Genomic DNA, 115,343 nt, shown 5'->3' with positions numbered 1-115,343 from the left:
AAATCAAAACATACGCCGTTGATACTAGTGAACGGCAGGTTTTATAACGGCGATATAAGTAAGCTTAACCCGAACGATATCCAAAACATTAAGGTGTTGAAGTACGAAGCGGCAAAAGCGAACTATGGTAGTTTAGCTACCGATGGTGTTCTTTTGATAGAAACAAAGCAAAGGCTTAACGGCGATTCTGTCTACCGAATCGATTCGGTAATTGTAAATAAACATCCTTTATTTATTGTGGATGGCGTACCATTTAATGGCAGACCGGACGATGTTTTGGTTAAAGACGTTGGCGAGATCATTGCAATAAAGAATGTGGCAAATGAAGGCGCTTACATCAATAGGGCAGATGACGGTGCCATAATTATCATCACACGTAAAGAGGCGATTAAACAATATCAAAAGAAGTTGAGCGCGTTTTCAAAGGAATACAAGGATTACCTTGATACGCATAAAGGAGATGATACGGGGTTAACGTATCTGATGTGGAACGATGGCAGTGTACGACAGGGTAGCTCAGCAGCCTTAACCAAAGTTCTATACGACCTGAAAGACGGAGACATAAAATCGATCTCTTTTTCCAAACGTAAGCAAACCGCAACAGGCTGGAAACCTGCCATAGTAGGCGTTGAATTAAAAACCGAACAAAATTGAACCCAACCACCCTCCATACCGATGCACAAACCGTAACCCTGGCTATTATAGCCGTGGTGTTGCCTTTTGCTGCTTTTGTGGTAAATTTTTTGGTGCTGGGCAAAAGCAAGGCTTCGGGTTGGGTGTCTACGTTGGCTATTATGGGCAGTGCGGTGTTGTCGCTTAGTGTATTCTTTAGGGTGTGGGATAGCCATACCATCCACATGCAGCAGGTGTGGTTTACCATTGGTGTAACCAAGGTGCAGATTGGGGTATTGCTCAATAATCTATCGGTTTTGATGCTGGTGCTGGTATCGCTGATTGCCTTGCCGGTGCATATTTATTCTACGGCTTACATGAAGGATGATACCGGTTATAGCCGCTACTTCCGTTATTTAAGCTTCTTCTGTTTCAGCATGCTGGCTTTGGTGGTGGTAGACAGCCTGATTACTTTCTACGCTTTTTGGGAACTGGTAGGTTTCTCCAGCTACCTGCTTATCGGTTTCTGGTATGATAGGGACAGCGCGGTACAAGCCAACAAAAAAGCCTTTATCATGAACAGGATAGGCGATATCGGTTTGCTGACGGCAATCATGATATTCTTTGTTTTATATGGCACATTCGATATCGATAAAATATTTGGCGAGAAAGGACTAACGTCTTTCATCACCGTTAAAGATGGCGCATGGGCGTTAATGCATGAATTGCGTGTGCCGGCATCTAATGAGTCGGTCTGGGTAAACTTTTCGCCACTTTTTCCGCCCGTCGTTTTACACTATATCGCCTTCGGTGGCATCTTCTTAGCGGTCGCCGCAAAATCTGCCCAATTCCCATTACATACCTGGCTGCCCGATGCGATGGAAGGCCCAACTTCGGTTTCGGCATTGATACATGCGGCAACCATGGTGGCTGCCGGGGTATTCCTGTTGGGGCGGGTTTATCCATTCTTTAGTCCCGAGGAACTCACCATATTGGCCATCGTCGGCTGTTTCACAGCTTTCATGGCAGCTACCATCGCGCTCACACAAAATGATATCAAGCGAATACTGGCCTACTCCACTATTTCTCAATTAGGCTATATGGTAATGGCGATGGGCGTTGGGGCATATTCATCGTCGCTGTTCCATTTGGTAACGCATGCCTTTTTCAAATGCCTGCTGTTTTTGGTAGCGGGTATTGTCATCCACCAAATCAAACACATCAAGGAAGATAACAACCTCGATATTGACCCGCAAGATATCCGTCACATGGGTGGCCTGCGCAAAAAACTGCCGCTGACTTTTATCGCCGCACTACTAGCAGGTTTGGCTTTGGTAGGCTTCCCATTGACCTCGGGTTTCCTGTCGAAAGACGGTATCCTTATCCAGGCCTTCGAATGGGCAAATGGTAAGCCGAAAATTTTTAAGTTGATACCGATAGCCGCATTTTCAACAAGTTTGCTCACCGCCTATTATATCACCAGGCTTATTGTAAAAGTGTTTTTCGGCAAATTAAGGCCGGGAAAAGTTCAACCGGGCTTTCATATCCACGTTACTAAATTAGGTTGGCGGTATAACTTGCCTTTGATATTTCTTACACTTTGTTGTTTATTTCCGCTGTTTTCACTGAACCCATTATCTTACGAGCAGTCATGGCTATTTGAAGGTTTTGCGGGTTCCCGCTTGGGTGATGCGACAAGCGCAATTCATTGGGAAATTCCGCTATTTGTTACTCTTATGTCGATAGGGGTGATTTATGCCGCATATTGGATGAACACCGGTATAATAAGAAGTACAGAATTGCCGCAAGCTAATTTCTGGTATCGCATCTCCTACAACGAATGGTATATCGACCGTTTTTATAGGCGCGTAATCGTAAAGTTCGTAATTTGGCTGAGCGGCGCAGCCTATTGGATAGACCGCAACATTATCGACGGTTTTATACACTTGCTTGAGCGCATCGGCCAGTGCATAGCCAAAGCCGCCGCCTGGTGCGATAAATATATCGTGGATGGCGTACTGTGGCTGGTGGCTAAGTTGGTAGCCTCGATAGGTAACTTTGCGCGCCGTTTCCATGGGGGCAAAGTGCAATACTATTTGTACAGCATGCTGCTTGCCGTAATTGCTGTTTTCATTATTAAATTGATTTGGGCCTGATGAACATATTAACCCTGCTGATATTCACCCCTGTACTGTTCGGATTCATCATCCTGCTGCTGCCCTCATCCTTGCGGGCCAGCTTTAAATATATTACGCTTTTGGCCACGCTGGTACAGCTGGGGCTGAGTATTTGGATGTACATGAATTTTAAGACGGGGGCGCCATTTGCCGGCATCAGTCACGAAGAGCAGTTCCAATTCGTGCAGAAAGTCCCCTGGATACACCTCGACCTCGGTGCAGCAGGCAAAATGCAGATAGAATATTTCGTGGGGATTGACGGTATCTCCATCACCCTCATGGTGATGACCTGCCTGGTTATGGTGGTAGCTGCTGTGGCCTCCTGGGAGATAAAAAGCAACCTTAAAGGTTTCTTCGCGCTGTTTTTACTGTTGGATATGGCGGTAGTCGGCGTGTTCTGCGCGCTCGATTTCTTCCTGTTCTACACTTTTTACGAGCTGATGCTGCTGCCGCTATACTTCCTCATAGGCATGTGGGGCGGCGCCAGGCGCGAATACGCGGCTATCAAGTTTTTCCTGTACACACTCTTCGGTTCGGTATTTATGCTACTGGTGATGGTGGGACTGTATCTTTCGGTGAAGGACCCTGCAACAGGCAACCATACCTTCAACATCATCCAAATGATGAACCCGGCCAATTATATCAATGGCTCGGTGTTCTCCACCATAGCGCATAGCACCATTTTAGGTATGCCTGCTCGATCGGTGGGTTTTGTGGTACTGTTTATCACTTTTGCTATTAAAGTGCCCGTGGTACCCCTGCATACCTGGCTACCCGATGCACACGTGGAAGCACCAACGCCGGTATCCATCATACTGGCCGGTATCCTGCTAAAAATCGGCGGATATGGCATTATCCGCATCTGCCTGGGTATCTTCCCCGATGTAGCGCATAGCGGCGCATTCTGGATTGGCCTCTTAGGTGTTATCTCCATATTATACGGTGCATTCAACGCCCTTGCACAGCGCGATTTAAAGCGATTAATCGCCTATTCTTCCGTATCACACATGGGCTTTGTGCTGCTTGGCATAGCCTCCAATACCGCCGAAGGTATCAGTGGTGCCATGATGCAGATGGTGAGCCACGGTTTCCTCTCCACCATGCTGTTCTTTTTGGTGGGAGTTGTCTACAACCGCGTGCACGACCGCGACATCTACCATTTCCGCGGCCTCGGCTCATTGATGCCGCGTTACACAGTTTATGTAATGGTGGCTTTCTTTGCTTCTTTAGGTTTACCGGGCTTCTCTGCTTTCGTGGCCGAGGCGTTCTCCTTAGCAGGTGCATTCAAATCTCATTCGGTTAACGGCTTGTTGCCTTATTGGATGGCCATTTGCGGTTCGGTAGGTATTTTGCTGAGCGCGGCTTATTTCCTATGGACGCTGCAACGCATGTTCTTTGGCAAGTTGAGCCTTAAGGGCGGCGAGATATGGAAGATAGCCCTCACGGATATCAGCCTGCGCGAAACCCTTACGCTGTTGCCGCTGGCACTCATCGCTTTAGGTTTAGGTTTGATGCCGTCGCTGGTGTTCGATAAAATAAACGATTCAGTTTTGGCGCTGGTGCAATTCATCGGCATAAAATAATTGTTGCAGGCTTATGGAAACCAACAGGCAAACGCATCTTACAGGTAAATAAAATAAATCATGAAGAAGTTATTGCTTATTGCCTGCCTGTTAATATCATTCCAGTTTACCCGTGCCGAAGACGGCCAGAAGGTAGCCACCAAAGTAGAAAAAGTTACCGTGTTCCTCAGCGGGGCGCAGGTTACACGTACGGCTACGGCCAGCGTGGTGCCGGGCACCTCCACCCTGTCGTTCGAAAACCTATCGCCCGAGTTGGACCCGGCCAGCATACAGGTACGCGCCACCGGCGATTTCACCATCTTATCGGTAAAACACGAATTGAATTACCTGGGCGAGCAGCTGAAAACCAAAAAATTAGAAGAGCTGCAAGCCATGCAGCAAACCCTGCGTGATAAAATATCTCTGCAAACGGCCCTGCTGAACATTAACCAGGAGGAAGCCAATATGCTGACCAAAAACCAGGTAAGCAACGGCCAAACCGCAGGGCTGGATATTATCAAACTACGCGCCGCACTCGATTTCCAGACCGCCCGCCTCACCGAAATAAAAAAGAAAGAACTGGCCATCAACGCAGAAATTGCGCAACTGAACGTGCAATTAAGAAAATACGATAGCCAGGTAAACCAATTGATAAACACCCGAGGCATCGCCAGCAGCAATATATTGGTAAATGTGTCCTCGGGTGCAGCGCTGCAATCAACCTTTACCATTACGTATGTGGTGGGCCAGGCCAGTTGGCAGCCTACATATGATATCCGCGCCAAAAATGTAAGCAGTCCGGTAGTGATTGCCTACAAAGCCAATGTATCGCAACAATGTGGCGAGGATTGGAAAGACGTAAAACTCACCCTATCTACCGGCGACCCATCGGTTAGCGGACAGAAGCCGGACTTGAGGCCGTATTACCTTTATGCGTACAATCCACAGGTGATGATTAGGGGTTATGCCTCAAATAATTTAAACGAAGTAGTTGTTACTAATGCTTTAAAAAGCAAAGTACCGGGTTTAAAAGTCGATGATGCCGGTGCTATTGATGTCGTCACCACCGAGAACCAAACCAGTATGGAGTTCAATATCCAGAACCCTTTCTCGATACCTAACGACGGCAAGCAGTACTCGGTAGAGATAGACCAGGTGACCACCAACGCCACTTACCAATATTACGCCGCGCCGAAACTGAGCACCGATGTGTTCCTCACCGCCCGCATTACCGACTGGACCAAGTACAACTTCCTATCGGGCGAAGCTAATTTGTTCTTCGAGGGTACGTTTATCGGTAAATCGAGGCTGGATACCCGCGCGGCGAATGATACCTTAAGCTTATCTTTGGGCGTGGATAAAAACATCGTTGTGAAACGCCTGATGCAAACCCAACTGGCCGATAAACAAGGCATATTCGGCTCGAGCAAGAAAGAAACCCGCGACTGGAGCATCTCCATCAAAAACCGCAAAACGCAAGCCATCAACCTGTTGGTAGAAGACCAGGTACCGGTTTCGCAAAACAGTGCTATCGAAGTAGATACTCAGGACATCAGCGGGGCCGAAATGGACAAAGCCACCGGCAAGCTGTCGTGGACGTTTACTTTGGAGCCGCAGGCCGTAAAACAATTGCGGGTAAAATACACGGTTAAGTACCCCAAAAACCAAAGCGTACTAGTACAATAATAAAAAATGCAGCAGCTAACGCACGATATACCCAACCAGTTAAGTAATGTTTTAGGCAGTTTAACCTACTTTAAGCCCGAGATTTACTTAACTGCGTTGTTTGTTTTGGTGCTGCTTACCGATCTGTTCTTCGGCAAAACCTCTACCTGGCTGTGCCGTGCTATAGCCTGCATGGGTATGGTAATGGTGCTGGTGATGGATTACGACCAGAAGCTGATGATGCAGAATGGTATAGATACGCAATACCTGTTCGGCAGTATGCTGGCGCTGCATGGCCCGGCTGTTAGTTTCAAGATGGTTATCGATGTACTAACCTTCATCCTGTTGCTGTACTTTACCTGGGATAATAAACTGAAGGCGCATAAAAAGGGCCTGTCGGATATGTACACCATTGTGGTGGGCTCGGTATTGGGGCTGCATCTCATGATCATGGCGGTAAACCTGCTATCGGTTTACCTGGCTATAGAGATGGTATCCATCGCATCATACCTGCTGGTGGCCTATAAATCCGAACGGCTGACAACCACCGAAGCGGGGCTGAAGTACGTACTGTTCGGCGCGGCATCATCTGCTGTAATGCTGTACGGCATATCGCTTATTTATGCCTTTACGGGTTCGCTTAACCTAACGGTGGGTAGTCCCATGATAGCCAACCTGATGCAGGTTAACCCGCTCAGCGTATCTTTTGCGCTGGTATTGGTGCTGGTGGGCATTGGTTTTAAACTATCATTTGTACCGGTGCACTTTTGGGTGCCCGATGTTTATGAGGGAGCGGCAACTCCGGTTACGGCCTACTTGTCGTCGCTGCCCAAAATTGCTGCATTTGCCCTGCTGGTGAACTTTGTAACGCCGTTTGCTTTTTATAAAGGCTGGCAGGGTTTCGATTTCCGGCTGGTGCTGGCGGGCATCGGCATTGCCACCATGATAGCCGGCAACTTTGCCGCCGTGCTGCAAAACAATGTGAAACGCATGCTGGCTTATTCGGGCATTGGGCATACGGGCTTCGCGCTGATGGCATTGGTAACCTTTACGCCCGATGGTTTATCTGCCCTCATCTATTACCTGTTTGTTTATGGCCTGGGCATCATAGCCGCCCTGGCGCTGACCAACTACTTCGAAAACGCCGAAGGCATTACGGATGTGCGCGATTATAAGGGCCTCGGCTTTAAATATCCGCTGGCATCGGTTTGCTTTGTGGTGGTGCTGGTGTCCTTAACAGGTATCCCCATAAGCGCCGGTTTTACGGGCAAGCTGTTCGTATTTTCGGCCACCTACAGCGTTTACCAGCAAACTAAAGACCCCTGGCTGCTGGCCATGCTGGGCACCGGCGCGCTGACTACGGTGGTGGCCTTGTTCTACTATATCAAGATACCGCTAAACCTGTTCCTCAAGCGTACCGAGCTTTTGCTGAGCGAGAACAGATGGTCGATAAAGCTGGTGGTGTTATCGGTGGTTATTGCTATTGCGCTGATTGTGTTTGGGGTATTCCCCGATTTGCTGAAGGGGCACCTTTAATCATTCTTTTGATAAGGATGCCTTAGTTAGCAGAACCGTTAATCACCAGTTATCTGTACGGAAGGGTTCTGCCGGGAGACCCGCTGAATTTTGCAGGTTGGTTACGGGCGCATTTGTAAAAGCATACCTAATGGCTTGAACATTTGCACTGGTAGTTAACACAATAGTTTTTCCCTGAATTGCGGCAACCACCGGGCGGAAAACATGGTCGGCACCAGCCACATAAAAATGTTGGTTAAGCGGCTTATTATCGATGGTATTTAGCCCGTTTGCTGTTCCGTTGATATAGTTAAGCGTAACCTTATCACCCGTTTGCGACCATGATAAATATTGCGGGCCCGTACATTCCACCGGCAACCCATAGGTATTCTTTAAGGCTAACAAGGCTAAACGTTCGCCTACAGGTTTTTTATTTTGCGGATGATGGTTATCGGGTTCCCCAACGTCCATCGTAATAGCCATCCCGCTGTTTGGCATGTCCCGTACATTTGCCTGGGCTTCCCTAAACCGCGCATAATAATCGGATTTCAGATCGCCGCCCACGGGTGTGGTGTTATAATAATCTTCGGCAAATGGCGTCATCTGCACATAGTAAAAAGGTAATGTACCCTGCTTAAAACTAGTTCTCCACTGGCTGATGAGGGTTTTGTTAAGGCTGGTGTAGTCGCTTGCCGGCGTAACGTGCGAGTCGTTTTCTCCCTGGTACCAGATGAACCCTTTGACGGAAAGCCTGTTCAACGGACTGATCATCCCGTTAAACTCGTCTCCCCCCTCCGACCAATCCCTGCAGTACGACCCGTTTACGCCCGATATAATAATTCCTACCGGCACTTGTAGTGATTTGAACAGCTTTTGCGCAAAAAAATAGGCCACGCCACTCCATTTACCTACGGTTCCCGGCGAACAAGCATCCCAGCCTGCGGGCGATGCAAAAGCGCTTAAAGGCAGCGATGCCAGCTTTTGACGAACGGTGCTGGCGCGAATCAGCGGGTAATCAGCCGCCGCAATCTCGCTTTGGTAATTGGTAACGCCATTGAATGGAGAGATCTTATCAACCGGCATCACCATATTCGACTGACCGGCACACACCCACACATCGCCAATTAAAATGTTGGTTAATACTACAGCATCCTCCGAACCTGTTTTACAGGTGATGGTTTGCGGAGTGATATTTGCCAACGCGGCAGGGATGGCGATAGCCCAGTTGCCATATTTATCGGAGGTGGTTGCAAAATCATTAACATTCCAGCTCACCTTTACGGTTACTTTATATCCGGCGGTAGCCGTTCCCCATACGGTGAAAGGCTTGTCGCGCTGTATCACCATATTACTTTGTAAAACGTTGTTAACCGAAAACGGAACAATTACGGGTGGCGTCGTGACATCGGGCTTTGGGTCGGGCTTTGGATCCGGGATAATTACGGCATCCTTTTTACAGCCTTGCACAATCAGCAGCAGTACTAATGCCAAATAAAGCAGTGGTTTAAGGTTCATTCTATAGTCAAAATATCAAGCGCTCACCTGTTTTAGCTATTTCCCTCCTATCGGGTACAAACGCCCGGTTTAAAATACTTACAGGTTCTATGGTGCTGATAAGGCTATAACAATGGCTATATAAAAATGAACTTTTATATTTAAAATAGCAACAGGTTTTATATTCACTTTTGTTTTCTCTGACCTATGGCATTGCCCCGCTGGCTTTGAAATACTGATGTTGCATTTATGCGGTCAAGTAGGAGATGTAAATGCTATTCTTTGAAAGAATAGCATTTAAGAAAGCTGATTTTGAAGCCTAACCTTTTTTTGCTGAAGGCGCATATGTAAGTGGATTTAAACTTTAAATAGTTTATTTCGTATATTTGTATAACTAAAGCAAACATCATGGCAAATTCAAGTAAAAAAGAAATACCAGATGGTATTCCGGCTTTCATGAAAAAAATGATGGAAGATAAAAGGGATATCAAGGAAGCTATCCGCGATAAAAAATCATTGACAGAGTTGGCAAAAGAGAAAGATATCAAACTTGCAAAACTCATATGAAGTAAAGTCATCTCCCGATGGCTTCATTTACCATTTTACCACAAGATTTAACGTTACTTATACATTAGTGCTAAGCGTCTATTTGATTGAAGACGTAAGTACTTTTTCTTTGTCTTTATATCCTGATGAGGAAACAAACATGTTTGATTTCTGGGTAAAGAATACAGTCGTAAAAATTATCGGTGAATTTTTAAGGAAAGATTCTAACACGATTTTTTACGTATGCGATAGTACCGACGACAGGGAAGCCAAAAGGCATAATGTATTTGAATATTGGTATGACCGCTCGAAAGCAGAATACGACTTTGTCGGAAAACATGATTATGTTATTCGGTCTTCATATGGTTATGAAATATATTCATCACTTCTTTTTAATATAGACAACCCTTTGGCCGGCTACATCATAGAAAAATTTCAAAGATTGATGGATGAGAGTTGAGATTTGGTATCGCGATGTATTTACCATTCCATAACCAAAATATCATTTAAGAAAGCTAATTTTGAAGCCTAACCTGTCCCCGCCCTGGCGGTGTCCTCACCGGCAGGTAATTAAGGTAGATATTTAGATTATGTGGTACAATAACATCCTCGAAACCATTGGCAATACGCCGCTGGTGAAACTGAATAAGGTAGTAAAAGACATCCCTGCCACGGTTTTGGCTAAAATTGAAACCACCAACCCCGGCAACTCTATAAAAGACCGCATGGCCCTTAAAATGATTGAGGATGCCGAGAAAAGCGGCAAACTGAAACCCGGCGGCACCATCGTAGAAGGCACATCGGGCAACACCGGCATGGGCCTGGCTATTGCGGCGGTAATAAAGGGCTATAAATGTATCTTCACTAGTACGGATAAGCAATCGAAAGAGAAATTCGATGCCCTGCGCGCCTTTGGGGCCGAGGTTATCGTATGCCCCACCAATGTGGAGCCGGAAGACCCGCGTTCATACTACTCGGTGTCGTCGCGCCTGGAACGCGAGGTGCCCAACTCCTGGAAACCCAACCAATATGATAACCTGAGCAACTCGCAGGCGCATTACGAGCAAACCGGTCCGGAAATATGGGCACAAACAGACGGAAAAGTTACCCACGTGGTAGCAGGCGTTGGTACCGGCGGTACGCTATCAGGTATCGCACGCTACCTTAAAGAGCAGAATCCCGATATCAAAATTATCGGTATAGATACTTATGGCTCGGTATTCAAGAAATACAAGGAAACCGGCGAGTTTGATAAGAACGAGATATACCCTTACATTACCGAAGGCATAGGCGAAGACTTTTTACCTGCCAATGTTGATTTTAGCCTGATAGACCATTTTGAGAAGGTAACCGATATGGATGCCGCCCTCATGACGCGCGAGATCGCCCGCAAGGAAGGTATCTTCGCCGGTAATTCAACCGGTTCTGCTATTGCTGGCCTGCTGCAGATGAAGGATATGTTTAAGGAAGGCGATGTGGTGGTGGTGATTTTCCCCGACCATGGCACCCGCTACCTGGGCAAAATGTATAACGACGATTGGCTGCGCGACCGCGGTTTCATCAAAGAAGAAAAACTCACCGCCCGCCACATCCTCAGCAAAAAAGAAAGCACTGAAATTGTGACTATCGACTGCGAGAAGACCGTGCTGGAGGCCATCAACACCATCAAATCGCTCAATATATCGCAGATACCCGTTACCCAAAAAGGTATGGTTATCGGCAAGATTACCGAAAGCGATATCCTCACCTCGCTGATGGAAAACCCCGGCATCAAATCGCAGCCGGTAAAGAGCATTTCAACAGCACCCTTTCCTTTTATCGATCTGAATACTGCTATAGACAAGATATCTGCAATGATTAACAAGGATAACATCGCTGTGCTTGTAGAGGATGATAACGGGAAGATCGAGATTATTACGCAGTACGATATTATTAATGCGATATCGGCGTAGGCATAAAGGATTGAAAACAAATAATTCAAGCAGGGGCGCAATAATTTGCGCCTCTTTTTTTATATTTAGTTTGTGAAAAAAATCATCCTTATCGCATGTTTGTTTTTACTGGCCGGTTGTGATAACACCTGGGAGAATATGCAAATGCCTGCTGATGAAGTCAGGAAGGCAGTTAAGGCTTCCTTATTAGGTTTAAAGTTATATCCGAGAAAATACCCTGTTTCTCCAATAAAGATAACAGACGAGAAAAGTTTCGTTAAAGCCGCTGAGGCTATTCTATTCCCGATTTATGGTGAGAAAGAAATTAAAGATGAGCGGCCATATACAGTTGGGTATGCCGATGGTTATTGGATGATTTATGGTTATTTGCCTCCAGGTTATCATGGCGGAGTGTTTGAACTTATAATTAATGCAAAAACAGGAAAGGTTATTCATTTGATGCACGGAAAATAATACCGACGCCCACATGGCGTTTTTCAATAATTCAAGTTCCTTTACTATATTTAGTTTGTGAAAAAAATCCTCCTTATCGCATGTTTGTTTTTATTGGCCGGTTGCGACAATACCTGGCAGACGATGCACCTTTCTACCGAAAAATCGAGAAACGCTATAAGTTATTATGTAAAACGACATAAACTGCCTGAACGGATGTTTGCGAAAACAGTGATAACAGACGAGGCAAGCGCAGCAGTTGCGGCTGAGGAGGTATTATTCCCGATATATGGCAAAGAAACAATTAGGAACGAAAGACCTTACACGGTGGGCTCCGCAGATGGCTATTGGATAGTTTATGGTTACCTGCCACCTGATGTCGACGGGGGTGTCTTCATCATCATATTTTACGGAAAAACGAGTGAGGTAATGTATTGGGAGCATGGAAGGTAGGGCTATTTGCATAGTTCACTCACATACAAGTTTGTATATTCAATTTATGAAGAAACTCCTTATCATTTGCGCGTTTTTGTTGGCGGGGTGCGATAATACATGGGAGAATAGGACATTGCCCGTTAGCAAAGTCCGATTTTCTGTCCACGGCTATTTGGAGGGTTTAAAACTTCTCCCACATCGATTCCCTGTTTCACAGGTAACAATAACAAATGAAAAGAGCTTTGTGAAAGCAGCTGAACCCATCCTTTTTGCCGAATACGGAGAGGACTGGGTGAAAAGCCAAAGGCCATATGCCGTAGGATATGCAGACGGCTATTGGATGATGCAAGGTTATTTGTGGGCGGCGCATGGCGGCGAATTTGAAATAATTATATATGCGAAAACCGGACAGGTAATCTATATGACCCAAGGAGGGAAATAGCACTAAACAAAAATTATCTGTAAATCTCTAATCTGCACATCCGCAGCTTACCATTTCTTAAATATCACAAACACCGCCAATACAATCAGCGCGAAGCCTACCAGGTGGTTCCAGCCGAGCTTTTCGGTTTTGAAGAAAACGATAGTGAACACCATAAACATGGTAAGCGTGATGGCCTCCTGTATGGTTTTTAACTGAACCAGGGTAAATGGTCCGCCGTCTTCCTTAAAGCCAAGGCGGTTTGCCGGCACCTGGAACATGTATTCAAAAAATGCCAGTCCCCAGCTGATAAAGATGATGGAAATCAACCCCAGGTTTTTGCCCCATTCGTATTCTTTGAATTTGAGGTGCCCGTACCAGGCAAAGGTCATGAACATATTGGAGACTGTAAGGAGGAGGATGGTTTTTAGTCCGCGCATAATACACGAGTTAACAGGATTAAGGGATTTAAGGATTTAACAGGATAGCTTCACACAATCTATCGATTTACGGATTAAACAAAGACAAACTGATTTGCTTTCGTTGCACATGAAAACCATCTTTATGCTCAACTTGTTTCAGCACCTCATCATAAAAGTCGCCACGTTGCGCTGCCAATTGCATACCGGCTACCTGCCGTGTGGGTTCCCGAAACAAGTTCGGGATGACGTGAAGGTTGCTTACTGCAACCTTTTCTTCGCCAGCTCGGCGCTGTACACTTCGTTCAACTTTGGCGACGGATTTACCAAAAGGTATATCCGGGTGCCTTTTTCACGGGCCAGGGGTGCGGTAACTTCGCCCATTTGCTTGTAGCTTTCTAAAAGCGGGGCCAGGCGGGCGGTTACGTTATCGTCGTCGTCTACATAAATGATGTATTTTCCGTTCAGGCTATCTGGCGCCCACAGGGCAAAACTGCTGTTGAGGCTCACCACATCGGGCATGTTGTATTTTTTGTGGAAGTAGTGCAGTGCGCCGGCCTGTCCATAGTTATCGGCAAATATCTGGGTGTGCTTTTGCTGCTCGGGCGTAAGGCAGTGGTAGGCATCTGCGGCTTTTTTGGCCATTTCGTCCCAGCCCAACATGTCGGCATAGTCCTGCGTAAGTGGGTGCTGCTTTTGATCTTCCCAGGTTACGGCAAATTTTAAGAAAGGCATACGCGCTGTCGCAAACTTAAATGCGTCTACCGTTTTATCTAAAGACAATACAGGTAAAAACAAGGGCAGCAAGAGCAGGTTGGGTAAAATAAACAGCATTATGGCTGCAACCCGCAACACCACCCACGACCGCTGGATCATCTTCTCGACAGCGAAACCACCTGCTGCAAATAACATAGGGTACGCACCAAAAATGTAATAGCTTTTGCCATCCATATAAAGCAAGAACAGGAAGATAAGTACATAGGCGATGGCCAGGTACCTGAACCGCCTCAACTTGAATGCGAACAGCAAAAAGAAAAACCCGGTAAGCCAGATAAACAGCGAGGGGCCGTTTACCAGCAATTGCTGGATGATGAAATCAGAAGGTTTTACGTAATCGAGCTGCGTGGCGCGCAGTTCTTTCATGTGTGTTATAACCGGTAGATGATGCGCAAATTGCCAGATAACGTTTGGCAGGAATATGAGCACCGCTATAAGTGCCGAGATGATGACATGGCGGTTGAAAAGCAGCTTGCGCTCGTTACTGATGAGTATGCCAATGATGAGCGAACCGGTAAAGAACGCCATGGTGTATTTGGTGAGCATCCCCAGGCCAACGGCTGCGCCGAGCCAGTACAGGTAGCGTACATCGGCCGTATTGAGGTATTTACAGAACAGCCAAACGGTAAGCACCCACCAAAGCTGATCGAACACCACAGGCTGGAAGAGGTAATTGCTGGCTACGAATGCCGGTGCAAAAATGAGCGCCAGGCAGGCCGTGGTGATTGCAAAGCGCTTGCCGCCAAGCTCAACCACTATACGCCCCGTAAGCCATACAATCAATGCCCCGGCAATGGTTGGGAATACCCTCGCTGCAAACACCGAATCGCCAAAAACCGATAGGCTGATTTTGGCCAGCACCGCAATAAACGGGGGCACTTCTTTATAGCCCCAATCCAGGTGGTCGGCCAGTACCAGATGCAAAAATTCATCGCGGTGGAAACCAAACCGGCTGATGGCTACCGCATTGAGCACTACTTTAAGGGCAACAAATATCAATATAAACTTGGAGTACCCAGGCTTCCGGTTTTTATAGGACATTAAATGGCTTGGTTGGTTGCGTTAAAGATATTTTAAAAAGCTGAAAGTACAAAAGGACATCATTATATCGGAATCCAAATCACTCATTCAATAATTCACCCCTCCCCTACATTACCCAAAGCCGCCACACGCCCGATGTCAGCATGCAGGCAAAGGCCAGCGGGGTTAATATCTTCCAGCAGAGGTTCATCAGTTGGTCTACGCGTATGCGGGGCAGCGTCCAGCGTATCCACATTTGTATGCCTACCAGAGCTATGGTCTTTGCCAGTGTCCAAAAGATGCCCCAGGCAGCGCCCGTGGTCCAGTCGGCCAGCCTTACTACGCCCATATTAGGTAACGGGGTGTTCCAGGCACCCAGGAACAGGATTACCCCTACCATCGATACCAGGTACATCATGCTATATTCGGCCAAAAACACCAGCGCGAACTGCAAGCCGGTAAACTCCGTATGGAAGCCCGATATCAATTCCGAATCGGCCTCGGGGATATCGAAAGGTGCGCGGTTGCTCTCTGCCAGCGATGCAATGAAATAAATGACGAACGCTACCAGCAAATGCGGTGCGCGGAATACGTTCCATGATAGGACGCCGCCTACATGGCTTACATCCCAAATACCTAAAAACTTTATCTTCTCTGCTGCCAAAACGCCTTGCTGCATCGCAATCTCCTGCAGGCTGAGGGTTTGGGCTATCATCACCACGGCTATCAATGCGAAGCCGGCGGGTATCTCGTAAGAGATGATCTGCGCGGCAGAACGCATGGCGCCCAGTATGGAATATTTGTTGTTAGATCCCCAGCCGGCCATCAATATGCCAAGGGTTTCGATAGAAATAATGGCGAAAACGTAGTACAGCCCGATGTTGATATCTGCAGGGATGAGGCCCGCGCTCCAGGGCAGGGCCGCGAAGCCAAGGTAAACGCCTATGAAGATAATCACCGGAGCCATCACAAACAGCACCTTATCGGCCGCTGCGGGAATGATGAACTCCTTTTGTACCATCTTCAGCATATCTGCGGGTACCTGCAGCCAGCCGAATTTTCCGGTTTCTGTTGGGCCCAGGCGGTTTTGTATAAAGGCGCTCACCTTACGCTCGGCATATACGCCCAACATGGTAAACAGCCCTACAAAAGCAAACAGGCCAAAGGCAACGATGAAATATGTAAGGTAAAAATTCAACAGCGTGCTATGAGCTTGCAAACTTAATAAATGCGGGGGATAGTATATTAGTATTACACCGATTTCACGGATTTTTGTGATTACACCGATTGGTCCCCCCACCGTCATCGAGGCACGAAGACAACCGACCGTAGGGAGCTCATTGATTCCTTAAGAAAATTAAAACATCAATAATCTCTACGCAGGACAGGCAACTTTGCAGGTCGCCCTGCTAATCGGGAGATTGCTTCGTTCCTCAATGACGCGGGGGTTCAGACAATCTCCACATCCCCTATTCGCACCCTTCCCTTACATCCACAAACTCGCTTTTCACCTCGTCGTTGAAGAATTGAGAGGCGTGGTGGTCGAAATCGGCGGTATCGTCTATAGTGGTGTAGAATTTGCGGCTGCCCGTTTTGGTAATGCGCTGTTCAATTTCGGGGTGACGGCCAAGGTAATCTACCAAACTGGTAGCTACGATGTCGCCCTGGGCCACAACGTTTACACCGGCCGGCAAATGGGCCTTAATCTTATCGGCAAGCAGGGGGTAATGCGTGCAGGCCAGCAATATGGTATCGATATTTGGCGATTGCGCCATCAATTGGTCCAGGTATAGCTGTACGTAGTAATCGGCACCCGGCTTATCGTATTCGCCGTTTTCTATCAGCGGCACCCAAAGCGGGGCTGCTTGCTGGTGAACCTTCAACTGCGGCGCAAAGTGCTCAATCTCCAGCAGGTACGATCCGCTTTGCACCGTGCCTTTGGTGCCCAGCACCCCAATCTCATTGGTGTTGGTGTAATTGCCAATAACTTCTGCTGTTGGGCGTATAACGCCCAGCACGCGCTTGTCGGCATGGGTCTTTGGCAAATCCTGCTGCTGTATAGTACGCAGGGCTTTGGCCGATGCCGTATTGCAGGCCAAAATCACCAGCGGGCAGCCTTGTTTAAACATCCATTGCACGCATTCCCAAGTGTATTGGTGTATGGTTTTAAAAGAGCGGTTACCGTAGGGCGCGCGGCCGTTATCGCCCAGGTAAATATAATCGTAGCCGGGCAATTGCGCTACTATAGAGCGGAAAACAGTTAAGCCGCCTATGCCAGAATCAAATACGCCTATTGGTGTGCCGGTTGCCATATATCGTCAAAACTAAAAAAAGCGCCCCAATTATGGGGCGCTTTTTATGATTAATAATTTTGTTTACGCTTATTTCAAGCCCAATTTCAATTTCACAGGAGCCATCAAATCATCACCATCCGGCGATACGATCAGGTCGGTTTGTGATGAGTTAAGCACATAAGTGTAACCTTTTTCTTTTGCTACTGCTGCAATTGCGGCACGTGCCTTATCAACCAATGGTTTGGTTAGTTCATTGCCTTTTGCTTCTACCTGCTGCTGTGCAGTGTTTTGGTAGTCCTGGAAACGTTTCTGCAAATCCTGCAATTCACCTTCTTTTTGCACACGTACGGCATCAGTCATGGTTGCTTTAAGCTTCTGGTAATCGGCAAGCTTTGTTTGCAACTCGGTGTTCATGGCAGTAAGCTGATCAACAAATGTTTTTTTGTATAGATCGATTTGGGTAGAAAGCGTCTTAGTTTCTGGCATTAAACCTACCAATTGCTCAAAATTAATGTGGGCTATCTTGGTTTGGGCCTGGGCAAAGTTGCCTGCAAATAACATTCCTGCTGCAACTAAAGCAACTTTAAATAATTTTTTCATTGTTTTTTTGTTCTGTTCTGGTGTTTAATAAATAGTTCGCGAATTTATATAAAATTTTTATTTCGCAAGCACTCCGGGTTTAAGCCCAAGCTTGGTAATCACGTCGTTGCTTTTATCGTAGCGCGGGCTGGCATAAAGCATAATCACCTCGCTGTTTTTATCGAATATCATATCCAGGTTATCAGCCTCGGCAACTGCTTGCACTGCTTTTGACACTTTATCCTGAATAGGTTTAATCAGTGCGGTGCTTTTTTGAGCAAGGTCGCCATCGGGGCCGAATTTCTGGCGTTGGAAATCTTTAGCCAATTTTTCTTTATCCACAATTTCCGCTTCGCGACGTTTGCGCATATCCGGGGTCATCAGTACCTGGTCGGCCTGATAGGCTTTGTACAGGCGGTCTATCTCCTGGAAACGGCCATCCACCTCGCGTTGCCATTGGTCAGACAAAGCGGCCAGTTGCTTTTGGGCAGATGCATACTCGGGTATGTGTTTCAGGATGTAATCCGAATCTACATACGCGAACCGCTGCGCCATTGCAGCCGTGCAGGCCGTTACCGTAAAAAAGAGTACTAAAATTATCTTCTTCATAAACTATGCTACAAGTTTAGTTAAATCCACCGCTTAAGCTTTGCGATATGGTAAAGTGTATATGCCCTTTGTTTGCAGTAGGCTGGCCCGGCAACGCATCGAAACCGTAACCATAATCAAGCCCAAGCAAGCCAAATATAGGTAAAAATATCCTTGCACCCACGCCTACCGACCTACGAACGTTAAACGGATTTACCTGGTTTATATTATCCCACACGTTACCGCCCTCTGCAAAGGCAAGCATATATATGGTTGCCGACTGGCTGGCGATTACCGGGTGCCTTAACTCAAACGTGTACTTGTTGTAGATAGCATTACCCTGGTTGGTGTTAGCATCGAAACTGGAACCCACCGGCACTACCGAGAAGTTTTCGTAACCACGCATCCCTATGATATCCGTACCCTGTAAAAACTGGTAGGTTTGCATACCGTCGCCGCCTAATTTAAAGCGTTCGAATGGCGATGGGCCTACCTTGCTGTTATACTGCCCAAGGTACCCAAACCTTACCTGGCTCATCAATACCAGCTTGCCGGTTATTTTGGTGAACCACTGCGCATCGAATTTTATTTTGAAGTACTCCACAAAGTGGTAACGCTCTTCGGGTGTAGCAACGTTGTAGTTAGTATGGTTAAACAACGAGTATGGCGGCGTACCCTGCAAGGTTAACTTGATGTTTGAGCCACTGGTTGGGTAAAGCGGCACGTCTACCGAGTTACGGCTAAGCTCCTGCGTTAACTTGATGTTGTACGAAGTACCATTGTTGAACAGGTAGCCCGGGTAGTTATCCAGGTTATAGTGGTCGAAGTTTAACGAGTAGTTCAACTGGAAGTAGTTATCAGGCCAGTTTAAACGTTTACCCAGGGTAATACCCACACCATTTATACGCAGGTTGTTGTAATTAGGACTTGTTTTTGGGTAGTACTGCCCTGTAGAGCTTCCCTGTGTATAAGCCGATACAGCAAAGTAGATTGGTTTTTTACCACCCAACCATGGCTCGCTAAAGGTAAAGGAGAAGTTTTGGTAAGTACGGCCGCTGCTTTGGCCCCTTAAGCTCAGTTTCTGCCCGTCGCCTTTTGGCAATGGGCGGTATGCTTTGCCATTGAATAAGTTGCGCAGCGAGAAGTTGTTGAACGTTAAACCCAATGTACCCACCAACTGGCCACCACCAAAACCGCCCGAAAGCTCTATTTGATCTGATGGCTTTTCTACCACGTTATAAACCAAATCTACAGTACCCTCTGCCGGGTTGATGTTAGTTGGCCTTGGTTCGGTCTTTTGCTCGTCGAAGTTGCCCAACTGGCCAATTTCGCGTGCACTGCGTATCAAGAGTTCTTTGTTGAATTTCTGTCCCGGTTTGGTACGTATCTCGCGCATTACCACTTTATCGTTGGTAACATCGTTGCCTTTTAGTATCACACGGTTGATGGTGTACTGCGGGCCCTCGTAAATACGGATGTCCAGATCTACAGTATCGTTATGGATACGGGTTTGAACCGGATCGGCATTGAAAGTAAGGTAACCATCGTTAAGGTATAACGATGATACGTCGTCGTTGTTAGGCGTTGGGCCGCTCAGGCGCTTGTTCAGCTCTTCTTCGCTAAAAACGGCGCCCTTCTCTATCGACATTACGCGGGTAAGTATCTCGGCAGGGTAACGTGCGTTGCCGCTGAATTTAATATCGCCGAAGTAATACTTATGGCCTTCGTAAACCTTTATTTTTACGTCGACGGTTTTATCGTCGTGGTGTAAAACGCTATCGGTCAGTATCTCGGCATCGCGGTAGCCGGCACCCTGCATTTTATCTATCAGGTTCTGCTTGTCTTCTTCGTATTTATCCTGCTTGAACTTTTTCGATCCGAACAGGTTGTACCAGCGGCGTTTGCGGGTTTTGCTCAGGTATCCACGCAACTTTTTCTGCGAGAAATCCTTATTCCCCTCAAAGACTACGTCGTTGATCATCACCTTGGTCTTTTTATCAACGGCCACGTTCAGTATTACGCTGTTGGGGTCGCCGGGGTCTTTTGTTTGGGTGATGTTAACCGTTACATTTAAGTAACCTTTTTCCTGGAAGTGCCTTTTGATGATAGCCGTAGTGGTGCTCAACAGGTTCTCGTTTACAATCTTGCCTGTTTTGTCGCTCAGCTTTTTGGTAACGTCTTCAATTTCGCCTTTGCGGATGCCTGTGATGTGCAGCCTTGATAAACGCGGACGCTCTACCACGGCAATTTCCAGGTAAATGGTATCCATGTTGATGCCTGTAACATTCAGGTGGATATCATCAAACAGCCCTTGCTTGTAAAGATCTTTGATCACGTTGGCGTTGGCCTCGCCGGGCAGGTTTATCTTATCGCCCTTGTTGAGCTTTGATATCTGCAGCAATACATCCTTATCAAGGTATTTAGCGCCACTAATGGTGATGCCGCCAATGATATAATCTTTTGGATTAAGGTAGCTCAAGCTGTCGGCAGGGATAGTTTTGGTAAGCGTTGACCGCCTTTGGCCGGGTATCTGGGCGATAACGGCGGTGCTTAGCAAAGAGAAAAGTATAGCGAAAAAGACTTTATTCATCCGAATATTTTAGTGGGCTAAAAATAATTTATACAGTTGTTAAAAAGTGTTAAAAGGAAAAATTTAGTTTACCTGCTCGCTTGTCATCCCAAAACGGCGCTCGCGTTTCTGGTAATCAAGTATAGCTTCATACAAGTCTTCGCGCCTGAAATCGGGCCATAATTTTGTGGTGAAGTATAGTTCTGCGTAGGCAATTTGCCACAGCAGGTAGTTGCTAATACGGTACTCGCCGCTCGTGCGTATCAATAGCTCGGGGTTTGGCATACCGCCTGTATATAAATTATCCTCAAACGTGTTCTCAGTAATATCCTCGGGTTTCAACTCGCCGCTTTGCACCTTTAAAGCAAGGGCTTTGGCTGCGTGTACAATCTCGCGGCGGCTGCTGTAGCTCAATGCAAGCGTAAGCACCAGGCCGGTGTTTGCCGATGTTTTTGCTATGGCATTCTTAAGTTCGCGTAAGCATTTCGCGGGCAGCTGGTCAAGGTCGCCTATGGCGTTAAGCCTAACGTTGTTTTCCATCAGCTTGTTTATCTCTTTGTTGATGGTGCTGATGAGCAATTCCATGATAGCATTTACCTCGAAGGTGGGTCGACTCCAGTTTTCGGCACTGAAGGTATAAAGGGTAAGGTATTCTATACCGATAATGCCTGCGCCTTCTACCACATCGCGTACAGATAGTACGCCATTATGGTGTCCAAACACCCGCAACTTGCCTTTGCCTTTGGCCCAGCGGCCGTTACCATCCATAATAACTGCTACGTGGCGGGGCAATCTCTGCAAATCTATCTGATCCTTATAACTCATTTTTCGGGAGGTTTTAACAGCCAAATTAAGGCCGTTAAATACATGGCTATACTCAAAAACAACCTGTTTTAAGCAAAGCCAACTATAAATACGCTTCTTTTTTAAGGTGACAAAGGTAAAACTTACTTTGTATTATTTTAGTATGGTATGAAAAAGAAATATGCAGCTAATGTTGGGGAGATGTTGGAGATGAGGGGGTTTGATTTTTTGAGAAGCAAAGGAAGGCCCGCTCCTCTTTTCGAGGGTAAGGTTTACCCTCGTTTATATGCTCGAAGGTAAAAAATGGTGAAATTTACCTTCGAAAAGACATGCTGGGAAATAGCAAGGGTACCGATTTTGACAAATTTTAATACCGATGGCAAAACTAATAGCCGCCCCCTGGCTCACAGCGTTGTAGTTTTAGAATGTAAACGTTACCCTCGTTTTTACCTTCGAAGGTAAGCGTTACCTTCGTTTTTATATTCGAAGGTAAAAAATTCAATAATTTACCCTCGTTGTGTTTCGAACGTAATATTTACCTTCATGGTTTGCAGCGTATTGCCGTGTTCGGTAAGTTGATATAGAAGATACGATTAATATTTTCTGTTTACCGTCCATTGTCGAGTTTCGATTTTACACGGGATAATTTATCCTGCTTTTTTTATCAGTATCTGTGAGTATCGGAGCTACTTCATATTTTAAGTTCCACTCTTTAATGTGTTCTAAAATCGGCAAAAATGCCAGGCCTTTTTCAGACAACTTATATTCTACCCTTGGCGGTAATTCCTTATAGGCCAATCTCTCTAACAATCCATCCTCTTCCAGTTCCTTTAACTGTTCGGTGAGTACCTTCCTCGAAATGTGGGGTATTATGGCATCGAGCTGACCAAAACGAATGGTACGGTTCGCTATTACATTGATAATTATCGGTTTCCATTTATTACCAATAGTGCCAATAGCTCTCGTAAAGGGGCAATTCGAATTGCAAAATCTTTCGTCTTTCATGTTTTTAAATTTGTGGTTACCTGTCAGTAACCATAATAAACTATCAATAGTTACAAATATAAACCATTGATGGTATCTTTGTGAAACAAATTTAAATATAAATTAAAAATGAGCAGATTAAAAAATAAAGTGGCCGTAATAACAGGCGGTAATAGCGGCATTGGGTTTGGCATTGCCCTCGAATTTAAAAAAGAAGGCGCCAAAGGAGTTATTGTTGGCAGGAACCAGGAAACGTTAGATAGTGCTGTGGCCCAGCTTGGAGATGATTTCATAGCAATCAACGCCGATGTAACCAATCTTGCCGACCTGGAAAGAGTGTTTGCAGCAACATCTGAAAAATTTGGCAAAATAGACGTGCTTGTTGCCAATGCGGGCGGTGGAACTGTAGGAACTGTTGCAACTATTGGCGAAGCCGACTACGACAAAACAATGGATCTGAACCTGAAAAGTGTTTACTTCACTGTAAACAAAGCGCTGCCATATCTGAATGATGGCGCTTCTATTATCCTTATCGGGTCGAATGCAGCGCATCGGGCATATGCCAATTTTACGCTGTATGGTGCTGCAAAAGCGGCTGTGATCTATTTTGCAAAAGCATTTTCAAGCGATCTGTTAGATAGAAAGATCAGGGTAAACGTAATAACACCGGGAACAACAGATACACCGGCATTTGACAAGTTTGTCCCTGCTGAACAAATAGAAGCTGTAAAAACACACTATGCGGGTGTAATGCCTACAGGCCGGATTGGGCAACCATCTGACGTTGGTAAAACCGCGGTTTTCCTGGCTTCTGATGATTCTTCGTTTATGCTTGGCGCCGAACTCCTGGTTGATGGTGGCATGACCTATTTGTCTAAATAATTGACCCACACTGGCGCGGGCTTGTAAACGTGAGCGTTCGAAACCTTGAAGTTCGTTTCTTATCGCTCGCATATTTGACTCACCCGGACTACGCTATCGCTGGTCCACCCTCTCTCCGCAAAGCGGAAAGAGGGTTAGGAAAAAACAGCCCCAATGTCTCCCCTTCTTTTGCGTAGCAGAGGAGGGGGCGGGGGGTGAGTCGAATAGCGATGCGGACACGGCCGCCATGTTTCGAGCACTCGATGTTTGTAACTCGTGCCATTAAATAAATTTAAAAAATCTTCAAAATGAGCAATTCAGAAAATAAAGCTATAAGCTACGCAATTGTCGGCTTCGGCAAAATTGGTAAGGCCCTGGCCAGGGCGTTTGCCCGCAACGGTATTAAAGTTTCTGTTGCAACCACGCGCGACCCGGAAAGCTTTGCATCCGACGCAGCCGCGATAGGCTCTGAAATCTTTCCTGTAACACTTGCGGAAGCTGTTAAGGCAGACGTCATCTTTTTAGCGGTGCGTTTTGAATCGCACCCGGATGTTGCAAGGGCCCTACCCTCCTGGCAGGGAAAAATAATCGTCGATGTCACTAATGCCTACGGCGTGCCCCCTGAGCAATTGGGCGGACTGCCTTCTGCAAAGTTTGTTGCACGGGCTTTCACCGATGGAAAACTGGTTAAAGGCTTCAACCATTTGGGAGCTGCTATTCTTGAACAAGATCCGGCCGTACACGGTGGCAGGAGAGTTGTGTTCCTGGCAAGCGACGATGACGGTGCCGCAGCGGAGATTGCTGCACTTGCACAAGATCTCGGTTTTTCAGCCATCCAATTGGGCAAGCTTTCGGAAGGCGGGTTGCTGGTACAGGCACACGGAAAGAGCTGGGGCCACCTGATCTTTAAGGACCTGGTGAAGTTTAATTAATATTAAATAATAGAAATAATGAGCAAATTAAAAAACAAAGTAGCGGTAGTTACCGGTGCTTCAAAAGGAATAGGTGCAGCTATCGCCAAACATTTTGCAGCAGAAGGCGCAAAGGTTGTTGTGAATTATGCCTCGAGCAAAGAAGGCGCAGATAAAGTGGTGAAAGAAATAACCGATAATGGCGGCATAGCCATTGCGGTACAGGCCGACGTATCGAACGAAGCCGAAGTAAGCAGGCTGTTTGAAGAAACAAACCGTGCTTTCGGCACCCTGGATATTTTGGTGAACAACGCGGTGTTTCAGCAATTTTTACCTATCGAACAGGCCACGGCAGAAGCTTTTCATCAGCATTTCAACGTGAATGTTTTGGGCCCTGTACTTACCATCCAGGCGGCATTGAAACTGTTTGGTGATAAGGGCGGCAATATCATCAATATCAGTTCGGGTGCAAGCAAATCGCCAATGGCGGGAGTTTCGTTATATTCTGCAACTAAAGCGGCATTAGACGCCATAACCATCTCTTTGTCGAAAGAACTGGGTGCGAAAAACGTCCGTATCAATTCTATCTTGCCGGGTGCTACCGAAACAGAAGGTGCAACCAGTGCAGGCGTTACCGCAGGCAGTGAGTATGAAAAAATGTTTGTCGAAAAAACACCGCTTGGACGCAGAGGCCAGCCCGCGGATATTGCGAAAGCGGCAGTATTCCTCGCTTCCGATGATGCAGCCTGGATCACGGGAGAGCAAATTTCCGTTTCGGGCGGGATGTATGGGTTTTAAATGGATTTCACCAAAACGCAAAAAATAGCTTAGGTTTCTCCCCTAAGCAAACAAACCTTTCTTGCTGTGGCAAGGAAGGTTTGTTTGCTTATATATCATAAGGTTTACCGTAAATAAACTACTGTACTTTAAAATGCACCGTATAGCGTTGCAGCGGATAACCTGCCTTAGATTGGAACGACCTGTCGGTTATTACAAAATCATACGTTTGCCCGGGCTTTAAACTTAATTTTAACTTGAACGATTTGCGGTCTTCCGTGAATCCGGCAACACCTGAAAGAGGAAAGTGCTCTTTACCGCCTTCGCCATAATTGAAAGAATAGCCTTCGTCCATGGGTTCAGAGAAATTGATGCTGAGTTCTGTCAGCGCAGGAGAAACGTCTTCTTTTCCGTTAAGATCGGGAGTAAGGCTCACCACCTGCGGTTGCAATTTTTCAAACTTCTTTAACAGCGCCTCCTTGTCAATCGGCTCCGTATAATATCCAGATTCCCTCAGAAAGTCGGTTACCTGCTGTTCGTTGGTATAATCTAATTCGATGATTTTTTTTATCGCCTCTTTTTTATCTGGATGACGCCTGTAATACGCTTCGCAAATAACATACCCCATAAAATAACCCAGATCTGCATGTGCACTTGTGGAGCCATTATACAACCAGTTACCCGTTGCCTTGCTAAACATCTCAACCAGAAATTTTCCTTTGAGTTCCTGCTCATGCGCACGGCCGTAAATCATATAGGCGTTATTGTTTTTTTGGTGCGTAACCAGTTCTGCAATAAAGTCAGCTGCGCCTTCCGTTATTGTTTGCCCAAGCAATAACTGCTCGTCACCGGCTTTTTGCTGTGTATGCACATATTCATGAATATTAAGGGCAACAAGATTTGAAGTCTGTTGATTTTTGAATACGTCCTTTAACCAATCGTTCAGTTCCGAAGCATCAGTATTTTTGCCTGCCGTTGCAATTTCTGCACCCACAAGCACCATATCGTTTGTAGTGGTCCCGCCCGAGCGCAGGCCGCCTACCGTAAAGTACATCTTGGCCGGGCGCATTTCGGGGTACAGTTTCTTAAAGTTGTTTATACTCCTGGTAATGGCGGGTACCTGATTTTTGATTGTCAGGGTATTGCCTCTGATACTTCTCCAAAATTTAGGATATTTATGAATCAGCGTAACCCACAGCTTCGCATTGTAGTCGCGCGCTTTCATAAACGCTTTAAGTCCGGGTGTGCCTTTATCCACGTAAAGCCTTTGCATAAAATCAATTTGCTTTGCGGTATCAATAGTGGTTGCAATGCTATCGTAGGCTTGCCAATACCGGTCGATATCATCGGTGTACACTACTTTAGATTTTTTTTGCTGCGCTTGAATGAGTAAAGGGAAGCAAAAAGTGAAGACGAAGAGGTAAATGTATTTCATGTTGGCTTGTAGACGGGTTTGCTTTAATTGTGTTACATCAACATAAAATTATTTATGCTAAAAACTTAAGTAAAACCGTTGCAAAGTGTTGCGTTACCCTGTGAGTAAGACCGGATGCCATCAATGGCGTGGTCAGCGTAGGTTCCTACCCAAAACATACCTTCCCTGCCACGGCAAGGAAGGTATGTGCTTTTATGATAAGGTTCCCCCTAAAAATTCTATAGATGGGGTAATTAAGTATTTATCTTGTGAGTTTGCGAATTTATTAATTACCATTAAAATGTACTCGCACCGTCTCATTTATGGCCTGAGTTTCTTCTTTAATTGTTACTTGCTTCTCTGCATTTTTTAATAGGAAATCAATTTTATAGTTATTAATTTTTGTTAATGTATTAAAGTCTACCACGAAGTCATCTTGCGATTTCCAACGACCTCTAATTGCAAAGGCATGGTTCGAAGAAGTATCCTTAAAATAACGATATTTTGTTCCGGTACCCAATGGATAATTGACAACCTTTCCTGATAAGTTGGTAATTCTTAATATCGTATCAGTATAACCGGAGGTGATAATCCGGGCCGTCGATATATTCAGGCTGTTTTTTTCAAAAATTAGCGTACGGTTGAATAAGATATCCTGACGGGCGTTTGTCAAACTTTTTACGGGCAAAATGCCGCTCATTTTTGCGGCATTGGTAATAGCTACTTGCAGACTATCGACGGCGGATTGATTTTTACTTAAAGCATCCAGGTGAATTGAACTTCCAATAAGATCGCTTAATCCTCCTTTTTCATCCCAGTCATAGCCACCGCCGGTAGCAACGACAATGGCGTTATATAACCTGTCAACGTGAATTCTTTGCCCGCCTCGGCCCACGGCATTAAAGGAATGGTCATTATCCACCCAAAATCCATAACCATACCCTTTATGGTCATTGAAAGTGACTTGCATGCTGGTCGCTTTCTTGATATAATCGGCTGAAATAAGCCGGGCGCCATTCCATTTCCCATTATTCAATAATAAACGCCCTATTTTAGCCATATCATATGGCTTGAGGGCCAGATCTCCCCATCCATAATTAACACCTTTATTATTTTTCGTCCAATAGAAATTCTTAATCCCCATTGGTTTAAACAGGTATTTATCCGCAAATTTTTCGGGAGATAATTTTGTGGCGTGGTATAGAATTTCCGCAAGCAGGTAGAAATTACAACTGCAATAAGAGAACTGTTTCCCAGGGGGACTTGTGCTTGGAATGTTAAAAATATATACCGACCAGTCGGGTGCCTTAAAAAGCCCGGAGAATAAGGCTTCCTCGTTATCAGACCCGCAGTCCAAACCGGAGGTCATAGTAAGCAAGTCTTTTACAGTTAAAGTTTGGAAGTTCTTGCTGTATGACTTGATTTCCGGAAAATAATTTTTTACTAATTCATTTTCGTCGTGGATAAACCCCTTATCTATGGCAATACCCACCAATAAGGAGGTGATTGATTTTGTACAGGATGCGATATCATGCTGTAGGCCTTTAGTATAAGGATAAAAGTATGCATCAAAGATGATTTTATCATTCCTTATAATCATAAGGCTGTGGACATTTACCTGTTGATTCCGGACATAAGGGATAATAGCGTTTAATTTCGAGGAAGAAAAGCCTTCTTCCTCAGGTTCCCCTGTTTGAAAAGCAGAAAAATGATTACTGTTTCTGCTATTTGTTGACTGTGAAAAAACATGTTCCGCGCAAACGAAAACTAAAATAAGGTATAGTAAAAGCTTCTTTGTCATTGCCGTTTTTTGATTGTTAAATATAATTTAAATTCTGCGCACCTATTAATAAACAAGTTTTCCCCGCGTTCTACTTGGAACAAGCCTGGGCGCTATCTACAGTTTTGGCAGCTTAGCTTTCAAAATTTCACCATCCCGTCCAAACAAAAAACCCTCCCCGCCAAAGCGGAAGAGGGTAAAACACACTAATTTATTGATGAAGTTTAGGTTATGTTATGATCAGTAAGCTTGCTTATCCTTCAGCATGCTGATGTCTTTTGCGTCGATATCGGCAATGGCGAATTGCGGTACACCGGTAATGGTCATTTCGTCCAGCGCGTTCACCAGGTTTTCGTAAACGGAAGTATCGGCCGGTTTTATAATCACCATTAGGCCCTTGCCGGTGGCGGCCAGCACTTTTTTCTGCACATCCATAATGGCGTGGCGAAGGCCGCTTTTGCTGTAATCGGTAAGGGTTGCCGGTAACAGCGGTTTATCTGCCAAACCTAAATAATACATGGCCTGGTTGTTTTTGCCCAGGCAGATGGTAAGCGTACGCGAGGCCACCTGCGGCCCAGGGTCGTCGCCAACGGGCATATTCAAATCCATTGCCCGGGGCTTGCTTAGCGTGGTGGTGAGCATAAAAAACGTGATGAGCAGGAAGGCAAGATCTACCATTGCAGTAAGATCTACACGCAGGTTTTTTTTGTTGCTGCGCACCTTTTTGCCTTGTTTTTCGGGAGCGGTGTTTAATTCGGCCATGGCTTTATACGTTTAGGGTTAAACAATTGGTTTTGTATAATTCAACGTATAAAAGTAATGATATGTTTCGATATAGCAAATTATATTTTGTATTAATGATAAAATACAGAATATAAAATTATTTTTTTAACCACAGAGGGCTCAGAGAAGACGCAGAGGTTCACAGAGATTTGCAAAGGGGTTTGGAGTTTTTTAACGGGGGTTATAAGAGCTTTGCGCCTTTGCGTGGCGAGTGAACGGCTGATTTTAATAAACTCACTAATGATGGCGATGCCTTCGGCCCTGTCTGCCGACAGGCAGACAGGGCTTTCCGCTACAAATCCTCGCCCTTTCCTGCGCTCCTTGCCCTCTCAGGGTTGTGGGTTTTCCGCTCCAATCGCGAAAGATTGTCTGAACTCGAATTCAACGAATTTATTGAATTTACAGAATGGTTGATGAGGCTTAATTCTGAAAATTCTCCTAATTCCTTAAAATTCGAGTTCAGACATTCAGCGCAATCACCGTAAAAATCTGAACCATGATTATTTGGATTAAAAGATTGCCATGAAAACTTGCATCAGGTAATCCTGCAATCAGGAAAATCATGGTTCAGACAATCAGCGCAATCATTTAATCAATAAAATCAGCGGTCACTGCTCGTAATAACACTTCTCCGTTACGAAGGTGTAAGAAAGCGTAAAGCCGAAAAAGGCGTAGATATCACTTTTGCGCAGATCGCCGCGCTGGCTGCCGGGGCTGCCTATATAGGTCCCTGTGCGTTCGCCGCTGCGGTCGGCCAGGGCAAGGGAAAGCTGACCGGGGGGTAGTTGGTTATGCGGCGCGTAATAGCCGCTCACATCGTCTAAAAAGTCGCTGCGGGTGTAGCGGTAGCCTAGTTCTGCAGCTACGGTCCATTTGCCGCTGAAGTTGTATTTAAAGCCCGCGCCGTAAGGGATCACGATGGTGTTTTTTTTGTATTCGGCGGTTTGGCCCTCGGTACGTAAGGCGCGTAGCTCTATATCGTTGCCTTTGTAAACCGCCATGGGGTTGAACGAGGTGGTACCTATGCCGAAGTAAATATAGGGCGTGTACTTATTTTTGCCGGCATCGGGAATGTACTTCATAAAGTTGAACTCGGCCATCAGGCTCAGTTCGGTAAGCCCGTCGGTAAAACTCAGGTTGCGCTGGCGCTGCTGCGCGCTGTTAGAGGTGCTGTCGGCCCCGGCTATTTTTCCGTACTGGTAGTTAAATCTGGCCGCCAGATAGCCATTGAAATTTCGTTTGATAAAGAAGCCTACGGAGGTACCGCTGGGTTTGAACGGACTGGCATTTAAATCGCCTATATAACCGGCGCCGCCAAGGGCGCCGCCAATTTCCCAGGTGCCCTGGGAATGCGCGGTATAGCTTATCAGCAATAGAAACAGGGCAACGAGGAATTTAGGCATCCGTTATGTTTAGTAGTTACGGGCATCTAAGCCCCACAACAATTTAGTCCTTAACGTATGCAAATAGCTTTCATTACTCAGGCGTATCAAATTTAGCTTGAAGCTTGCTTTATACACCCTGAATTTCATGGTTTTATCGATAACGATGGTGCGGCTATCGCAGGATACGATGTAGTTGGTACCCCGGCATTCTACCTCGAAAGACAGGTTGCTGGTATCGGGTAAAATAACCGGCCTTACGTTTAAATTATGCGGTGCCACAGGCGTAAGCGCGATGCTGTTTGATTGAGGGAAGATGATAGGCCCACCGCAACTAAGCGAATAAGCTGTAGAGCCGGTAGACGTGGATATGATGATACCGTCGCCCCAGTACGAGTTCAAAAACTCATCGTTAAGGGATACATGCGTGGTGATCATGGCAGAGTCGTCGCGCTTGTGGATGGTAACATCGTTCAGCGCAAAGTTATCCTCGCCGAACAATTTCGCGTCGGAATCTATCACCAACATTTCGCGGCTATCCAGCGTATATTCTTTATTTACCACGGCGTGCATGGCGGCTGCGATATCGTTTTTGTTGATGCTGGCCAAAAAGCCAAGCCTGCCAAAGTTGATGCCGATAACCGGTACGCCGCTATCGCGTATGAGGGTCACCATATCCAGCAGGGTACCGTCGCCGCCTATGGTGATAAAAGTATCTATAAAGTCTTTGATGGCATCGCCGGGCTGCAGCACCTTGTAGGCCGAGGTATCTACATTGCCCTGCAAGTGGGTATTGAACTGGTGGTGTACATACACCTCTACCTGGTGCAGCACAAGGCTATCAAATACCTGCCGTATGTACGGGAATACCTGCGGATCGTTAAACTGACGGCCGTAAACTGCTATTCTCATTTCCTAAAAAACACGAATATCGAACTTTGAAAGCAAAAAGCGGCACTAAATCTCAAAATCCCTAAATCCTGACTATATTAGGAGATGGTGCTTAACGTTTTAAAATCCCTGTCCCTTTTTATGCTTGCCGGCCTTTGCGAAATTGGAGGCGGCTACCTGGTTTGGCTTTGGCTAAAAAGCGATAAACCGCTTTGGTACGGCATTATTGGCGGACTGGTGCTGGCGCTCTACGGCGTGGTAGCTACCTGGCAAACAGCCAATTTCGGGCGGGTGTACGCCGCATATGGTGGGGTATTTATAGCCATAGCGCTAATATGGGCATGGAAAGTAGATGGCTTTAAACCCGATAAGTGGGACATTATAGGGGCTTGTATGGCCATTGCAGGGGCATGCATCATTATTTACGCGCCGCGGAAGTAACGGTTACTTCGGTTTATTCTTATCGAATGTTGAGGTACGGAATGCGTTGAGTAACTCCTCTCCCCTTTTTCTGTCTACAAACAGCATCACAACCGAAAACTCCTGTTTACCAAACAACCTGCTGAACATGTATGTAGTCAGTACATTATCGTTGGGTAAATAGATATTCAACTTAAATACCCTGAACTTCAGTTTATCAACAATTTCCGATGTGTAAGCGCTATCCATTTTCACATCGCCCAACTGTTTCAAAAAAGTATTATAAAGCACATCGCCCACTGCTTTGCAACTTGCCGAATGACTGCCGTCAATCTTAACGTCAAACGGCTGGTAGTTCGATTCAAAATAATGCATCTGGTCGCTTTTGAACACGAAGATTGGTTTTGACCGATTTATAACCTTATCATTATAAGTATCTTCGATAGCGGCTGTCCCCTTTTGCTGCATACGGGCATAATCTTGCGGGCTCATATTGTTAAAGCCTTCGGGTATGGTTATATGCCATTTAAACATAGCATTATACAGTTTTTTTGCAGGAATGCTGTCCTGCGCATGGCAATTGCTAATAGATAAAGCAACTGCAATTATAAATAAAGAAATATATTTCATGTCGGCGTTTAATCCTGTAAAATCCTTCTATCGCTAAATCGTGTCCTATTTAGCCAGCTCGTCCATCGTAACCTCGTTGCTCAGCAAAGTACCGAAGAGTTCCCAACGTTTTACCGGGTCTTTTGCAGTACCGCCGTGTTTCTCGATATGATTTTTCACCAGATCTAACCCGTAGTTATAGTTGATAACATAAGCCCGGTATTTTTTGATGAACTTTACCGATTTATCCGCAGTTTCATCGTTCATCAGGCAGTATTTTTTGAGGTAGGTACGGGCCTTGTTCTGGCTCCAGTTATCGTCCATCAGCCCGCGGGCGGCTTCGTTGCGGGCGTAGTTGAGGTTGCCTTTGATGGCCAATGCCCTGAAATAGGTATCAGCCCCGGTGGTATCCAGCCCGGCTAAGGGCAGCAATACATTTTTGGCAAACTTTATCTTCTCATCGCCGGGGAAGGCCATTTCAATGCCGTAATTGGCACTACCCTCTGCAATAAGCGATTGCGGGCTGAACAAGGGGTACATCGAAAGCTCTACGTATCCCCTATCGTGGTACAGGTTTTTCTCCAGCAGCATATTATACACATGGTGACCGGGGTAGCTTTCGTGGCTGCCTACGTCTATCGCACGGTCTATGAAAATCTTCAGGTCGGTATTTATCTGCACTACGCTTTGGTATTTACCTTTGTACCAGTTGTAGCCGTTCCAGGGTTTATCGGTAACAAATTCCAGCGCGAAGGATTCGCCGGCAGGCAGCTTGTAATGGGTCAGTGTGCGCTTACGCGATTCGGCAATGGCGGCTTTGATAACCGCATCCAGTTTATCCTTCGGGATGATGAATTTATTGGCCAGTTTTTGGAAACGATCGTTCACGTTGCCCTTGCCGGGCAGCAGGCTATCAAGCAGCGCTAACTGCGCTTTGAAATAATCCTCGGTATTTACCGGCGCGGCAACGCCAAAGAGCTGCTTAGATTCCTGATCGAAGGTACTGTATTCGCCCGAAAATATTTTGATGCGCCCGCTGAACGAGGCCAGTTGGTCGTACAGCCAATTGGCGCGCATTTTATTGGAATCCACTTCGGCCGAGGTAGCTAACAGCTTGATATCGTTCATCAGGCTATTTACCGATGCCAGCAAGCTATCCCTCGGGAACTCGTCGCCCACAACCTCTTTTGGCTTCAACGAATCGGGACCGTAATAAGCGTCCACGAAATCCTTGTCGTACTGCCCAATGGTTAAGCCCAGCCTCACATATTCCGCACCATATTTATTGAGAAGCTTGGTTTCGGGCTTATCGGCATTTTTAGTACAAGAAAGGGCTACGATGGAAATTATAAGCAGGAAAAAACGATTTTTCATGAGGCGGTAGTAATAGTAGGGGCTGCAAAGCTAATAAAATACGTTTGGCGGGGGCGAAAAGTTTGCGTTTTTTAGAAGAAGCGCTCTTAACTAATCCCACTTTTCTACGAGGGAAGCAACCGCCTGCTTAAATGGCCGCCGCTTTACTTAAATGCTGCCCGCCTTAGCCGAGGGTCTCTCCACCCACCCTTCCCGAATATATGAAAGAAAAAGGGGCCAGTTTCAATATTGAAAACAGCCCCTTTTAATAAATATCCGCTTTTTCAGTGCCCTCCTTTAGCGAGCGTGGAGACTGGACATTATAAAACCCTGGTTTATCGGTGGCAGGCTTATAAGGTGAGTTACTATGATGCTTTGATACTACACCGAACGCGAGGTTAATTAATCGAGTTTATCCACTTTTACGAGGTTGGAAGTCCAGGCAAGTGGTTGTCCGCCATTTCGCCCGTCAACTACACCACTTATCTTCATCGTTTTTTTATCACTACCTAAAGTGTAATAATTTGCATATTGCCTACCTTTCAGGTCGTATGTAGCATTAGGTCTGGCATCAGAGATAGTCACCACATAAATGTTATCAGATAAAATTTTAAATGTGCCACTGTGCGTCACAATCTGCACACCATTTTCTTTAAAAATATTATAAAAGCTTCCATCTGATTTGAATACTATTTTACTTCCCGGGTTGGTAGTGTCGTTCCAAATACCTACAAACGGCTTAATTTCCTTCAGATTCGCCTGCTGTACCGTTTTACACGAAAAAAACATTAGTGCAGCAATAAAAATTCCGAAAGTTTTAAGAGATTTCATCGAGATGTGAGTTTGGTTTGAATAGTAGCTAAACTATTAAGTTTTTTATAATTATCCTAATTGTTATTTATAACATCAACACAGCAATGTTATTAGTAATGCGCTTCTTGCCCTTATTTATTTAAAATAGAATGGCCCTGCACTTTTCGGGATGCGTATTTTTTGATGGGCAAATTACAATCAGCGTATCTACAAATTCAAATAATTCATAAACGAATCGAACCTGTCTTTGGCGTTATCGTTATGATCTGTGAAGTTGAAGGTGGCTTTAACATCGTAGCCATAGCGCAGGAAGGTGGCCAGGATGTTGGAGATATCCTGCTTGTTTACTTTCAGCGTAACTTCCATGCGGGTACTATCCGGGAAAGTACGGGTATAGGAGCTTAGTATCTGGGCATTGTCTGACTCTACCACTTGCGACATGTGCGCCAGCGAGTTGTTCTTATTGCTTATCTCCAACACAATAATGCCGCCCGGCTCGCTTACAGCCGTAAGCTTGGCGAAGTACTCGTTCATGGTGTTGATGGAAATGAGCCCTACATAATCTTTCTTGATATCCAACACAGGCACCACGCTCAGGTCGCGCTCGTAAAACAGGCGGATAACATCGTATATATGCTGCTCTTCCAGCACGTAGGGGTTTACCAGCGATAGGGCAAGCGCACCTATAGGCGTATTGTAATCAGGCTCCTCAATCAGGTCATCTTCAGATACCAGGCCCAAAAACTGCTCTTCGTTTACAATTGGCAGGTGGCGCACGCGAAACTCCGCCATACGGTCGAACACCTTCTGAATGGTATCAGAGGTATGCACCGGGGGAATCGCGTCAGCAACAAGCTCAATTGCAAGCATATTATTGTTTTAATTTATCTAAAAACACCTTTAAGTACTTATTGAATTCATCCGGGTGCTCCATCATGGGCGCGTGCCCGCATTTATCTATCCAGTATAAGTGCGAGTTTGGCAGCAGCTCGTTAAACTCAAGAGCAACCTCGGGCGGGGTGATTTTATCATCCCTACCCCATATTAACGCAACAGGCATCGTTATCTTGCGCAGGTCGTCTTTCATATTATGGCGGATGGCCGATTTTGCCATAGCCAGTATGCGTATAACCTTGGCACGATCGTTAATGTTGGCGTAAACCTCGTCAACCATTTCCTTTGATGCTACTGCAGGGTCATAAAAAGTGTATTCTACTTTCCCTTTCACAAACTCATAATTCTCGCGGCGCGGGAACGAACCGCCGAAAGCATTTTCGTACAAACCCGAGCTGCCGGTTAAAACCAGTGCCTTTACATACCCTGGGTGCGATAAAACGTATATCAAACCAACGTGCCCGCCAAGGGAATTGCCAAGCATGGTTATCCTCGTGAGTTTTTTGAACTTGATAAATTTATGCACGAATTTAGAAAGCGCTTTTACGCCGGTGGTTAAAATCGGCATATCGTAAATAGGCAAAATAGGGATGATAACCTTGTAACGCGGGCTAAATTCCTCAATCACTTTCTCCCAGTTGCTTAGCGCGCCCATAAGGCCGTGTAAAAGCAACAGTGGTTCGCCTTCGCCATGCTCTACGTATGTAAATCCCTTTTCTTCTTTCAGTACAAAATTCATAGTTCCTGCTTAAAATGTGGTTTTAAACCAGTGCAGACTGTTTTTAATTTTAGTCTGAAAAGGTGTAAATACCACCGTAAATTTAGTTTATTAGGGTTTACCTGCAACAATTTTAACAATTAAATTATCCCAGCAGTTGTTTAACCACTTCAGATACGGTTTTGCCATCGGCCTGGCCGGCAAGCTCTTTGTTGGCAACGCCCATTACGCGGCCCATATCTTTTACCGATGTTACGCCAAGGCGGCCGATTACCTCTTGTATGTAGCCTTCAATTTCGAAACGGGTCATCTGTTGTGGAAGGTATGGCTCAATTACGTACATCTCTGCCATCTCCACCTCGTACAGGTCCTCGCGGTTTTGAGCCTTATATATGTCTGCCGATTCTTTTCGCTGTTTGATCAGCTTTTGAAGCACTTTTATCTCGGCTTCTTTGGTTAATTCTTCGGCAGCGCCTTTTTCGGTTTTGGCCAGCAGCAAAGCCGATTTAATGGCCCGCAGCCCCCGCAAACGGTCGGGTTGTTTGGATAGCATAGCTTGTTTGATATCCTGGTCTATTTGTGTAATGAGTGACATATTCTAATTGTGAATGAGTGAGTTATTGATTTATTTCAGAATTCGAATGTTCGATTTCGGATTTGCTTTTTTGGATGTCTGATTTACTTTTTCTCATTTGCACATCTGCACATTTGAAATTTGCACATCTACCCCCTATATATATTCGTTGCCGTTGCCTGTGCGGTTGGCATGATAACGATATCATTTATGTTTACGTGCGCCGGGCGCGATGCCACGAACCAGATAGTTTCGGCAATATCCTCTGCCACCAGCGGCTCAAAGCCATCGTACACTTTTTTGGCACGTGCTTTATCGCCTTTAAAACGCACTTCGCTAAACTCGGTTTCTACCGCTCCCGGGTGTACCGCTGTTACCTTGATTCCGTGGTTCAGCAGATCTAACCGCATGCCTTTATTTAAAGCATCCACAGCGTGCTTGGTAGCGCAATATACGTTGCCGTTGAGGTAAACCTCCTTGCCCGCAATGGAACCCAGGTTGATGATATGCCCGAAGCCGTTGTCGATCATCCAGTTGCTCACCACGCGGCTCACATAAAGTAAGCCCTTAATATTGGTATCTATCATGGTTTCCCAATCGTCGTAGTTGCCTTTGTCAATGGGGTCCAACCCCTGGCTAAGGCCGGCGTTGTTCACCAATACATCTACCTGTTTCCATGCTTCGGGCAGGCCCTGCAGGTTTTCTATTACCTGAGTTTTGCTACGTACATCGAAGCAGGAGATAGCCACCTCTACGTTATATTTCTCGTTCAGCAAAAGGGCCAGACGCTCTAAACGCTGCATGCGGCGGCCGGTAAGTATCAGGTTATAACCCTCGCGGGCAAATGTGTGGGCGCAGGCCTCGCCTATCCCGGCGGTAGCCCCTGTTATTAATGCGATCTTAGCCATAGGTTATGTAACTATCCGCAGCGAAATTATGTTTTATTTGGGGAACGTTATAATGTTGAAAGGTTGTAATGTTGGAAAGTTGCAATGTTGTGGTAAAAGGCAATCTTCCTATTTCAAGCTAATCCTCCAATCCTAAAAATCAGGGTTCAGAAAATATTCGGTAAAATCAAAAAAATCGGTGGAATCGGTGAGTAAAAATTACTCAAAATACAAACTAAACATTATCGTATGCAGCGATAGCTTGCTGATGGGGGCCGAAAAGGGATGGTTCTCGGGCACCAGCAGGTTACCGAAGGTGTTGGTTACTTTTATCTCGGGCGATAGCTTGAAGTATTCGAAGTAAATATCGAACCCGAAACCAGCCTCGTACGAGGAATAACTCCTGGTGTTTTTTACGATGCGCTCAATCGGAGCGGTATTATCGCCGTCTTTTTTGCCACCTATGGAGCTCGAAAACTTTACGCCACCGAGCAGATAAGCACGCAGGTTGCCCACCCTATCAGATTTCAGTTTGAGCGACAGCGGAAAATCGACCGTGGTGGTTTGGATGGGTTTATCTATAGGGTCGGTAGTATTCTTAAAGGTGTAGCGCAGCTTACGGTCGGCAAATATGAGGCCCGGCGTGCTGCGTATCTCCAGGTGATCGGTAATACGGTAACGGGCAATAAAGCCCACGGCAAAACCCGGCGTTGTTTTAGAACTGATGCTGGTAAGCGAATCGGTAACGTAGGCATGGGCATCCGCATCATAAAAAGGGGCGCGCCAGTTGGGTTGTTTTACTATCTTAAAATCGCTGCCTACGTACGAAAAACTGAAGCCCGCGCTAAAGTCGTTTTGGTCGGCCCCGCCACCCCATGCCGGCGAAAACTGTTGCGCACGCAGCAAGCTACTGCAACACAAAAGTACCAATAAGGCTGTTAGGTAGCGTTTTATCATTTAATACCCGTGTAGATGGAACAGATACCAAACGCCAAAGGCCGGCATTTGGTATTTTTGAACCCTGCTTTTACCATCATATCTGTAAAGGCCTTGCCATCGGGGAAAGCGGCTACAGATTCGGGCAGGTAGGTATAAGCACGGGCATCCTTGCTGAAAAGCTTGCCTATGCCGGGGGTAATGTAGTTAAAATAAAACGCGTACAGCTGCTTTATGGGGAATGCTTTGGGTTTGGAAAATTCCAGCACTACAGCTTTGCCGCCCGGTTTAAGCACCCGGTGAATATCGGCCAGTCCATCGCCCAGGTTTTCGAAATTCCGTACGCCGTAAGCTACGGTAACCGCATCGAAGCCATCGGCTTCGAAAGGTAGTTTTTCCGAATCGCCTAACTTCACCTCGAATTTATCAGACAGGTTGCGTTTCAGGATTTTCTGATCGGCAATATCCAGCATACCTCGCGAAATATCCACCCCGATAATCTTCTTAGGTTTGAGGATAGAAAGCGCCTCGAAGGCAAAATCGCCGGTACCGGTAGCTACATCCAATATCAGCTGCGGTTTATCGGCTTTCAATTCGTTTATGGCTTTTTTGCGCCAGATGATATCTATACCCAGCGACATAAAGTGGTTCAGGAAATCGTAGGTTTTAGAGATATTATTGAACATATCGGCCACCTGCTCTTTCTTGGTGCCCTGCGTATCGTGGTACGGAGTTACTGTTTTGCTCATACTTTATAGCGGGCAAAGATAGGTGTTTGGGTTCATGGTTCATAGATGTTAGATCATGGCAAAGCAATCATTCCATATCAGGCCGAAGCTACCATGAACTATCAACCACCATTTATAAACTAGCACCTATTTTAAAATAAGCTTTAATGCAAAACCAACTGCAAATGCTATAAAAATACTTAGCAGCGTCCCAATAAGCAGGTATTCGGTTTTCGCTTCTTCGTGCGTGCTATTGTATCTTAAAATGCTCTTTCCCGTAATCAGTAATCCTATAGCTTCGTACTGCCCCTGGTACACCAATATGCAGATAATCAACCTTTCGATTATACCGATATATTTCCCGGCGTTCTTCAGCCCGGGCGGCACAGCCCAATGTTTGGTGGCGTAAGCTATTATGATAGATGTTGGGATAGTGAGGAAAAATGCGGCAGCTGCAAACACCCAAAACTTACTGTTTTCATAAAAATTGACTAGCGTTTGCATATCGGGCCTGTGCTGCCCGAAAACAATCACCCAACTTGCCAAAATCACCAGCAAATGCAATAGCTGATCTATTATAAAATAGGTGAAATTCGCCCTGGTGTATGATTTAGCAAGATCTATAGCGCCATGGAGGATGGTGATAAACAAAACCACCTTCCAATAATTAAACCCAACAAATAAAATTGCGGTTGTGCCGGTAACCAGGATATGTAGATAGAGATACTTAGATTTTATTTTTCGTTGCGCCCGGTCCTGTACCCATTTTGATGGTTGCCACCAAAAATCGCTTATCAAATGCGCCAGCAACAATTTAACGAGCCATATGATGCTAATTTCCATTTTGCAGTTGGTTGGTTAATGTTTCGAATTTATTAAGCAGGCTCCTGATCTCCTCATACCGCCCTGCTTTAACTTGCTTGCTTACTGTAGCTGTTGATAATTTTAAAAAAGCCGCTGTTTCTACCTGAGATTTACCCGACAGCAATTGAAAAATAACTTTGGCCTGTTTTGCGGTTATTCTCGCTATCAGGCTATCGGCGTACTCCGCCATAATTTCATAGGTAAAGTCTTTTTCCTTTTGGCCGCAGCTAATATACAACCGCCGTGATGTGCCCTGCAATTTAGCGAAGCTTCGCCCCGAAGTAACCAAAAGTTCGTCCATGCTCGATCTTAAGTCGATCTCATCCGACTGTAAATGTCCTATATTTATGCTTACTCTTATATCTATTGCCTGGCTTTCTGTATATTTTATGGCCAAAAGCCGGCTCTTTATACATTTCATCAACGCCATTTCCGGGTGAATAACGAGCACCCTAAAGCTATCACCGTTAAAAAAGTCTGTTTTCTCTTCTCCGAAAAACTGTTTTAAATCCTCTATCAGATTATCAAATCCTGTTGTTAAAAAGGATGAATTAACAATATCGGCTGTAAGTATTGCTTGCATAATTGGCTACGTAAAAAACTCAACACGCAAATATTAGCATAAAAAGGCTAATATCAAACAAATTAGCCTAAAAAGGCTAATTATGGGCAAATTAGCCTAAAAAGGCTAACTATCATAAACCATCATACATGAACCGTCACCTATGAACTATTTAAATAAATTTCTATCTTTCCCTCTCCGTATCTCAAACCACAAAACCATTACTTATCGTTTCAAACATGAAAGAAAATAACGAAGCATCGCGCAGAGGGTTCCTTAAAAAACTAGCCACTACCGCAGCTGCGGCCAGTGTCGGCAGCAATTTATTGGCAGCCGAAAATATTGGTAGCTTTCATTACCTAAAACAGCAATACAACCACATTGGCGCCAACGACCAGGTGAATATCGCCCTCATAGGTGCCGGCGGCATGGGCACTTCTGATACCCAAACCGCCCTGCAGGTACCCGGCGTAAAGCTGGTTGCCGTGTGCGATTTGTACGATGGCCGCCTGGCCGATGCTAAAAAGAAATGGGGTGCTGATATCTTCACCACAAAAATTTATAAAGAAATACTGAACCGCAAGGATGTGGATGCCGTTATCGTAGCCACGCCAGATCATTGGCACCAACAAATTTCAGTAGATGCCATGCACGCCGGTAAGCACGTGTATTGCGAGAAACCGATGGTACACTCGGTAATGGAGGGTCCGGCCGTTATAAAAGCCCAGCAGGAAACCGGTAAGGTGTTCCAGGTGGGTAGCCAGGGGGTATCCTCGCTTGGTAACGAGAAAGCAAAAGAGCTATTAAAAAGCGGCGCCATTGGCGAACTGAACTACGCCGAAGGCTTTTGGGCACGCCGCGGTGCGGTAGAAGTTTGGCAATACCCTATTCCAGATGATGCTTCTACCCAGACCGTTGATTGGGAAACTTATGTAAGCAACACCCAAAAACGCCCGTTCGATAGCAAAAGGTTCTTCCGCTGGAGGAATTACACCGATTATGGCACCGGCATGGCGGGCGATTTGTTTGTGCACTTGTTCAGCAGCCTGCACTTCATTACCGGCTCTATGGGGCCAAATAAAATATACGCATCGGGCGGCTTGCGCTACTGGAACGATGGCCGCGAAGTGCCTGACGTATTGTTAGGCACATTCGATTATGCCAAGGCAGCGGCCCACCCGGCGTTCAATCTAAGTTTACGCTGCAACTTTGTGGATGGAACCAGCGGCACCACCTATTTAAAATTGGTAGGCAGCGAAGGATCGATGGATATTACCTGGGATAGCGTTACCCTGAAACGCAACAAAACCATTGATAATACCGACCCATTCTACATCGAAAAAATGAAGGCTATGGGCCAAACCAATAGCGGCCGTAAAATGATGCTGCCACCAGAGCAAATTACTTACGATGCCGAAAAAGGCTACCTGGGTGGCCCTTACGACCATATGAATAATTTCATTACCGCTATACGTACCAACGGCAAAGTTACCGAAGATGCTATTTTTGGCTACCGCGCCGCTGCCCCTGCCCTGCTTTGTAACGACAGCTACTTTAAAAACGCCCCTATGTTTTGGGACCCGGAGAAGATGAAAATGATAAAGGCATAATTAACATCGAATGAAACACCCCATCACCATACTCAGCATTGCCGCCGCCCTTACCTGCGCAATAGGCGCGCAAACCTATGCATCAAAAATTGGCGACCCGAAACCGATAAAGAAAGCCCCGGCCAGGAAAACTGCCTGGGTAAGCTTGTTCAACGGCAAGGATCTGAGCGGCTGGCACAGTTTCAACAAAACTAAGCCTGTACAAAACTGGGAGATAGAAGATGGCGCACTGGTTTGCCTGGGCAGCGTAAAAGGCACAGATACCGGCGGCGATATTGTTAGCGATAAACAATACGCGAATTTTGAGCTGGCATGGGAATGGAAAATTGACAAAGGCAGCAACAGCGGCGTACTGTACCACGTGGTAGAAGACCCAAAGTACACCGCCACCTATGTTACCGGCCCCGAGTACCAGATTATAGATGATATAAATTGGATGCCCGACAAGTTGGAAGAATGGCAAAAAACAGGTGCCGATTACGCCATGACCATTCCCAACGGCAGCAAAAAGCTGATGCCCGTTGGCCAATGGAACACCAGCCGCATCGTTTTTAATAATGGCCATGTAGAGCATTGGCTAAACGGCAAAAAAATCTTAGAATTTACCGCCTGGAGCCCCGAATGGGAAAAGAAAAAAGCCGAAGGTAAATGGAAAGATCATCCCGAATACGGGCTGGCGAAACTTGGCCACATTGCCCTGCAGGATCATGGGCATAAAGCTTATTTCAAGAATATCAGGGTGAGGGAGTTGTAAGAAAATGATTTCCAAAGTTCATGAAATTTAAAGCCTCAATCACGTTAATAATCGCCGGGGCGCTTCTAATATCCGTTAGGGCGCCCGGCGTATTATACGGTAGCGATAGTGGTGACTTTATATTCCTCCCCAAATTTAGAACCTTAAAAATAAGCCGCAAACTTAAATTAGTCAGGACCAAAACTAACCTGGATTACTTTTCAATACCGATATACGACTGTATTCGAGATTTTTACCATGATACCACGGGCATAAAAAGCTACGATCTGGAAGATAAAAGCAAGACCAATAGGATTGGGATTACAGAATATATTTTTAAAGACTCGACAGCAGCAAATAAAGCTTTCACTATAGCCTATGCTCACGCAGAATCCGTCCGGAAAAAACGGAGAGTAGATTTCGGCAGTCTGTGCGTTCCACATCAGGCTGGCGTATTTTTTTACGCATCAAAAAGTGGTGCGCATGTATATCTTTATTCCATTGCCTACAACTTTCAATATTACAACGCCGGTCAAGATAGCGTAGATACTAATATGCAAAACGACAAACGAATTTTACTGGACGACATTTATAAAGAAATGACAGGCCAGTAATTCACCACATGCGTGCTCGTTGATAGCTGGTTCGTCGATTCCTATTCCGCGTTCATCTTCCTACTAAACGGTTCGCTGATATTTTGTCGACTATCGTACCCTATTCGTCTAAAACTTTTGACCGGCGCGTTGGGTAATAACACCTTTGCGTAAATATTATCGCGATGCTCCGCCAAAAAGATTTCACCATAACCCTTATCCGCCTTTTACTGGGCTATATATTTTTTTCTGCTGGTTTGTGTAAGCTCACACACGGACATTTTGGGCAAATTATAGGCCCACCCCTGCTGGAAGATACTTTAGCCAAATATGGGCTTGGCCTATTTGCCCGTATAGTGGCAATTACGCAGGTTGTTTGCGGCATATTATTGTTATCGCAACGCTTTAGCACCATAGGCGCTATTATGTTGCTACCCATGAATTTATCTATACTGGCGGTAACTATTTCTATGCATTGGGTAGGCACGCCCTATGTCAATGGGTTCTTCATCATACTCAACATCGCCCTACTGCTTTACGACTGGCACAAACTTAAAGTACTCATTAACCCGGTTTTGGCTGCGGAAGTAAGGCCAACTGCTTTAGATGCGCATAATCAAAACAACTTCAATATTACGGGGATTATTTTTGCAGCCGCCGCGCTTGTTGCTTCGCGTTTTAGCATTGCCTTTACCAACGTATTTGCCCTAGCGGCGTTTGCGGCCATTGGCTACAGCGTAGTGCAAGTAAAAGCCATAAACAAAATACAGGGCCTTGTAATTGCCCTGGTAATGTTGAACATGATCATTATCACCCTTGCCGGTCGGCTGGGCACCATAGCCCAGAAGATGGCCCTGTACAATACATTGTTAATTTTGGCTCTCTTTGCAGCATCATTCATAAAATTCGCCAGGCGGCAAAATACACCTTTAGCATCATAGCCGATAACCAAAAAAGGGCCGCCGTTTCGGCAGCCCTTCTTGCTTAATAAAACTTTGGTGGCGGGATTAGATTCGTATCCTGCCGTTGGTGCCAGTAAGGGTATATAGGCGTGAGCTCGCTGGCGGCATCAAGTTTCTTAACTTGCTCGATAGTAAGGTTCCAGCCTACTGCGGCAAGGTTTTGTTTCAGCTGCTCCTCGTTGCGGGCACCTATGATGATGTTTGCAACGGTTGGGCGCTGCAGTAACCAGTTAATGGAAACCTGCGCAACAGATTTGCCAACTTCTTCGGCAACCTCATCCAGCGCATCAACAATATTGTAAAGGCGCTCAAAATCGGTTTCGGGGCCGTGGCTACCACCCTGGCTGCGGCGGTTATCTGCCGGGATTGGCTGCCCGCGCCTGAATTTGCCACCCAACTGACCCGAAGCCAATGGGCTCCAAACGATGGTGCCTACGTTTTGGTCGATACCAAGCGGCATCAATTCCCATTCAAACTCGCGGTCTAATACCGAGTAATAAGCCTGTTGGGCCACATATTTGGCCCAGCCATAACGTTCAGACACTGAAAGCGATTTCATCAGATGCCAGCCCGAAAAGTTGGAGCAGGCGATATAGCGTATTTTGCCGCTGCTGATCAGGGCATCCAGCGCGTGCAGGGTTTCTTCAACCGGCGTGTTGCCGTCGAAGCCGTGCATATGGTAAATATCAATATGGTCGGTTTGCAAGCGGCGCAGGCTGTTTTCTACCGAACGGATGAGGTGGTAGCGCGACGAGCCGTAGTTGGGGTCGTCGCCCATCTTAAAAGTCGCCTTTGTAGATAGCAGCACATCGTTGCGGATGCCCACGAGGGTTTTGCCCAAAATTTCTTCTGCAACACCGCCCGAATATACATCAGCAGTATCAAAAAAGTTTACGCCCGCATCCATGCAGAGGTGTACCAGCTTCTTTGCATCGTCGAGCTGGGTATCGCCCCATGCCTTAAAAAAATCCCCGGCACCGCCAAAAGTAGCTGTACCAAAACTAAGCACGGGAACTTTAAGGCCCGAGCCGCCTAATTGTCTGTATTCCATAGTAAATGTAAATTTTTATGACACAAGCAGAAATGCTTCTGTTAAATTTCAAATCTCGGTGATATGGTTTTAAATTCATATCACTGTAATAACATAAATTGATTTTTTAACCGGGTGGTGGACTTATTAATGCCGGCTTATGAACAACTGCTTTACCTTGAAAAAGAAAGTCCTCCATATGGGTTGCTTCATATGGCTAATCCGGCCCATACAGGCAATAATAAACCTACGCATACCCGTTTCGGTATGCACGTTCAACTGCACCACAATCACAGCCAGCATAAGCATCACCAGCGAATAAAACGCCAAATTTTGTAACGCATTGCCAACGCTTAAGTGTTGGAACTGGAACACTTGCAACCTGGAAAACATGATGATAGATGTATTATAATTGGTTTTGCAAGACCGGCGAGCGGCCCGATAATTCAAATCCAAAACAAATCTAATTAAGCAAAAGTTAATTTACAACTTTCAGGAATATTTTTTGCACAACCTTTTAAGCATTGCTTAAAAAACAAGCGGTGCATTGTTTTGTCGAGTTACGAAAATTGCTCCTTGTTAAAGTAATGCGCGTTTAGCTTAGCGTCTTCTCCATGCAAACAAAGCGCATGCCCGGCCTGAAAGCAAGGCCTATTTCGCCGGAAAAAACATATCCGAGTTTTATGAAGAGCTTTTGCGCGGCTTTGTTCTCCTTGTTCGTATCTATACGCAGCAGCGGGATATTCCGCCGACCGGCCTCGTATTCGGCTTCCATCAGCAAGGCTTCGGCAATGCCCTGCCCGCGGTAATGCGGACTCACCACCAGGCGATGGGTTACGATGGCTGGTTGGCTAATGTCTAACCCGGCTTGTTCATACTCGGGGTACTGCTCGGTAGTAATGGCCGATGCACCGGCTACCCGGCCGTCAATTTCTGCGACCCACAACTGTGACACCGCTACATCTTCGGCAAATGCTTCTGGGTTTGGATAGGTATCGTTCCATTGAAAGTTGCCTGCGGCCTGCATCAAAGGCACAGCCTCTTTCACGATGGACATGATAGCGGGGATATCGGCAAGGGTAGCGCGACGGATATTCATGGTAGCCTATTTTGTAACCCCAAAGATAAAAAATGTGAGGGAACGTTTAGTTTTCTCCTTTACAATAACCGATATAGAACAAGCGGAGCCGCCTAAATCGGGGATCAGCCGATTCGCCTATAGGTTTTAAATACCCGCTATCAATCATTATGGTGTTACCCAAGGTCCTTGCCGGTTGCAGGCTCCATTTCAACTTCAGCGTGTCGCCATTTTTTGTCCATTTGCCCATCATCCAGTCGTTATATAAAAACACGCCGGTAGCGTGCAGTTCAAAGGTATGGTCTTCCCTGAATTCAATCGTAGTTTGGCTCTGCGTTCCCTCGTAGCAAGCCCGAAATTTAACCGCGCTGAGGTGGCCTTCCCATGAACCTGTCGGCGCGAGTATTGCCGTTAAATAAATCACAATCGGGTAAAAATAGCTTCGGTTTAGCTCTTTCCGGTTCTTAAATATCGAGATTACCTGCTTCACCAGGTATATCACCATCATAATCAACGTTATGACAATAAGTAGTGCGGCTGCCATCTGACACCACCATGGCATAAACCTTTCTATGTAGCCATAATAAAAGGCTAACAAGGTAAATATCAAACCTGTTGATACAGCCGTAATTAATTTGCGGTTGTTCTGGCCCACTGTCATTTACTATTTTAATTCCCTAACCATTTCATCTGCACATCTAAAATTTAAAATCTGCACATCCACTAATGGTTATGCTTTTTATGGATATCCTTTACCAGGCAAAGCTTCTTTATCTCATCCAGGCGGATAGGAAATGGCGAATACTTCAGGCGGTTGCCTATCATCTCGGTAGTATTGTCGGAATGGGCTATCACCTCTTCGGGGTTATCGCTGGCCAACAGGCGCTTGTACATGCGGTAATCGCCCCATTCAATATAATACACCTCGCCGGGCAGTATCTTGCGGTCGCTGATTATTTTTAGCGCCACCCAGCAGCCGTTCTCCAGGTACGGGTACATCGAATGGCCCCAAACAGGCAACGCAAAATCGCATTCCTCAATACCGGGGAAGTTCATTCGCCCCACAGGCAGCGCATCGTTTATATCATTGTAAACCTCTACTCCCGATGCTGTGGCTATGATATCATACATGGGGATACCCTCGCCGGTGCGTACATATACAGGTTTATCCGTAGTTTTTACGCCGCCCAATAAATCTCTGTATTTTTCTTTAAATATCTTTAATTTCTCTGGATCGATGTTCTGTCGGCTCTTAATTATCTCGGTAATACTGCTGGCGTTGTTAAAGCCGAGGACTTCGGCAAGCTCGCTGTTATTGTTGAAGGCCTTACCCCGTAACTGGTTGTACAGGATAATAAACTCCAGCGTTTCGGGCCGTACGGTTTTTATCTTACCAGGTTTTGCTTGCTCTTCCATTTCGAAAATATTTTTATTTATTTCTTGATTTAAATAAAGATTATTCTTTATATTTGCAACGTGCTTATTCGATAAAGGTACTTATAAAATTCTCCTGAACAAAATTAAAATCAAGAATATACAGAAACACCCAGCCTATGTACATAGCCCACAGCGCCCTCCGCAACACAATTAAAACCGGCCAGCCCCAATTAAGCAACCCCGAAATGCAACAGCGCATAGCCGCCTACCAGTCTGCCTGCAACAAGTACAAGCAGGAAATAGCCGCCATACAAAAGTACCTCCCCGGCTGGATGCCCGCGTTTGACGCAGAACCCAACAGGTAAATGCTGACGATAATAGCACCAATGAACTAATGAACCAATAAACTAATACAAAATGAAACTAACGCAAAAACTAAAAGACGAACTGTGGTGGATGATTATATCCGTAGACTATAATTATAGCCGCATCAGCATTGCCGACCACGACCTGGGCGATGAAGTGTTAACCCTGTGGCTGGAAGACAAGCACGATTTCAAAAACAGCCTGGACGAATGCCTGCAGCTGGACATACCCCTGAAGCAATTCGCCAAGGTGATAAAGGCCGAAAACCTCAATAGCTACGAGGGCAGCCGCCTGCACCCCAATAAGCAATACGTTTACAAAACCCGCATCGAGATAAACGCACCTTTAAAATGGTACCGTGAAGATGCAGCCGCAATTGAGCAAACCTGGGCCCGCGAAGCCATGCTGAAAAGCATACTCACCCAGTTGATAGAAACCGAAACCGTTGGTGAAAATTTATAAGAATTATGCCAATTAGCATAAAATACATATTGATTGTATTGGTATTGGTTATTGCCACCTACAACCGAGGGAACGGCGGCGGCCCGATGCCCCAAGACACCAAAAAGCCCGGTAAAAAGGGTAAGCGAATTAGATTATTACAGTAGTAATCCGATCAAGTTAGCAGCGCGTTGGCGAACAAACATAGCCCTAAAAAAAGCAGGAATAGCAAGATAAATGATTTCATAAGCATAGTATAGATTGATGATACAAAGCTTGTGAAACATGCGCAGCGGGGCAACCGTGTTTTAACGGTAATTGAGCGAGAAATTGACGGGTAGGTAAATGTGCAGATTTCAGATGTGCAGATGTGCAAATTTAGATAGGCAAAAAACCACCGGCTCCCCGAGAGGCGTTCACATTAGGATTTAGGATGACAGGTTGTCTCGTCTTTAATTCTCCCTCTTTTTGGGTGCAGCCATTGGCGCAACTTCTACCAACTCTTCCGTTTCTTCCAAAGCTTCGGCAGGTTTGGTGTTATAGTTGAGCTTGCGGAAACGCCAGGTAGCAAAAGCGGGTTCCTGGAAACGGTTTATAAGCTTAAAAAACTTTGGGAAGTTGTGTACCTCTTCAAGCAGCACGCCTGGTACGATGCCATTGTTATCGAGTATCTCGCGGATGGTGTATTCTTTGCCTTTGGTAATCCAGATCTCGAAATCGCGACGGATCTCTTCGTTCTTATCAGCGTCTATCTTATCGTCAATGCAAATTACTTTATCACCCGGCTTCATGCTGCAAATTTATTGTTTTTTTTGATTACACCGATGAAAGATTGATTCACCGATTAACACTGATTGCATGTCTGCCACCGCGAATTGCAGCTACTACTTTTTTGCACGCATTCCGGCTAATGCTTCTTTAAAATCGCTGTAATAAGAATCTATAGTTTTGGTTTTTATTGCTGGCCACTCGCTTTCTGGTAAGCTTAAGGGCTTCCCTTTCCCTTCGGCTGTCGTAGAGTTAGTAAAAGCATCCATCCCGCTTAAATTAAGCCAGCGTTGGTCGTACTCTTCATTGTTGTCTTTAACAAATGCCACAACCCTGCCAATTATATTTTCTAAGGTGTCGAGATTTTTAAAAGCATAAGTATTTATTTGCGGACCAAAAGTAGCATTAACTTGCGCTACAGGCCCGGATGTACTCTTGTCGGTACAACGATTAAAATCGTAACGGGTGCGTAACTGTGCAACATAAAACCAAAAAGAGGCCTCATCTTTTCTATCAAGTTTAAAGAGCACCGCAGATAAGGCATATAAAACAACCGGATTATGTTTATTGGGTTCGGCAATTATTGGGGCAATTAATTTTGCTTGCTGAGATTTTTTTGCATTAGTCAATTCTAATACTAAATTGTTGTCGGCCTCTACCTTTATTTCTTTATATACGCCTGTTGGCTCAACAATATGATCAGTTACCTGTGCTTTTAACACGGTAGTAAAACAAACGTATAATATAATGGAGGCAATATTTTTTTTCATATGTTATCTAATGTAAATATAACCAGCTTCTTGCCCGGCGATTACAAATTAATTCCCACCCGGCATGGCGATATAAAACGCTGTGCCTTCGCCGGGGTTGCTTTCCAGCCAAATGCGGCCGCCCTGCAATTCGGTAAACTCTTTGCATAAGAGTAACCCCAGGCCCACGCCCTTTTCGTTATTAGTGCCAAACGTGGCGCCAGCCTGTAACGAAAAGAGTTCCGACTGCTTCTCCGGAGTAATGCCGATACCATTATCGCGAACAATGAGCCAGCACTCGCCGCCAATCTGTTTTGCTTTAAAGGCTATCTCGCCTCCGCTGTGGGTAAATTTGATAGCGTTGTTGATGAGGTTGCGTATCACCAGCTGCAGCATATCGTTATCCGCTACGATTTTGATATCCCAATCCAAATCGGCAGTAAGGGTAATACCTTTTTTCAGAGCTATAGAGCGCTCCAACTCGAGGGTGTTGAACAAGGCGCTACGTAGGGAAACGTACCCTAGCTTTACGTTTACGCCGTCCATCTGGCCCTTGCTCCATAACAATAGCGTGCCCAGCATATCAATGGTGCGGCGGGTAACCTTTAGCAGATCGCCCTCTACCATACGGCGCTCTTCGGTATCCAGTTCATACTCGGTAACCAGCTCCAGGTAATTCTGAATATTGCTAAGCGGCGAGCGCAGGTCATGCGCAATGATTGACATCAGCTTATTGCGTTCCTGGTTTATGCGTTCCAGATCATGGTTTTGTTGCGTTATCTGCTGATTCTTGCGCTCGATAGCGTTTGTTTTTTCGGAAGCTGAGCGCTTTTCATGATCGTAATTACGGCGGAGATAAGTAATGGTGTAAAATACCACTATAACCACAACTACATAACCAGACGTGATATCGAGAAACCTGCTGCTGCGGCTGTTATAAGTTTCGGGTACCCATTCCGGGTGGTAGTATTCAATTCCATGCAACACCAGCATAATACCAGCATTTATAGCAACCCAAAGCTTGTGTTGTTGCTTGGGCACAATGCATAAAAGCAGCAAGATGCACAGGCCCATAAGCATGTCGTTCGGCCCCCGGGTACCCGAGTTATACAAAAAATTAGCTGCAAACAAAACATTGCTGGTAATAGCAAAAACGATGATAGCTTGTTTTGTTTTCTCCTTGTAGCGCGAGAGGTAATATAGATATGAACATATTAGCAAAGTGCCGAGGCTAATTATGGCGATTTCCGGCAGGCCGATAAGAAAATTAAATGGCACATTGTAACCGAGCGAAGCAATGCTTAATATACAAACAGAATGAAATATCCGTGCTTCCAGCGGAAACTCTGCGGTTGACCCGGTAACCCTGATCCACAGCTTGTTCATATTTCCAAAGAGGCTCAAATTTATTAACGTTTAGGTAACGCAAGGTTACTAATTAAAATTAAAGGGGGCAAATGCGGCCAATGCACCAGCACGTAAATATAAACTAAGCAACCAACACTTACACTATTTATAAAACCGGTGCTTTTGCTTTTAAATTTGGCTGTTTACGCATTTGCTTTATTCTAATTTACGTAACAAATTGTCAGTTATCATAGCTAAGGGAAAACTATATATTTAATTGGTATTTAGTGCTGCGCCCACCGGCAGCTCATTTATCTTTTTGCCAACTATAGGTCATGAGCCGAATAATGCGACTATTCGGCTCATAAAAATAAACTCCGCATTCCACAAAAAAAGCCGGGCGATGCCGGCTTCTCAAAAGAAAATATTGTAGGGGTGCTTAATTGCGGCTAAACCCGCCGCGGCCACCGCCGCCACCGTTAAAGCCAGGACCTTTATCCTCGGCTATGTTAACAGTAATGCGTTTGCCGTAATAGCTTTGCCCGTTCATGCATCTTATAGCTTCTTTAGCTTCATCTTCGTTCACCATTTCAACAAACCCAAAACCCCTGCTCTCTTTTGTTTCACGATCTTTTACGATCCTGAGGGACTTAACCGGCCCAAAATCTTCAAAAACCGCATTTAATTCAGCCTCGTTCACTTCTAGTGGAAGGCCGCCAATAAATACTTTCATTAATCTCCTTTATTTTCTGCAAATGTACGAAAAAAAGGGCATTTTTCACCCTTCCAGGCTGCCTAAATAGCGTGGTAGCCTGTTTTTTACAATAACGTGTCAATATGACGTATTAGTATTTCACGAAAATTGTCGATGGGACCGGGCGGTGTTCAGCTTCTATTTAAGCTTGAGGTTAAAAGTACCCTCCACCCGGTAAAAAGGCGAATCGGCTTTATCGTCATGCGCCAAAAAGGTAAAAAAAGTGCCTTTGGCCAACACGCTATCCTGCCGGTAATGCAACAAATCTATAACTCCGGCGTCACCAGGCTCGGTAAACTGGGTAAGGCTATATTGTTTGATGTGCAATGCATCGGGGCGAAGCAACAGTTGGCTACCCTCTACCCCTTTGGTAATTGCAGCAGCGGCAGTGCCTTTGCTGCTGATGGCAAAACTCATGGTGTGGGCCTTATTTATCGCCGTTATGCCAAAGTAACGGTTATCGCCAACGCTGATGTTTACGAATGCGATAGAATCTTTTACAGCGTCGAAAGTGTAGGTAGAATCCAGCAAATCGAAAGTCAAGGTACCGCTTGCTGCCAAAAAGTTGGTGGCGGGGGTTGCGGCGAGGGCGCTATCGGCGGCGGCTACGGCTTTTTTCTGGTCCACAGCTTTATCGCCCTGATCTTTCTGGCATGCAGATGCCATTAGCGCAAGGAGCAAAACAAACGAAACATACCAGTTAGTAAACCGTTTTGGATGCATAGATAAATTGATGGCCCAAAAGTAAAAAATATTTCTGTAAAGTCCCCAGCGAATCTCGCGCGCACAAAAAAAGCTTAACACTTTTTAACTATTATATAGTACGTGTTTGGGCCACAAAAGGTTTGCCTGATTACGTGTGTTTTTTACAATAATTTTGTTTGTAAATCAACTGTTTAGTCCGTAGCTATTTACATGGCCACCAACCGTCATTCGCCACTTAAAACCCTTTAGGCACGCAGCCGTTCGTCAAACGAAAACTTTTTAATGGCGGTAATTTTGATCTTTTCAAAATCGGGGTGAGCAGGGTTAAACAGGTAGTTGTACTCCAAATCTATAATGGCGGAGGGGACTTTTAGTACCGCTGTTTCCATCTTTTGTAGCCAGGTATCGCCCATCATTTGGGTAATGGGGTAATTTAATACTTTTTGCCAGTCGGGACTTAGCCTGGTTAATTGCTCCAGGCTTATTTCTTTAATAGCTAATTTGGACAGCACGTTAAACATCGTGACCGAAAAATCCCCGGTGTACAAGGAAGTGCCTGCAGTGTGTGCCAATTTTTCGAGGCATGATAATGCCAGCGAGCTGCCCGTATAAATCACATACCGCCCGCGCGAGTTCCAGCGCCCATCGATGCCCGAGCCTTTACGGTCGGCAGCGTATTTGGTTTGGCCTATACGGTAGGTGTTCATTTTTTAGGAGGTTGAAATGTTGGAAGGTTGGAAGGTTGAAACGTTGGAAGGTTGGAACGTTGGAACGTTGAAGGACTGGGAGTTGAAACTGCGGCAGCAACTTACAACTTTTCAACAAAAAAACAACTTTACAACCTTTCAACTTTACAACCTTTGAACACCTTTAGGCGGTAACCCCGTAATCTATACGGATTAGCTCGCTCATTACAATACTGATGCCGGTGATGGTATCCAGCATATCAAAAGGGATGGCATCAATACCAACATTGTAATGCCGCAGCCAGCTTTTAAATTCATCAAGCGAGCCAAAAGTATCAAGCCCCTTATCAAAAAGCTCTAATAGCTGTATAATGTGCTCGCTGAGGCCGGGGTTTAGGCCTTTGCTGCTTTGTATATGCTTGCGCAGTGTTGGCTCGGTAATATCAAGCCATTTGGCAATATCTATTTGGGTAACGCCGGTAACCTGCAACAACGTGGTTAAGGCACCGGGTTGCAGCCCCTCTTTTATAGCGCCTAACTTGGCCAGCGGAGACTTAAAGAAGGTTTCGTAAGGTACGATTAGCTCGTGCACCATAGATACCGGTGTATCAAAATTGGCGTATGGCCGCACAGGTGCCTGGTTTTTACGCACACTGGCCTGCCGGGTTTTGTTTTCTTTATCTTCCATACACAAATGTAAATATTTTCTATTTAAAAAGAAATTATTTTTTATTTTATTTACCGCCTGATTTTTAATTTTTTTCTAATAATATTAGCATTCTTCAAAAATTCTTCGTACATTTGTATACAAACTATGCCAATCGGCATTTTAATCATAAATCAACATCCCATGCTATTCTTATCAAACGCCAGCGATCTTATCGGTCGTATCGAGGGCTATTTCCGCCATATTAAAGGCGACGATTACCCCGAGGCTGCAAAGACAGCCCAAACCCAAAACAACGAAGCCGCCACAAACAATCAGGCCAACAAGCACAGGCCTCCCGAACCAGCCCTGCTCACCGGCCTGGCCCTTTTTATCGGCTTTGCTAGTATGGACGATTTCGTGGCTTACGAGCAAAAAGGCAAGCACAAAAAAATCTTGCGTACGGCACGCCTACGCGTAGAAGCCGAGTACGAGAAGAAGCTACACCTGCCTGCTCCTACCGGTGCCATGTTCGCCCTGCGCTGCATGGGCTGGGCTGATACCGCCAATGCGCCGCAAAGCGCACCGCCGAAAAAAATACGGGTAGAAATAGTAGAGGCCGGCCCCAAAGTTTCGGGCAGCGAAAAGGACGTAATCGTATAACCAAAAAACCACCCAAACATGCCAGCCAGTAAATACCCCAAAATGAAAACTACCGCCGTATTTAAGCATAACTACGATTCGGCGGCGCACGTAATCGTAAACCAGGGCGGCACAAGCTCCGGCAAAACGTATTCTATTATACAGATATTGTTTGTGCTGGCAGCCGCCGAAACGCTTGTTATAACGGTAGTAGGCCAGGATATGCCCAATTTAAAAGCCGGCGCGCTCCGCGATGCCATCAAAATCCATAAAACATCCAAAGTATTTATGCGCAGCGTAAAAAACTATAATAAAACAGACAGTATTTTCGAGTTCCACAACCAGAGTATCATTGAGTTCAAAAGCTACAGCGACGCGCAGGATGCCAAATCGGGCAAGAGAGATTACCTCTTCGTAAACGAAGCCAATGGCATCAAATGGGATGTGTATAGCGAATTGGCCCTACGCACCAGCAAACGCGTTTATATAGATTATAACCCCAACCACGAGTTCTGGGTGCACGAAAACCTGATAGGCCGCGAAGGCGTGCAGCTGATCATATCAGACCACCGGCACAACCCATTTGCCGACGAACACATCCATAAAAAAATAGAAGCACTTAAAAACGTCGACCTAGAATTATGGAAGGTTTACGCCCGTGGCCTTACCGGCAAAATTAAAGGGTTGGTATTCAACAACTGGTTCGTATGCGAAGGCATTCCCCCAGATGCGAAACTGCTTGCCGCCGGGCTCGACTTCGGGTTCACCAACGATGAAACGGGCTGCCTGCTGGTGTATCGCCAAAACGGCGAACTTTGGGTAGATGAGGTATTGTATGAAACCGGCCTCACCAATACCGATTTAGCCAAACGCCTCAAAGCCGCGGGTATCAGCAAAAGCACCGAGATAATTGCCGATAGCGCGGAGCCGAAAACGATTGAAGAACTTAAACGGATGGGCTGGTACATTACGCCCGCAAAAAAGGGTGCGGACAGCATCGTCCACTCTATAGACATACTAAAACGCTTTAAGATAAACGTAACCCGTGCCAGCGTAAACCTGCGTAAAGAGCTTGGCAAATACAAATGGAAAGTAAACAGGGCCGGCAAAACCACCAACCAACCCATAGATGCCTGCAACCATCTGATAGACCCGCTGCGCTACGTTGCCCTCAACAAACTAAAGATAGAAGCGCCCAAAACGCTAAAAAGTACGCTGCCAGCCCCCCAGCCTCCGTTAGCTAACGGAGGAGTTTTCGACGAGCTTATCGGCATGGCATAAGCCCCCCGCCCCCTGAAGGGGAGTTCTTGAACAACATATTGGGATGGCTCAACGGCGATGGCAATCTGTGCAATCGGTGAAACGGCGAAGCTCTCTTGAGCGCTATAAAACAACAATATGCGAGAAATCAATTCAATCGGTTAAATCAGTGAATAAAAAATAATATGATAGAAAAAACACTAAAAACAACCCAAGGCAAGCTACTAATCAGCATGCCGCAACAACTAAGCGAAGTAACATTAGGGCAAATGATGCAGCTACAGGATGCGCCCGACCTTAAGGACCTGGATGCCATCAGCATCCTCTCCGGCGTGCCCGCCTCCGAGCTGCAAAACGTAAGCAACGCCAATGATTTTATGGATTTTGCTGATGCGGTGCTCAACCTATCGCACCAGATAAAATACTTGTACAACAGCGATGCCGTACCCAAAACCGTTACGCTGGAAGTGGCCGGAAAACAAGTAACGCTCGATGTTATCAAAAACCTTTCGGTAGAGCCCGCAGGGGCCTTTATGGCAGCACGGGATGTGATAGCCGATGAGATTGCCGCCCACATCAAAAAATATGGCGAAGAAAACTGGCAGGATTACTTTAAACCCTCGCTTACAGCGTGCTGCAAGGTGCTCGCCTATTATTTCTATTGCCGGGCCACAGGTAACACCTATGATGAATATGCTGCCACCAACTTTACCGACGTGATTAAAAAACTATGGGTAACGGAGGCGCTGCCCATCGCAAAGCATTTTTTTATGAACTTTCCCAACTTATCGAAACCGAAAACCGGCTTTTGGCATCAGCTGCTACAACTCTTGAAAAAAGGGCTGGCATACACGCTTTCGAAAAGTTTAGGTATATCAACACCGTAAACTCCCTTGCCGGGGGCGACATCACCAAATGGAGCCATATCCTGGCCATGCCCTACGAACGCATCCTCATCAAGCTGCTGCTGAATAAAACGGAGGCGGAATATCAGAAAAGGTATGCAGAGCTTCAGAACAGTTAGCAGTTTACAGCGGGCAGTTCGCAGTGTCAAAGCCTGGAACCACTCTCTAATCAACCACTCTCCACTCACTAACCCATGCGCAACCAAATCCAATCCATCGTACAAACGCTCACAGGCACACCTGCCTTTTTGTACGGCACCGAAAAAGAACTGAACACCCTGGCCGATGATGCCGCTTTCCCCTGCGTAATGCTTTACCCGCTGCAGCCCATTGTGGTATCGCCGCAGGTGAATGGCTCGGTCGACAATGTTTTTACCCTTTATCTGGAGTTTTTATACAAGACCGAGTTTGGCCAGTACACTGCCGAAAACGAAACCTACGTGCAGCAAGCCCTGCAAATGGCCAACCAGTTTATGGTAAAAGCCGCCAAATATCGCGATGGCGAAGGCCGCTACTTCCGCATCAAAGCCGGCGAGAAGGCCAAATGCCTGCCTGTTTACAATAAGTACATCGCGCCGCGAGGAGGCTGATAATAGCGTAGATAATGGCAGCGGCAAAAACACGCCATCGCAGTTGGAGAAGGATTTAGGCACCTTCCAGGGCGCGAAGAGCGCGAAGAAAATTATCGTGATTGAATACGAAGACGAGAGCGCCAAGCCCGAGTTTCAGCCTTACGCCATACAGAACAACGATAAGCTTTTCGAAAGCACCGAACGCTCGGTAGAAGCCAGGATCATCAAAGGCTTTTCGGTACCTAAAGAGCTCATCAACCCGGAGAAGTCCTCGGGCTTAAGCAACGGCAGCGAAAAAAAACAGGCTATCAGCGAGTTTAATGATAACACCGCCGCCGACAGGCAGGAACTAAGCGAAACCCTGGAAGAGGTGTTCAGCCACTATTACCTGGCAATCAATCCCTCGAACAACTGGCGTATAGTACCAGTACCTGCAAATGTATCTGACGACAATATCGGCCTGAAAGCAGGTGCGGCTGTAAATCAACTGCTGCAATCTGCAATCCCTCCCGAAAACAAAATAGCGGCATTAGTTTATGCTTACGGCTTTAAACAAGCCGAAGCAGAAGCCATGTGTGGATAGCCCCCTAACCTCCGCCAGCTGGCGGAGGAATTATTAATCACAATCTTAAATAACATGAATTACAATTTAATTACTCCCCCTTCAGGGGACCGGGGGGCTTCGCCATGCTAAACCTCATTATCCCCGCCACCCTGCAGCGATACGAAGATATTGCTGCCAACGTAAAACCCGAGCGGATGAAAACGTTCATCCAAAAAGCGCAGGAACTCGACCTGAAACCCTTTTTAGGCTACGCCTTGTATTACGACCTGGTAAAGCACCTCGATGCAGAGGGTACGCTTAAAGACGATGCCCCTCAACACTATAAGGACCTGTTAAATGGCAGCGAATACCTGGATGAGCAAGGTTATATTGTATTACATCAAGGCTTGCAACCCGTACTGGCCTATTTCGCTTTCGCAAGGTTTATAGAGGCAGATGCCGTGCATTATTCGGCCACGGGCCCGGTCATCAAAAAACACGAAAACGCCGATGCCTTACCCTCCAAAGATTTGGCAAAACTGGTGCAGCAACAACGGAGTACGGCCAACGCTTACGCCAATGAAGCCGAGCGGTTTTTAATAGACCATCGGGAAGATTTCCCTGCATGGCATTACAATCAAAAAAACAAAAGCGCAAGGCAGCCCGGTCCGCGCATCCGGGGGGTAGACAGGTCGGATTTTAATTACCCGACTGATAATTACAGCGCACATCAATTCACCAACGAATTCTTAAATTATGGCAACGGATAAAAAAATAAGCGAACTACCTGTACTCACAAATATTGGTGCAAACGATATCTCTATTTTAGTAAATAATGGTGTCGATTATCAATTCTCTATAAGCACTTTACTGCAATATCTTGCCGCCAACTTTTCGTCCGGCGCCTCCATAACCTTCGGCACGGCGTTGCCACAAAACAACGCCGGTAAAAATGGCGACGTGTTCCTGAAAACCAACACAGCACAATTTGCCCAAAAAATATCAGGCACGTGGTCAATCGTTTACACACTGCCCGAAACAAATGGAGCAGACGGCACTATCCTATACGGCGCAGGCCTGCCAGCGTCAAACACAGGCAAAAACAACGATACGTATATTAACACCCTTACAGGTATTTTCTATTTAAAAAGCGAAGGAAGCTGGTCGCAGGTATTTTCTATGCAAACCGGCCCGCAGGGCCCGCGCGGCGAAAAGGGCTACACCGGCGATACAGGCCCGGCCGGGAAAAGCGTGCTTAGCGGTACAACAAATCCTTCCAACCTGGCCGATGGCTTAGATGGTGATTTTTATATCAACACCAATTCCTTAACTATTTTTGGCCCAAAAACCAGTGGTGCCTGGGGCGACGGGGTATCTATAGTTGGTGAACAGGGAGAAAAAGGCGATGATGGCGCTACAGGGCCGCAAGGTGCACAGGGGCCACAAGGAACTACGGGCGCAACAGGTGCCACAGGCGCAACAGGACCAACAGGCCCTACCGGAGCAACCGGCGCTACAGGCGCGCAAGGGCCAGGCGTACCAACAGGCGGCACAACCGGGCAAATTTTAGCCAAAAATTCAAACACCAACAACGATACGCATTGGATAACACCGGCAACCGGGGTAACGGATCGGGGCAGTAGCAGTACCAGTACGAATGATAGCATTGAAAGCTATCCCAATGGGCTAACTTGCGAATGGGTGAACAGTGATTTCCCGATAGCGGGTGTGTTGATAACCCATAAAACCGCTACAAATGGTGGAATGCTAATGCAGACATTAACAAACATCTCCAATCCGGCTATATTTTACTTGAGAGTAGGCTGGCCTTCCGGCGGTTTCAGCACATGGCAACAAATTCAAACAGGAAGTCCATTAGCAACAGTATTAACAGGATATACTTCAGGAGCCGGTACTGTAACAACTTCCGACACTATACTTCAAGCTATCCAGAAGCTGAATGGCAACATTAGCAGCATTGTTAATATGGTTCATGACAGAGGAGACCGGACTGGCTTCCCTGCTGACGATTTTAGCACTTACCTAATAGGTACAACTTTTGAATATGTAAATCATACCGATTTTCCGATAGATGGAATATTGACTACTCATAAATCTAATGGCCTTGGGGGTATTGGGTTTCAACAACTGGTCAATGTTGGCAACAGCGTAACCTACATAAGAGGTGGATACTATATTGGCTGGGGAGCTTTCAAGCAATTAACCTTGACATAATATTTTGAACCACTATCCTTCAAATTCCATTTGTTTCCCATGCAAAACCCCCTCACCCCCATCCAGCGTATCCTCAGCGATACGCCCACTTTTTTTAAACGTGCACAGTTTTTTGGTTTAGGGCTAGCTGGCCTGGGCAGCTCCCTTGCCGGCGTGAACGGCATTCCCGATAACTTGTGTACAATCCTGATATCCGTTGGCTCTACCATTGCCATTGTGGCACAATTTGCTGTGAAGCAATCTGAACCTTTAATCCCGCCGACTCATGATGAAACTAAATAATCAGGGTATAGCCCTTATCAAAAACTTCGAAGGACTGCGATTAAACGCCTACCGCGACATTGCAGGCGTATGGACCATCGGCTATGGCTCAACCCGGTACCACGACGGTAAAGTCATAAAGCCGGGCGATAAACTTACTGGCGAAGCAGAAGCATCTGCACTGTTGGCAAATTCCCTAAGCCAGTACATCGATGCTGTTAATCGCTTAGTCAAAGTCGCTCTGAATCAAGACCAATTTAATGCCCTGGTATCTTTCGCTTATAATGTAGGTGCCGACGCGCTGGGGCGGTCTACCTTACTGAAAAAGCTTAACCAGCTTGATTACGCCGGTTCGGCCGACCAGTTTTTACTTTGGGATAAAATAACCGACCCGACTACCGGTAAAAAAGTGAGGTGTAAACCAATCGCCAACCGCCGAAAACAAGAACGCGAACTATTTTTAAAACTATAATTATGACAACTTTCGAACACCACGAACTAAAAGGCTTTACGATCAAAAACATTGTGGTCACGGTAGTCAGCACGGCCAGTATTGTAGTATCGGTAATGACAACCTACTTTCAACTTAAAGGGGATATCCGCGATTTACGGACAACGCAGGAAGCCCAAAATCGTGTAAATGAGATTCGTTTAAAGGTACTGGAAGGGCAAGTTGTCCTGTTACAACACGAGGTTGATGAAATCAAAACGAAGAGATACTAAACTCCCCTACTTCCCATCCTTCTTCAGCCGCAACTGACTAAAACAATTATCATCCTTGGGGCATAGCTTCATATCATCGCCTTCGGGGGTGGTTTCGGTGCTGGGGTCCCAAAATCCCGTCAAAAACATCGGGATCCAGTCGGCGTGGTTGCCCTCGGTGTCTTCGGCAAACCAGTAACGCATCGGGCAGCTGGCAACACCAAAATAATCGCCCCAGTTTTCACCTAAATGGTGATGGTGAATACCTGTTGCATGGCAAATCTCATGAGTAACCGTGGCTGATATCAGCCGACCTATGTTAATGTCTGCCTGTGCATCTACCAGGGTACCCATGGTTAAAGTATCCATATGTTTACCAAAATAAGCGTTGGCATGCTTTACGTGCATGTTAACTTCCTGGTTAAATGCATCGTTACCTGCTGCGCTTTTTGGCAAATACCATTTACGTGTGTTGTTTACCTGCTCGTTAAAGTGGATAATGTCGTAAGTCCACATCATTACATAATTGGTTTCTGATGGTGGTTGCCCGCCTAAATACGCAGGTGTCATAGCAAATATTGGCCCGGTGGAAGCTAATGATTGCCTTTTAAATCTCCCGGCCTCCGTATTCGGAATACCGTCCGGGTTTTGCACATCAAAGCAGTAGATAACCACACCGTCCGTATGGTGCGGCAGCGGGCTGTTCCAGTTTACCCAGCGGCCATAGGTGGCATTTACACCCGGCTCTGCTTGTCCGTACTTAGAGTTTGTTAAATGGTGCATTTTAATGGTGGTAACCTTACCATAACCAAATACACCGCGCCTCACGGCCTCTTTATATTGCTTGCCGTAGTTAGATTTATCCGCCAAAGCAATAGTTATCAAATCCTTGGTATTGGCAGAAAAACGCTGGTGAACGGGTTTGTAGTTTTCGTCCTCAATTAAAAAGCCGCGGTATTCGTCTATCAGGCTAATATCGTCACCCGCGTGTTTGTTATCCGGTTTTACGTCCTCATCCCAATCAAGGCCATACCCTTTGTTTATAATTTGTTCTTTGATCTCCCACGCGTCCGAAAGCTTATTTTCATCCTTATCATAAGGTATGGTTATGTATTGGGCATCGGCTTTATAAAACGGCCTTGCGGTTAACACGCGCCCGTCATCCAGCGTTACTTCGGCATAAAGCTTGCCCCAGGCGGCGTAATCCATACACATTACCCGCACTATGGAGAGTATGCCGTCGTCAGTCTTGCCCGTAGCAATGCTGTCATTAACCGCCGATGATTTAAAATGAGAGTCCGTTTTCATCGAATCGGAAATCAACAGGTCTTTATTCTTGTTGGGGTTGCCCGAAGGCAAAGGATAATTGCTGCAAAAACCGGGGTAACGGGTAACTTCCTTCAGCTTCCATTTTACGGTAAAATTACCGGGATACTGCCTGGTAGGGTCATCCTTATCCTGCACAAAAATGGTAAAGCGGCTGCTATCGTCGCCTTTGGTATCGTCGCTGCCATCCACTTTGGGGCCTTTGGGCAACCAATGCATGTAGTCAAATTTAAAGGGCTGTATCACTGCTTCGTAATCGTAAACCGGCTCGCCTATTACGGCGGTGAGTATTTCGGTAACATCGCCTGTTTCGTAGTGGGTTATTTTGGTATACGTTACTTTAAATCCGTTAGGCGTTTTTACCACTTTGGCGTAAGCAGCAGTGGGGTCGGCTTTGATTGGGCCGGCCCCCGCAATGGTAGCCTGCGACATATCCGTTGCAGCACTGCCGCCAATGCCGGCGCTTTCCCTATGTGTTTTGTGATAACTGTCTGTTCGCAATAAGGTGACATTTGCACCGGCCGCAACAGCAGAAAAATGCTGTTGCGGATCATAATCAAAGCTAAAGCCAATATTATCAATCGAAAGTAACTTTACATACGGTTCCACATAAGTTGCACCGCCCACAATGGAGTTATCTTTTATGCTGTTTGAAGAAAAACTTACTTGCGCAGCAAAGCTCCCTGCTGCAGCCGACTGCACTGGCGACATATAAGGCTGGCTCTGTTTTATCCCCATCACTGTTTTGTCCAACTGCCCGGTTAAACCGGGCGTGGCATGCGGGTTAAAACCACATTGTACTATGGTATGCCCGTTAGCCTCGAATAAAACCGGCGCCCTGCGCGATACACCATTGCAGGTGTATGAGCTACTGCCACCCTGCCCCGATGATTTTTTAGAATATGCAAAACTTACAGTGGTATAGGTGGTATCATACGTGTGCTTTTTTAGCAATAAATTGCCGTTAGGTACTTTATCTGCGGTTTTATTCATTACGGCCTTCATCAGCGAATCGCGAAACTTCATGATTTGCGCCGGCGACAAGGTGCGAACGCGTTTTTCCATATCCTTGATCTGCGCCTTGGTAAATGTTTGCGCGTGAGTACGCGCACAAGTAAAAATTACCACGACAACAAACAGGCACAACAGGCTACGTTTCATAGATTACTATTTTTTATTGAAATACTTTGATTCATTTTGGGGGCGTTCCCTGCGGTCGGGCTATCCGTTCATACGGCCGCAGGCGTTGCGCACAGGCAGGTATCCACTGCTTCCCTGGCGCTATTTTGCCTCACCGTTGTGCAGTCTTGTTTCAGCACCTTTTATGCGAAGTGTTCGCCTTGCAAAGTTGCTAGGCATTTGGGCTATGCGTCCTGTGGGGCCTTAAAACTAGTTCAGAATAATGTTTATTCGCGTAGCGATTGATTTAAAATCCATCGCTATGATTACGACAAACCAACTACAATTCCTTCTTACACAGATAAATTTGCCCACTGGTCATATTAACGGTTAAAAACACTATCACCTCTTTGCCATCTATTATAACTTTATGGGGGCTGCTGCCGTTTTCGAATGCCGTCCCGTCAGAAAAGTAAAGCCCGTGGTCGCCTTCCCAGCACATACTTTTATCGTCTTTACTGATAAATATTTGCTTTGGGGTTATTTGCGAATCAAAAGCATGGTAAACCGCGCCGTTTTTGTACAGGGTAGAATTATGTTCATCTACCATACAGAAAACACTGCCGGTATTACGGAGCCAAAGCCTATCAGGAAAAACACCGGGCGCGATTTTCACAACGGCACCGTTACTTATATAAGCCTGGTTATCCTGGCCAAGCCAGGCAGCACTAAACTTACCATCGGGGCTTATTAATGGTAAAGCGCCAAATTTTGCAGGCAATGCAATGGTTTGGCCAGTAGAGCTAACCAAATTGTACTTTAACCCACCTTGCATATACGCACCCGCAGCCGCCACCACCGATGAATCGGCATTGTGCGCTATTTGGAACATCATAAAACCACTACCTACGGGTTTACCTTTAAAAGTGAGCGTTTGCATAGGTTTACCGGGTATCATCCCGCTGCTTATATGCGGGCCGGTTTTCCTTATTGCATTAGTTTGGTCCAACACAGTAAAATCAATGCTTCTTAGTTCAAATTCATTTCCGTTTTTCAACGAATTACGGTCGACATTCGGCGGCGTGCCTGCTTGCACCAGTTTACCGTTAGTATAATCATACAGCACCGTGCTGTAATCAGCCACCTGCAATTGTAACTGGTTATTAACTACACGCACATAAGGGAACCAAATATCAAAGCCACCCATGTGGTCATCTATCTCTTTTTTGGAAAAAGTTTTTACCACCGTGCCGCATACACCTGGGTCAGTCCATTTGCTGTTGGTCGCCGTTCCGCTGCCCATCCCGGCGGGTGCCTGGCTCACAACTGGCTGTGTTACCGCCTGCGTTACTTTTGCTTTAACTTTTTTCAAAAATCCCTGGGCGTTGGCTTGTACGGCGGCAGCAAGTACCAGCAGCGTATAAATTACTTTTTTCATGATGCTATATAATCTTGATTTGTATTAGTGATTGGATTATTGCGGCCTTTCCAGTGCCCAGGTAGTGCTCGGTAACGTTCCGTTCAACGTCATTTTTAATTCGTTGCTACCTATGCACAGATATTGGTGATTATCTACATTCAAAATGCGGAACGATTGCGGAACGGAAGCTGGCTCTAAAATCCACCGCGCACCGTCAGACATGTAGTTAGAAAACAACGACAGCTTACCGCCATCCGTAGTAACATAAGTTTCTTTCCAGCGGCTTTTGATATTGAAGTAGCGGGTGCCCGGTATGGGTATCAGCAGCCATTGGGCGCTCCACCAGCCATCGTCAATAGTGGTGCTTTGCATCTGTCCGGTCTCACAATTTAAATAAGTGCGGCTAAGCAGGTTGCGCACTTTTACAAAACTTTGCCCGTCGCCCGGTTGCAGGGGGACATCATTATGATATGCAACGTCCCCGTTTCCGCCCCCAGGGGATACAACCGAGGCGACGGGCTGTAACTGATTGGCCAGGTAAGTGACCTCCATTTTGGGCAATTCGTTAAGCGGGCAAATCATGATGGCATCCGCACTGATGGTTTGTCCGGCCTTTATCCAGTATCCAATTTGCACAAAGCGCTGGTTCTGTACCGTTTTATTGGTGCTGCCGTCTTTATCATCAACCAAAGCCAGCACATTACAAGCGGTGGCGTTAATAGTAGCCTCCTTAGAAGTAAATCGGGCACCGGTGGCGTTGAGGCAATTGAATTGCGCCAGTTTATCTGACACATTGCCCACCACGTTCCAGCCCTGTTTGTAAAGGATAATTTTTGCCTCGGGCGATGTATTGGTTACGTAAAATTTAATGGCGTAACGGCTGAAATCGCCCTTGCCGCTTACCGCTTTTACCTCGGTGCTTTTGATGATGTATCCCATAGAAAGCCCGCCAAGGTTTGCCGGTTCTTTATCGGTAATGCCAACGGTTTGCGCAATTGCGTTTATGTAGGTTAGCAGGCCCACAAAAAATAGCAGCAATATTTTTTTCATTGTTCGTGATTTGTTAAGGTTATAGTTTTACAAATTCTACCCGGCGGTTATTAGCCTTACCTTCGGGCGTTAAGTTATCAGCAATGGGTTTGCCCGAGCCAAAGCCCTTGCTTGTTAAGCGCGCTGCGGCAATACCCATAGTTATTAATTGCGCTTTTACCGCATCGGCTCGTTGCTGCGATAAGGTAAGGTTATGCGGAGCAGTGCCACTGTTATCGGTATGACCATCTACCTCGAATTTCAATTCGGGGTTTTCTTTTAATATACCTGCTATCATGTTCAGGGTTCCCATGCTTTCCGGGCGGATGGTGGCTTTGTCTACATCAAAATTTATCCCGTGGGTGATGATTTTGGTATCGGTAAATTTTTTGCCCAGCATATTCATACCACCACCATTCGCCACCCGGAAATTAGTCATGATAATTGGCTGGTCGGTACTGCCGATGCCTTCGATATCAAAGGCTTTTGGTTTTATGCCAATGTTTGGCACAACCACCACGCGGTATTGGTCTACATATACCTTCAGTTGGTTATTACGATAGGCTATGGCAATATGGTGCCATTTGTTAAGGAAGTTTTCGCCGGCCAGGGCAGGCGCATAGTTGCCAGTTAGTTCCACGCTTTCGCCGGCGCTTACCGTGCAGGCATCGTGGCTATTGCCTGCACCAAGGTTCACCTGCCCCAGCACGTTATTAGCGGCGGTGGCATCGGCGTTGCTGCCATAAAAGTAAAGGTGTGGCATGTAACCACCTGTAGAGTAACTATCAAATTCTATGGTAAAAGCCTCGCCTAAATAAGCCGGGGATTTTATACGCGGGCTAACATGCGCGTAATTACCATCAGTAAGCAAAAAGGATTTTACATCTCCTGTTTTATTTATAACCGCCTGTCCGGCACCAAGGTTCCAATGGGCAGGGAACTCGCCATCCTGGTCATTGGTAAAATTATCTTCAAAGATGATTTTATCGCCCGGTATAAAATCGTAATTATTAAAGGCCTTAAAGCTTGGCTGATCGGTTTGCGCCGATGCCTTGCCGTAAATTATAATCAAGGAAAAAATCGTAATAATAAGTTTAGTATTTTTCATGATAGATATTATTGAACGCACATTAAATCATTTTAAGCAGGTTGATAATCCAAAACTACCTGCTTAGCGTTCAATTATATACTCCCCAAAAAGGGAGTATTTTTAAGAAAAAATAAATGCCATTTTTACGATACTTTGCATCGGGCAATATTTATGAAAAATATTTTCGGCTTAACGCTTTTATTGGTTTTGTTAACGGCAGCCTGCTTTGCCCAGGATGCTGCAGAGCGTGCCAGGCTTTTTGCCGAACTGAAGAACGCCGGGCCGGATAGCGTTAAAGTAATCGCGCTGATAGATATCGGTTACGATATTGCCGACCGCAACCCCGATTCGGCAATTGTTTATTATAACAAGGCTTACGCCCTCGCCAAAAAGATTAACTACACCAAAGGCATTTTTAAATACTACGCTTGTTACGGCAACATCCTGAGCATGCGCGGCAATTACGAGCAGGCGCTCGATATATCGATAAAGCAGGTTGCCCTTGCCGAAAACTCGAAGGATAACCGCCTCATTGGCGCCGCTTACAACAACATTGCCGGTAGCTACACCGACCTCGGCAATATTGATAAAGCACTGGAATATTATTTAAAAGCCATCAGCATCTATGAGCAACGGAACGACCAAAAACATCTGGCCGCAGTGTACGGTAATTTGCTGGGCATATTTTCTTCGGTAGGCCACTCGCCAGCTAAGGCGCTTGAATACGGGTTAAAAGCCATCGAGATAAGTCGCGCCAATAACGATATGGGGGTTTTGCGGGAGGCTTTGCTTAACGTAACTTATGTGTATATGAAAACCAATAAGCTAAAAGAGGCTATTGGGACCATAACCGAAGCGATAGCTATCAGCCGCAAGCTGGGCGACAAAGTTTTCCTGGGGGATGAATTGGGGACGTACAGCAAAATACTGGCTACCCAAGGCAAGTACAACTTATTAAAAGCCAATGCCGACGAGTTGCAAACCATAGCCACACAAACAGGCAATAAAACCGGGCTGGCAAATGCCCCTTACTTTTTAGCGCTTTATTACTTTGGCCAAAAGGATAATAAACAGGCGGAGGCCTTAGTCAATAAATCGCTTGCGTTGGCCAAAGCGGGCGACATGGTGGAGTTGAAAATAAGCCTGTACAGTTTGTTGAGCGATATTGCGCTGGCAAACGGCAACATGGCGCTGTACAATAACTATCGCCTGCAAAGCGATACGTTAAACGAGCGGTTTCATTCGGATATCACCATTAAAAACCTGCAGGAATTTGAAGCCAAATATAACCTTAGCAAAAAAGAAGCGCAGATAGGCACCCTCAACAGCCAGCAGCAAATACAGAAACTCACCTTGCAAAGGCGCATGTTTTACATAATCGGGCTGTTTACCCTGCTGATAATTTTATTGATTATAGGTTGGCTGATAAACAATAACAGTGAACGAAAGCACAAGCTACTGCTATCAGAAAAAGAGCTGCGCGAGCAGCAGATACAAACCCTGCAAAAAGAAAAAGAATTACTGAGCACACAATCGTTGCTGCAAGGGCAGGAACGCGAGCGCAGCCGCCTTGCTAAGGACCTGCACGACGGGCTCGGCGGCATACTCACCGGCACAAAATATTCCCTGTCGAACATGAAACAAAATATGGTTATTACGGCCGAGAATGCCGCTGCCTTCGAAAAAACGATGAATATGCTTGACCAGTCCATAACCGAATTGCGCAGGGTGGCCCACAACATGATGCCCGAGAGTTTGCTGAAGTTGAGCCTGAACGATGCCCTGGATGAGTACTGCGCGCAAATAACCAATAGCGGTGCCCTTAGCGTAACCTTCCAAAGTTTCGATTTGGAAGATATGGTGACCACCGGCACGGTAAATATTGCCGTTTATCGCGTGGTGCAGGAACTGATAAACAATGTAGTAAAACATGCCGATGCCAAAAGCGCCATAGTGCAGGTAACCTTTAAGGATGAGGTTTTAGGTATTACCGTGGAAGATGACGGCAAGGGCATCGATATGCAGGGCCTTGCAATGGCCGAAGGGATGGGTTACCGCAACATTAAAAGCCGTATCGACTTCCTGAAGGGCAACATCGATATACAATCAGGAAAAGGTAAGGGTACATCGGTGCTCATTAAAATCCCGGTAGCATGATTAACATAATTTTGGTAGAAGACCACAGCATGGTAACCGAGGGGTTAAAGGCATTTATTACTGCCGAGCCCGGCCTTGCCTTCCTTGCTGCCTGCGATAGCGGCGAACGCCTGATTCAAGTGCTGCAAACCCAGCAGCCCGATGTTATATTGATGGATATAAACCTGCCCGATATTACAGGCATTGAGCTTTGCAAAAAAGTAAAGGCAAAATATCCGGCTATACAGGTTATCGCGTTGAGCATTAATAACCAGCCGGGGATCATCCGCAAAATGATGGCCAGCGGCGCATCCGGGTACGTACTGAAAGATGCCGGCAAGCACGAAATTTTCGAAGGGATAAAAGGCGTAATGAAGGGCAAAACCTATTTCGGCCGCTCGGTATCAGAAGTACTCCGCAAACCAGAACTTCCGACAGGCCTCCCCGCCCTAACCCGTCGCGAAAAAGAAGTGCTAGAACTCATCGCCGATGGCAATACCAACCAGGAGATTGCCAATGCACTCTTCGTTGATGTCACCACTATCGATTTCCACCGAAAGAATATGCTTTCGAAATATAAGGTAAAGAATACTGCAGCATTGGTGAAAGTAGCGGTGAGCAATAAGCTTATCTGAACCGCAATCGCTTGTTTTATCCTTTTAGGCTTCGGAATTGCCGGCTAATCCACGTCGTTATAGGTCTACGCTTATGGCAAAACAATCACAAATTATGTATGAATTTTGCTGCATTAAGTGCATACAATAGCATTAGTGCAGCAAAATTCATGCACTAACTAATTTTAATTAAATTAATTAATAAGTCCCGCCTATCTTAAATTTGCATCCCTCCAAACCGAAAAATCATGCAGCACGCCGAACTGAATAACCAGGAGTTTATCGATCAAATAGAAACCGTTACCATCAACCCCGAGTTGTTTACGCACGAGGCGCATATCCGCATGGCATGGCTTTATTTAAACGATTTTGATAAAGATACCGCGCTGCGGCATATTTGCGCGGCCATTAAAGGCATTGATGCCAAATATGCCGGCGGAACCAAATATCACCACACAATCACCGTTGTGTTCGCCCGCAGCATCGCTATACTAATGCAACAGAAACCTGCCAAAACCTGGCAAGAGTTTATAACCGCCAATGCCGGCTTAGGTATCTCTAAAAAGTTTTTGGCAGAGTATTATTCGGATGAAGTCCTCTACTCCGATGAGGCGAAAAATCAGTTTGTGGTACCCGATAAAAAACCGCTTCCTCATACTTCAAAACCAACTAATTTCTAACCTTCGACCTCCAATATCTCCCCCAATTAATCGACACATATCCCCCGTTTAGCCGATTGCTGCCCAAGCGGGGCAAACCGATACGCATCTTTGTAAATCATTTAACATTATTCCTTAATTTCGGGAATTGGCTTATTGGCAAAACAGGGATACACCAAACTTAGATGCTGCGTTTTAAATTAAACAACATACTTATACACGTTACCGGCTGGCTGCTGTTCCTGGTGTTCCCGGTGTTGTTTTTAAGCACGGGCAGCAAAGAAAGCGGGGCCTGGATATTGCTCTCCTCGCCATTTTATTGGCTTTTTTGCCTTACTTACCTCACCCTCTTTTACTTCAATCTCTGGTATCTCATTCCAAATTATTTCCTGAAAAAAAACTACTGGGTGTATGGTGCAGGCGTTGCCATGCTCTTTGGCTGCGTGTTTTTTTTGCAGCCATTCGATAAATTATTGGTGCATAACCCACGTTTTCAGGACCAAATGGAAGCTGCCGCCCGCCAGCAATCTGCCGACTCGCTAAAGGCGGCCGCAACGCACAGCAACGATAGCCTGATGCGCGGCCCCGGCAACAAATCGATGCCCTTTGGTCCGCTGCCACACCAGGATCTGCGTATGCAGGCACCCCAGGCAAAACCCAAACCGGCGGCAACCATATGGCAGCACTCCAGCTCTACCGATATCGTAAGCCTCTTCCTTTTCGGCATCATCATCGCCCTTGGACTATCTATGCGAACGGTAGAGCAATGGCAAACAACCGAGCAAAAGGTAATCAAAGCCGAGGCTGAAAAAGTAAACGCCGAGCTCTCCTTCCTCAAGGCCCAGATAAATCCCCATTTTTTATTCAACACGCTCAACAACATCTATACTTTATCGATGATGAACAGCCCGCATACTTCAGAAAGCATCATGAAGCTTTCTAACATTATGCGCTACGTAACCGATGATGTAACACAGGATTTTGTGCCCTTGCAGCAGGATCTCGACTGCATCAAAAACTATGTAGACTTACAAAAGCTTAGGTTGGGCCGAAAAACCAACGTAGATTTCAATGTAGAGGGCGAAGTGCGCAACCAGAAAATCGCCCCGTTAATTATGATGTCCTTTGTAGAGAACACCTTCAAATACGGCGTTAGCAAACAAACCCAAAGCACTATTCACATCAAAATAACAGTAAATGGCAACACCATTACTTTCGAATGTGAAAACACCGTTTTTGAGCGCACCTCGGTATTGCCCGAGCGTACAGGCATAGGCATTGCCAATACCAAACAACGGTTATCGCACCTCTACCCCGAAAAACATATCCTGGATATACAGGAAAGCAACGCCACATTTAAGGTAAAGTTGATATTAATGAGTTAAGATTATAGCATGACGAAGTTAAAATGTGTTGCCATAGATGACGAGCCCCTGGCGCTCAGTTTGGTAGAAGAGTACATCTCCCGTTTTCCCTACCTGCAGCTGGCGCGCTCGTTCGAAGATGCCATCAGCGGCGCCGAATACCTCAAGAATAATCCTGTGGACCTGCTTTTTGTAGACATCAACATGCCCGATATTACCGGCATCGACCTGGTGCGTTCGCTGGCCAGTAAACCCATTATCATCTTCACTACTGCCTATAAAAATTTCGCGTTCGAGGGCTTTGAGCTGGAGGCATTGGATTATCTGCTGAAACCTATAGACATCAGCCGATTTACCAAGGCAGTAGAAAAGGCATTGGAGTTTTACAATTATAAAAACAATGCCAAGCCAGGGGCTGCCGAAGAAAGTTTTTACGTGTACTCTGAATACCGCATGGTGAAGATAAACATAGCCGATATTGCGTACCTGGAGAGCATGGAAGATTACGTAAAGATACACCTGAGCGGGCAACCCAAGCCTGTACTTACACTGATGTCCTTAAAAAAAGCGTTGGAGAAACTGCCAGAGGATAAATTCAAGCGCATCCACCGGAGCTATATCATCGCTACCGGCAAGGTAAAATCCATCCACAACCGTAAGCTGAAACTGGCGGATATTGAACTACCCATCGGCGAGAGTTATGCCGAATCGGTACGGGGCTGGGCAAAAAACTTCTGACCCGTTCGTCTACACATTAAACCCGTTGGCCGACACATTAGCGGGTTCAGGCCCGTTCCACACCATCTTTATATATAAAACTGATAAGGATGTATGGTTTAGGTATCCCCGAATTAATTTTGACGCTGGTAGCTGCCTTATTACTGATATTTAGTAATAAATTACCGGCCCTTATCCGCAATATGGAGAGGCTGAACCGTTGATTTTAATGATTTGAGGATTACGCTGATGCTTATTGATAAATCGTAACTTAATTATCAGCGCCATCATTTAATCATTAAAATCAGCGGTTCAGACAACAAACCAATTAACCCCTATATTTGATTATATTTTTTACGTGAAACTCAAAACCAATATAGCCACCAGCGATAACGGGTTTATTTTTAACCCCGCCACCGGCGATTCGTACACCAGCAACCCCATTGCCGCTGCTATACTGGCGATGATGAAAGCCGGCCAAACCGATGCCGACATCAAACTGCAGCTGCTGGATATTTACGACGTTGAGGCAAAAGCACTTGAACGCGACTGGGAAGATTGGATTCAACAGCTAAAAGATGCCAACCTTTTGGAGGCACGGTAAGATGGAAGGCACTACAGATACCCCATTGGTAATTGGCATTACCGGCTTAAACGCAATTGAAAACCCCGGTCCTGGGCTTTCAGTGATACGGGCTTTACGAGAAGGCTTCCCCGATGTGCGCATCATAGGACTCGCTTACGAATCGTTGGAACCTGGCATTTACCTGCATAACCTGGTTGATAAAACCTATCTCATACCTTACCCCTCGGCAGGTTCTGACGCATTATTGCAACGATTGCTACACATACAAATTAAGGAAGGCATGCACCTCATCATCCCCAATTTTGATGCAGAACTTCATAATTTCATCAAGATAAGCGCGAAATTGCACAAGGCCGGCATACGTACCGTATTGCCTACGCATAAACAGTTAGCAGCATGCTGTAAGCCCAACCTCGCATCATTTGGCGAACAACATGGTTTCAGCGTGCCGAAAACGGTCAGCATCACAGCTGTAGATGAATTACAAGTTGCTGCCGACGAGTTAAGCTACCCGCTGGTGGTAAAAGGGAAATTTTATGAAGCGGAGATCGCCCACACAGCATACCAGGCACAAATTGCTTTTTACCGCCTCAGTGCAAAATGGGGCACGCCTATTATTGTGCAGCAATTTGTAAAGGGCACCGAAATTAACGTGGCCGGCCTTGGCGATGGCAGGGGCAACGCGCTAAGCATAGTGAGCATGCGCAAACTGTATATTACCGATAAAGGCAAGGCCTGGGCGGGGATTACGATTGCCGATGATAAACTGCTCGCCATTGCACAGCAATTTACCGCCGCAACCAAATGGCAGGGAGGTTTCGAACTGGAACTAATGCAGGATAAAACCGGCGAATTATTCATTATGGAGATAAACCCGAGGTTCCCTGCATGGATATATTTAACGGCTGCCGCCGGGCAAAACCAGCCTGTAGCCTTGGCAAAAATGGCCATGGGCGAGCACGTCGAGCCGTTTACAGATTATCAGGTCGGCAAAATGTTTATCCGCTACGCGCTCGACCATATTGCCGATGTGAGCGAGTTTCAGCAATTTTCGGCCTTTGGTGAATTATGACCATGATTTAAGGATTAAAGGATTACTTGAACAAAGCGTCAAGGAAATCCCAAAATCAAGTACATCAGGGTTCAGAAAAAAGAGAAAGAACAAATGACGCAAAAACTAAAATACGAACGCCCATTCATCAAAAAGATGAACACGGGGCTGATGAACAAATTCGGCACGCAGAACGAAGCTACTGCGGTTACCGATATCGACGGCGTTGCCATAAAAAGCCTCATAGCGGAGTATGGTTCGCCCCTGTTCGTATTATCCGAAAAACAGACACGCCGCAACTACCGCGCGGCCTTGCGGGCGTTCAACACGCGCTACCCAAAAGTGCAGTTTGCCTGGAGTTATAAAACCAATTACTTGAATGCGGTTTGCAATATCTTCCACCAGGAAGGCAGTTGGGCCGAGGTTGTCTCAGGTTTTGAATATCGCAAAGCGCTAAACAACGGCGTAGCCGGCGAACATATCATCTTCAACGGCCCGCAAAAAAACAACAATGACCTGCTTTTAGCCATCCAAAATAATTCCCTCATCCATATCGACCATTTCGACGAGCTTTACGCGCTCATATCGCTATGCGAACAAACAGGCAAAAAGCCCCGCGTGGCCATCCGCGTAAATATGGATACCGGCGTTTACCCCATTTGGGATAGGTTTGGCTTTAATTACGAGAACGGCGAGGCCTGGAGCGCCATCAACAAAATAGTGGCTTCGGGCAAAATGCTGATGGTAGGCCTGCACTGCCATATCGGTACGTTCATGCTATCCACCGCCGCCTATGGCATTGCCGCCGCCAAGATGAGCGAACTGGCCATACGCTGCAATGCCGCGCTGGATAAGCCCATCGAATACCTTGATTTGGGCGGCGGCTTCCCATCTACCAATACCCTTAAGGGTGCTTATTTACCTGGCGTAGACACCGTGCCATCGGTCGATGATTTTGCCGAAGCAATCACCACTACCCTACTGGAAGCCGGTTTTAAGCACGAAGAATTGCCCTTATTGATACTGGAAAGCGGACGCATTTTGATAGACGATGCCGGCTACCTGCTGGGCAGCGTTATCGCCAATAAACGCTTAAGCGATGGCCGGCGGTCGGTAATTGTAGATTTTGGCGTGAATACCTTGTTTACCTCCCTTTGGTACGACCATAAGATAAGTCCGACACAAGAGGCCTCGCAGCACACCGATAACGTAGTGCTTTACGGTCCGCTTTGCATGAATATTGACGTGCTGCGCGAGAGCGTGAACCTACCCGCGCTGGAACCCGGCAACCACCTGGTTGTACACAAAGTGGGTGCCTATAACATGACGCAGTGGATGCAATTCATCACCATGCGCCCCGCCGTTGTGTTAATTGACGAGCAGCGGCAGTCGCACCTCGTCCGCAAAGCCGAAACGCTGGAATATTTGGAAATGCCGGAGGTGCTGCCTGCTTATTTGCAGCAATTAAAAAAGTAGGAATAAATAGGAGTTTTCAATGCATAAAAAAAAGAACTGCAGCGATGGGTTTCAACCCATCGCTACATAAAAACTGCCTGTTCAAGTGTCTACACTTGAACGTAAGCATTTGTAAGCGTCCACGCTTACATTCATAAAACTCGTGAGCGAGGACGCTCACAAACGTTATTGCGACAAGTGTGGACACTTGGCGCGGCGTTGAGAAATTGGGGCTATTTTGCTTCTTTCCTCACCCTGTCTGCCGACAGGGTGAGTCAAATATGCGAGCGACAAGAAACACTGAATAATACATAGAAACAAATTGAAGAAACAAACACTCTTATTTATACAGGCATTGCTTAACAGCTATTCCATTGTGTTTTTTTCTCAGGATAATGTGCTGGCTGTTTTATTGCTGGCCGTCTCTTTTTTCGACCCATTGGCGGGCTGCGCAGGCCTGTTTGCTGCCTGTTTCTCTTTGGGCCTGTTAAAATTATCAGGCCATCGGGCCGATACCATACAATCGGGCCTTTACTCCTTCAATTCCATATTGGTGGGCATCGGTTTTGGCAGTTTCTATCATTTCAATGCCGCATTTTGCTTATGGCTGGTGGTGGCTACCATCCTTACGGTAATGCTTACCGTAAGCCTCACGACAATATTGGCAAAGCGCGGCCTCCCGGCCTTGTCGTTGCCCTTCGTCATCGTATTTTGGATGGTGCTCCTGGCAGCCAACGGTTATGCGCAACTGCATCTTTTGCCCAAGGAGAGCTATCTCCTTAACGAACTTTCGGCAGCAGAAAACACCAACCATTACCAACTTTTCACAGCGTTGAATGCCATACCGCTGCCGTTTTATGTAAAGTTATTCTTTAGGGCGGTAAGTGCCATCTTGTTTCAGGATAGCGTTTTTGCCGGGCTGGTTATCAGCGTGGGGGTATTCATCCATTCGCGCATCAGTTTTAGCCTGCTGGTGCTTGGTTTTATATCGGCTTGCCTGCTTAATTCCGTGGCGCATATCTATCCTGATGGCCTTGGCCATTACCATTTGGGCGTTAACTTCATGATGGCCTCTATGGCGCTCAGTGGCTTTTTTACGGTCCCCTCTTTGCGCTCGTACCTGTTGGGCATTGCCATCATACCGCTAGCTTATCTGCTTACCGGCGCATTCACGGTACTGCTGGATGCCAGGCACCTGCCCATCCTTTCGCTGCCTTTCTGCATTATCGTAATCGGGATACTATATTTTTTAAATCTGAGACAGCAACCCGGCAAACTACAGTTGGTTGCTTATCAGAATTATTCGCCCGAGGCCAACCTTTACCAATATCTTAACGGACAGGAACGCTTGCATAACCTCAATTATCTTAACCTGTCGTTGCCATTTATGGGTAACTGGAAGGTGTCGCAAGGTTATGAGGGTGGCATTACCCACAAAGCCGGATGGGGCCAGGCGCTCGATTTTGTGATTACGGATGAAGACGGCCAAACTTTTAAACTACCCGGCGAAGCACTCCCAGATTTTTATTGTTACAACAAACCAGTTTTGGCCTGCGCCGATGGCCTGGTAGAAACCGTAATAAACCATATCGATGACAACCCCATCGGCGTGATAAACGTCCTCGAAAACTGGGGCAATACCATTGTTATCAAACATGCACCGGGCCTGTACAGCAAGGTATCGCACCTTAAACAAGGCTCAGCAAAGGTAAAGCCCGGCGATGTGGTGAAACGCGGCGATATACTGGCCCTTTGCGGCAACAGTGGCCGCTCGCCCGAACCGCACCTGCATTTCCAGATGCAGGCAACGCCTTACGTGGGTTCTAAAACCATCGCTTATCCTTTTGCTTATTACCTGCAGGAGACTGCCGGTGGCCCCGCATTCAATAGCTTCCAAACCCCTGCTGATGGCGATACGGTGAGCAATATCGATACTTCATCTGCGTTGAGACAGGCTTTCTCTTTCCAACCGGGCTATGTGGCCAAAGTAGCATCGGGCAGCCATACCGAAACCTGGGAAGTATTTACCGATACGCTGAACCAAACCTATATTTACGACCACCAAAGCGGCGATATTGCTTACTTCATCAGTAACGATACCGCCTTTTATTTTACCGCCTTTTACGGCGGCAGGGCGTCGTTACTCTACCATTTTCAGCTGGCGGCGTTTAAGGTTATCTTTTCTACCGATGCAGCGGTGATGGCACACGATGTTTTTCCCGTAGATATTGCAGGCAGCAAAGCCGGGCTATGGCTGCACGATTTGGTGTCGCCATTTTACCGTTTCATCCGGCGCAATTACCAGAGCAAGGCAAAGCAAGGCGGCAACGATATAATCGTTACCTCCACCGGCACCAACAAAACACCGGGTGGCGAAAAACAACTTATGCAGGCACAGGTACGAATTGCCGGCAACCAGATTACCGGCTTCACTATCGATCTATCGGGCAAAAAAAAGGAGGCAGTATGGCAAGCATAAAGTACTTACTTATTACCGTGCTGGCAATGACCTGCTGCATGGCCAAGGCCCAAACGGATAGCTACCAAAAGGCCGACAGCACCAGCTATGCGCTTTATTTGGCGGGCAACTGGCCACAGCTGATCAGCTATGGCGAAGCAGCTGTAAATAACCATACCGATTTCCCCCTGCTGAGGCTGCGCATCGCCTACGCCCGGTTCATTACCGGCAACTATGGGGCAGCATTGAACCAGTATCAGCAGGTATTGAAGCACGATTCACACAACCAGGCGGCAAACTACTACGCCTACCTTTGCAACCTTTATCTCAACCGCGATGATATGGCCGCTTATCACCTGGCCGTTATAAACGACACTACCTTTAGTGCCAAACCATCGGCAGTTAAAGTACTCAGCGTTACGGCAGAGCATGGCTTCCGGTCTTCCAGCAATTATTTCAGGGGGAACGGCCATTATACCCGTTTCGGACTGGCCACGCAACTGGGTTACAAACTCAGCCTCGACCAATCTTTTATCCATTTCGGCCAGGGAATTACCTTCCTCAATCAAAACAGGCTGTTGAGTAACCCCGTAAAGCAATTTGAATACTACGGCAAGCTTAATTACGCCCTCAGCAGCAAGCTGGCTATTTTTGGGGCATACCACTACCTCAACACTAAATATAGTAGCAGCAGCACCTTCAACAACAGCATAGGCATCGCCGGCATCAAATACTCAACCGCGTACGCCGTGTTGCAAGCCGATGCCAGCACGGGGACTATCGGCACCACCAATGCACAGCAATACAACGCGCAGGTAAGTATATACCCTGCCGGGAACCTCAATTTCTACACCATCTCAAGGGGGAGCCTGCTGCAGCAGGGCAGCAGTAATTTGGCTTTCAGTCAAACCCTGGGCGCCATGATATTCAACCATTTTTGGCTGGAGGGGAACGCTACTTTTGGTAGGCTGGATAATTATTTAGATACCGATGGTTTGTATGTTTATAATGCCATAGATATTATTAAATTTAAAACGGGCGGTACGGGGTATTATCAATTGAGCAACCATATACTTTTATACGTGAATTATACGTTTGAGCAAAAAAACGATTATTACCGCAACGCTAATTATAACCTGCATTCGGTAACCGGGGGCCTTACATGGAAGTTTTGAAAAAGTTACTTTGCGTAATTATTTGCCTGCTGGCGATGGTACAGGCCAGGGCACAATCTGAAGCCGCTTTGCAGCGCGCCTACAAAAGTAGTTATGCCGAAGAAGCTAAAAAAGACTACGCCGAAGCCATAAACGATATCAAACCCTTTTACAGCGATGGCAATTACGAAAGCAACCTGCGCCTGGGCTGGCTGTATTTCCTCAGCAAAAACTACACCGCATCAGAAAATTACTACGCCAAAGCCGTACGTATAAAACCCAATTCCATCGAGGCGAAATTCGGATATATCAAACCGCTCTCCTTATTGGCCAGCTGGGATAAAGTACTTGCCCAGTACGCAGCCATTTTAAAGATAGACCCCCAAAACACGCAGGCCAATTACTGGGCAGGCATTATATTTTATAACCGCAAACAGTACGATGCCGCCAGCAAATATTTTTTGAAAGTGGTAAGCCTTTATCCTTTTGATTACGATGGCAATCAGATGCTGGGCTGGGCCTACCTGATGGCAGGCAACAAAGCCGCGGCACGCACCTATTTCGAGCAGGCGCTGATTATTAAGCCCGATGATACCTCCTGTTTGGATGGCTTGATTAAGGCGAGGAATTGATTGATACACTGGGCGGAGCGACATCATTGATTTCGGTTCAAAGGCAGTAATCCACCATATGATATACTGCTCGTAACGCTGAATATGCAGCGCACGAGCACCGGCAAAAGGCAACGCAAATATCTGCGTTGCCTTTTCTATTTGGTTTCCGTTGGTACAGTGCATCCAATACCACTTGCAGATGATGCTGATTCGCCCGCGATGATAAACCTCTTCCTCAACTCCAGCGGCTATGTCTAACATTTCTATAAATAAAACTTGACGACATTACATAAATCCCTCCCTCCAATAAGACAGTTAAGGACAGTTGAATAAACCGTTAAACTTAATATTGTTGCGGTAAATAAACCTGCCATTGAGTAAACCAAGCGTTAATAATTCAAAAAAATCCATATACAATGTCTGCTAATACAACACAATTCAAGCACGTAAGCTACCTGTGGGACGATGAAAAAGCGGCGGCCTTAGCCGGCGATGAAGTTGCCCTGCTGATATACCGCTCTAACCTGCTGGGTGCCGACCTGCGCCTCACCAACTACGGCGGCGGCAACACCTCCTGCAAAGCCACCGCCAAAGACCCATTAACCGGTCAGGATGTGGAAGTTATGTGGATAAAAGGCTCGGGCGGCGACATCGGCACGCTTAAAAAAAGCGGGCTTGCGGCTTTGTATGTAGACAGGCTGCGCAGCCTCACCAACGTGTACCGCGGCATCGATTATGAGGATGAGATGGTAGAACTTTTCAACCACAGCATTTTCGACCTGGCCTCTAAAGCACCATCGATAGATACACCGCTGCACGGCTTTTTGCCCTTCAAACACATCGATCACCTGCACCCCGATGCAGCCATTGCCATAGCAGCCGCGAAGGATGGCGAACAAATAACCAAAGAACTATTCGGCGGCACCATAGGCTGGGTAGGCTGGCAACGCCCGGGTTTCGACCTTGGCCTGCAACTGAAACAATGCCTGGATAACAACCCCGGCATACGCGGCATCATGCTGGGTTCGCACGGTTTGTTTACCTGGGGCGATACTGCTTACGAAAGCTATATCAATACCCTGGAGGTAATTGAGCAATGCGCAGAATACCTGGAGCAGAACTACGGCAAAAAAGCCCCTGTATTTGGCGGCCAAAAATTACAGAGCGCTAGCGAAGAAAACCGCAAGAAACAGGCAGTGGCCCTGGCACCTGTGCTGCGCGGTTTCTGCTCGTCAAACACTAAAATGATCGGGCATTTTACCGATGATGCCCGCGTGTTGGAGTACATCAACTCGAACGATTTGGAAAGGCTTGCCCCAATGGGCACCAGCTGCCCCGACCACTTCCTACGCACCAAGATCAGTCCGCTGGTTTTGGAATTGGATGCAGCAGAGGACTTGTCTGATGTAGCTGCTATCAAAGCAAAACTCACCCCGGCATTCGAAGCCTACCGCGCCATGTATGGCGAGTATTATAACACCTGCAAACACGCCAACAGCCCCGCCATACGCGATGCCAACCCAGTGGTCATACTTTACCCCGGCATAGGCATGTTCACCTTTGCAAAAGATAAGCAAACCGCAAGGGTAGCTGCGGAATTCTACATCAACGCCATCAACGTAATGAAAGGTGCCGAAGCGATATCAGAATATACCTCCCTGCCGCGTCAGGAAGCATTCGATATAGAATACTGGCTGCTGGAAGAAGCTAAACTGCAGCGCATGCCTAAGCCAAAGGCATTATCGGGCAGGGTTGCCCTTATCACTGGCAGCGCAGGCGGCATCGGCAAAGCAATCGCCAAAAAATTCGTAGAAGAAGGCGCCGCAGTGGTACTGAACGATATGAACGCCGAACGCCTTGCCGGAGCAGGCGAAGAATTTAAAGCCAAATTCGGCAAGGATAGTTATACCACTACTTTGTTAGATGTAACCAAACAGGAGCAGATTGATTCTGCATTTGCCGATGCTACGCTGGCCTTCGGCGGGGTAGATTTGATCGTGAACAACGCGGGCCTTTCTATCTCCAAAAGCATAGAAGGCCACCAGGAAAAGGATTGGGACATCCTGTACGATGTGTTGGTGAAAGGCCAGTTCTTCGTAACTCAGGCGGCGGTAGCCATCATGAAAAAACAGGATAACGGCGGCGACATCATCAACATCGTAAGCAAGAACGCATTAGTTAGCGGCCCCAATAACGCCGGTTACGGTAGTGCGAAAGCGGCCCAGCTGCATCTGAGCAGGCTGAACGCGGCCGAGCTTGGCCCTGATAAAATACGCGTAAACGTGGTGAATCCCGATGCCGTAATCAGCGATAGCAACATATGGGCCGGCGGATGGGCCGAAGGCCGCGCTAAAGCCTATGGTGTTACCGTTGAAGAATTGCCTGCTTACTACGCAAAACGTACCTTGCTGAACGAAGCTATCCTGCCAGATGACATCGCCAATGCCTGCTTCGCCTTTGTTGGCGGCTTGCTGAGCAAATCGACCGGCAACGTGCTGAACGTAGATGGCGGTGTAGCGGCGGGTTTCGTAAGATAATATACACACAAAGCAAAGCAGACTGACCAATCCGCTTTGCTTATAAAATAAACCGAAAATGCAATTAGAGAAGCATTTAATTGATGAGCATAACCATCAATTATTAAAAAAACACAGCCGTAATTTTGAGCATGTTACCGCCGATATCGACGGCCTTGATAGCGTATTAACCAAATTAAAGGCCTTTAACGTGGCCATACCCAGCTGGGCACTGGGCACGGGCGGTACGCGTTTCGGCAGGTTCAGCGGGGGCGGCGAGCCGCGCAGCCTGGAAGAAAAACTGGAAGACGTGGGGCTGATACACGCCCTCAACAAATCGAGCAATTCCATTTCCCTGCACATCCCCTGGGATATCCCGGATAACGCAGCCGCCATAAAAGCTCTTGCAGCGCAACTGGGCCTGCATTTCGATGCCGTGAATTCCAATACCTTCCAGGATCAGACCAGCCAGCAGCATAGCTATAAATTTGGCTCGCTACACCATGTAGATAAAGCCGTGAGGCAGCAAGCCGTAGAACATAACCTGCAAGTGGTAAAATACGGCGTGGAGCTGGGGTCGAAAGCCTTATCGGTTTGGCTGTCTGACGGGTCCAACTTCCCGGGGCAACTCAACTTCAGGGGAGCGTTCCAAAACACGCTGGAGAGCCTGCAGCAGATTTATGCCGGCCTGCCTGATGACTGGAAAGTATGGGTAGAATACAAACCCTATGAGCCGAATTTCTACTCTACCACCATCGGCGATTGGGGGCAATCGTACCTGCTGGCATCTAAATTAGGGCCAAAAGCAAGTACATTGGTTGATTTGGGCCACCATTTGCAGGGCACCAATATTGAGCAAATCGTTTCTATTTTGCTGATGGAAGGTAAACTGGCCGGCTTCCACTTCAATGATTCTAAATACGGCGACGATGACCTTACCGTAGGTAGCATCAACCCTTACCAGCTGTTCCTGATATTCAACGAACTGGTTGAGGGCCTTGATGCCCGTGGCATGGACCACGCCACCGGCATCGGTTGGATGATAGATGCATCGCATAACGTGAAGGACCCGATAGAGGACCTGCTGCAATCGGTACAGGCTATAAAAATAGCCTACGCACAGGCTTTATTGGTTGATAAAGCTGCTCTGCAAGCCGCACAGCAAAGCAACGACGTGGCCCTGGCGCAGGAGGTATTGCAAGCCGCTTACCGTACCGATGTAAGGCCCCTGATTGCTGAGGCATCCCTGGCAAACGGCGGTTCGCTGGATCCATTGGCAACTTTCAGGAAGCTGAAAGTGAGGGAACAACTAATCGCACAACGCGGCTTAAAAACGGTTGCTACCGGCTTATAAAAACCACAGCATATGAGCGCAACGCCGGTTATAGCCGTATTTGATGTTGGGAAAACCAATAAGAAGCTGTTCCTTTTCGACGAGGATTACCGCATCGTGTTCGAGCGCACGGCCCGTTTTACCGAAACGGCAGACGAGGACGGTTTTCCCTGCGAGAATATCGAGAGCCTGCGACTATCGCTTTTCGATTCGCTTACCGAGATATTCAGGCAGAAAGAATTCCTGGTAAAGGCCATTAATTTTTCGGCATACGGAGCAAGCTTTGTGATGATTGGTCAGGATGGGCTGCCCAAATGCCCTTTGTACAATTACCTGAAGCCATATCCCAACGGGTTGGACAGTAAGCTTTATGCCAAATACGGCGGCGAAGAGCCATTCAGCGTGCAAACCGCCTCCCCACCTCTGGGCAACCTTAATTCGGGGCTGCAATTGTACCGTTTGAGGGACGAGCAGCCCGACCTGTACAAGGATATCAAATATGCCCTGCACCTGCCGCAATACCTCAGCTTTTTGCTCACCGGCGAATACTGTAGCGACCTGACCAGCATAGGCTGCCATACCGCCCTTTGGGATTTTGAACAGAACCGCTACCACGAATGGGTGCAACAGGAAGGCATCATAGCCAAGCTTGCCCCCGTCGAGGCTACTAATAAAACTTACCCCGCCCTATCGCCGGGCAGCAATTATGCCATAGGCACCGGCCTGCACGATAGTTCTGCCGCGCTTATCCCCTACCTGGTAAACTTTACTGAGCCATTCGTGCTGATATCTACCGGCACCTGGTGCATCAGCCTTAACCCTTTCAACCATGCGCCATTGACCGCCGAAATGCTTAAGCAGGATTGCCTCAGCTACCTCGATTACCAGGGCAAACCGGTAATGGCATCCCGGCTTTTCTCGGGCTTCGAGCACGAGCAGCAGGTAAAACGCATAGCAGAACATTTTCATTGCGATGCGCTCATCTTTAAATCCTTGCCTTTCGACAGGGATATGATGAGCAAGCTCAAATCACGGATAAATATCGATACCAGCTTCGCGGAGCGCGACCTGTCGACATTCGCTGACCAAGGCGAAGCCTATCACCAACTAATTGCAGATTTGGTAAGGGCGCAAATATATGCCACCTCGCTGGTGTTTACAGATGCGCCGGTGAAAAGGATATTCGTAGATGGGGGATTCAGCAAAAACAGCATATTCATGAACTTGCTGGCCCTGGCTTTCCCGCATATTGAAGTTTTCGCGGCATCCATGGCCCAGGCATCGGCCCTCGGCGCAGCGCTGGTACTCCATAAAAAATGGAACACCAAACCCATCCCCAACGATATCATCGAACTGAAATATTACTCGGCAAGCCAGGGGATGGAATTATAAACCTGCTTACAAATAAAAGGCCGCTCTGTCGCAAAACAAGGCAGCCTTTTCATAAACAAGCATTTATTAAACCAGTGGCGTAGCCAACGTTACTTCGCGCGCCTCCAGCATCGGCACAATCCGGCCCAGCACTATCGTTTGAAAATGTTCCGAAGCCCGGTGTACGGCTACTGCCGCCTCGCTATTATAGGCTTCAAATAATATAAATTTAATAGTGTTGGCATCTGACTGGCTTTGGTTCACCTTGTAGGTGGTGACAAGATATTGACACCATTCCATAATTCACAAAGACCTGATTAAGAAGACATTGCAAGTGTTCACGCTGTTCACGCGGCGCAGCGTGAACACTTAACATCCTCATTTACTGCAAATTACCTGATATTAGGCTATTAAACCGCCTGGCCAGCTATGATGCTATTCACCGTGTCATTCATGTCCATCGCGAGGCGGTCGGCTTGTTCGGCGGTTGCGGCTTCGGAATAGACGCGGATGATAGGTTCGGTGTTCGATTTGCGCAGGTGCAGCCAGGCTTTGCCAAACTCAATCTTCAGGCCATCGATGGTGCTATGCGGTTGGTGCTTATACTGTTCCTTTACTTTCAGCAGCAGGCCGTCGATATCCATCTCCGGGGTTAGCGTAATTTTGTTTTTGGAGATATGGTAATTGGGATAACTACTGCGCAATGCTGATATCGTTTTATCCGATTTGGCCAGATGCGTAAGGAACAGGGCGATACCCGCCAGCGCGTCGCGGCCATAATGTAACTCGGGGTATATTACCCCGCCATTGCCTTCGCCGCCAATAACAGCGCCAACTTCTTTCATTTTGTTTACCACGTTTACCTCGCCTACGGCTGCGGCGTGGTATTCGCCGCCCGCCTGTTCGGTAACATCGCGCAGGGCACGGGTACTGGACAGGTTTGATACCGCGTTGCCCTTGGTATGCTGCAATACATAATCGGCCACAGCTACCAGCGTGTATTCTTCGCCGAACATGCTGCCGTCTTCGCACACAAAGCAAAGCCGGTCTACATCCGGGTCTACCGCTATGCCCAGGTGGGCTTTCGTCTTCAGCACTTCTTCCGATAGGGCCACCAGGTTCTCGGGCAACGGCTCGGGGTTATGGGGGAAATGGCCGTTGGGTTCGCAATAAAGCTCATGGATGGTATCCACGCCCAAGGCCTTCAGCAAAGCCGGCACGAATATGCCGCCCGTAGAGTTTACGCAATCTATCGCGATGCTGAACCCGGCTTGTGCTATGGCTTCTTTATCTACCAATGGCAAGGCCAGTATCTTATCAATATGTTTTTGCAGGTAGCTATCATCAGCCGTTACTTTGCCCAGGTGGTCAACATCAGCATAAGTAAAGTCGCTGGCTTCGGCAATTTCCAGCACTTCTTTGCCGTCGGCATCGCTAATAAACTCGCCTTTGGCGTTCAGCAGTTTAAGCGCATTCCATTCTTTGGGGTTATGGCTTGCGGTGAGGATAATGCCGCCCGCTGCCCGTTCATCGGGCACGGCTACCTCTACCGTTGGTGTGGTGGATAAACCAAGGTCTATTACGTCGATGCCCAAGCCTTGTAGTGTTCCGATTACCAGGTTATTGGCCATCTGGCCCGAGATACGCGCATCGCGGCCCAACACTATTTTTTTGATGCCCGAGCGCTTTACCGCCCAACTGCCAAAGGCCGAAGTAAATTTTACGATATCCAGCGGCGTAAGGCCCTCACCTGCCGCACCGCCAATGGTACCGCGTATGCCTGATATTGATTTGATAAGTGTCATTGTTTTATTGTATGTGTTAATGTTGTTTATCAAGAACCCCTTAGGGTTCGACGTCGGTATCATATCAATGTGCAAAACAAAATCGTACCGTTAGGTTAACGTCATTATTTAAGCAATTTTGGCGCCCCATAGGGGTGAAAGCTTTGTAGCAAACCACCCCCCAAAACGATGAGTGCCGTAGGTACTCAACAAAATGGGGTTCAACACCTACGGCGTTGTCTTACCTTTTCTATGTTTTTCTACAAAGCTTTAACCTCTACGAGGTTGCCACCCTTACCTTAATAACATTGGCCATCGGTACGAAACCCGCGATATTGCGTACCTAACGGCACGCTAAATTGTATGCTATTTGTTTTCTACCGACATTTTGCACCTACGGCGCAACTCTACCTCAGGCAAACCACGTTGTCGTAGCTATTAATCGTTAAATTTCCATCGCACAAAAGCTTCGATGGCTTCATATTCGGCCAAGCCGAGTTTGTTGTACATGCGGGCAGTTTCCTGCGTGCGCTGCTCTGCCCTCACCCAAAATTCGCGCGCATCGTCACCGGGGAACACCGGTACATCTTTTTGCGATTGGTGTTTGAATATCGCCAGCCGCTTGCGTATCACCTCCTGCGGCGACAGCGGCACAGCCATCTCTATCTCGTGTATCTCAAACTCGTGCCAGGCACCGCGGTAAAGCCATATCCAGCAATCTCCGGTCCATGCTTCGCCCATGCCGCGCAGCCGGTTGAAAGCCTCGAGGAGAATCTCGAAGCATACTTTATGCGTGCCGTGCGGGTCGGCAAAATCGCCGGCGGTGAATATCTGCTGCGGCTTTACCTCGCGCAGCAACTGCATAGTTTGGTTGATGTCGTCTTCGTACGACACGTTTTTGTCGAATTTGCTGCGGTCGTAAAAAGGCAGGTCCATAAAGTGGATGCGTGGGTCGGGCAGGCCGGCAAGGCGTGCACCGGCTATGGCCTCGCCTTTGCGCACCAGGCCCTTTACCGTGCGTATAGCCTCGGTATCGCTTTGATTGGGCTGCTTGCTTTTAAAGAAGGCCGACATGCTGCTGTACAAGTCTGCCAGATAAGCGGCATCCTGTCCTTGCGAGCGGGCAAAATCCATGGCAAACTCTATGTAGCGAAGCACTTCTTCGTCCCAAACTGCCGTATTGCCCGATGTTTGGTAGGCCACGTGCACCTCGTGCCCCTGGTCGGCCAGGCGTATGAAGGTACCACCCATAGATATGACATCATCATCCGGGTGGGGCGAAAATACAATCGACCGCTTTACCGCAGGTTCGGCACGCTCGGGTCGCTGGCTGTCGTCTGCACCCGGCTTGCCCCCGGGCCAGCCGGTAATGGTGTGCTGCAACTGGTTGAATATGCTGATGTTGATATTGTAAACCGGGCCAAAGGCCGTAGCCAGCTGCGCCATGCCATTGTTGTTATAATCGGCCTCGGTAAGTTTCAGGATGGGCTTGTCTACCTGCCCGGCCAGCCATATCACTGCCTTTTTGATGAGCGCATCGCTCCAAACGCAATCTTTCACCAGCCAGGGCGTATCAAAGCGGGTAAGCGCGGCGGCGGCCTCGGTATCTGTTACGAATTGCGCATTGGCCGAGCCCTGCAGGTAAGTGGCAGGCACATCAGCCGTTTGCTCGCCCTCCACAGCCTTGCGTATAATGGCCGCTTTCTTACCGCTCCAGGCCAGCAGGATAATTTCCCTTGCTTTATAAATGGTGCCTATACCCATGGTAATGGCTTTGGTGGGCACATTCTCCTTACCGCCGAAATCTTTAGAGGCATCGCGGCGGGTAAGCTCATTAAGGGTTACCAGCCGGGTACCCGAATTGGGTGCCGAGCCGGGCTCGTTAAAGCCGATGTGACCGGTGCGGCCAATGCCCAATAGCTGCACATCTATGCCGCCGTAGCTGTTTATCTTTTGCTCGTAGGCCAAGCAAAAGGCAGGGACATCTTTCTCAGCAAGCGTGCCATCCGGGATGTTGACGTTGCCCATATCGATGTCTACATGGTCGAACAGTTGTTCTTTCATAAACCGCACGTAGCTTTGCCCTGCATCCGGCTGTATGGGGTAATATTCGTCCAGGTTAAAGGTTACCACGTTTTTAAAGCTGAGGCCTTCCTCGCGGTGCAAACGTATCAGTTCGCGGTACACTTTTACGGGCGATATGCCGGTGGCGAGGCCAAGCACGGCCTGCTTTCCTTCGGCTTGTTTTTGCCTGATGATAGTTGCGATTCGTGCCGCCACATCACTACTGGCAAGGGCATCGTTATCGTATATGGTAACGGGTATTTTCTCGTAGCGTGTTTCTTCGAGCAGGTTCAGCAGCATATTATTTTATATCGTTGGTTTGTAAATATTGTTCCCAGGCCCAGGCAGAGCGCATCATTTCATCTATGCCATGTTTGGCCTGCCAGCCCAGTTGCTGAGTTGATTTGCGCACATCGCCCCATACTTTTACGATATCGCCGGCGCGGCGCGGACCAATGCGGTAATTGAGCTTTACCCCGGTATTTTCCTCAAAGGCGCGTATCAGTTCCAATACGGTATAACCGGTGCCGGTGCCTATATTGAATACATCGTAGTTGGAACTACCCTCCTGTTTTTCGAGCAGTTTAAGGGCAGCGATATGCGCCGCAGCAAGGTCTACCACATGTATGTAATCGCGGATGCAGCTACCGTCGGGCGTATCGTAATCATCGCCGAAGACCGTGACGGGGCCGCGTTTACCTGCTGCGCTTTGGGTTACATAAGGTACCAGGTTTTGGGGCACACCCGATGGCAGTTCGCCTATCAATGCCGAAGCATGCGCGCCCACCGGGTTAAAGTACCGCAGCGAGATGATGCGTTTAAGGCTATCGGCAGCGGCAATATCCTGCAGCATTTCTTCGGCTACTTGCTTGGTATTGCCATAGGGCGATTCGGCCTTTTTTACCGGCGCGGCTTCGTTCACGGGCAATTCATCCGGCTGGCCGTAAACGGTGCAGGATGATGAAAACACCAGGTTGAGCCGCCTGCCCTCGAATACCTTCAGCACATTGAGCAGCGAATCGAAGTTGTTGCGGTAATACTTCAGCGGCTCGGCTACTGATTCTCCAACCGCTTTGTGGGCCGCAAAATGGATAACGCCTGTTATGTCTTCATTATCGGCAATCAGTTGGGCCAGTTGCCATTCGTTGCAGAGGTCGATGTAGTGGAAAGCCGGCCTTACGCCGCTTATTTTCTCTATCTGGTCCAGTATCCCGATGCGCGAATTGCTCAGGTTATCAACTATTACGGGCTCGTAGCCGGCGCATAGCAATTCCACTACCGTGTGGGAACCTATATAACCAAGTCCACCGGTTACCAATATTTTGGTCTTCATGTCTGTCTGTTTTTTAGAATCCGCTATCGTCCAGGGCAAAAGTATTTTTACGATCCTTCCATTTGCCACGCGTAAAATCAGGGAACTTCTGCGGTGCATTGCCTTCTTTCAGCGATTTTTCTGACAGCGGCGTAATCACACTCATGGTAAGCGAATCGTACACATCTATTGGTGTTTGTTTCTTTTGCTTAACCGATTCTACGAAAGCGTTGAACACAAACCAGTCCATGCCGCCGTGGCCAGCGCCTTCTGCCAGATGTTCGTTCTTTTTCCAAAGCGGGTGGTCGTATTTCTCCAGCCAGGTGTCGGCCCTGTCCCACAAATCGTCCTTGGCCGATTTGCCGTCGATATAGATGGCGTTGTTCACATCCATCCATAAGCCCTCGGTGCCCTGCACCCTAAAGCCCAGCGAATATGGCCTTGGCAGGTGTGTATCGTGGCTAAGCATTACGGTTTCACCATTGGCGCAATTGATCATGGTGGTGGTAACGTCGCCGTTTTTGAAGTTGATTTTGGCATTTTTGTTCCCCGGCGAAACCTTTTCGATATAGGTATTCAGCCCCCGTGATTTGGAGGAGAACGATACCAGGTTGGTAAAGCGGTTGCCGCGGTTGATATCTACATAATTCATTACCGGGCCGGCGCCGTGGGTGGGGTAAATATCGCCGTCACGGTCTATGTTCCATTGCGTGCGCCATTGCGCCTCGCCCATGGTGTTAGGTCCAAACTCGCCGCCTTTGCCGTTGAAGCTTTTGCCATCGTTGAATAATATGCCGCGCAGGTCGTGCTGGTAGCCGCCTTCCAGGTGCACAATCTCGCCGAAGAGGTTCTGGCGCACCATATTCAAAACGGCCATTACATCGCGGCGGTAACATACGTTCTCCAGCGTCATGTAAGGCATTTTGGTTTCTTCGTGTGCTTTCAGTATATCCCAGTGGTCTTTTTCGGTTATACCGGCAATTACCTCGCAGCCCACGTATTTGCCGGCGCGCATGGCATCTATGGCCTGGTCTTTATGAAACTGCCATGGCGTGGCTATGATAACGCCGTCTATGTCCTTGCGCTCCAGCAGTTTTTTATAGGCATCCAGCCCGCCGGTGTACTCTGCCGGGAGTTTTTTGCCGGCTTTTACGAACTGCGCACGGCAGTACTTAAGTGAGCTTTCCTGTATATCGCAAATGGCTACGATCTCTACATCATCGCGCAGCAGGCCCTCGCCTATGTGGTTGCGGCCGCGCAGGCCAACGCCTATATAACCCAGCCTTACTTTGTCGGCGTTCTTGCCAAATAAAATACCCGAAGGTAAAATTGTTAAACCCGCTATGCCTGTGGCACTGCTCTTAACAAAATCTCTACGATCCATATAATTTTAGTTTAATTGATGATTGTAATTGTCCAGTAAGCGTACTACGGGTTTCCTGAGTTTATGCCCCCAAAAACTGTAGTACAATATAATAAGATATGATGGTATCAGGATGATATAAGCATGGGTGCTGCCCAGCCAATCCGCCAGCGCACCGTAGCCCAGCGGCACTATGGCACCGCCCGCAATACCCATGATAAGCAGCGAGGAACCGATTTTGGTAAACCTGCCCAAACCCGCTAATGCCATGGGCCAAATGGATGGCCATACCAGGGAATTGGCCAGCCCCAGCAAAGCCACGCATAACACCGATACATAGCCATGCGTCAATATTACGGCTACCGAAAGCACCAGCCCCAGTCCGGCAGATAGCTTCATGGCCGTTTCCTGGCTGAAGTATTTGGGGATGCATAATATACCCACGACGTAGCCGATAAGCATGCAAGCCAGTGTACAACTGGTGAAGAATTTGGCCGTTTCCAGCGGGATAGCCTGGCTGTTGCCATAATTGATGATGGTGTCGCCCGCTATAACCTCTACGCCAACGTAAAAGAAAAGCGTAACTACACCCAGCAACAGGTGCGGGAACTGCATGATACTGGTTTTGCCGGAGTTGCTTTGGGCGGTGCTTTCGTCCTCCTGATCAGTATCTACCTCGGGTAACCCGGAGCGGTAGATGACCACTGCCAATATGATCAACACCACAAAGATGATGATGTAGGGGACGATTACCCTTTGCGCCAGCTGGTCCAGCTCGGCATTTTTGGCGGCTACGGCCATACCGGCTATCCTTGCTTTTAAGCCGTCGGCATTTTTAAGGGCCACGGCGCCCAGTATAACCGGGGCAAGGGCCCCCGCCACTTTATTACAGATGCCCATAATGCTGATGCGCTGCGCGGCACTCTCTGGCGGCCCCAATATGGTGATGTAAGGGTTTGATGCCGTTTGCAGCAAAGCCAGCCCCGAACCCTGCACGAACAGGCCGAACAAAAACAAGCCATAAAAACGACTGAGCGCGGCCGGTATAAAAATAAGCGCCCCTACCGCCATTACGGCGAGGCCTACAGGCATGCCTTTTTTATAGCCAATGGCTTTGAGGATGCGTCCCGAGGGGATGGCCATAACGAAGTACGAGATATAAAAAGCGGTGGTAACGAGGTAGGCTTCTGCGTTGTTGAGTTCGCAGGCCAGCTTAAGGTATGGGATGAGCACTGAATTGAGCCAGGTGATGAACCCGAATATAAAAAACAGCATACCGATGATGACTACCGGACTAAGGCGCGGTTTCTTTTGTATGCTGGTTGAAGTTGTTGTTTGCATGGGTTTGTTGGGTTAAGCTTTTGGGCATTTACCGAAAGTTACTGCCCTGAAAAACGCGCTTTGGTGGAAATCAGGCTCAGGGGCTTCTACCCTGCTCCAGCACAGGAAGTGGGGCTGTGGCAGCCCGTCGCCGCATTTGTAGAAGTTTACCCGGGGCTTTATCTGGCATAAAGATATGCCGGGGTGATAAATAAAAACCGAAGCAGGGATGCTTAGGGTAAGTTCCCAATAAGCATCTTCGCCCGATTCGTTTTTGATTACAGATTGCTTGCGGATGCTTTTCAGCACCTCAGCGGGGATGAACGTGCGCCCGTCTCTGCCCTCGCCATACATCATCATGCAGGTGCCTATATAGTTAAATTCGAGGTTGTAGTAGCGATTATCATCTTCAAAAGCGATGAAAAACTCCACGCAGCTATCCTCGTAAACCGGGTCGTTGTATTGGGTGTAATCTGCTTTAAGATGTTGCTCCTGCACATAAAACTTCAGGAAGATGTTCTCGCTATCGTGCGCAATGGCAAACGAGGCCTTGGGCGTACTGCCCGTTGCGCCCCATGGCAAATGGGCAATACGGTGGCGGCTCACCTCGTCCAGATGGACCGAAAGTATCTCCGGCGATGCTGCATCTAAGCCGGCAAGCCAGGGTATCGATGTATCTACCAGCGTATCCATCAGTTTTTTGCGGGGCTTAAGCTTTCTATTTCGGTTAATATCATTTGGTGCATCGCGATTGCCTTATCGTTAAGCAACTGAAAAAGCCTGAACTGCGCCCTGGCCCGCTGCAGGTTATGCCCAGGGAATTTGGTTTTGAAATACACATCGCCGTTGATATGGTCGGTAAGGAAACGCACCGCCTGCATAAAGGGCAGCAGCAAAGCACCTTTCATCAGCGACTCAACCTCTGCTTCGGTCAAAAACTTCGACGCTTCGGTTAGGTAGCCTTTTACGTAGGCCTCGAACAAAGGCATATTCAGCTGTATCTTATCCAAATCGGCTTCGTCTTCGGTGCTGGTATTGATAATGGTGCGTATGGCATCACCAAAATCATAGGCTACGTACCCGTCCATCACCGTCTCCAGATCGATAACGCACTGGGCTTTATCGTTGCTATCCAGCAGCACGTTGTTGAATTTGGTATCGTTATGGATAACGCGTTTGGGCAATGCGGCCACCTGTTCTGCCTGTTGGAAGTATTGCATTGATTCGGCGTACTTCGTTACGATATCCAGCTCCGCAGCAACCGAAGATAAGGGCCACGCTGCATCATTGGCAACGGCTTCGCTCAATTGCTGCAAGCGGTATTGTATGTTGTGGAAATTGGGTATCACCTCAAATATCTCGCCCGGCGCAATATCCGATAGCATGTACTGGAACTTGCCGAATGCCTTGCCGCCCTCGTAGGCCTGCGTTGGCGTAGATACTACGTCGTAGCTTTTGGTATCGCCTAAAAAGTAAAACATGCGCCAGTAATCGCCGGCGCTGTCACGGTAGTAAAAACGGCCGTCGGTAGCGGGGATCAGGGTCATTACCTCTTTCAGCGGGTCGCCGGAGCCGCTTTGGGCCAGCTTGTCCTTTAAGTGCCCGGTTACCTTGCGCATGTTATCGGTGAGCTTCTCTACATTGGTAAAGATGTGGTGATTGATGCGCTGCAACAGGTAATCGGGCCCTGTAGATGTGGCGTTTTTGAGGAAAAAGGTATCGTTGATATGCCCCGACCCATAATTACGGGCCGAATCTACCACGGCCGAACATTTGAAGTTGGCCACTACCTCTGCTATTTTGTTAACAATTTGCACTTATGTATGGTGTTTTTTGCCAGCCAAAAGGGGCAAGCCCTCCTTTGGCAATTTTTGTTTCTATAATGATATCCGGATGGCCTAAAGCCCGCCGGTTATTTTTTGTTTATTAATTGGTAAACAGGCAGGCGCTCGAGGCCAACCTGTTGCGTTAATGTTAACGGACCTTTAAATATACTTCCCTTATCGTCTTTCCATGTGCCTTTGGGCAGCTTAATTAATTTTTGCCCGTCTTTAGCCAGCACCGGGGCAACCAGGTACTTGCTGCCGAGCATAAACTGCCCTTTCACATCAACAAAACCCTGACCGGGGAACTCATATTCCATGCTGCGCACGATGGGTGCACCCGTAGTGGCTGCCTGTTTGGCCAGCTGCAATATGTAGGGCACGTACTTTTGCCTCAGTGCTACGGCTTGCTTTACGATATCAAGATTCTGCTTGCTCAATACCCGCCATGGCGCTACCGAAAATTGCATCATCGGCATCAAGGCAGAGCATTGGGCCGAGCGTACGATGAGTTCCTCGTCAAGCTTACCGCCATCGCGGAAGGAACCGAACTCGCCGCCGCCAATCATATCGGGGCAGGTGAACTGGTAACCCAGCAAGCTGGCGGTGGTTATGTGCGGGATGAGTTTCTGCAAATCTGTCCAGGTGTGCTGTTTATCGCGCAGGCGTTCTACCAGCGGCTCGCCGCCCATTTTCCACATGGCGCGGTACTCGTTCAGCGGGAAAGAGAGGCCAATCTCGCCCCATAATCTGCTTTGCTCGTTGGGCGTTGCAGATGCGAAGGACAAGGCATCGGGCGGATAGAAGTCGGCATCGCCGGCATCAAGCTTAAAACCATCCAAATGATAGGTTTTTTGCATATAAGCCAATCTTCCGGTAAACCAGGCTCTCGCTTCAGGATTGGTAAAATCAAGTACCGAGCTATAGCCGTTCCACCAAGGGATGATTGCGGGCTTATCGGTTTTATCGCCGGTAGCGGTCACATTCTGGTTATTGCTTAACAGCAGCAGTTTCTTATCGAGCAATTCCCTGAAAACCTCGGTATCCGGCGATACCAAAGGACTTATCCAAAGCATCACTTTAAAGCCCAGGCTGTGCAGGGTATCCACCATTGCGGCAGCGTTGCTGAAGCGGTCCTTCCTGAAATCGAAACGGCCATAATAATCGGCCCAGTTATCGTCAATCATCAACACGCCCGGAGGGAAACCGTTATCTACTATGGCCCGCGCATATTTCAATACATCAGCCTGGTTTTGGTTGTAGGTAAGCTCTATCCAGGTATTGTACTGCGGGCGACTGAACAGCAAGGTATCGGGCAATTTTCCCTTCGCGGGGAAAAACCGCTTGGAGGCATTGGCCGCAGCACCGCGCAGGTTGGTTGCCGTTGAATCGATAACCAGCGCGGCCTTAGCATTGCTTATCACCAGCTTACCTTCTGCGAAGGTGAACTTAAAGGGCTCTTCGCTCCATATAAAACGACCCTTGGTAGATACCAGCAAGGGTGCGGCCTGGTTGCCGCGCGTATCGCCAAACATGTTCAGGCTGTAGCCATCTTTAAATGGCATCAGGTGGGCATCGTTCACCGCACCGCCAAACCATTTCTCGCCATCTTTTATCAGGATGGTGGTTTGGGCTTGCAGTTGTACGGCCAAAAGGCAACACGCCAATATCAGGAAGAATCGCTTTCTTAAAACACTTATCATCTCAGGGCGCTATCAGTTAACTTTTATGGTGTGGTTCAGCTTGTTGTAGCCCGTTGCAGCCTCCCAAACATCGGCATTGGCAAGGCGGATGCTATACTCGGGGCGGGCAGCTATGCTTGCATAAGCATCGGGCAGGCTCAGCAGCATTTCGTAATCGCCTGCGGCCATATCTGCAGGTATTGCTATGCTTTCGATAATCTTGTTGTCGCCACTGTACCATTTGCGCACATCAGAAGCCAGGTCGAACGATTTGATATCGCCGGTTGCCTTATTACGCAACAGCAATTTAGCTGTACGCTTGTTATACGGCGATGCGTAGCCTTTGTTGGTGATGTTCAGCGTTAGCTCCATTTTGGTGCCGTGTACCACGTTGTCGGGCAGCACGGCGCTTTTCAGCACAAAGCGGTAGCCTAGGTTGCGTTTTACGTTGTCCATACAGCCGCCGTCCTGCCAATCGTTGGTCACCTCGGTATTGTAATGGGCGTTGATGAAGCTATAATGCAGCGCGGCCAGTTCGGCCTGTACCTGGCCGCCGGGTTCGCAATCGTTGGTGGGGCTGTACCCGTCTGAACAGGTTTCGCCGCCTACGGCCACAAATTTGCTGTCGGCTTTAAAATAATCCTTCAGTGTTTTCAGCACACCGCCATCAGAACTGCGCGGACTGGAGCTGTTGCCGTAATCTTCGTAAGTGCCAAAATCGTTACTGCTGGCCAGCAGGCAATCGTTGTGATAGGCCAGGCGTGCAATATCCGATTGGTTGAAGGCCTGGCTCTCGGTAAGCGCCGGGGAAGTAATCAACGCGTTTACGCCGAAGATGAAGCGCTGTTTTATCTGCGGGTAGCGCACCTGTACCATCCTATCGGATGGTACGGCATCCAGCATGGCTTTTATCACCTCTATCCTATCGTTCCAGTTGGCATCTGTAAGCTTGCCTTGGGTTGCGTTGGATGACGCATCGCCAAAAAAATCTGAATAGTATTGCTCACCCCAAACGCCAATGAAACCCAATTGCACTGCGGCAATAACATCCGCATTGGCCTGCAGTACAGGTTTCAGTTGCGCAATGTGGTTAAGGATAATGGTTTTAGGCGCATCGCCGTAAAGCGGACAGATAAAGCCCTCTGCGCAACCGCCCGGTTTTGCCGTAGTGGTATAAACAAAGCGTGGGATAAGCTTTACGCCTGCGCTGCGGGCAATGGCAAAATCCTTGCCCAGGTTATCCAAAAACGATGCGGCGATGGGTTTACTCAGCACATCATCCAGCACGTAGTAGCGGAACACCAGCGTGCTCAACACTTTATAATTAGCCGTTTCGATAGATTCCAGCGAGCGGTAGCCCTTCAGTTCATCCACGTTCAGCAAAGTATAACTGCTGGAATGCGTTTCAGAATAGCGGTAGAAGCCGCGCTCGGGGTTGGGGAAATCCTCGGTGCTTTCGGCGTAGGTAACGTTTATCTTCTCCACCTTTACCAGGCCGGGGTCGGTATCTTTGCACGATGGCGCCAGCAACGTTGCCATTGCAATAACAGCCATACCATATCGTGTGAGTTGTTTGATCATTATCTGAATGTTTTTTAAAGTTTGAAAAAAATGCCGCGTTTATACAGCCAGTAACACAGGCCCCACTCGGCCAGTAATGTCGCCAAAGCAGACACCAGAGCCGCTATGCCCGCAGGCAGGCCGAATAACAGGCTAAGCATTTGCCCGCTGAATATGCTCACCGCATGGTTTACCCATTGCACCCCCACCGTTTCGAAAAACAGGTAGATGAAGATAGCGTTCATGCCCACTACGGTGGCTACCCAGGCGTAGCGTTTGTATTGCTTCACATCTACCAGCCAGTAGGTTGCGGCAAGCATCAGCAGCACCCAACCGCCCGAAGCAAATGCGAACGAACTGGTGCTGGTGCGTTTGATGATAGGCGTTATGCCTGCCCAATCCAACCCGAATCCGATGGCGAGGCAAAGCAGCCCGGCAATTACCAGCGCTTTTATCTTATACGCAGGTGTTTGGGCCGATATCAGCAGCTTGCCCGCCAGCACGCCCCAGATGGTATGCGCCGCGGTAGGTATACAATTGATGGCCACCCAGCCGTCGGTATTTATCTTGCCCATCAGCAGGGTATCCATATACGAACCGAAATTGTGGCCCTCCACAAAGGGCTGGTCAAAGCCCGGCATCAGTATGGTGCGGTAAAGCACTTCGGTAAGCACTAATAGCGCTACCGAAAAACCCGCCTGAAATGTAAAAGAACGGTTGATGATGAGGTAAGCCAGCAGCGTGGTGAAGGATAGCTGCGTAAGCACATTCCAAAGCTCCCACACCGGGCGACCTGCATAAACGCAATGCAATGCCACGCCGCAGATGAACAGGCGCAGGCAGCGCAGCAACACATGCTTTAAATTACTGCCCGCGCTGATGCCCTTTTGCGCCTTGCGGCTGTAGGAGATATACATAGCGGCACCCGCCATAAACATAAACGCAGGTTGCACCAGATCCCAAAAACGCAGGCCATGCCACGGGTGATGGAAAAACTGATTGATAAGGCCTGTGGCAGGCTGCGCGGGGTTAACGTGCTTTATCGCTTCGTAAACCGCGCAGCTTTCGCCGCAGAGCAGTATCATGATGCAGCCGCGCATCACATCAAGGGATGCAAGGCGGCCGTTTGCCGCTTTATCAGCAATTGCGTTGGTGGTCATTCTTTCGGTGCCGGGTGTATATCTCTTTTTGCCTGCTTGCTTATTCGCTCATATCCAGGAAGTAGCTGTCGCCACCTTCGTCAGGTGCATCGCCCAGTACTACACTCCAGTCGTTTTTGATAGCCTGTAAAGCAATACGTAAGCCCGAGCCGGTCAGGCCTTTCAGCTTGCCGCGTGCTATGCGTACTTCAAACTTCACCGAGCCGCCTTCATCTTTTACCGTGCCCACAGTATAGGCTTCGGCTATCGACTGCTGATCGAAAGAAAACGCAGTTTGCGCACCCGTATGGTAAAATATATCCACGCCAGAGGTAAGCAATTGCCCTTCGAGCAGTATATCGTAGCCGCCACCGGTGAATGTACCGGTAAGCAGACCCGTACCGGCATCGTTGTCAGAATCCATGTAGATGTCGAAGATATTGGCATCGGCTTTTTGGCCGGCCATTTCGCCGTACAGGTAAATATAGTTGCCGTCGTAATCGAACTTAACGTTCTGGAAGATGCCCTTCTTGCTGCCCAATGGCACAACGAACTTGGTTACGGTGGTCCAATCGGCCAGGGTGCCGTCATCAATCTTTACCGGCGATGTTTTGGCAATACGCAGCACGGTTGATGATTCGGCCGTTTTGCCGTTTACCGATGCGGTAAGCGTAGGCACATATTTGCCTTTGCCCGGGTAAGTGTGGGTAGGGCTGGCATCTGTAGAAGTGGTGCCGTCGCCAAAATCCCATTTATAGTTGCTTACGCCGGTGGTGGTTACCTTAAAGGTGGCCGTGCTGCCATCAACCGTTACGTCGTAAGCCAAATCGGTCTGTGGTACGTAATTATCCTTTTTACAGGAGCTTATGAATGTACCTGCCAGGGCTAGGCACATCAGGCATAAATGCGTTTTGATACTTTTCATTTCAGTATATATTTTTTGATTCCTGTTATCGTAATTTATGGATTTTGCGTGGCTTTAGGGTTGCTCAATATCTCATCAACCGGCAGGTAATAAATTATCCTGGCGTTGGTATAAGGCACCGTAAGGTTGGCATAACCCGTTGGTTTTTTGCTCAGGTCGATATCGGTTTCTTTTAAGCCGGCAATATGGTAGCCCCAATACGTTTTATCCAACGAGCGCTTGTTGCGGTACACATCGTAAGTACGCTGGCCTTCAAAAGCCATCTCAATACGTTTCTCGTCCAGTACCACATCCAGCGCGGTTTTGCCGCCGGGCAGCACTTTGTTGTACAGTGCACCTTCCAGGCCGCGGTTCTTGCGTATCATATCCACATCGTCCAATGCTGCTGCGATGGCACCGGTTTTGGCTTCAGATTCTGCTTTGATGAGGTACATCTCGGCCAGCCTGAACATAATAGGCGAACTAAGGTTAGGCCTGCCATCCTGGAACGAGAATTTGGTGATGTAGTACATTTCGATACCGTTCTTTTTCTGTACCACGCCCGCGCCATCTTTTGCAGCGGATATATACGCCCAGCGCACATCTTCGGGGTGGGCCGACATTAAATCGCGCAGCGAAGAAGAAGCGTATTCCTCTCCCCAGCCGGAGTTACCGTCTGAGTAAATCATGGATGCGATAGAGCCGAATTTGCCGTAATCGTCGGTCTGGGTAAAGGCTACGCAGAAAATTACTTCCGGGCTTGTTTTAGCATTGGCAAACAGGCTTGGATAAGTAGTTTTCGTAGCCAGCTGGAACTTGCCCGAGTTGATTACTTTATTGGCGTACTCCAAAGCTTTGGCGTTATCTTCTTTATAGATATTTACGCGTGCCAGCAATGCCCATGCAGCTTCCTGCGATGCGTATTGCACGCCGCGTGGTTGAGTCATCAGCGAGGCTGCTTTCTCGGCATCGGCTGTAACGGCATCGTAAACTTCTTTTACGGTAGAGCGTGCCTTTTGCGATTCGTCGGTTAGGTTGGTCCGCAGTATTACGCCGGGAGCAGTTGGGTCTACGCTGTAGGGTTTACCGAAGAGCCTTACCAGGTTAAAGTGGCAAAATGCGCGCAAAAAGTAGCACTCGCCCAGCAGCTGGTTGGTTGCGGCATCCGTCTTGCCCGATTTTTCTACCGCATCTATCACGGTGTTTACGCCGGTGATAATTTTGTACGATACGTACCAGAAGTAGCGTGTATTGCCCTGTGCGGGCGAATGTCCCAGCGTAAAGCTGTAGTACAGTGGGTCTGTAGTTACCTGGCCGCAAACGATATCGTCGCTCGCGAAGTCGCTCAGGTGGTAAAACTGGCGCAGGTACATGTTATTCTGGTCAACCGTACCGTTGAATTCTATGTGGTCTTTAAGCAGGGCGTAAGCGCCGTTAAGGGCATTGGTAAGCCCGTCGGTAGTGGTTACCAGGGTGCCGGTGCTTATGGCATCGCTGGGGGCAACCTCTAATTTCTTACAGCTGGTTGCCGCTATGAGGGCTATGGTGATCAGCGTGGTTATCTTTGTTTTCATATTGTTACGTGCTAAGCAGCCTGTTTAAAAGTTAAAGTTAACGGTGAACAGATACTGGCGGTTGTTAGGATACTTGAAATCTGACACGCCCGGGGTGGCAAAGCTACCCGGCTGTATGGTGGTCTGAGGGTCCTGCCCCAAAAAGTTGGAGAAAGTTGCCACATTATCGGCCGTAAGGCCAACGGTTATACCATCCATATTGATACTTTTGGCCCAGGTCTTTGGCAGCGTGTAGTTCAACGCAATATTCCTGATGGTGAAATAACTGCCGTTTTTAAGGTAACGGGTAGAGGTTTCGGTAGAGTTGGCCGAGTTTTGCGGGCTCGGTTCGGTGGCCTGCGTATCGCCGGGACCGCTCCATATCTTGCTGCCGGCGGGCAGTTTTATCTGGTTGTAGTATGGTTCGTGGCCATCGTTCATCATAAAACGCAGGTTGTTGCTGAACACTTTGTTGCCGTAGTTGAAATAGGTGCTTACGCGCAGGCCAAAGTTTTTGTAGCGCCAGCTGTTGTTGAAACCTCCCTGGAATTTTGGCAGGGCCGAGCCAACTTCCTGTGTAGTGGCTTGCGAATAATCAGACGTTTTTTCGCTGGCTACGGCTTTGCCTTCGGCATTGTATATCAGTTTTTCCCAAACCGGCGCGCCTGTCTGCGCATCTACGCCCAGCCATTTAGGCATGTAAAACTCGTACAGGTTGCCACCGTTGCGGTATATCTGCGATATGCTCCACGAGCCGGTTTTTACGATATCTGCCGGCAGGCCGTAAAGTTTATTGCTGTTGAAGTTGATGGTAAAATCGGTGTTCCACTCAAAATCTTTGGTTTGGATATTGGCAGAGCTGATGCCTACTTCGATACCTTTATTGATTACGTTACCCGCGTTCTCCCATTTGGTTTCGAAACCTACGGATAGTGGCTGCGATACCTGCAGCAACAGGTTCTTGGTATTGTTACGGTAAACATCAACCGTAAGGTTAACGCGTTTAAACAGGCCTATATCGGCACCTACGTTTATCTGGTGCTTGCTCTCCCAGGTAAGGGTTGGGCTGGCCAGTTGGTAAGGTACGGCGCCAACCAGCGAGTTATACTGCGTGGTAAGCGAGTACAGGCCCAGATAGCGCGACGAGCCGATATCCTGTGTACCGGTTACACCGTAGCTGGCTCTTAATTTAAGGTTGCTGATGATGCTGTTATCGGCCAGGAAATCTTCTTTGCTTACCAGCCATGCGGCTGATACCGATGGGAACGCGCCGTATTGCTTGCTTGGCGCAAAAGCCGATGAACCATCGTACCTGAACGAGGCTGACAGGAAGTACTTGTCTTTATAACCATAGTTAAGCTGCGACAGCAACGATTGCAGGTAGGCTTTGTTATTAGAGCCGTTTACCAATTGGTTATTCGATACTACGTTGAGCACCCTCAGGCCCTCCGGCAAGCCCTTTCCCGATGCGCCCGAGTATTCGGTTTGCCCGCCCTCGAAAGCTGCACCAGCGAAGCCGCTGATGGAGTGGTCGCCCAGGCGGAAATCGAACTTAAGCAACTGGTTAGATACGATGCCGTAGTTGAGCGTGTTCGCTTCATCGATATACCCTGTGCCGTGGTAAGTACCTGCTGCAACCGGCGATACATAGTTTACGCCTTTGTTGAAGCCTGCCGCTACCCTGTTGGTGCTGGCAAAAGTAAGCCAGTTGGTAATGCGGTAGTTGATGCCGAGGTCGTAGTTAAGGTCGAAGCCTTTATAGCTATGTTCGGAGTTCTGTACGGTATTGATAGGGTTTATCTTATCGCGCGACCACCATTTGAACGACGAGTTGCCGTCTACATAAATAGGGTTGCCGGCGGCATCGTAAGGGTTATCCCAGGGCAGGTTAAGGAAGGAGTAATACACATCCATATAATCGTAGCTTTTGCCCATAGCGCCACTGAGGTTGATATTGTTGGTGATATCCAACTTTTTCGAGAAATGGTAGGTAGAATTCGCACGCAGGTTGATGCGCTGGAAATCGGTATTGAGGAAAGTACCTTTCTCTTTATAATATGATGCGCCCACGTAGTAGTCGTTCTTTTCGGTACGGCCCGAGGCGGAGAGGTAGAAATTATATATCGGTGCAGACTTAAACGATTCGCCCGCCCAGTCGTAATCCTGGTTGCGCAATGACTGCGGCCTTTCCGAATAGAACTTAATGAGGTCTATCTTATAAGAGTTGTCGGTAGCGCCAACGATGTAATCGCGGTAAAATTCTTTCTGGTAGTCGTAAAGCTCGTTGCTGTTCATCAGGTCCAACTTACCGAAATCGGCCGTGCGGAAACCGGTAGACACCTTGGCTTCGAACTTAGTTTCGCCCTGTTTGGCCTTTTTGGTAGTTACGATGATAACGCCTGCATTAGCCTGCGAACCGTAAAGCGCGGTAGAAGCCGCATCCTTCAGTACGGTGATGCTTTCCACATCGTTAGGGTCGTAGTTACCCCCTATGATGCCATCTACCACAAACAGCGGGCTTTGGTTGGCGTTTACAGATGATACGCCGCGCAGCCTTATCTCGGGCGCAGAACCCGGCGCGCCTGAGCTGTTCACCACCTGCAAACCGGCAACCTTGCCCTGTAGCATGGTACCGATGTTGTTTGCCGTAACATCCTTAAGCTTATTGGCCGATACCACTGTAACGGCGCTGGTAAGCTCGTCTCGCTTTTTGCTGCTGTAACCTACTACAACAACATCGTTAAGTACCTGCACGTCTTCGTCGAGCGTAATGGCAACGTTGGTTTGCCCTGCGGTGACGTTTACCTGTTTGGGCAGATAGCCCACAAAGCTAACCAACAGGGTTGGTGCGCCGTTTGGCACACTTAGCGTGAACTCGCCGTTTACGTTAGTAACGGTGCCGTTGCCCGCGCCTTTAACAGAAACGTTTACGCCGGGCATGGGCAATCCATCCCGCGAGGCCGTAACCCGGCCGGTAACTTTCTGGCCCTGGGCAAAGCTGCCCAGGGTGCCCAAAAAGATACAACAACAAATGAGTAATAGTTTTCTGATCATATCTCGTGAGTTTGTTTAAATAATTAATACAGTGATTGGTATTTGTAAAGTTGGGGTAAAAAAACTGTTAACGTATGGGTGCCTCCCGTGGGCCGGGGGCCTGCGCAGGGGCGCAACCGTTTGCGCAGGTTTACGCAAACGTTTGTGTAATTTTCACGCAACCGTTTGCGTAAAATGCATGCGCCGGTCCAAAACACCAACAATTATTGCGTAAAAGCGTCTCGACGGCAATATTAACCTGCAAAAAGAGGGATTGAGCAACGATTTATTTGGCAGAATGATACAGCACCATCTCCGAATCGATGATGTGTTGCAGCAAAGGGAGCTCGGCTGCGCCGGGGATTGCGGCGTTGTTGATGAGCTTGAAAAGGAACTCTGCCGCCATTGACGACTGGCGGTAAGCGAACTGTTCTATGGAGGCCAGCGGCAGGCTGTCCATGTATTCCCAAATGGGCAGGTTGGCAAAACTTACAAAACTGATATCGCTGTTTACCGCAAGGCCGGCGGCTTTAACGGCGGCAATACAATCCAGCAAAACGTAATCATTGAATACGATAACCGCCGTGGGCGATTCGTCCAACGCGATAAGTTTATGGATAGCCTTCAGGTTGCCTGCTTTAGATAAGTCGGTGGATACGATGATATCCTGCTCAAGCGCCAGCTGGTTCTCTTTGAGGCAACTGGCATATATCTGCAATCGCTGCCGGGTGGCGGAAAGCTTTGCCGGGCCGTTGATGAGCCCGATACGCTTGTGCCCCATGCTTACCAACTTGCTGATAGCCTGCAACATACCCGAATGCAGATTACAGGCCACATAATTGATATCACGTTTATTTGGTACCCTGTCGAAAAAAACGACGGGGATATTATACTTTTTGAGGTTGTCGAAATGATCGTAAGTGGAGGTTTCTTTGGTGAGCGAAACCAGGATGCCATCTACCCGATGGTCTTTCATGTTCTCCACTATCCGCTTCTCGCGCTCAAAATTCTCCAGCGATTGCCCGATGATCACGTTATAGTTATTGGCCTCGGCAGCATCCTCTACCCCGGTAAGCGCGGCGGAGAAGAAGGGTTCCGACAGGCTGGGCAATACCACCCCTATAGAATAGGTTTTGCGTTCTTTGAAGTAAATGGCCGATCTGTTTACCTCATATCCAATCTCTTTGGCCACCTTTTGCACGCGCATGGTGGTCACCAGGCCGATGCTGGGGTGATCGCGCAGTGCCCGCGATACCGTAGATACCGATACATTGAGCCGCTTTGCGATTTCTTTTATGGTAGGTAATTTGTTCATTGGTTTCAGCCGCAGCCTGCTCTCTCGATTGCTCTAAGATAGCATTACTTGCCAAACGGCGCAAAAATTTTAGCCGGAAGGCAAGCGCGGGCGGGCACGTTTGTCCAACTTTATTTTATAGAAAATCGGGGGAAATCTGTAAAATGATACCGGCCCGTGATGGGGTAAACCCGGAGATAATCGCCCGGGCACTTGACAAAAACTTCGTAAAAAACCTTAAAAAATCTGCGTTTTTCGGTGCTTTTCTGCGTTTTTCATTGGTGTCGAATATTTTTTAGGTAAACTGAAAAAAACGCCTTTTATGCATAAAAATGGCTTGTATAAGCTAAATTCCTGCTAAAGCATTTCCAGTTTTTTCCAATAATTGAACACATTTTAGCTGTGGCTTTCCAGGAAATTCCAGCCTGGTTCCGGGGCGATAAAGAGTCTCCACGCTATGCGCTTTTTCTCAGGCATCAGTCGTAATACGGCCTCCTCTCACTGTCCCTGCGGCACCCTGCCTGCGCGCTAAGCTACCATGTTAAAAGCGCTGTAAAATATTAGATACAATCAATTATTAAGCAATAATTAACACAATTCTGCTTTTAATGGATTGGAAAGTTATTAATCTTTGCACCCCGAAATTAATTTAACTGAAAATAAATTTACTGATCCTAAACTAATTGATGCATAACCCATTGTAAATATCTGTGTTACGTCGATTTTGAATTTGAATTTTAAAGCCCAAGGGATATAGTCCCCTACGGCTAGCCCCCTTTTCAATTTAATGATCAAAGAATGGAACTAAAATACGTTACGCTTTATGCGGACAGCATGAGCAGCGAAATAGACTTTTGTACAAATAAACTTGGCTTCCGGATTTTAAAACGGACAAAGACGTTGAGCCAGCGGGACTGTGTTATACTTACCCGGGACAACGCAGGTCCCGAACTTATTGTGATAGAAGGCGATGGCCATGGCATCGCCGGCAGCACCGTTGTACTCAATACGCATGATTTTTTAAAGGACCATTTCGAGTTAAAAAACATCGGCATACAGTTCCTGAGCGAACCTGAATACACGGTGGCAGGAATTGCCGCAGCCTTTAATGACCCATCGGGTAACCGCTGGGTATTGATAGAAGAACGCGATTACAGTGCTAACTAAAAACGGTGGATATGGATTACTTAAAGGTGCTTAGAAACAACAACAAGATAGCGCACAAAACATTTTACATTGGTACCGACAAGCAATTAGCAGCCGACCTTACCATGCGCTGTGTATTTACCGGTAACGAAAAATGCAGCATTGGCCACCGCAGCCTGCTGTTAGACAGCGATTCGATGCTGGTGCTGAATAAAGGAACGCAATACGCAAGCTGCTCCGGGTCTGAAATACCGGCGAGGTCGTTCGCTATCAGTTTCGACGAAAAATTTGTTGCTGATTTTAACAGAAGCGTACGGCTAAATTCCAGGCAGTTGCTGGATGTGCAGCAAAACAACGGCACGCTGCCCGAATTAGGTGAAACACTTTATCCCTTTAATGGCGATCTGAAGCTCACGGTTTTGCATTTGAAACACCACCTGGACGAAGGGCTGGACAATGAGCTGCTGATTAACGAATATTTACACCATTGCTTAATTACCTACCACAGTTTGTACAACCAGCAGATCTATCAAAAGGCGGAGCAACTGCACATTCTGAACCGCAGCACCCGTATAGAAATGATCCGTCGCCTTAACCTGGCCCGCGAATACCTGTATAGTAACTTTGACCGAACCATCCATTTAGAACAACTTGCCGATAATTCCTGCTTATCGGTTAATCATTTGCTACGAACTTTTAAGCAGGCATTTGGCCAAACCCCTCACCAATACCTTACCGATATAAGGCTTCAAAAAGCGCGGCTGATGCTTAAACAAACCGAATGCCCGGTTAATGAGATCGTAAATACCGTTGGATTTGAAAACCCGAGTTCGTTTATCCGCCTGTTTAAAAAGAAGATGAATACTACGCCAATGGCGTACCGGCAATCTGCCTGATATCCAAACAAGCGCAATTTCTCCATAACAGCATTGTTACCGTTCCGCGCCTTGCGGTACGGTGCAAATGGTGATTTCGGCACATTGCCGGCATTTGGCAAACTCTATAATTGCCAATTCATGGTTGATGCCAACAACTGGCACCGGCTTTCACATTTATCATAAAACATTAATTAGATGAAAAAACTTCTACTCGGATGTTTGTGTTTATTGTTTTATACAACACAAATATTTGCACAAAGCCGCACCGTTACCGGTACGGTCACCGCCAGGGAGGACGGCACAACCATACCGGCTGTGTCTGTTTCGGTTAAAGGAACAACCACCGGCACCCAAACCGGTGTTGATGGTAAGTACACCATTAAAGCCGCGGATGGCGACGTCCTTCTATTCTCTTTTTTAGGTTACGATACCCAATCCGTTGTGGTAAAGGACAACGTTATTAACGTGGTACTTACTTTAAACAGCAAACAGTTGGGCGAAGTGGTAGTAACCGGTTTAGGTATCAACAAGGCTAAAAAAACGCTGGGTTACGCACAAACAACCGTAAAGAGCGACGAAATTAACCGCTCGGCAGCTATAAACCCTTTAGGCGGTTTACAGGCTAAAATTGCCGGTGTCAACATTTCCAATGTTTCCGGTAGTTCGGGCGGCTCTACCAAGGTTATCCTGCGCGGCTACACTTCTATCGGCGGCAACAACCAACCATTATATATTATTGATGGTGTGCCTTTGAGCAATGCACGCAGCGGCTCGAGCGATAACTTCGACTTTGGTAACGGCGCAAACGATATCGACCCTAACCTCATCGATAACATCAGCTTCCTGAAAGGATCGGCAGCGAGTGCTATCTACGGTTCGCGCGGATCTAACGGCGTGGTTATCATCACTACTAAAAAAGGAAAATCGGGCAAGCCGGTGATAGACTTTTCTACCGGTACCACCCTTACCGATGTGGCTTTTGTTTACAAGCCGCAGGAAACTTTTGGCCAGGGCTGGGATGCTCATTTTGTATTGGGCGAAAACGGCAACTGGGGGCCTAAGTACGATGGGCAGCTACGCCCATGGGGAGCTATTGTTGATAATACGCAACTGTTAAAGCCTTTTTCTTTTATTGATGGCAACGTAAGGAATTCTTTTGATACCGGTATAGAGCTGAACAACAACCTAACCGTTAGCGGCGGTACGGATGCTTCTACCTACCTTATTTCTTACAATAACATCTTCAGCAATGGCATTTTGCCGGGCGATGCAGATATGTATAAAAGGAACAACTTCTCGTTAAGGGGAACAACTACTTACAAAAACTTCTCGGCAGATGCATCGTTAAACTATGTTGCTAAAAACGGCAACTTTGTGGCCACAGGCCAGGGCCCTACCGGTGTAGGTACAACTTTTTACGAAAACGTTTTACAGATTCCGGGCGATATCCCCATTAAAGATCTGCGCGATTACAAGAACAAGTATTTCAACGTAGATAACTATTACACCCCGTATGCAGAAAACCCGTACTACAACTTAAACGAGAACGGAAGCAAATCTAAAAGCGACCGCGTGTACGGCAACGTGAATTTAAATTACAAGTTTACGCCATGGTTTACTTTACAGTTACAGCAAAGCGCTGATGTAAATAATTCATCGGCACGTATTTGGTATAATACCAATACACCTACGCCGGGCAGCTGGGTAGGCGGCGCAAACACCGAGGGGCAATCGAGAAAACCTGATGTGGGCAGCGTAGAGGAAGACAACTTCCAGACGTATGAATACGACACTAAATTACAGGGTATCTTCGTAAAGAGATTCAACTCAAAATTTGATTTTAACGGACTTATAGGTGCCAACTACAACGACCGTGGCGCGCGTACCTTAAGTACTTCTATTGAAGGTTTGGCTATCCCGGGCTTCTACCAGCTCTCTAACAGTGTAAATAAGCCCACCAGCGCAGAGGCCGAAAGCCACCGCCGTTTAGTGGGTTTTTACGCGCAGGGTACCGTGGGTTACAGCGATTACCTGTACTTAACCTTAACCGGCCGTAACGATATTACATCTACACTGGCTACGGGTAACAACAGTTACTTTTACCCGGCAGCAAACATTTCTTATATCCTGTCCCAGGCACTTGATATCAAGAACTCGGCTGTAAGCTACATTAAATTAAGGGGTAGCTATGGCGAAACCGGTAGCGACACCGATCCTTACAACATCAACAACATTTTAACGGCTACCAACGTAGGTTTAGGCTTTGGTAACCTGGCGTTCCCTTTCCAGGGCGTACCGGGCTTCTCTATCAGCAATACGCTGCTCAACCCAAATTTACGCCCCGAGCGTGTTAAGGAGTTTGAACTGGGTGGCGAATTCAGGTTCCTGAACGACCGCCTTGGTTTAGATGTAACCGTGTACCAGCGTACCCGCCAGGACCAGATCCTTGCCGTACCCATTGCACCGGGTACCGGCTACACCTCCGAATTGGTGAATTTTGGTTCGGTTCGCAACCGCGGTATCGAAATTGCATTTAACGCAACCCCGGTAAAAACAACGGCCGTAAGCTGGGATCTTTCTTACACCTTTTCTAAAAACCGCAGCATTGTAACTAGCCTGCCAGATGGTTTGGATAAAGTTATCCTAAACTCAGATGGTTACGGCGGCCAATTCGTTGCGGTTAAAGGCCAGCCTTTGGGTTTATTACAGGCACCGGTTCCGCAATACGATCCGCAGGGGCACATTGTGGTAGATGGCCAGGGCTACCCTATTGCAGCTGCCGAAAACGGCACCTACGGCAATTTCCAGCACGATTTTGTAATGGGCCTGAGCAACAGCATCCGCGTAAAGAACTTTTTATTAGGCTTTACATTTGAATGGGATAAAGGCGGCAAATTCTATTCGGGCACGGCCGATCTGCTAAACTTTGTTGGTGCAGATCCGAAAACTACCTACAACGACCGTAACCCATTCATCGTACCGAACTCGGTACAGGCAGTTACTGATGGCAGCGGAAAAGTTACCTATGTAGAAAACACCACGCCAATAACAGAGGCCAATACCGATGACTATTACTACACCACCTCTAACAAAGCGCAGGCCTGGTCAAGAGACATCCTCGACAGGAGTTTTGTTAAACTAAGGGAGGTTACGTTAAACTACATGCTGCCTAAAACAGTAGCATCTAAAATAGGCGCATCAAAAGCATCGATAGGTATATATGGCCGTAACCTGTTTACCTGGTTGCCTGCCGGTAACCACGTAGTAGATCCGGAAGTGTCTAACTACGGCACCGACCTTGCCAGTGAATACGGTGAATTCAGGACCGCGCCACCATTAAGGTACTATGGCGCTTCACTTAAGGTTACATTTTAAATAAAGCATCATCATGAAGATCAATCATATCAAATTAAAAACATTAGTCGCCATTACTGCCGCCTCGCTTACCTTCGGCTGTAGTAAGATCAATGATATCAATGTTAGCCCTAATAACCCATCTATAGATAAAGCCACCCCACAGGTATTGTTCCCTTCGGCAGTTTTATCAACAGCAGGCAATATTGGCGGCGAACTGGATATTATCGGCGGTATATGGTCGCAGTATTGGACACAGTCGCCAGCTGCCAACCAATTTAAAACCATCGATTCGTATAACCTGCAGCGCCAGGATTTTAACGGCACCTACAATGGTTTATTCAGCGGCGCACTGCCCGATTATCAGCTTGCTATCAGCAAAGCTAAAGATGCCGGTCAGTTTCCTTTTTACCTGATGGCAACGGTGATGAAAGCCTACACCTACGAAGTTCTGGTAGACTTGTACGACCAGGTGCCTTATACCGAAGCCTTCCAGGGAGCAGCAAATCTGCAACCCAAATTCGACGATGGCTTTACCATTTATAAAGGCTTACTGGCCGAAATAGATGCAGCACTGGCTACTAAATACAACGTTACCCTGATTGCTAACGATGCCAAAGCCGACTTTCTATTTGGCGGCAATATGGCTAACTGGCGCAAATTTGCCAACACGCTTAAACTGAAAATGTATTTGCGTATGGTTAACACCCATCCGCAGGATGCTGAAGCAGGCGTAAGGGCTTTATACGCAGCACAGGCCGACTTTTTGGATACCGATGCCGGCGTAAATGTTTTTACCGATGCAACAGATCAACGTAACCCTATTTACGCTTATACCGTGTTTAACCTGGGTGCTAACGATCTGCGTGCCAGCAAAACCTTCACCAGCTGGTTAACCGCAAATGATGATCCGCGTATTACCAATTATTTCGGCACAGCTTCACCAACCGCTATCGACCAGGGCTATTACAATGCACCGCAATCTGCCCAACCGGGTTACTACAGTGCTACCGCGCCTAAGTTTGCAGCAACAGATCCTGTTTACTTCCTTACCACTGCAGAATCGTACTTTTTACAGGCGGAAGCAGCTGCACGCTATAATGTAGGCGGAAGCGCAGCATCGCTGTTCAACACGGGCGTAAAAGCAGCTTTTGACCAGTATGGTTTAACCGCTCCAACCGGCACTGCCTACACCTACCCCAACGGTACGCTGCAGGCCAACTTACGCGCTATTATCTATCAAAAATGGGCATCGTATCCAAACTCGCATACCATCGAAGGATTTTTTGACCAGGAGCGTACCGGCTACCCGGAACACAGCCCCGTTTATTCTTTGGATGCCGCTTACGTTGCCGGGCAATGGGTTTATTCTAAAAACGGTGTAACGGGTGGCAGGTTCCCAAAACGCCTGGTTTACCCGGATTCTGAAAGAAGCAGGAACGCAAACACCCCTGCCGAAGTGCCCATTACCACACCCGTATGGTGGGGATTACCAAACAATTAACATTAACTATCAAGATCATGAAAAAATATTTAAGTTATATGGTGATGATGCTGGCAGGGGTTTTACTCTTCTCTTGTCAAAAAGAATCATTTAATTACAAGGAGGGCTACGTTGGCGGCTCCAAGATCACTACGTATCCAACCATCACCCTCGCCGGAGACGATTATATGCTGGTTATTAAAGGCGGTACTTTTACCGATCCGGGTGCAACTGCCAAAGCAGGCGATGCCGATGTACCGGTAACCGCAACCACCGTAGATGTAAATACCGCTGGTGTTTATACCGTAACCTATACGGCTACAAATTCCGATGGTTTTTCCGCAACAGCAAGCAGGCACGTAATTGTTTATTCAACAGATGCAAGTGCACAGGCTAACGACTACTCGGGCAATTACGCCCGTAACACCAACGGCTCGGTAGCCGTGTGGACCAAACTGGCACCAGGCGTTTACTCGGTATTTAACCCGGGCGGCGCGCCGGGTACCGATCTGACCGTGATTGTTTTTAACCCGACCGGCAGCACCATATTTATTCCGCAACAAAACGCAAGCGACGGCAGTTCTACCAGTTCTGCTTCAGAATCTACTGTTGCCGGTGCAGGCGGTACGCTTAGCAGCTATAAAATGGTCATCGTGAATCCTGGTTATGGTGCTTCGGTAAGAACGTTTAATAAAATTTAATGCAATTGAAATGAAAAAGAGAAATACGATATTTTGCCTGCTGGCTGCCACGCTTGGCGTGGTAACCTTAAACTCCTGTCAAAAGGATGAAAAAATAGGCGGCACGGCGGTTCAAAACCTGTCCGGCGAATTTTGGGTAAAATTAGATGGCGGTGCCGACCCTACCGGCACGTTCGACGATAGCTACTACACCATATCTACCTACAATACCGCTTCCAATAAAGCCGATAGTATGTGGGTTGATGATGGTTATACTTCGGCCACGGGCAAGCCCTTCTGGCAAATAAAGGGTAAGGTAGCCGTGGATGTGAACAGCCGTACATTCTCGGGCAGCAACATTGCCAACCAGGATTACGACAGTAAATTCACCATCCTGAACGGTAAGATTTTGCCAAAGGCGGCAACTGCCCCGGGCACGAAAACCAAAACCGACTCTATTTACATGGAGATACAGTTTGATGACGACCCGGTACCAGGCACCGTACACAAAATAGGTGGCTACGCGCGCACCCGTTTTGATGCAGACGACCATTACTAACTGCAAACCCCATAAAATAAAAATGCCGGCCATAACAAAGCCGGCATTTTTCGTACAAGTAGTTTTGGTGAATATGGCACATTAAGGCTGATATATTACTGCTAGGTTTGTTACTTAGTTATAATCGTTTGTCGAATTATAAGATCAGTTAATTGAATTGAAAAAGGCCATTCACGCGAGGTGAGTGGCCTTTTAACTTTGGCGGTAGAATTGTGTTGCGGGTGGGATGTGATCAGGTTTTGTGGGGTAGAAGAACAACGATGGCATAAAAAGGTTCAAGCCCAGTCTGAGGACATGAGGGGGAGGTTGTTAAAACACATTTTTTTTCTCTTATTTTTTACGCACTAAAACCAAGCACTATAAATGATAATTACTGGTTCAAATAGTTGTTCAATATTGTGTCCAGTCAAAGCATAGATTTCAGGGTACATA

109 protein-coding genes (1 of these 109 only partly in view) are annotated in these 115,343 nt (G+C 47.2%); 52 read left to right on the top strand and 57 right to left on the bottom strand.

Annotated features, from left to right (window positions below; genetic code table 11):
• The 5 genes in view from AC1DXC_RS14470 to AC1DXC_RS14450 are tightly spaced (at most 60 nt apart) and all read left to right on the top strand, a layout consistent with a single transcriptional unit that may run on beyond the window.
• A protein-coding gene (locus AC1DXC_RS14470) for a TonB-dependent receptor plug domain-containing protein (protein WP_477459861.1) crosses the window boundary here: on the top strand, nt 1-654 show its 3' portion. It extends 210 nt beyond the left edge of the window; the window shows 654 of its 864 coding nt (coding positions 211-864); the start codon falls outside the window, past its left edge; its stop codon occupies nt 652-654.
• A complete protein-coding gene (locus tag AC1DXC_RS14465; RefSeq protein ID WP_477459860.1) occupies nt 651-2,768 on the top strand; it encodes an NADH-quinone oxidoreductase subunit 5 family protein in 2,118 nt (705 codons plus the stop codon). Before AC1DXC_RS14470 ends, AC1DXC_RS14465 begins: the two co-directional genes overlap by 4 nt.
• On the top strand, nt 2,768-4,372 hold the full coding sequence (locus AC1DXC_RS14460) for a complex I subunit 4 family protein (RefSeq protein ID WP_477459859.1): 1,605 nt from the start codon (nt 2,768-2,770) through the stop codon (nt 4,370-4,372). The genes AC1DXC_RS14465 and AC1DXC_RS14460 overlap by 1 nt, the downstream gene beginning before the upstream one ends.
• 60 nt (nt 4,373-4,432) lie before the next feature.
• Nucleotides 4,433-6,037: a DUF4139 domain-containing protein gene (locus tag AC1DXC_RS14455; RefSeq protein WP_477459858.1), complete on the top strand. Its 1,605-nt coding sequence runs from the start codon at nt 4,433-4,435 to the stop codon at nt 6,035-6,037.
• Between the two features lie 6 nt (nt 6,038-6,043).
• Nucleotides 6,044-7,552, top strand: a complete 1,509-nt coding sequence (locus tag AC1DXC_RS14450; RefSeq protein ID WP_477459857.1) for an NADH-quinone oxidoreductase subunit N — start codon at nt 6,044-6,046, stop codon at nt 7,550-7,552.
• 42 nt (nt 7,553-7,594) lie between these two features.
• On the opposite strand, the gene AC1DXC_RS14445 is transcribed toward AC1DXC_RS14450, so the two are convergent.
• Complete coding sequence (locus tag AC1DXC_RS14445; RefSeq protein WP_477459856.1) at nt 7,595-9,046, bottom strand: sialate O-acetylesterase; 1,452 nt, start codon at nt 9,044-9,046, stop codon at nt 7,595-7,597.
• A gap of 387 nt (nt 9,047-9,433) precedes the next feature.
• Between AC1DXC_RS14445 and AC1DXC_RS14440 the strand changes: the two genes are divergently transcribed.
• The 6 genes from AC1DXC_RS14440 to AC1DXC_RS14415 all read left to right on the top strand — a co-directional run bounded on the left by AC1DXC_RS14440 (nt 9,434) and on the right by AC1DXC_RS14415 (nt 12,832).
• Nucleotides 9,434-9,592 (top strand): hypothetical protein, encoded by a 159-nt coding sequence (locus tag AC1DXC_RS14440; RefSeq protein ID WP_477459855.1) that lies wholly within the window; start codon nt 9,434-9,436, stop codon nt 9,590-9,592.
• Nucleotides 9,593-9,674: 82 nt separating this feature from the next.
• A complete protein-coding gene (locus AC1DXC_RS14435; RefSeq protein ID WP_477459854.1) occupies nt 9,675-10,031 on the top strand; it encodes a DUF6169 family protein in 357 nt (118 codons plus the stop codon).
• Between the two features lie 130 nt (nt 10,032-10,161).
• Entirely contained in the window at nt 10,162-11,523 is a 1,362-nt protein-coding gene (locus AC1DXC_RS14430; protein WP_477459853.1) for a pyridoxal-phosphate dependent enzyme, read from the top strand.
• 72 nt (nt 11,524-11,595) lie between these two features.
• Complete coding sequence (locus AC1DXC_RS14425; RefSeq protein ID WP_477459852.1) at nt 11,596-11,976, top strand: NTF2 fold immunity protein; 381 nt, start codon at nt 11,596-11,598, stop codon at nt 11,974-11,976.
• A gap of 57 nt (nt 11,977-12,033) precedes the next feature.
• Nucleotides 12,034-12,408 carry an NTF2 fold immunity protein gene (locus AC1DXC_RS14420; RefSeq protein ID WP_477459851.1) on the top strand — a complete coding sequence of 125 codons (375 nt, stop codon included), beginning with the start codon at nt 12,034-12,036 and terminating at the stop codon, nt 12,406-12,408.
• Nucleotides 12,409-12,454: 46 nt separating this feature from the next.
• Entirely contained in the window at nt 12,455-12,832 is a 378-nt protein-coding gene (locus AC1DXC_RS14415) for an NTF2 fold immunity protein (RefSeq protein ID WP_477459850.1), read from the top strand.
• Between the two features lie 47 nt (nt 12,833-12,879).
• On the opposite strand, the gene AC1DXC_RS14410 is transcribed toward AC1DXC_RS14415, so the two are convergent.
• From AC1DXC_RS14410 to AC1DXC_RS14370, 9 genes are all read right to left on the bottom strand, one after another.
• The gene (locus AC1DXC_RS14410; protein ID WP_477459849.1) at nt 12,880-13,251 is read right to left on the bottom strand and encodes a DMT family protein; all 372 of its coding nucleotides are present in this window, start codon (nt 13,249-13,251) and stop codon (nt 12,880-12,882) included.
• Between the two features lie 240 nt (nt 13,252-13,491).
• The gene (locus AC1DXC_RS14405) at nt 13,492-15,048 is read right to left on the bottom strand and encodes a glycosyltransferase family 39 protein (RefSeq protein ID WP_477459848.1); all 1,557 of its coding nucleotides are present in this window, start codon (nt 15,046-15,048) and stop codon (nt 13,492-13,494) included.
• A 106-nt stretch (nt 15,049-15,154) separates the two neighbouring features.
• Nucleotides 15,155-16,225 (bottom strand): complex I subunit 1/NuoH family protein, encoded by a 1,071-nt coding sequence (locus AC1DXC_RS14400; protein WP_477459847.1) that lies wholly within the window; start codon nt 16,223-16,225, stop codon nt 15,155-15,157.
• A gap of 271 nt (nt 16,226-16,496) precedes the next feature.
• On the bottom strand, nt 16,497-17,339 hold the full coding sequence (gene murI, locus AC1DXC_RS14395) for a glutamate racemase (RefSeq protein WP_477459846.1): 843 nt from the start codon (nt 17,337-17,339) through the stop codon (nt 16,497-16,499).
• A 69-nt stretch (nt 17,340-17,408) separates the two neighbouring features.
• Nucleotides 17,409-17,921 (bottom strand): OmpH/Skp family outer membrane protein, encoded by a 513-nt coding sequence (locus tag AC1DXC_RS14390; RefSeq protein ID WP_477459845.1) that lies wholly within the window; start codon nt 17,919-17,921, stop codon nt 17,409-17,411.
• A 57-nt stretch (nt 17,922-17,978) separates the two neighbouring features.
• Entirely contained in the window at nt 17,979-18,509 is a 531-nt protein-coding gene (locus tag AC1DXC_RS14385; protein WP_477459844.1) for an OmpH/Skp family outer membrane protein, read from the bottom strand.
• Nucleotides 18,510-18,525: 16 nt separating this feature from the next.
• A complete protein-coding gene (gene bamA / locus AC1DXC_RS14380) occupies nt 18,526-21,078 on the bottom strand; it encodes an outer membrane protein assembly factor BamA (protein ID WP_477459843.1) in 2,553 nt (850 codons plus the stop codon).
• 63 nt (nt 21,079-21,141) lie between these two features.
• Nucleotides 21,142-21,882 carry an isoprenyl transferase gene (locus AC1DXC_RS14375; protein WP_477459842.1) on the bottom strand — a complete coding sequence of 247 codons (741 nt, stop codon included), beginning with the start codon at nt 21,880-21,882 and terminating at the stop codon, nt 21,142-21,144.
• A gap of 612 nt (nt 21,883-22,494) precedes the next feature.
• A complete protein-coding gene (locus tag AC1DXC_RS14370; protein WP_477459841.1) occupies nt 22,495-22,866 on the bottom strand; it encodes a winged helix-turn-helix transcriptional regulator in 372 nt (123 codons plus the stop codon).
• 108 nt (nt 22,867-22,974) lie between these two features.
• Between AC1DXC_RS14370 and AC1DXC_RS14365 the strand changes: the two genes are divergently transcribed.
• The 3 genes from AC1DXC_RS14365 to AC1DXC_RS14355 all read left to right on the top strand — a co-directional run bounded on the left by AC1DXC_RS14365 (nt 22,975) and on the right by AC1DXC_RS14355 (nt 25,415).
• Nucleotides 22,975-23,727, top strand: a complete 753-nt coding sequence (locus AC1DXC_RS14365; protein ID WP_477459840.1) for a glucose 1-dehydrogenase — start codon at nt 22,975-22,977, stop codon at nt 23,725-23,727.
• Between the two features lie 287 nt (nt 23,728-24,014).
• The gene (locus AC1DXC_RS14360; protein WP_477459839.1) at nt 24,015-24,638 is read left to right on the top strand and encodes an NADPH-dependent F420 reductase; all 624 of its coding nucleotides are present in this window, start codon (nt 24,015-24,017) and stop codon (nt 24,636-24,638) included.
• 18 nt (nt 24,639-24,656) lie between these two features.
• On the top strand, nt 24,657-25,415 hold the full coding sequence (locus tag AC1DXC_RS14355; RefSeq protein ID WP_477459838.1) for an SDR family NAD(P)-dependent oxidoreductase: 759 nt from the start codon (nt 24,657-24,659) through the stop codon (nt 25,413-25,415).
• 118 nt (nt 25,416-25,533) lie between these two features.
• Here AC1DXC_RS14355 and AC1DXC_RS14350 read toward each other — a convergent pair whose 3' ends face one another.
• The 5 genes from AC1DXC_RS14350 to AC1DXC_RS14330 form a co-directional block, all read right to left on the bottom strand.
• Nucleotides 25,534-26,829: an Ig-like domain-containing domain gene (locus AC1DXC_RS14350; protein WP_477459837.1), complete on the bottom strand. Its 1,296-nt coding sequence runs from the start codon at nt 26,827-26,829 to the stop codon at nt 25,534-25,536.
• 265 nt (nt 26,830-27,094) lie between these two features.
• Complete coding sequence (locus tag AC1DXC_RS14345; protein ID WP_477459836.1) at nt 27,095-28,609, bottom strand: serine hydrolase domain-containing protein; 1,515 nt, start codon at nt 28,607-28,609, stop codon at nt 27,095-27,097.
• A gap of 219 nt (nt 28,610-28,828) precedes the next feature.
• A complete protein-coding gene (locus AC1DXC_RS14340; protein ID WP_477459835.1) occupies nt 28,829-29,350 on the bottom strand; it encodes an ExbD/TolR family protein in 522 nt (173 codons plus the stop codon).
• A 629-nt stretch (nt 29,351-29,979) separates the two neighbouring features.
• On the bottom strand, nt 29,980-30,774 hold the full coding sequence (gene porG / locus AC1DXC_RS14335; protein ID WP_477459834.1) for a type IX secretion system protein PorG: 795 nt from the start codon (nt 30,772-30,774) through the stop codon (nt 29,980-29,982).
• A 9-nt stretch (nt 30,775-30,783) separates the two neighbouring features.
• Complete coding sequence (locus AC1DXC_RS14330) at nt 30,784-31,665, bottom strand: NAD kinase (RefSeq protein WP_477459833.1); 882 nt, start codon at nt 31,663-31,665, stop codon at nt 30,784-30,786.
• A gap of 84 nt (nt 31,666-31,749) precedes the next feature.
• On the opposite strand from AC1DXC_RS14330, the gene AC1DXC_RS14325 reads away from it, so the two are divergent.
• Nucleotides 31,750-32,085, top strand: a complete 336-nt coding sequence (locus AC1DXC_RS14325; RefSeq protein WP_477459832.1) for a YnfA family protein — start codon at nt 31,750-31,752, stop codon at nt 32,083-32,085.
• Nucleotides 32,086-32,088: 3 nt separating this feature from the next.
• On the opposite strand, the gene AC1DXC_RS14320 is transcribed toward AC1DXC_RS14325, so the two are convergent.
• The 11 genes from AC1DXC_RS14320 to AC1DXC_RS14270 all read right to left on the bottom strand — a co-directional run bounded on the left by AC1DXC_RS14320 (nt 32,089) and on the right by AC1DXC_RS14270 (nt 41,023).
• Nucleotides 32,089-32,598, bottom strand: a complete 510-nt coding sequence (locus AC1DXC_RS14320) for a hypothetical protein (RefSeq protein ID WP_477459831.1) — start codon at nt 32,596-32,598, stop codon at nt 32,089-32,091.
• A 141-nt stretch (nt 32,599-32,739) separates the two neighbouring features.
• Nucleotides 32,740-34,047 carry a hypothetical protein gene (locus tag AC1DXC_RS14315; RefSeq protein WP_477459830.1) on the bottom strand — a complete coding sequence of 436 codons (1,308 nt, stop codon included), beginning with the start codon at nt 34,045-34,047 and terminating at the stop codon, nt 32,740-32,742.
• A gap of 381 nt (nt 34,048-34,428) precedes the next feature.
• A complete protein-coding gene (locus AC1DXC_RS14310) occupies nt 34,429-34,857 on the bottom strand; it encodes a hypothetical protein (RefSeq protein ID WP_477459829.1) in 429 nt (142 codons plus the stop codon).
• Nucleotides 34,858-35,046: 189 nt separating this feature from the next.
• Nucleotides 35,047-35,709, bottom strand: a complete 663-nt coding sequence (locus AC1DXC_RS14305) for a CBS domain-containing protein (RefSeq protein ID WP_477459828.1) — start codon at nt 35,707-35,709, stop codon at nt 35,047-35,049.
• A 1-nt stretch (nt 35,710) separates the two neighbouring features.
• A complete protein-coding gene (locus AC1DXC_RS14300) occupies nt 35,711-36,472 on the bottom strand; it encodes an alpha/beta fold hydrolase (RefSeq protein ID WP_477459827.1) in 762 nt (253 codons plus the stop codon).
• A gap of 124 nt (nt 36,473-36,596) precedes the next feature.
• On the bottom strand, nt 36,597-37,046 hold the full coding sequence (locus AC1DXC_RS14295; RefSeq protein ID WP_191189854.1) for a GatB/YqeY domain-containing protein: 450 nt from the start codon (nt 37,044-37,046) through the stop codon (nt 36,597-36,599).
• Between the two features lie 128 nt (nt 37,047-37,174).
• Nucleotides 37,175-37,933 carry an SDR family NAD(P)-dependent oxidoreductase gene (locus AC1DXC_RS14290; protein WP_477459826.1) on the bottom strand — a complete coding sequence of 253 codons (759 nt, stop codon included), beginning with the start codon at nt 37,931-37,933 and terminating at the stop codon, nt 37,175-37,177.
• A gap of 198 nt (nt 37,934-38,131) precedes the next feature.
• Nucleotides 38,132-38,869 (bottom strand): type IX secretion/gliding motility protein PorT/SprT, encoded by a 738-nt coding sequence (gene porT, locus AC1DXC_RS14285; protein ID WP_477459825.1) that lies wholly within the window; start codon nt 38,867-38,869, stop codon nt 38,132-38,134.
• The gene (gene ubiE / locus AC1DXC_RS14280) at nt 38,866-39,597 is read right to left on the bottom strand and encodes a bifunctional demethylmenaquinone methyltransferase/2-methoxy-6-polyprenyl-1,4-benzoquinol methylase UbiE (RefSeq protein ID WP_477459824.1); all 732 of its coding nucleotides are present in this window, start codon (nt 39,595-39,597) and stop codon (nt 38,866-38,868) included. Before ubiE ends, porT begins: the two co-directional genes overlap by 4 nt.
• A gap of 126 nt (nt 39,598-39,723) precedes the next feature.
• The gene (locus AC1DXC_RS14275; RefSeq protein ID WP_477459823.1) at nt 39,724-40,419 is read right to left on the bottom strand and encodes a DUF3307 domain-containing protein; all 696 of its coding nucleotides are present in this window, start codon (nt 40,417-40,419) and stop codon (nt 39,724-39,726) included.
• Nucleotides 40,409-41,023, bottom strand: a complete 615-nt coding sequence (locus AC1DXC_RS14270) for a hypothetical protein (protein ID WP_477459822.1) — start codon at nt 41,021-41,023, stop codon at nt 40,409-40,411. The genes AC1DXC_RS14275 and AC1DXC_RS14270 overlap by 11 nt, the downstream gene beginning before the upstream one ends.
• A gap of 218 nt (nt 41,024-41,241) precedes the next feature.
• Between AC1DXC_RS14270 and AC1DXC_RS14265 the strand changes: the two genes are divergently transcribed.
• The 4 genes from AC1DXC_RS14265 to AC1DXC_RS14250 all read left to right on the top strand — a co-directional run bounded on the left by AC1DXC_RS14265 (nt 41,242) and on the right by AC1DXC_RS14250 (nt 44,879).
• Complete coding sequence (locus AC1DXC_RS14265) at nt 41,242-42,612, top strand: Gfo/Idh/MocA family protein (protein WP_477459821.1); 1,371 nt, start codon at nt 41,242-41,244, stop codon at nt 42,610-42,612.
• Nucleotides 42,613-42,622: 10 nt separating this feature from the next.
• On the top strand, nt 42,623-43,366 hold the full coding sequence (locus AC1DXC_RS14260; protein ID WP_477459820.1) for a 3-keto-disaccharide hydrolase: 744 nt from the start codon (nt 42,623-42,625) through the stop codon (nt 43,364-43,366).
• A 20-nt stretch (nt 43,367-43,386) separates the two neighbouring features.
• Nucleotides 43,387-43,959 (top strand): hypothetical protein, encoded by a 573-nt coding sequence (locus tag AC1DXC_RS14255; RefSeq protein ID WP_477459819.1) that lies wholly within the window; start codon nt 43,387-43,389, stop codon nt 43,957-43,959.
• Between the two features lie 164 nt (nt 43,960-44,123).
• Complete coding sequence (locus AC1DXC_RS14250; RefSeq protein WP_477459818.1) at nt 44,124-44,879, top strand: DoxX family membrane protein; 756 nt, start codon at nt 44,124-44,126, stop codon at nt 44,877-44,879.
• Between the two features lie 43 nt (nt 44,880-44,922).
• Here the strand turns inward: AC1DXC_RS14250 and AC1DXC_RS14245 are convergent, their stop codons facing one another.
• The 5 genes from AC1DXC_RS14245 to AC1DXC_RS14225 form a co-directional block, all read right to left on the bottom strand.
• Nucleotides 44,923-45,951, bottom strand: coding sequence for an aldo/keto reductase (locus tag AC1DXC_RS14245; RefSeq protein WP_477459817.1), 1,029 nt, complete (start codon nt 45,949-45,951; stop codon nt 44,923-44,925).
• Between the two features lie 126 nt (nt 45,952-46,077).
• A complete protein-coding gene (locus AC1DXC_RS14240; protein WP_477459816.1) occupies nt 46,078-46,323 on the bottom strand; it encodes a hypothetical protein in 246 nt (81 codons plus the stop codon).
• Between the two features lie 202 nt (nt 46,324-46,525).
• Nucleotides 46,526-47,029 carry an N-acetyltransferase family protein gene (locus tag AC1DXC_RS14235; RefSeq protein WP_477459815.1) on the bottom strand — a complete coding sequence of 168 codons (504 nt, stop codon included), beginning with the start codon at nt 47,027-47,029 and terminating at the stop codon, nt 46,526-46,528.
• 46 nt (nt 47,030-47,075) lie between these two features.
• A complete protein-coding gene (locus AC1DXC_RS14230; protein ID WP_477459814.1) occupies nt 47,076-47,552 on the bottom strand; it encodes a hypothetical protein in 477 nt (158 codons plus the stop codon).
• 179 nt (nt 47,553-47,731) lie between these two features.
• Nucleotides 47,732-48,424 carry a S24 family peptidase gene (locus AC1DXC_RS14225; RefSeq protein WP_477459813.1) on the bottom strand — a complete coding sequence of 231 codons (693 nt, stop codon included), beginning with the start codon at nt 48,422-48,424 and terminating at the stop codon, nt 47,732-47,734.
• A 137-nt stretch (nt 48,425-48,561) separates the two neighbouring features.
• Between AC1DXC_RS14225 and AC1DXC_RS14220 the strand changes: the two genes are divergently transcribed.
• Both AC1DXC_RS14220 and AC1DXC_RS14215 read left to right on the top strand, forming a co-directional pair.
• Nucleotides 48,562-48,750, top strand: a complete 189-nt coding sequence (locus AC1DXC_RS14220; RefSeq protein WP_477459812.1) for a hypothetical protein — start codon at nt 48,562-48,564, stop codon at nt 48,748-48,750.
• Nucleotides 48,751-48,802: 52 nt separating this feature from the next.
• Entirely contained in the window at nt 48,803-49,213 is a 411-nt protein-coding gene (locus AC1DXC_RS14215; RefSeq protein WP_477459811.1) for a hypothetical protein, read from the top strand.
• Between the two features lie 431 nt (nt 49,214-49,644).
• On the opposite strand, the gene AC1DXC_RS14210 is transcribed toward AC1DXC_RS14215, so the two are convergent.
• The 7 genes from AC1DXC_RS14210 to AC1DXC_RS14180 all read right to left on the bottom strand — a co-directional run bounded on the left by AC1DXC_RS14210 (nt 49,645) and on the right by AC1DXC_RS14180 (nt 54,889).
• Nucleotides 49,645-49,983 carry a hypothetical protein gene (locus tag AC1DXC_RS14210; protein ID WP_477459810.1) on the bottom strand — a complete coding sequence of 113 codons (339 nt, stop codon included), beginning with the start codon at nt 49,981-49,983 and terminating at the stop codon, nt 49,645-49,647.
• Between the two features lie 93 nt (nt 49,984-50,076).
• The gene (locus AC1DXC_RS14205) at nt 50,077-50,730 is read right to left on the bottom strand and encodes a hypothetical protein (protein WP_477459809.1); all 654 of its coding nucleotides are present in this window, start codon (nt 50,728-50,730) and stop codon (nt 50,077-50,079) included.
• 48 nt (nt 50,731-50,778) lie between these two features.
• Nucleotides 50,779-52,095, bottom strand: coding sequence for a sensor histidine kinase (locus AC1DXC_RS14200; protein ID WP_477459808.1), 1,317 nt, complete (start codon nt 52,093-52,095; stop codon nt 50,779-50,781).
• A 400-nt stretch (nt 52,096-52,495) separates the two neighbouring features.
• Nucleotides 52,496-52,789 carry an RNA recognition motif domain-containing protein gene (locus tag AC1DXC_RS14195; protein WP_477459807.1) on the bottom strand — a complete coding sequence of 98 codons (294 nt, stop codon included), beginning with the start codon at nt 52,787-52,789 and terminating at the stop codon, nt 52,496-52,498.
• 159 nt (nt 52,790-52,948) lie between these two features.
• On the bottom strand, nt 52,949-53,476 hold the full coding sequence (locus AC1DXC_RS14190) for a hypothetical protein (RefSeq protein WP_477459806.1): 528 nt from the start codon (nt 53,474-53,476) through the stop codon (nt 52,949-52,951).
• A 284-nt stretch (nt 53,477-53,760) separates the two neighbouring features.
• Complete coding sequence (locus AC1DXC_RS14185) at nt 53,761-54,222, bottom strand: RES family NAD+ phosphorylase (protein WP_477459805.1); 462 nt, start codon at nt 54,220-54,222, stop codon at nt 53,761-53,763.
• Between the two features lie 163 nt (nt 54,223-54,385).
• The gene (locus AC1DXC_RS14180; protein WP_477459804.1) at nt 54,386-54,889 is read right to left on the bottom strand and encodes an antitoxin Xre/MbcA/ParS toxin-binding domain-containing protein; all 504 of its coding nucleotides are present in this window, start codon (nt 54,887-54,889) and stop codon (nt 54,386-54,388) included.
• A gap of 162 nt (nt 54,890-55,051) precedes the next feature.
• Here AC1DXC_RS14180 and AC1DXC_RS14175 point away from each other — a divergent pair, with 162 nt between their 5' ends.
• The 10 genes from AC1DXC_RS14175 to AC1DXC_RS14130 all read left to right on the top strand — a co-directional run bounded on the left by AC1DXC_RS14175 (nt 55,052) and on the right by AC1DXC_RS14130 (nt 61,989).
• Nucleotides 55,052-55,510, top strand: a complete 459-nt coding sequence (locus tag AC1DXC_RS14175; RefSeq protein ID WP_477459803.1) for a hypothetical protein — start codon at nt 55,052-55,054, stop codon at nt 55,508-55,510.
• An 18-nt stretch (nt 55,511-55,528) separates the two neighbouring features.
• Nucleotides 55,529-56,770, top strand: coding sequence for a PBSX family phage terminase large subunit (locus AC1DXC_RS14170; protein WP_477459802.1), 1,242 nt, complete (start codon nt 55,529-55,531; stop codon nt 56,768-56,770).
• 164 nt (nt 56,771-56,934) lie between these two features.
• On the top strand, nt 56,935-57,636 hold the full coding sequence (locus tag AC1DXC_RS14165; RefSeq protein ID WP_477459801.1) for a hypothetical protein: 702 nt from the start codon (nt 56,935-56,937) through the stop codon (nt 57,634-57,636).
• Between the two features lie 212 nt (nt 57,637-57,848).
• Nucleotides 57,849-58,244, top strand: a complete 396-nt coding sequence (locus tag AC1DXC_RS14160) for a hypothetical protein (protein ID WP_477459800.1) — start codon at nt 57,849-57,851, stop codon at nt 58,242-58,244.
• Complete coding sequence (locus tag AC1DXC_RS14155) at nt 58,153-58,809, top strand: hypothetical protein (protein WP_477459799.1); 657 nt, start codon at nt 58,153-58,155, stop codon at nt 58,807-58,809. The genes AC1DXC_RS14160 and AC1DXC_RS14155 overlap by 92 nt, the downstream gene beginning before the upstream one ends.
• A gap of 104 nt (nt 58,810-58,913) precedes the next feature.
• The gene (locus AC1DXC_RS14150) at nt 58,914-59,540 is read left to right on the top strand and encodes a DUF6712 family protein (RefSeq protein WP_477459798.1); all 627 of its coding nucleotides are present in this window, start codon (nt 58,914-58,916) and stop codon (nt 59,538-59,540) included.
• Nucleotides 59,527-61,005: a hypothetical protein gene (locus AC1DXC_RS14145; protein ID WP_477459797.1), complete on the top strand. Its 1,479-nt coding sequence runs from the start codon at nt 59,527-59,529 to the stop codon at nt 61,003-61,005. The genes AC1DXC_RS14150 and AC1DXC_RS14145 overlap by 14 nt, the downstream gene beginning before the upstream one ends.
• 39 nt (nt 61,006-61,044) lie before the next feature.
• Complete coding sequence (locus AC1DXC_RS14140) at nt 61,045-61,287, top strand: hypothetical protein (RefSeq protein ID WP_477459796.1); 243 nt, start codon at nt 61,045-61,047, stop codon at nt 61,285-61,287.
• Nucleotides 61,271-61,738 (top strand): lysozyme, encoded by a 468-nt coding sequence (locus AC1DXC_RS14135; RefSeq protein ID WP_477459795.1) that lies wholly within the window; start codon nt 61,271-61,273, stop codon nt 61,736-61,738. Before AC1DXC_RS14140 ends, AC1DXC_RS14135 begins: the two co-directional genes overlap by 17 nt.
• A gap of 2 nt (nt 61,739-61,740) precedes the next feature.
• Nucleotides 61,741-61,989 (top strand): hypothetical protein, encoded by a 249-nt coding sequence (locus tag AC1DXC_RS14130; RefSeq protein ID WP_477459794.1) that lies wholly within the window; start codon nt 61,741-61,743, stop codon nt 61,987-61,989.
• A 6-nt stretch (nt 61,990-61,995) separates the two neighbouring features.
• Here AC1DXC_RS14130 and AC1DXC_RS14125 read toward each other — a convergent pair whose 3' ends face one another.
• The 4 genes from AC1DXC_RS14125 to AC1DXC_RS14110 form a co-directional block, all read right to left on the bottom strand.
• Nucleotides 61,996-64,455 carry a hypothetical protein gene (locus tag AC1DXC_RS14125; RefSeq protein WP_477459793.1) on the bottom strand — a complete coding sequence of 820 codons (2,460 nt, stop codon included), beginning with the start codon at nt 64,453-64,455 and terminating at the stop codon, nt 61,996-61,998.
• Nucleotides 64,456-64,753: 298 nt separating this feature from the next.
• Complete coding sequence (locus AC1DXC_RS14120) at nt 64,754-65,851, bottom strand: hypothetical protein (protein ID WP_477459792.1); 1,098 nt, start codon at nt 65,849-65,851, stop codon at nt 64,754-64,756.
• 36 nt (nt 65,852-65,887) lie between these two features.
• Nucleotides 65,888-66,883, bottom strand: coding sequence for an RICIN domain-containing protein (locus AC1DXC_RS14115; protein ID WP_477459791.1), 996 nt, complete (start codon nt 66,881-66,883; stop codon nt 65,888-65,890).
• Between the two features lie 19 nt (nt 66,884-66,902).
• Nucleotides 66,903-67,970 carry an OmpA family protein gene (locus tag AC1DXC_RS14110; RefSeq protein WP_477459790.1) on the bottom strand — a complete coding sequence of 356 codons (1,068 nt, stop codon included), beginning with the start codon at nt 67,968-67,970 and terminating at the stop codon, nt 66,903-66,905.
• A 153-nt stretch (nt 67,971-68,123) separates the two neighbouring features.
• Between AC1DXC_RS14110 and AC1DXC_RS14105 the strand changes: the two genes are divergently transcribed.
• From AC1DXC_RS14105 to AC1DXC_RS14035, 15 genes are all read left to right on the top strand, one after another.
• Entirely contained in the window at nt 68,124-70,109 is a 1,986-nt protein-coding gene (locus tag AC1DXC_RS14105; protein ID WP_477459789.1) for a tetratricopeptide repeat-containing sensor histidine kinase, read from the top strand.
• A complete protein-coding gene (locus AC1DXC_RS14100) occupies nt 70,106-70,723 on the top strand; it encodes a response regulator transcription factor (protein ID WP_477459788.1) in 618 nt (205 codons plus the stop codon). Before AC1DXC_RS14105 ends, AC1DXC_RS14100 begins: the two co-directional genes overlap by 4 nt.
• 227 nt (nt 70,724-70,950) lie before the next feature.
• On the top strand, nt 70,951-71,382 hold the full coding sequence (locus AC1DXC_RS14095; protein ID WP_477459787.1) for a hypothetical protein: 432 nt from the start codon (nt 70,951-70,953) through the stop codon (nt 71,380-71,382).
• Nucleotides 71,383-71,546: 164 nt separating this feature from the next.
• Entirely contained in the window at nt 71,547-72,746 is a 1,200-nt protein-coding gene (locus AC1DXC_RS14090; RefSeq protein ID WP_477459786.1) for a sensor histidine kinase, read from the top strand.
• A gap of 9 nt (nt 72,747-72,755) precedes the next feature.
• Nucleotides 72,756-73,463 carry a LytR/AlgR family response regulator transcription factor gene (locus AC1DXC_RS14085; protein ID WP_477459785.1) on the top strand — a complete coding sequence of 236 codons (708 nt, stop codon included), beginning with the start codon at nt 72,756-72,758 and terminating at the stop codon, nt 73,461-73,463.
• 89 nt (nt 73,464-73,552) lie between these two features.
• Entirely contained in the window at nt 73,553-73,666 is a 114-nt protein-coding gene (locus tag AC1DXC_RS14080) for a twin-arginine translocase TatA/TatE family subunit (protein ID WP_477459784.1), read from the top strand.
• 134 nt (nt 73,667-73,800) lie between these two features.
• Entirely contained in the window at nt 73,801-74,046 is a 246-nt protein-coding gene (locus AC1DXC_RS14075) for a PqqD family protein (protein WP_477459783.1), read from the top strand.
• Nucleotides 74,021-75,100 (top strand): ATP-grasp domain-containing protein, encoded by a 1,080-nt coding sequence (locus tag AC1DXC_RS14070; RefSeq protein ID WP_477459782.1) that lies wholly within the window; start codon nt 74,021-74,023, stop codon nt 75,098-75,100. Before AC1DXC_RS14075 ends, AC1DXC_RS14070 begins: the two co-directional genes overlap by 26 nt.
• Nucleotides 75,101-75,193: 93 nt before the next feature.
• Nucleotides 75,194-76,555 carry a hypothetical protein gene (locus AC1DXC_RS14065; RefSeq protein WP_477459781.1) on the top strand — a complete coding sequence of 454 codons (1,362 nt, stop codon included), beginning with the start codon at nt 75,194-75,196 and terminating at the stop codon, nt 76,553-76,555.
• A gap of 301 nt (nt 76,556-76,856) precedes the next feature.
• Nucleotides 76,857-79,013, top strand: a complete 2,157-nt coding sequence (locus tag AC1DXC_RS14060; protein ID WP_477459780.1) for an urea transporter — start codon at nt 76,857-76,859, stop codon at nt 79,011-79,013.
• Nucleotides 79,001-80,167 (top strand): tetratricopeptide repeat protein, encoded by a 1,167-nt coding sequence (locus tag AC1DXC_RS14055; RefSeq protein ID WP_477459779.1) that lies wholly within the window; start codon nt 79,001-79,003, stop codon nt 80,165-80,167. The genes AC1DXC_RS14060 and AC1DXC_RS14055 overlap by 13 nt, the downstream gene beginning before the upstream one ends.
• Nucleotides 80,155-80,778: a tetratricopeptide repeat protein gene (locus AC1DXC_RS14050; RefSeq protein WP_477459778.1), complete on the top strand. Its 624-nt coding sequence runs from the start codon at nt 80,155-80,157 to the stop codon at nt 80,776-80,778. The genes AC1DXC_RS14055 and AC1DXC_RS14050 overlap by 13 nt, the downstream gene beginning before the upstream one ends.
• 398 nt (nt 80,779-81,176) lie before the next feature.
• On the top strand, nt 81,177-83,297 hold the full coding sequence (locus AC1DXC_RS14045; RefSeq protein WP_477459777.1) for a bifunctional aldolase/short-chain dehydrogenase: 2,121 nt from the start codon (nt 81,177-81,179) through the stop codon (nt 83,295-83,297).
• Between the two features lie 58 nt (nt 83,298-83,355).
• A complete protein-coding gene (locus tag AC1DXC_RS14040) occupies nt 83,356-84,630 on the top strand; it encodes a sugar isomerase (protein ID WP_477459776.1) in 1,275 nt (424 codons plus the stop codon).
• A gap of 12 nt (nt 84,631-84,642) precedes the next feature.
• Nucleotides 84,643-86,001, top strand: coding sequence for an FGGY-family carbohydrate kinase (locus tag AC1DXC_RS14035; protein ID WP_477459775.1), 1,359 nt, complete (start codon nt 84,643-84,645; stop codon nt 85,999-86,001).
• A gap of 66 nt (nt 86,002-86,067) precedes the next feature.
• On the opposite strand, the gene AC1DXC_RS14030 is transcribed toward AC1DXC_RS14035, so the two are convergent.
• From AC1DXC_RS14030 to AC1DXC_RS13960, 15 genes are all read right to left on the bottom strand, one after another.
• A complete protein-coding gene (locus tag AC1DXC_RS14030; RefSeq protein WP_477459774.1) occupies nt 86,068-86,280 on the bottom strand; it encodes a putative quinol monooxygenase in 213 nt (70 codons plus the stop codon).
• Between the two features lie 110 nt (nt 86,281-86,390).
• On the bottom strand, nt 86,391-87,785 hold the full coding sequence (gene glmM, locus AC1DXC_RS14025; RefSeq protein WP_477459773.1) for a phosphoglucosamine mutase: 1,395 nt from the start codon (nt 87,783-87,785) through the stop codon (nt 86,391-86,393).
• 417 nt (nt 87,786-88,202) lie between these two features.
• The gene (locus AC1DXC_RS14020) at nt 88,203-90,128 is read right to left on the bottom strand and encodes a glucosamine-6-phosphate deaminase (RefSeq protein ID WP_477459772.1); all 1,926 of its coding nucleotides are present in this window, start codon (nt 90,126-90,128) and stop codon (nt 88,203-88,205) included.
• 1 nt (nt 90,129) lies between these two features.
• The gene (gene galE, locus AC1DXC_RS14015) at nt 90,130-91,161 is read right to left on the bottom strand and encodes a UDP-glucose 4-epimerase GalE (RefSeq protein WP_477459771.1); all 1,032 of its coding nucleotides are present in this window, start codon (nt 91,159-91,161) and stop codon (nt 90,130-90,132) included.
• A 13-nt stretch (nt 91,162-91,174) separates the two neighbouring features.
• Entirely contained in the window at nt 91,175-92,524 is a 1,350-nt protein-coding gene (locus AC1DXC_RS14010; RefSeq protein WP_477459770.1) for a Gfo/Idh/MocA family protein, read from the bottom strand.
• A 6-nt stretch (nt 92,525-92,530) separates the two neighbouring features.
• Entirely contained in the window at nt 92,531-93,844 is a 1,314-nt protein-coding gene (locus tag AC1DXC_RS14005) for a sugar MFS transporter (RefSeq protein ID WP_477459769.1), read from the bottom strand.
• 12 nt (nt 93,845-93,856) lie between these two features.
• Complete coding sequence (locus tag AC1DXC_RS14000) at nt 93,857-94,516, bottom strand: carbohydrate-binding family 9-like protein (RefSeq protein WP_477459768.1); 660 nt, start codon at nt 94,514-94,516, stop codon at nt 93,857-93,859.
• Entirely contained in the window at nt 94,516-95,640 is a 1,125-nt protein-coding gene (locus tag AC1DXC_RS13995) for a phosphotransferase enzyme family protein (protein ID WP_477459767.1), read from the bottom strand. The genes AC1DXC_RS14000 and AC1DXC_RS13995 overlap by 1 nt, the downstream gene beginning before the upstream one ends.
• A 95-nt stretch (nt 95,641-95,735) precedes the next feature.
• Complete coding sequence (locus AC1DXC_RS13990; protein ID WP_477459766.1) at nt 95,736-97,298, bottom strand: glycoside hydrolase family 31 protein; 1,563 nt, start codon at nt 97,296-97,298, stop codon at nt 95,736-95,738.
• A gap of 63 nt (nt 97,299-97,361) precedes the next feature.
• Nucleotides 97,362-98,909 (bottom strand): DUF4832 domain-containing protein, encoded by a 1,548-nt coding sequence (locus tag AC1DXC_RS13985; protein ID WP_477459765.1) that lies wholly within the window; start codon nt 98,907-98,909, stop codon nt 97,362-97,364.
• Nucleotides 98,910-98,923: 14 nt separating this feature from the next.
• A complete protein-coding gene (locus AC1DXC_RS13980; RefSeq protein WP_477459764.1) occupies nt 98,924-100,048 on the bottom strand; it encodes an acyltransferase family protein in 1,125 nt (374 codons plus the stop codon).
• 40 nt (nt 100,049-100,088) lie between these two features.
• The gene (locus tag AC1DXC_RS13975) at nt 100,089-100,952 is read right to left on the bottom strand and encodes a PKD domain-containing protein (protein WP_477459763.1); all 864 of its coding nucleotides are present in this window, start codon (nt 100,950-100,952) and stop codon (nt 100,089-100,091) included.
• A gap of 35 nt (nt 100,953-100,987) precedes the next feature.
• Nucleotides 100,988-102,505 carry a RagB/SusD family nutrient uptake outer membrane protein gene (locus tag AC1DXC_RS13970; protein WP_477459762.1) on the bottom strand — a complete coding sequence of 506 codons (1,518 nt, stop codon included), beginning with the start codon at nt 102,503-102,505 and terminating at the stop codon, nt 100,988-100,990.
• Nucleotides 102,506-102,529: 24 nt separating this feature from the next.
• Nucleotides 102,530-105,538, bottom strand: a complete 3,009-nt coding sequence (locus tag AC1DXC_RS13965) for a SusC/RagA family TonB-linked outer membrane protein (protein ID WP_477459761.1) — start codon at nt 105,536-105,538, stop codon at nt 102,530-102,532.
• A 265-nt stretch (nt 105,539-105,803) separates the two neighbouring features.
• Nucleotides 105,804-106,832: a LacI family DNA-binding transcriptional regulator gene (locus AC1DXC_RS13960; RefSeq protein WP_477459760.1), complete on the bottom strand. Its 1,029-nt coding sequence runs from the start codon at nt 106,830-106,832 to the stop codon at nt 105,804-105,806.
• 777 nt (nt 106,833-107,609) lie between these two features.
• On the opposite strand from AC1DXC_RS13960, the gene AC1DXC_RS13955 reads away from it, so the two are divergent.
• The 6 genes from AC1DXC_RS13955 to AC1DXC_RS13930 all read left to right on the top strand — a co-directional run bounded on the left by AC1DXC_RS13955 (nt 107,610) and on the right by AC1DXC_RS13930 (nt 114,911).
• Nucleotides 107,610-107,978 carry a VOC family protein gene (locus AC1DXC_RS13955; RefSeq protein WP_477459759.1) on the top strand — a complete coding sequence of 123 codons (369 nt, stop codon included), beginning with the start codon at nt 107,610-107,612 and terminating at the stop codon, nt 107,976-107,978.
• A gap of 11 nt (nt 107,979-107,989) precedes the next feature.
• Nucleotides 107,990-108,853 carry a helix-turn-helix domain-containing protein gene (locus AC1DXC_RS13950; protein ID WP_477459758.1) on the top strand — a complete coding sequence of 288 codons (864 nt, stop codon included), beginning with the start codon at nt 107,990-107,992 and terminating at the stop codon, nt 108,851-108,853.
• A 177-nt stretch (nt 108,854-109,030) separates the two neighbouring features.
• Entirely contained in the window at nt 109,031-112,210 is a 3,180-nt protein-coding gene (locus AC1DXC_RS13945; protein WP_477459757.1) for a SusC/RagA family TonB-linked outer membrane protein, read from the top strand.
• A gap of 13 nt (nt 112,211-112,223) precedes the next feature.
• Nucleotides 112,224-113,693 (top strand): SusD/RagB family nutrient-binding outer membrane lipoprotein, encoded by a 1,470-nt coding sequence (locus tag AC1DXC_RS13940; RefSeq protein ID WP_477459756.1) that lies wholly within the window; start codon nt 112,224-112,226, stop codon nt 113,691-113,693.
• Between the two features lie 17 nt (nt 113,694-113,710).
• Nucleotides 113,711-114,373: a DUF5011 domain-containing protein gene (locus AC1DXC_RS13935; protein ID WP_477459755.1), complete on the top strand. Its 663-nt coding sequence runs from the start codon at nt 113,711-113,713 to the stop codon at nt 114,371-114,373.
• A 10-nt stretch (nt 114,374-114,383) separates the two neighbouring features.
• Nucleotides 114,384-114,911 carry a lipid-binding protein gene (locus AC1DXC_RS13930; RefSeq protein ID WP_477459754.1) on the top strand — a complete coding sequence of 176 codons (528 nt, stop codon included), beginning with the start codon at nt 114,384-114,386 and terminating at the stop codon, nt 114,909-114,911.
• Nucleotides 114,912-115,343 lie beyond the last annotated feature (432 nt).

The organism is Mucilaginibacter sp. P2_D11, assembly GCF_056404435.1.
Note: the sequence above shows the minus strand (reverse complement) of the source record. Positions and strands in the feature narration are given on the sequence as shown.

Coding starts and splice junctions, on each gene's coding strand:
- AC1DXC_RS14460 (WP_477459859.1), top strand. CDS start 2,768: ATGAACATATTAACCCTGCTGATATTCACCCCTGTACTGTTCGGATTC.
- AC1DXC_RS14455 (WP_477459858.1), top strand. CDS start 4,433: ATGAAGAAGTTATTGCTTATTGCCTGCCTGTTAATATCATTCCAGTTT.
- AC1DXC_RS14450 (WP_477459857.1), top strand. CDS start 6,044: ATGCAGCAGCTAACGCACGATATACCCAACCAGTTAAGTAATGTTTTA.
- AC1DXC_RS14445 (WP_477459856.1), bottom strand. CDS start 9,046: ATGAACCTTAAACCACTGCTTTATTTGGCATTAGTACTGCTGCTGATT.
- AC1DXC_RS14440 (WP_477459855.1), top strand. CDS start 9,434: ATGGCAAATTCAAGTAAAAAAGAAATACCAGATGGTATTCCGGCTTTC.
- AC1DXC_RS14430 (WP_477459853.1), top strand. CDS start 10,162: ATGTGGTACAATAACATCCTCGAAACCATTGGCAATACGCCGCTGGTG.
- AC1DXC_RS14415 (WP_477459850.1), top strand. CDS start 12,455: ATGAAGAAACTCCTTATCATTTGCGCGTTTTTGTTGGCGGGGTGCGAT.
- AC1DXC_RS14410 (WP_477459849.1), bottom strand. CDS start 13,251: ATGCGCGGACTAAAAACCATCCTCCTCCTTACAGTCTCCAATATGTTC.
- AC1DXC_RS14405 (WP_477459848.1), bottom strand. CDS start 15,048: ATGTCCTATAAAAACCGGAAGCCTGGGTACTCCAAGTTTATATTGATA.
- murI (WP_477459846.1), bottom strand. CDS start 17,339: ATGGCAACCGGCACACCAATAGGCGTATTTGATTCTGGCATAGGCGGC.
- AC1DXC_RS14390 (WP_477459845.1), bottom strand. CDS start 17,921: ATGAAAAAATTATTTAAAGTTGCTTTAGTTGCAGCAGGAATGTTATTT.
- AC1DXC_RS14385 (WP_477459844.1), bottom strand. CDS start 18,509: ATGAAGAAGATAATTTTAGTACTCTTTTTTACGGTAACGGCCTGCACG.
- bamA (WP_477459843.1), bottom strand. CDS start 21,078: ATGAATAAAGTCTTTTTCGCTATACTTTTCTCTTTGCTAAGCACCGCC.
- AC1DXC_RS14375 (WP_477459842.1), bottom strand. CDS start 21,882: ATGAGTTATAAGGATCAGATAGATTTGCAGAGATTGCCCCGCCACGTA.
- AC1DXC_RS14370 (WP_477459841.1), bottom strand. CDS start 22,866: ATGAAAGACGAAAGATTTTGCAATTCGAATTGCCCCTTTACGAGAGCT.
- AC1DXC_RS14365 (WP_477459840.1), top strand. CDS start 22,975: ATGAGCAGATTAAAAAATAAAGTGGCCGTAATAACAGGCGGTAATAGC.
- AC1DXC_RS14360 (WP_477459839.1), top strand. CDS start 24,015: ATGAGCAATTCAGAAAATAAAGCTATAAGCTACGCAATTGTCGGCTTC.
- AC1DXC_RS14355 (WP_477459838.1), top strand. CDS start 24,657: ATGAGCAAATTAAAAAACAAAGTAGCGGTAGTTACCGGTGCTTCAAAA.
- AC1DXC_RS14350 (WP_477459837.1), bottom strand. CDS start 26,829: ATGAAATACATTTACCTCTTCGTCTTCACTTTTTGCTTCCCTTTACTC.
- AC1DXC_RS14345 (WP_477459836.1), bottom strand. CDS start 28,609: ATGACAAAGAAGCTTTTACTATACCTTATTTTAGTTTTCGTTTGCGCG.
- AC1DXC_RS14340 (WP_477459835.1), bottom strand. CDS start 29,350: ATGGCCGAATTAAACACCGCTCCCGAAAAACAAGGCAAAAAGGTGCGC.
- porG (WP_477459834.1), bottom strand. CDS start 30,774: ATGCCTAAATTCCTCGTTGCCCTGTTTCTATTGCTGATAAGCTATACC.
- AC1DXC_RS14330 (WP_477459833.1), bottom strand. CDS start 31,665: ATGAGAATAGCAGTTTACGGCCGTCAGTTTAACGATCCGCAGGTATTC.
- AC1DXC_RS14325 (WP_477459832.1), top strand. CDS start 31,750: ATGGTGCTTAACGTTTTAAAATCCCTGTCCCTTTTTATGCTTGCCGGC.
- AC1DXC_RS14320 (WP_477459831.1), bottom strand. CDS start 32,598: ATGTTTAAATGGCATATAACCATACCCGAAGGCTTTAACAATATGAGC.
- AC1DXC_RS14315 (WP_477459830.1), bottom strand. CDS start 34,047: ATGAAAAATCGTTTTTTCCTGCTTATAATTTCCATCGTAGCCCTTTCT.
- AC1DXC_RS14310 (WP_477459829.1), bottom strand. CDS start 34,857: ATGAAATCTCTTAAAACTTTCGGAATTTTTATTGCTGCACTAATGTTT.
- AC1DXC_RS14305 (WP_477459828.1), bottom strand. CDS start 35,709: ATGCTTGCAATTGAGCTTGTTGCTGACGCGATTCCCCCGGTGCATACC.
- AC1DXC_RS14300 (WP_477459827.1), bottom strand. CDS start 36,472: ATGAATTTTGTACTGAAAGAAGAAAAGGGATTTACATACGTAGAGCAT.
- AC1DXC_RS14295 (WP_191189854.1), bottom strand. CDS start 37,046: ATGTCACTCATTACACAAATAGACCAGGATATCAAACAAGCTATGCTA.
- AC1DXC_RS14290 (WP_477459826.1), bottom strand. CDS start 37,933: ATGGCTAAGATCGCATTAATAACAGGGGCTACCGCCGGGATAGGCGAG.
- porT (WP_477459825.1), bottom strand. CDS start 38,869: ATGATAAAACGCTACCTAACAGCCTTATTGGTACTTTTGTGTTGCAGT.
- ubiE (WP_477459824.1), bottom strand. CDS start 39,597: ATGAGCAAAACAGTAACTCCGTACCACGATACGCAGGGCACCAAGAAA.
- AC1DXC_RS14275 (WP_477459823.1), bottom strand. CDS start 40,419: ATGGAAATTAGCATCATATGGCTCGTTAAATTGTTGCTGGCGCATTTG.
- AC1DXC_RS14270 (WP_477459822.1), bottom strand. CDS start 41,023: ATGCAAGCAATACTTACAGCCGATATTGTTAATTCATCCTTTTTAACA.
- AC1DXC_RS14265 (WP_477459821.1), top strand. CDS start 41,242: ATGAAAGAAAATAACGAAGCATCGCGCAGAGGGTTCCTTAAAAAACTA.
- AC1DXC_RS14260 (WP_477459820.1), top strand. CDS start 42,623: ATGAAACACCCCATCACCATACTCAGCATTGCCGCCGCCCTTACCTGC.
- AC1DXC_RS14255 (WP_477459819.1), top strand. CDS start 43,387: ATGAAATTTAAAGCCTCAATCACGTTAATAATCGCCGGGGCGCTTCTA.
- AC1DXC_RS14250 (WP_477459818.1), top strand. CDS start 44,124: ATGCTCCGCCAAAAAGATTTCACCATAACCCTTATCCGCCTTTTACTG.
- AC1DXC_RS14245 (WP_477459817.1), bottom strand. CDS start 45,951: ATGGAATACAGACAATTAGGCGGCTCGGGCCTTAAAGTTCCCGTGCTT.
- AC1DXC_RS14240 (WP_477459816.1), bottom strand. CDS start 46,323: ATGTTTTCCAGGTTGCAAGTGTTCCAGTTCCAACACTTAAGCGTTGGC.
- AC1DXC_RS14235 (WP_477459815.1), bottom strand. CDS start 47,029: ATGAATATCCGTCGCGCTACCCTTGCCGATATCCCCGCTATCATGTCC.
- AC1DXC_RS14230 (WP_477459814.1), bottom strand. CDS start 47,552: ATGGCAGCCGCACTACTTATTGTCATAACGTTGATTATGATGGTGATA.
- AC1DXC_RS14225 (WP_477459813.1), bottom strand. CDS start 48,424: ATGGAAGAGCAAGCAAAACCTGGTAAGATAAAAACCGTACGGCCCGAA.
- AC1DXC_RS14220 (WP_477459812.1), top strand. CDS start 48,562: ATGTACATAGCCCACAGCGCCCTCCGCAACACAATTAAAACCGGCCAG.
- AC1DXC_RS14215 (WP_477459811.1), top strand. CDS start 48,803: ATGAAACTAACGCAAAAACTAAAAGACGAACTGTGGTGGATGATTATA.
- AC1DXC_RS14210 (WP_477459810.1), bottom strand. CDS start 49,983: ATGAAGCCGGGTGATAAAGTAATTTGCATTGACGATAAGATAGACGCT.
- AC1DXC_RS14205 (WP_477459809.1), bottom strand. CDS start 50,730: ATGAAAAAAAATATTGCCTCCATTATATTATACGTTTGTTTTACTACC.
- AC1DXC_RS14200 (WP_477459808.1), bottom strand. CDS start 52,095: ATGAACAAGCTGTGGATCAGGGTTACCGGGTCAACCGCAGAGTTTCCG.
- AC1DXC_RS14195 (WP_477459807.1), bottom strand. CDS start 52,789: ATGAAAGTATTTATTGGCGGCCTTCCACTAGAAGTGAACGAGGCTGAA.
- AC1DXC_RS14190 (WP_477459806.1), bottom strand. CDS start 53,476: ATGGCATCTGCATGCCAGAAAGATCAGGGCGATAAAGCTGTGGACCAG.
- AC1DXC_RS14185 (WP_477459805.1), bottom strand. CDS start 54,222: ATGAACACCTACCGTATAGGCCAAACCAAATACGCTGCCGACCGTAAA.
- AC1DXC_RS14180 (WP_477459804.1), bottom strand. CDS start 54,889: ATGGAAGATAAAGAAAACAAAACCCGGCAGGCCAGTGTGCGTAAAAAC.
- AC1DXC_RS14175 (WP_477459803.1), top strand. CDS start 55,052: ATGCTATTCTTATCAAACGCCAGCGATCTTATCGGTCGTATCGAGGGC.
- AC1DXC_RS14170 (WP_477459802.1), top strand. CDS start 55,529: ATGCCAGCCAGTAAATACCCCAAAATGAAAACTACCGCCGTATTTAAG.
- AC1DXC_RS14165 (WP_477459801.1), top strand. CDS start 56,935: ATGATAGAAAAAACACTAAAAACAACCCAAGGCAAGCTACTAATCAGC.
- AC1DXC_RS14160 (WP_477459800.1), top strand. CDS start 57,849: ATGCGCAACCAAATCCAATCCATCGTACAAACGCTCACAGGCACACCT.
- AC1DXC_RS14155 (WP_477459799.1), top strand. CDS start 58,153: ATGGCGAAGGCCGCTACTTCCGCATCAAAGCCGGCGAGAAGGCCAAAT.
- AC1DXC_RS14150 (WP_477459798.1), top strand. CDS start 58,914: ATGCTAAACCTCATTATCCCCGCCACCCTGCAGCGATACGAAGATATT.
- AC1DXC_RS14145 (WP_477459797.1), top strand. CDS start 59,527: ATGGCAACGGATAAAAAAATAAGCGAACTACCTGTACTCACAAATATT.
- AC1DXC_RS14140 (WP_477459796.1), top strand. CDS start 61,045: ATGCAAAACCCCCTCACCCCCATCCAGCGTATCCTCAGCGATACGCCC.
- AC1DXC_RS14135 (WP_477459795.1), top strand. CDS start 61,271: ATGATGAAACTAAATAATCAGGGTATAGCCCTTATCAAAAACTTCGAA.
- AC1DXC_RS14130 (WP_477459794.1), top strand. CDS start 61,741: ATGACAACTTTCGAACACCACGAACTAAAAGGCTTTACGATCAAAAAC.
- AC1DXC_RS14125 (WP_477459793.1), bottom strand. CDS start 64,455: ATGAAACGTAGCCTGTTGTGCCTGTTTGTTGTCGTGGTAATTTTTACT.
- AC1DXC_RS14120 (WP_477459792.1), bottom strand. CDS start 65,851: ATGAAAAAAGTAATTTATACGCTGCTGGTACTTGCTGCCGCCGTACAA.
- AC1DXC_RS14115 (WP_477459791.1), bottom strand. CDS start 66,883: ATGAAAAAAATATTGCTGCTATTTTTTGTGGGCCTGCTAACCTACATA.
- AC1DXC_RS14110 (WP_477459790.1), bottom strand. CDS start 67,970: ATGAAAAATACTAAACTTATTATTACGATTTTTTCCTTGATTATAATT.
- AC1DXC_RS14105 (WP_477459789.1), top strand. CDS start 68,124: ATGAAAAATATTTTCGGCTTAACGCTTTTATTGGTTTTGTTAACGGCA.
- AC1DXC_RS14100 (WP_477459788.1), top strand. CDS start 70,106: ATGATTAACATAATTTTGGTAGAAGACCACAGCATGGTAACCGAGGGG.
- AC1DXC_RS14095 (WP_477459787.1), top strand. CDS start 70,951: ATGCAGCACGCCGAACTGAATAACCAGGAGTTTATCGATCAAATAGAA.
- AC1DXC_RS14090 (WP_477459786.1), top strand. CDS start 71,547: ATGCTGCGTTTTAAATTAAACAACATACTTATACACGTTACCGGCTGG.
- AC1DXC_RS14085 (WP_477459785.1), top strand. CDS start 72,756: ATGACGAAGTTAAAATGTGTTGCCATAGATGACGAGCCCCTGGCGCTC.
- AC1DXC_RS14080 (WP_477459784.1), top strand. CDS start 73,553: ATGTATGGTTTAGGTATCCCCGAATTAATTTTGACGCTGGTAGCTGCC.
- AC1DXC_RS14070 (WP_477459782.1), top strand. CDS start 74,021: ATGCCAACCTTTTGGAGGCACGGTAAGATGGAAGGCACTACAGATACC.
- AC1DXC_RS14065 (WP_477459781.1), top strand. CDS start 75,194: ATGACGCAAAAACTAAAATACGAACGCCCATTCATCAAAAAGATGAAC.
- AC1DXC_RS14055 (WP_477459779.1), top strand. CDS start 79,001: ATGGCAAGCATAAAGTACTTACTTATTACCGTGCTGGCAATGACCTGC.
- AC1DXC_RS14050 (WP_477459778.1), top strand. CDS start 80,155: ATGGAAGTTTTGAAAAAGTTACTTTGCGTAATTATTTGCCTGCTGGCG.
- AC1DXC_RS14045 (WP_477459777.1), top strand. CDS start 81,177: ATGTCTGCTAATACAACACAATTCAAGCACGTAAGCTACCTGTGGGAC.
- AC1DXC_RS14040 (WP_477459776.1), top strand. CDS start 83,356: ATGCAATTAGAGAAGCATTTAATTGATGAGCATAACCATCAATTATTA.
- AC1DXC_RS14035 (WP_477459775.1), top strand. CDS start 84,643: ATGAGCGCAACGCCGGTTATAGCCGTATTTGATGTTGGGAAAACCAAT.
- AC1DXC_RS14030 (WP_477459774.1), bottom strand. CDS start 86,280: ATGGAATGGTGTCAATATCTTGTCACCACCTACAAGGTGAACCAAAGC.
- glmM (WP_477459773.1), bottom strand. CDS start 87,785: ATGACACTTATCAAATCAATATCAGGCATACGCGGTACCATTGGCGGT.
- AC1DXC_RS14020 (WP_477459772.1), bottom strand. CDS start 90,128: ATGCTGCTGAACCTGCTCGAAGAAACACGCTACGAGAAAATACCCGTT.
- galE (WP_477459771.1), bottom strand. CDS start 91,161: ATGAAGACCAAAATATTGGTAACCGGTGGACTTGGTTATATAGGTTCC.
- AC1DXC_RS14010 (WP_477459770.1), bottom strand. CDS start 92,524: ATGGATCGTAGAGATTTTGTTAAGAGCAGTGCCACAGGCATAGCGGGT.
- AC1DXC_RS14005 (WP_477459769.1), bottom strand. CDS start 93,844: ATGCAAACAACAACTTCAACCAGCATACAAAAGAAACCGCGCCTTAGT.
- AC1DXC_RS14000 (WP_477459768.1), bottom strand. CDS start 94,516: ATGGATACGCTGGTAGATACATCGATACCCTGGCTTGCCGGCTTAGAT.
- AC1DXC_RS13985 (WP_477459765.1), bottom strand. CDS start 98,909: ATGATCAAACAACTCACACGATATGGTATGGCTGTTATTGCAATGGCA.
- AC1DXC_RS13980 (WP_477459764.1), bottom strand. CDS start 100,048: ATGACCACCAACGCAATTGCTGATAAAGCGGCAAACGGCCGCCTTGCA.
- AC1DXC_RS13975 (WP_477459763.1), bottom strand. CDS start 100,952: ATGAAAAGTATCAAAACGCATTTATGCCTGATGTGCCTAGCCCTGGCA.
- AC1DXC_RS13970 (WP_477459762.1), bottom strand. CDS start 102,505: ATGAAAACAAAGATAACCACGCTGATCACCATAGCCCTCATAGCGGCA.
- AC1DXC_RS13965 (WP_477459761.1), bottom strand. CDS start 105,538: ATGATCAGAAAACTATTACTCATTTGTTGTTGTATCTTTTTGGGCACC.
- AC1DXC_RS13960 (WP_477459760.1), bottom strand. CDS start 106,832: ATGAACAAATTACCTACCATAAAAGAAATCGCAAAGCGGCTCAATGTA.
- AC1DXC_RS13955 (WP_477459759.1), top strand. CDS start 107,610: ATGGAACTAAAATACGTTACGCTTTATGCGGACAGCATGAGCAGCGAA.
- AC1DXC_RS13950 (WP_477459758.1), top strand. CDS start 107,990: ATGGATTACTTAAAGGTGCTTAGAAACAACAACAAGATAGCGCACAAA.
- AC1DXC_RS13945 (WP_477459757.1), top strand. CDS start 109,031: ATGAAAAAACTTCTACTCGGATGTTTGTGTTTATTGTTTTATACAACA.
- AC1DXC_RS13940 (WP_477459756.1), top strand. CDS start 112,224: ATGAAGATCAATCATATCAAATTAAAAACATTAGTCGCCATTACTGCC.
- AC1DXC_RS13935 (WP_477459755.1), top strand. CDS start 113,711: ATGAAAAAATATTTAAGTTATATGGTGATGATGCTGGCAGGGGTTTTA.
- AC1DXC_RS13930 (WP_477459754.1), top strand. CDS start 114,384: ATGAAAAAGAGAAATACGATATTTTGCCTGCTGGCTGCCACGCTTGGC.